The sequence below is a fragment of the Collinsella tanakaei genome (assembly GCF_030373545.1).
GTDB lineage: Bacteria > Actinomycetota > Coriobacteriia > Coriobacteriales > Coriobacteriaceae > Collinsella > Collinsella tanakaei_C.
The window spans coordinates 57,672-173,014 of sequence record NZ_JAUDCO010000006.1; the positions used below are offsets into that span (position 1 = coordinate 57,672).

General features: G+C 64.2%; 95 protein-coding genes (2 of these 95 cut by a window edge). 29 read left to right on the forward strand and 66 right to left on the reverse strand.

Features of this window, described 5'->3' with window-relative positions; genetic code table 11:
- The 17 genes from nusB to QUW00_RS06635 form a co-directional block, all read right to left on the reverse strand.
- Positions 1 to 232, reverse strand: the start of a protein-coding gene (gene nusB, locus QUW00_RS06555; protein WP_289613583.1) for a transcription antitermination factor NusB. It extends 269 nt beyond the left edge of the window; only the first 232 of its 501 coding nucleotides appear in the window; the start codon lies at positions 230 to 232; the stop codon falls past the left edge of the window.
- Positions 233 to 235: 3 nt separating this feature from the next.
- Positions 236 to 598, reverse strand: coding sequence for an Asp23/Gls24 family envelope stress response protein (locus tag QUW00_RS06560; RefSeq protein WP_289613584.1), 363 nt, complete (start codon positions 596 to 598; stop codon positions 236 to 238).
- Between the two features lie 162 nt (positions 599 to 760).
- Positions 761 to 1,324: an elongation factor P gene (efp, locus tag QUW00_RS06565; RefSeq protein WP_289613585.1), complete on the reverse strand. Its 564-nt coding sequence runs from the start codon at positions 1,322 to 1,324 to the stop codon at positions 761 to 763.
- Positions 1,325 to 1,432: 108 nt separating this feature from the next.
- Entirely contained in the window at positions 1,433 to 2,563 is a 1,131-nt protein-coding gene (locus QUW00_RS06570) for a M24 family metallopeptidase (protein WP_289613586.1), read from the reverse strand.
- Positions 2,564 to 2,636: 73 nt separating this feature from the next.
- Positions 2,637 to 3,737 carry a hypothetical protein gene (locus QUW00_RS06575; RefSeq protein WP_289613587.1) on the reverse strand — a complete coding sequence of 367 codons (1,101 nt, stop codon included), beginning with the start codon at positions 3,735 to 3,737 and terminating at the stop codon, positions 2,637 to 2,639.
- Positions 3,734 to 4,267 (reverse strand): shikimate kinase, encoded by a 534-nt coding sequence (locus QUW00_RS06580; RefSeq protein WP_289613588.1) that lies wholly within the window; start codon positions 4,265 to 4,267, stop codon positions 3,734 to 3,736. The genes QUW00_RS06575 and QUW00_RS06580 overlap by 4 nt, the downstream gene beginning before the upstream one ends.
- Before the next feature lie 3 nt (positions 4,268 to 4,270).
- Positions 4,271 to 4,771: a YqeG family HAD IIIA-type phosphatase gene (locus tag QUW00_RS06585; RefSeq protein ID WP_289613589.1), complete on the reverse strand. Its 501-nt coding sequence runs from the start codon at positions 4,769 to 4,771 to the stop codon at positions 4,271 to 4,273.
- The gene (mltG, locus tag QUW00_RS06590) at positions 4,768 to 5,997 is read right to left on the reverse strand and encodes an endolytic transglycosylase MltG (protein WP_289613590.1); all 1,230 of its coding nucleotides are present in this window, start codon (positions 5,995 to 5,997) and stop codon (positions 4,768 to 4,770) included. Before mltG ends, QUW00_RS06585 begins: the two co-directional genes overlap by 4 nt.
- Entirely contained in the window at positions 5,990 to 6,418 is a 429-nt protein-coding gene (ruvX, locus tag QUW00_RS06595) for a Holliday junction resolvase RuvX (protein WP_289613591.1), read from the reverse strand. Before ruvX ends, mltG begins: the two co-directional genes overlap by 8 nt.
- Positions 6,419 to 6,426: 8 nt before the next feature.
- Complete coding sequence (alaS, locus tag QUW00_RS06600) at positions 6,427 to 9,084, reverse strand: alanine--tRNA ligase (protein ID WP_289613592.1); 2,658 nt, start codon at positions 9,082 to 9,084, stop codon at positions 6,427 to 6,429.
- A gap of 168 nt (positions 9,085 to 9,252) precedes the next feature.
- Positions 9,253 to 10,659 carry an AI-2E family transporter gene (locus QUW00_RS06605; protein ID WP_289613593.1) on the reverse strand — a complete coding sequence of 469 codons (1,407 nt, stop codon included), beginning with the start codon at positions 10,657 to 10,659 and terminating at the stop codon, positions 9,253 to 9,255.
- The gene (locus QUW00_RS06610) at positions 10,656 to 11,447 is read right to left on the reverse strand and encodes an RNA polymerase sigma factor SigF (protein ID WP_289613594.1); all 792 of its coding nucleotides are present in this window, start codon (positions 11,445 to 11,447) and stop codon (positions 10,656 to 10,658) included. Before QUW00_RS06610 ends, QUW00_RS06605 begins: the two co-directional genes overlap by 4 nt.
- Entirely contained in the window at positions 11,444 to 11,824 is a 381-nt protein-coding gene (locus QUW00_RS06615) for an ATP-binding protein (protein WP_289613595.1), read from the reverse strand. Before QUW00_RS06615 ends, QUW00_RS06610 begins: the two co-directional genes overlap by 4 nt.
- A complete protein-coding gene (locus QUW00_RS06620; protein WP_289613596.1) occupies positions 11,817 to 12,401 on the reverse strand; it encodes a hypothetical protein in 585 nt (194 codons plus the stop codon). Before QUW00_RS06620 ends, QUW00_RS06615 begins: the two co-directional genes overlap by 8 nt.
- Positions 12,402 to 12,506: 105 nt before the next feature.
- Entirely contained in the window at positions 12,507 to 13,856 is a 1,350-nt protein-coding gene (locus QUW00_RS06625) for a replication-associated recombination protein A (RefSeq protein WP_289613597.1), read from the reverse strand.
- A gap of 53 nt (positions 13,857 to 13,909) precedes the next feature.
- Positions 13,910 to 15,169: a deoxyguanosinetriphosphate triphosphohydrolase family protein gene (locus QUW00_RS06630; protein WP_289613598.1), complete on the reverse strand. Its 1,260-nt coding sequence runs from the start codon at positions 15,167 to 15,169 to the stop codon at positions 13,910 to 13,912.
- Between the two features lie 79 nt (positions 15,170 to 15,248).
- Positions 15,249 to 15,692 (reverse strand): prepilin peptidase, encoded by a 444-nt coding sequence (locus QUW00_RS06635; RefSeq protein ID WP_289613599.1) that lies wholly within the window; start codon positions 15,690 to 15,692, stop codon positions 15,249 to 15,251.
- Positions 15,693 to 15,873: 181 nt separating this feature from the next.
- On the opposite strand from QUW00_RS06635, the gene QUW00_RS06640 reads away from it, so the two are divergent.
- Complete coding sequence (locus QUW00_RS06640; protein WP_289613600.1) at positions 15,874 to 16,179, forward strand: hypothetical protein; 306 nt, start codon at positions 15,874 to 15,876, stop codon at positions 16,177 to 16,179.
- 24 nt (positions 16,180 to 16,203) lie between these two features.
- On the opposite strand, the gene QUW00_RS06645 is transcribed toward QUW00_RS06640, so the two are convergent.
- The 5 genes from QUW00_RS06645 to QUW00_RS06665 all read right to left on the reverse strand — a co-directional run bounded on the left by QUW00_RS06645 (position 16,204) and on the right by QUW00_RS06665 (position 23,327).
- The gene (locus QUW00_RS06645; RefSeq protein ID WP_289613601.1) at positions 16,204 to 17,499 is read right to left on the reverse strand and encodes a glycosyltransferase family 2 protein; all 1,296 of its coding nucleotides are present in this window, start codon (positions 17,497 to 17,499) and stop codon (positions 16,204 to 16,206) included.
- A 154-nt stretch (positions 17,500 to 17,653) separates the two neighbouring features.
- On the reverse strand, positions 17,654 to 18,664 hold the full coding sequence (locus QUW00_RS06650; RefSeq protein WP_289613602.1) for an RluA family pseudouridine synthase: 1,011 nt from the start codon (positions 18,662 to 18,664) through the stop codon (positions 17,654 to 17,656).
- Positions 18,654 to 19,196: a signal peptidase II gene (gene lspA / locus QUW00_RS06655; protein WP_289613603.1), complete on the reverse strand. Its 543-nt coding sequence runs from the start codon at positions 19,194 to 19,196 to the stop codon at positions 18,654 to 18,656. The genes QUW00_RS06650 and lspA overlap by 11 nt, the downstream gene beginning before the upstream one ends.
- 111 nt (positions 19,197 to 19,307) lie before the next feature.
- Entirely contained in the window at positions 19,308 to 22,112 is a 2,805-nt protein-coding gene (gene ileS / locus QUW00_RS06660; RefSeq protein ID WP_289613604.1) for an isoleucine--tRNA ligase, read from the reverse strand.
- Between the two features lie 414 nt (positions 22,113 to 22,526).
- On the reverse strand, positions 22,527 to 23,327 hold the full coding sequence (locus QUW00_RS06665; protein WP_289613605.1) for an MBL fold metallo-hydrolase: 801 nt from the start codon (positions 23,325 to 23,327) through the stop codon (positions 22,527 to 22,529).
- Positions 23,328 to 23,433: 106 nt separating this feature from the next.
- Between QUW00_RS06665 and QUW00_RS06670 the strand changes: the two genes are divergently transcribed.
- Both QUW00_RS06670 and QUW00_RS06675 read left to right on the forward strand, forming a co-directional pair.
- On the forward strand, positions 23,434 to 24,414 hold the full coding sequence (locus QUW00_RS06670; RefSeq protein ID WP_289613606.1) for a Gfo/Idh/MocA family protein: 981 nt from the start codon (positions 23,434 to 23,436) through the stop codon (positions 24,412 to 24,414).
- A 91-nt stretch (positions 24,415 to 24,505) separates the two neighbouring features.
- Positions 24,506 to 25,594, forward strand: a complete 1,089-nt coding sequence (locus QUW00_RS06675) for an iron-containing alcohol dehydrogenase family protein (RefSeq protein ID WP_289613607.1) — start codon at positions 24,506 to 24,508, stop codon at positions 25,592 to 25,594.
- Positions 25,595 to 25,693: 99 nt separating this feature from the next.
- Here QUW00_RS06675 and QUW00_RS06680 read toward each other — a convergent pair whose 3' ends face one another.
- From QUW00_RS06680 to ftsH, 3 genes are all read right to left on the reverse strand, one after another.
- The gene (locus QUW00_RS06680) at positions 25,694 to 26,311 is read right to left on the reverse strand and encodes a zinc ribbon domain-containing protein (RefSeq protein WP_289613608.1); all 618 of its coding nucleotides are present in this window, start codon (positions 26,309 to 26,311) and stop codon (positions 25,694 to 25,696) included.
- Between the two features lie 95 nt (positions 26,312 to 26,406).
- On the reverse strand, positions 26,407 to 27,351 hold the full coding sequence (locus tag QUW00_RS06685; protein ID WP_289613609.1) for an NYN domain-containing protein: 945 nt from the start codon (positions 27,349 to 27,351) through the stop codon (positions 26,407 to 26,409).
- A gap of 199 nt (positions 27,352 to 27,550) precedes the next feature.
- Positions 27,551 to 29,461, reverse strand: a complete 1,911-nt coding sequence (gene ftsH, locus QUW00_RS06690; RefSeq protein WP_289613610.1) for an ATP-dependent zinc metalloprotease FtsH — start codon at positions 29,459 to 29,461, stop codon at positions 27,551 to 27,553.
- A gap of 222 nt (positions 29,462 to 29,683) precedes the next feature.
- On the opposite strand from ftsH, the gene QUW00_RS06695 reads away from it, so the two are divergent.
- Entirely contained in the window at positions 29,684 to 31,090 is a 1,407-nt protein-coding gene (locus QUW00_RS06695; protein WP_289613611.1) for an MATE family efflux transporter, read from the forward strand.
- Positions 31,091 to 31,322: 232 nt separating this feature from the next.
- On the opposite strand, the gene QUW00_RS06700 is transcribed toward QUW00_RS06695, so the two are convergent.
- The 5 genes from QUW00_RS06700 to QUW00_RS06725 form a co-directional block, all read right to left on the reverse strand.
- On the reverse strand, positions 31,323 to 32,708 hold the full coding sequence (locus tag QUW00_RS06700; RefSeq protein ID WP_289613612.1) for a hypothetical protein: 1,386 nt from the start codon (positions 32,706 to 32,708) through the stop codon (positions 31,323 to 31,325).
- A gap of 577 nt (positions 32,709 to 33,285) precedes the next feature.
- Positions 33,286 to 34,194 carry a TrmH family RNA methyltransferase gene (locus QUW00_RS06705; protein WP_289613613.1) on the reverse strand — a complete coding sequence of 303 codons (909 nt, stop codon included), beginning with the start codon at positions 34,192 to 34,194 and terminating at the stop codon, positions 33,286 to 33,288.
- 5 nt (positions 34,195 to 34,199) lie between these two features.
- Entirely contained in the window at positions 34,200 to 35,381 is a 1,182-nt protein-coding gene (locus QUW00_RS09385; RefSeq protein ID WP_354003414.1) for a dihydrofolate reductase, read from the reverse strand.
- 11 nt (positions 35,382 to 35,392) lie between these two features.
- On the reverse strand, positions 35,393 to 36,241 hold the full coding sequence (gene thyA, locus QUW00_RS06720) for a thymidylate synthase (RefSeq protein ID WP_289613614.1): 849 nt from the start codon (positions 36,239 to 36,241) through the stop codon (positions 35,393 to 35,395).
- Positions 36,242 to 36,390: 149 nt separating this feature from the next.
- Complete coding sequence (locus QUW00_RS06725; RefSeq protein WP_289613615.1) at positions 36,391 to 37,038, reverse strand: YitT family protein; 648 nt, start codon at positions 37,036 to 37,038, stop codon at positions 36,391 to 36,393.
- Positions 37,039 to 37,128: 90 nt separating this feature from the next.
- On the opposite strand from QUW00_RS06725, the gene QUW00_RS06730 reads away from it, so the two are divergent.
- Complete coding sequence (locus tag QUW00_RS06730; RefSeq protein WP_289613616.1) at positions 37,129 to 37,950, forward strand: MerR family transcriptional regulator; 822 nt, start codon at positions 37,129 to 37,131, stop codon at positions 37,948 to 37,950.
- 293 nt (positions 37,951 to 38,243) lie between these two features.
- Here QUW00_RS06730 and ffh read toward each other — a convergent pair whose 3' ends face one another.
- From ffh to QUW00_RS06800, 14 genes are all read right to left on the reverse strand, one after another.
- Complete coding sequence (gene ffh / locus QUW00_RS06735) at positions 38,244 to 39,728, reverse strand: signal recognition particle protein (protein ID WP_289613617.1); 1,485 nt, start codon at positions 39,726 to 39,728, stop codon at positions 38,244 to 38,246.
- A gap of 44 nt (positions 39,729 to 39,772) precedes the next feature.
- Complete coding sequence (gene ftsY, locus QUW00_RS06740) at positions 39,773 to 40,690, reverse strand: signal recognition particle-docking protein FtsY (protein WP_289613618.1); 918 nt, start codon at positions 40,688 to 40,690, stop codon at positions 39,773 to 39,775.
- Entirely contained in the window at positions 40,691 to 44,227 is a 3,537-nt protein-coding gene (smc, locus tag QUW00_RS06745; protein WP_289613619.1) for a chromosome segregation protein SMC, read from the reverse strand.
- 12 nt (positions 44,228 to 44,239) lie between these two features.
- Positions 44,240 to 44,965: a ribonuclease III gene (gene rnc, locus QUW00_RS06750; protein WP_289613620.1), complete on the reverse strand. Its 726-nt coding sequence runs from the start codon at positions 44,963 to 44,965 to the stop codon at positions 44,240 to 44,242.
- Between the two features lie 3 nt (positions 44,966 to 44,968).
- The gene (locus QUW00_RS06755) at positions 44,969 to 45,208 is read right to left on the reverse strand and encodes an acyl carrier protein (protein ID WP_289613621.1); all 240 of its coding nucleotides are present in this window, start codon (positions 45,206 to 45,208) and stop codon (positions 44,969 to 44,971) included.
- Between the two features lie 86 nt (positions 45,209 to 45,294).
- Entirely contained in the window at positions 45,295 to 46,317 is a 1,023-nt protein-coding gene (gene plsX / locus QUW00_RS06760; protein WP_289613622.1) for a phosphate acyltransferase PlsX, read from the reverse strand.
- Between the two features lie 107 nt (positions 46,318 to 46,424).
- Positions 46,425 to 46,604: a 50S ribosomal protein L32 gene (rpmF, locus tag QUW00_RS06765; RefSeq protein WP_204560275.1), complete on the reverse strand. Its 180-nt coding sequence runs from the start codon at positions 46,602 to 46,604 to the stop codon at positions 46,425 to 46,427.
- 131 nt (positions 46,605 to 46,735) lie between these two features.
- Complete coding sequence (locus QUW00_RS06770; protein WP_289613623.1) at positions 46,736 to 47,290, reverse strand: YceD family protein; 555 nt, start codon at positions 47,288 to 47,290, stop codon at positions 46,736 to 46,738.
- Positions 47,291 to 47,292: 2 nt separating this feature from the next.
- Complete coding sequence (locus QUW00_RS06775) at positions 47,293 to 47,790, reverse strand: ATPase (protein ID WP_289613624.1); 498 nt, start codon at positions 47,788 to 47,790, stop codon at positions 47,293 to 47,295.
- A gap of 85 nt (positions 47,791 to 47,875) precedes the next feature.
- Entirely contained in the window at positions 47,876 to 48,373 is a 498-nt protein-coding gene (coaD, locus tag QUW00_RS06780) for a pantetheine-phosphate adenylyltransferase (protein ID WP_289613625.1), read from the reverse strand.
- Positions 48,374 to 48,418: 45 nt separating this feature from the next.
- Positions 48,419 to 48,991 carry a 16S rRNA (guanine(966)-N(2))-methyltransferase RsmD gene (rsmD, locus tag QUW00_RS06785; RefSeq protein ID WP_289613626.1) on the reverse strand — a complete coding sequence of 191 codons (573 nt, stop codon included), beginning with the start codon at positions 48,989 to 48,991 and terminating at the stop codon, positions 48,419 to 48,421.
- Positions 48,988 to 51,114 (reverse strand): ATP-dependent DNA helicase RecG, encoded by a 2,127-nt coding sequence (recG, locus tag QUW00_RS06790; protein WP_436232159.1) that lies wholly within the window; start codon positions 51,112 to 51,114, stop codon positions 48,988 to 48,990. The genes rsmD and recG overlap by 4 nt, the downstream gene beginning before the upstream one ends.
- A gap of 57 nt (positions 51,115 to 51,171) precedes the next feature.
- Entirely contained in the window at positions 51,172 to 52,830 is a 1,659-nt protein-coding gene (locus tag QUW00_RS06795; protein WP_289613628.1) for a DAK2 domain-containing protein, read from the reverse strand.
- 30 nt (positions 52,831 to 52,860) lie between these two features.
- Positions 52,861 to 53,214, reverse strand: a complete 354-nt coding sequence (locus QUW00_RS06800; RefSeq protein ID WP_289613629.1) for an Asp23/Gls24 family envelope stress response protein — start codon at positions 53,212 to 53,214, stop codon at positions 52,861 to 52,863.
- A 221-nt stretch (positions 53,215 to 53,435) separates the two neighbouring features.
- Here QUW00_RS06800 and QUW00_RS06805 point away from each other — a divergent pair, with 221 nt between their 5' ends.
- The 5 genes from QUW00_RS06805 (at position 53,436) to QUW00_RS06825 (ending at position 56,498) form a co-directional block, all read left to right on the forward strand.
- Positions 53,436 to 53,921, forward strand: a complete 486-nt coding sequence (locus QUW00_RS06805; RefSeq protein ID WP_289613630.1) for a SixA phosphatase family protein — start codon at positions 53,436 to 53,438, stop codon at positions 53,919 to 53,921.
- Between the two features lie 34 nt (positions 53,922 to 53,955).
- The gene (locus QUW00_RS06810) at positions 53,956 to 54,306 is read left to right on the forward strand and encodes a phenylpyruvate tautomerase MIF-related protein (RefSeq protein ID WP_289613631.1); all 351 of its coding nucleotides are present in this window, start codon (positions 53,956 to 53,958) and stop codon (positions 54,304 to 54,306) included.
- Between the two features lie 54 nt (positions 54,307 to 54,360).
- Positions 54,361 to 55,131 (forward strand): acyl-[acyl-carrier-protein] thioesterase, encoded by a 771-nt coding sequence (locus tag QUW00_RS06815; RefSeq protein ID WP_289613632.1) that lies wholly within the window; start codon positions 54,361 to 54,363, stop codon positions 55,129 to 55,131.
- 80 nt (positions 55,132 to 55,211) lie between these two features.
- The gene (locus tag QUW00_RS06820; protein ID WP_289613633.1) at positions 55,212 to 55,850 is read left to right on the forward strand and encodes a zinc ribbon domain-containing protein; all 639 of its coding nucleotides are present in this window, start codon (positions 55,212 to 55,214) and stop codon (positions 55,848 to 55,850) included.
- Between the two features lie 51 nt (positions 55,851 to 55,901).
- On the forward strand, positions 55,902 to 56,498 hold the full coding sequence (locus QUW00_RS06825) for an HAD family hydrolase (protein WP_289613634.1): 597 nt from the start codon (positions 55,902 to 55,904) through the stop codon (positions 56,496 to 56,498).
- 21 nt (positions 56,499 to 56,519) lie between these two features.
- Here QUW00_RS06825 and QUW00_RS06830 read toward each other — a convergent pair whose 3' ends face one another.
- The 3 genes from QUW00_RS06830 to QUW00_RS06840 all read right to left on the reverse strand — a co-directional run bounded on the left by QUW00_RS06830 (position 56,520) and on the right by QUW00_RS06840 (position 58,548).
- Complete coding sequence (locus tag QUW00_RS06830) at positions 56,520 to 56,765, reverse strand: hypothetical protein (RefSeq protein ID WP_289613635.1); 246 nt, start codon at positions 56,763 to 56,765, stop codon at positions 56,520 to 56,522.
- A 128-nt stretch (positions 56,766 to 56,893) separates the two neighbouring features.
- Positions 56,894 to 57,973: an NAD(+) diphosphatase gene (gene nudC, locus QUW00_RS06835; protein WP_289613636.1), complete on the reverse strand. Its 1,080-nt coding sequence runs from the start codon at positions 57,971 to 57,973 to the stop codon at positions 56,894 to 56,896.
- Positions 57,970 to 58,548 carry an NUDIX hydrolase gene (locus QUW00_RS06840; RefSeq protein ID WP_289613637.1) on the reverse strand — a complete coding sequence of 193 codons (579 nt, stop codon included), beginning with the start codon at positions 58,546 to 58,548 and terminating at the stop codon, positions 57,970 to 57,972. Before QUW00_RS06840 ends, nudC begins: the two co-directional genes overlap by 4 nt.
- A 131-nt stretch (positions 58,549 to 58,679) precedes the next feature.
- Between QUW00_RS06840 and QUW00_RS06845 the strand changes: the two genes are divergently transcribed.
- The 3 genes from QUW00_RS06845 to QUW00_RS06855 are packed head-to-tail and all read left to right on the forward strand — an operon-like array spanning position 58,680 to position 62,141.
- On the forward strand, positions 58,680 to 59,930 hold the full coding sequence (locus QUW00_RS06845; RefSeq protein WP_289613638.1) for an ABC transporter substrate-binding protein: 1,251 nt from the start codon (positions 58,680 to 58,682) through the stop codon (positions 59,928 to 59,930).
- A gap of 4 nt (positions 59,931 to 59,934) precedes the next feature.
- Positions 59,935 to 60,963 (forward strand): FecCD family ABC transporter permease, encoded by a 1,029-nt coding sequence (locus QUW00_RS06850; RefSeq protein WP_289613639.1) that lies wholly within the window; start codon positions 59,935 to 59,937, stop codon positions 60,961 to 60,963.
- Complete coding sequence (locus QUW00_RS06855; protein ID WP_289613640.1) at positions 60,960 to 62,141, forward strand: ABC transporter ATP-binding protein; 1,182 nt, start codon at positions 60,960 to 60,962, stop codon at positions 62,139 to 62,141. The genes QUW00_RS06850 and QUW00_RS06855 overlap by 4 nt, the downstream gene beginning before the upstream one ends.
- A 27-nt stretch (positions 62,142 to 62,168) precedes the next feature.
- Here the strand turns inward: QUW00_RS06855 and QUW00_RS06860 are convergent, their stop codons facing one another.
- The 8 genes from QUW00_RS06860 to rpmB all read right to left on the reverse strand — a co-directional run bounded on the left by QUW00_RS06860 (position 62,169) and on the right by rpmB (position 71,131).
- Positions 62,169 to 62,957, reverse strand: coding sequence for a gamma-glutamyl-gamma-aminobutyrate hydrolase family protein (locus QUW00_RS06860; protein ID WP_289613641.1), 789 nt, complete (start codon positions 62,955 to 62,957; stop codon positions 62,169 to 62,171).
- An 83-nt stretch (positions 62,958 to 63,040) separates the two neighbouring features.
- Positions 63,041 to 63,799, reverse strand: coding sequence for an amino acid ABC transporter ATP-binding protein (locus QUW00_RS06865; RefSeq protein WP_289613642.1), 759 nt, complete (start codon positions 63,797 to 63,799; stop codon positions 63,041 to 63,043).
- Positions 63,800 to 63,832: 33 nt separating this feature from the next.
- On the reverse strand, positions 63,833 to 64,663 hold the full coding sequence (locus QUW00_RS06870; RefSeq protein WP_289613643.1) for an amino acid ABC transporter permease: 831 nt from the start codon (positions 64,661 to 64,663) through the stop codon (positions 63,833 to 63,835).
- Positions 64,660 to 65,319 (reverse strand): amino acid ABC transporter permease, encoded by a 660-nt coding sequence (locus QUW00_RS06875; RefSeq protein ID WP_289613644.1) that lies wholly within the window; start codon positions 65,317 to 65,319, stop codon positions 64,660 to 64,662. Before QUW00_RS06875 ends, QUW00_RS06870 begins: the two co-directional genes overlap by 4 nt.
- Before the next feature lie 125 nt (positions 65,320 to 65,444).
- On the reverse strand, positions 65,445 to 66,443 hold the full coding sequence (locus QUW00_RS06880) for a glutamate ABC transporter substrate-binding protein (protein ID WP_289613645.1): 999 nt from the start codon (positions 66,441 to 66,443) through the stop codon (positions 65,445 to 65,447).
- Positions 66,444 to 66,643: 200 nt separating this feature from the next.
- The gene (locus QUW00_RS06885; protein ID WP_289613646.1) at positions 66,644 to 68,446 is read right to left on the reverse strand and encodes an ABC transporter ATP-binding protein; all 1,803 of its coding nucleotides are present in this window, start codon (positions 68,444 to 68,446) and stop codon (positions 66,644 to 66,646) included.
- A complete protein-coding gene (locus QUW00_RS06890; protein WP_289613647.1) occupies positions 68,446 to 70,647 on the reverse strand; it encodes an ABC transporter ATP-binding protein in 2,202 nt (733 codons plus the stop codon). Before QUW00_RS06890 ends, QUW00_RS06885 begins: the two co-directional genes overlap by 1 nt.
- A gap of 295 nt (positions 70,648 to 70,942) precedes the next feature.
- Positions 70,943 to 71,131: a 50S ribosomal protein L28 gene (gene rpmB / locus QUW00_RS06895; RefSeq protein ID WP_066832438.1), complete on the reverse strand. Its 189-nt coding sequence runs from the start codon at positions 71,129 to 71,131 to the stop codon at positions 70,943 to 70,945.
- A gap of 588 nt (positions 71,132 to 71,719) precedes the next feature.
- On the opposite strand from rpmB, the gene adhE reads away from it, so the two are divergent.
- Together adhE and QUW00_RS06905 are read left to right on the forward strand one after the other, a co-directional pair.
- Positions 71,720 to 74,365, forward strand: coding sequence for a bifunctional acetaldehyde-CoA/alcohol dehydrogenase (adhE, locus tag QUW00_RS06900; RefSeq protein WP_289613648.1), 2,646 nt, complete (start codon positions 71,720 to 71,722; stop codon positions 74,363 to 74,365).
- A 100-nt stretch (positions 74,366 to 74,465) separates the two neighbouring features.
- Positions 74,466 to 75,230: a phosphotransferase family protein gene (locus QUW00_RS06905; RefSeq protein WP_289613649.1), complete on the forward strand. Its 765-nt coding sequence runs from the start codon at positions 74,466 to 74,468 to the stop codon at positions 75,228 to 75,230.
- A 167-nt stretch (positions 75,231 to 75,397) separates the two neighbouring features.
- Here QUW00_RS06905 and QUW00_RS06910 read toward each other — a convergent pair whose 3' ends face one another.
- On the reverse strand, positions 75,398 to 76,072 hold the full coding sequence (locus QUW00_RS06910) for a thiamine diphosphokinase (protein WP_289613650.1): 675 nt from the start codon (positions 76,070 to 76,072) through the stop codon (positions 75,398 to 75,400).
- Complete coding sequence (locus QUW00_RS06915; protein ID WP_289613651.1) at positions 76,069 to 76,779, reverse strand: HAD family hydrolase; 711 nt, start codon at positions 76,777 to 76,779, stop codon at positions 76,069 to 76,071. Before QUW00_RS06915 ends, QUW00_RS06910 begins: the two co-directional genes overlap by 4 nt.
- A gap of 372 nt (positions 76,780 to 77,151) precedes the next feature.
- On the opposite strand from QUW00_RS06915, the gene glgB reads away from it, so the two are divergent.
- From glgB to QUW00_RS06950, 7 genes are all read left to right on the forward strand, one after another.
- Positions 77,152 to 79,542: a 1,4-alpha-glucan branching protein GlgB gene (gene glgB / locus QUW00_RS06920; RefSeq protein WP_289613652.1), complete on the forward strand. Its 2,391-nt coding sequence runs from the start codon at positions 77,152 to 77,154 to the stop codon at positions 79,540 to 79,542.
- 27 nt (positions 79,543 to 79,569) lie between these two features.
- Positions 79,570 to 81,999, forward strand: a complete 2,430-nt coding sequence (locus QUW00_RS06925) for a glycogen/starch/alpha-glucan phosphorylase (protein ID WP_289613653.1) — start codon at positions 79,570 to 79,572, stop codon at positions 81,997 to 81,999.
- 118 nt (positions 82,000 to 82,117) lie between these two features.
- Positions 82,118 to 83,263 carry a glucose-1-phosphate adenylyltransferase gene (locus tag QUW00_RS06930; RefSeq protein ID WP_289613654.1) on the forward strand — a complete coding sequence of 382 codons (1,146 nt, stop codon included), beginning with the start codon at positions 82,118 to 82,120 and terminating at the stop codon, positions 83,261 to 83,263.
- Positions 83,264 to 83,267: 4 nt separating this feature from the next.
- Entirely contained in the window at positions 83,268 to 84,377 is a 1,110-nt protein-coding gene (glgD, locus tag QUW00_RS06935) for a glucose-1-phosphate adenylyltransferase subunit GlgD (protein ID WP_289613655.1), read from the forward strand.
- A 122-nt stretch (positions 84,378 to 84,499) separates the two neighbouring features.
- Positions 84,500 to 86,827: a glycogen synthase GlgA gene (gene glgA / locus QUW00_RS06940; RefSeq protein WP_289613656.1), complete on the forward strand. Its 2,328-nt coding sequence runs from the start codon at positions 84,500 to 84,502 to the stop codon at positions 86,825 to 86,827.
- A gap of 748 nt (positions 86,828 to 87,575) precedes the next feature.
- A complete protein-coding gene (locus QUW00_RS06945; protein WP_289613657.1) occupies positions 87,576 to 90,896 on the forward strand; it encodes a 4-alpha-glucanotransferase in 3,321 nt (1,106 codons plus the stop codon).
- A 120-nt stretch (positions 90,897 to 91,016) separates the two neighbouring features.
- Positions 91,017 to 91,280, forward strand: coding sequence for an FmdB family zinc ribbon protein (locus tag QUW00_RS06950; protein WP_289613658.1), 264 nt, complete (start codon positions 91,017 to 91,019; stop codon positions 91,278 to 91,280).
- Between the two features lie 173 nt (positions 91,281 to 91,453).
- Here the strand turns inward: QUW00_RS06950 and QUW00_RS06955 are convergent, their stop codons facing one another.
- The 7 genes from QUW00_RS06955 to QUW00_RS06985 all read right to left on the reverse strand — a co-directional run bounded on the left by QUW00_RS06955 (position 91,454) and on the right by QUW00_RS06985 (position 102,626).
- Positions 91,454 to 92,920 carry a transcription antitermination factor NusB gene (locus QUW00_RS06955; RefSeq protein WP_289613659.1) on the reverse strand — a complete coding sequence of 489 codons (1,467 nt, stop codon included), beginning with the start codon at positions 92,918 to 92,920 and terminating at the stop codon, positions 91,454 to 91,456.
- Positions 92,917 to 93,852, reverse strand: a complete 936-nt coding sequence (gene fmt / locus QUW00_RS06960) for a methionyl-tRNA formyltransferase (protein ID WP_289613660.1) — start codon at positions 93,850 to 93,852, stop codon at positions 92,917 to 92,919. The genes QUW00_RS06955 and fmt overlap by 4 nt, the downstream gene beginning before the upstream one ends.
- Before the next feature lie 75 nt (positions 93,853 to 93,927).
- Positions 93,928 to 94,464: a peptide deformylase gene (gene def, locus QUW00_RS06965; protein ID WP_289613661.1), complete on the reverse strand. Its 537-nt coding sequence runs from the start codon at positions 94,462 to 94,464 to the stop codon at positions 93,928 to 93,930.
- A 174-nt stretch (positions 94,465 to 94,638) separates the two neighbouring features.
- Entirely contained in the window at positions 94,639 to 96,975 is a 2,337-nt protein-coding gene (gene priA / locus QUW00_RS06970) for a replication restart helicase PriA (RefSeq protein ID WP_289613678.1), read from the reverse strand.
- A gap of 165 nt (positions 96,976 to 97,140) precedes the next feature.
- Complete coding sequence (metK, locus tag QUW00_RS06975; RefSeq protein WP_289613662.1) at positions 97,141 to 98,418, reverse strand: methionine adenosyltransferase; 1,278 nt, start codon at positions 98,416 to 98,418, stop codon at positions 97,141 to 97,143.
- A gap of 822 nt (positions 98,419 to 99,240) precedes the next feature.
- Entirely contained in the window at positions 99,241 to 101,814 is a 2,574-nt protein-coding gene (locus QUW00_RS06980) for a YhgE/Pip family protein (protein ID WP_289613663.1), read from the reverse strand.
- Complete coding sequence (locus QUW00_RS06985; RefSeq protein ID WP_289613664.1) at positions 101,811 to 102,626, reverse strand: hypothetical protein; 816 nt, start codon at positions 102,624 to 102,626, stop codon at positions 101,811 to 101,813. The genes QUW00_RS06980 and QUW00_RS06985 overlap by 4 nt, the downstream gene beginning before the upstream one ends.
- 173 nt (positions 102,627 to 102,799) lie before the next feature.
- Here QUW00_RS06985 and gltX point away from each other — a divergent pair, with 173 nt between their 5' ends.
- The gene (gltX, locus tag QUW00_RS06990) at positions 102,800 to 104,281 is read left to right on the forward strand and encodes a glutamate--tRNA ligase (protein ID WP_289613665.1); all 1,482 of its coding nucleotides are present in this window, start codon (positions 102,800 to 102,802) and stop codon (positions 104,279 to 104,281) included.
- 177 nt (positions 104,282 to 104,458) lie between these two features.
- On the opposite strand, the gene pcp is transcribed toward gltX, so the two are convergent.
- Complete coding sequence (gene pcp / locus QUW00_RS06995) at positions 104,459 to 105,109, reverse strand: pyroglutamyl-peptidase I (RefSeq protein ID WP_289613666.1); 651 nt, start codon at positions 105,107 to 105,109, stop codon at positions 104,459 to 104,461.
- Positions 105,110 to 105,289: 180 nt separating this feature from the next.
- Between pcp and sdaAA the strand changes: the two genes are divergently transcribed.
- The 6 genes from sdaAA (at position 105,290) to QUW00_RS07025 (ending at position 114,825) form a co-directional block, all read left to right on the forward strand.
- The gene (gene sdaAA / locus QUW00_RS07000; protein ID WP_289613667.1) at positions 105,290 to 106,897 is read left to right on the forward strand and encodes an L-serine ammonia-lyase, iron-sulfur-dependent, subunit alpha; all 1,608 of its coding nucleotides are present in this window, start codon (positions 105,290 to 105,292) and stop codon (positions 106,895 to 106,897) included.
- A 203-nt stretch (positions 106,898 to 107,100) separates the two neighbouring features.
- The gene (locus tag QUW00_RS07005) at positions 107,101 to 108,987 is read left to right on the forward strand and encodes a L,D-transpeptidase (protein ID WP_289613668.1); all 1,887 of its coding nucleotides are present in this window, start codon (positions 107,101 to 107,103) and stop codon (positions 108,985 to 108,987) included.
- A 199-nt stretch (positions 108,988 to 109,186) separates the two neighbouring features.
- Positions 109,187 to 109,870, forward strand: coding sequence for a response regulator transcription factor (locus QUW00_RS07010; protein ID WP_289613669.1), 684 nt, complete (start codon positions 109,187 to 109,189; stop codon positions 109,868 to 109,870).
- Positions 109,871 to 109,881: 11 nt separating this feature from the next.
- Complete coding sequence (locus QUW00_RS07015) at positions 109,882 to 110,937, forward strand: sensor histidine kinase (RefSeq protein ID WP_289613670.1); 1,056 nt, start codon at positions 109,882 to 109,884, stop codon at positions 110,935 to 110,937.
- A 196-nt stretch (positions 110,938 to 111,133) separates the two neighbouring features.
- Complete coding sequence (locus QUW00_RS07020; protein ID WP_436232158.1) at positions 111,134 to 111,943, forward strand: ABC transporter ATP-binding protein; 810 nt, start codon at positions 111,134 to 111,136, stop codon at positions 111,941 to 111,943.
- Between the two features lie 2 nt (positions 111,944 to 111,945).
- Entirely contained in the window at positions 111,946 to 114,825 is a 2,880-nt protein-coding gene (locus QUW00_RS07025) for an ABC transporter permease (protein ID WP_289613671.1), read from the forward strand.
- Positions 114,826 to 114,917: 92 nt separating this feature from the next.
- Here the strand turns inward: QUW00_RS07025 and QUW00_RS07030 are convergent, their stop codons facing one another.
- A protein-coding gene (locus tag QUW00_RS07030) for an alpha/beta hydrolase (RefSeq protein ID WP_289613672.1) crosses the window boundary here: on the reverse strand, positions 114,918 to 115,343 show its final stretch. The gene runs 579 nt beyond the window's last position; the window shows 426 of its 1,005 coding nt (coding positions 580-1,005); its start codon lies off the right edge, out of view; the stop codon is at positions 114,918 to 114,920.

The following is a 115,343-nucleotide window of genomic DNA, read 5'->3' on the forward strand; positions in this document are numbered from 1 at the left end:
AGAGGCTCCAGTTATCGGAGACCTCGTGCAGGGCGTCGTCGATACGATCGAGGTTCTCGTAGCAACCGCGGGCAAGCTGCTCGGCATAGGGCTGCAGGGGCTTGTCGGACGACAGCAAGAAATCGCCCTCAAGCACCTCGTCGACAGGCTTGTCCAGCGCCTCAGCCTGGAAAAGGATCTGCAGCGCCTGGCTGCGGGCGAGCGTGCGCCCGCGCTCAACTTTAAGACTCACTCGCTACTCCTTGGGAAACACCAGGTTGTCGATGCACACGTCGACGGCGGAGACGGCAACGCCCACCTGGCCGTCGATAGCCTTGACCACGGCGGCTCGCACGCTCTCGGCAAGCTTCTTGAAGGGATAGCCGAAAAACACCGTCAGGCGGACGGTGATGCGAAGGGCACCGTCGACGACTTCCGCCTCGACGGCAGGAAGCGCGGGCTGCGGGCTCTTCGCGGAAAACATGGAGACCAGGCTGGAGGCGAGGTCGTTGGTGCCCACCGAGGCGACTCCCTCGACGCCTTCCACGGCACGGGAGACGATGATGGAAAGGACCTCGGGCGCGATGGCGATACCGTCTATCTTGATCTCTGCAGACATGCTCTCACCCATTTCGGCATTAGACGCGGATGGCATGAAGCCACAAAACCTCTTAACAGGATACCCCAAGCAAAACACCGCATAAAGTCAGATGTGCGCTCGGCAACGAAAAAAGGGCGGGACACGTGTCCCGCCCCAGACATACGCGATATGGAGCGCGCGCTACACGCGGGAGACGAACTTGCCGTCGCGCGTATCCACCTTGATGGTCTCGCCCACGTTGAGATACATGGGGACCTGGATGGTGGCGCCGGTCTCGATGACCGCGGGCTTCGTGCCGCCCTGGACGGTGTCGCCCTTGAAGCCGGGATCGGTCTCGGTGATCTCGACCTCGATGAACATGGGGGGATTGACGCCCATGAGCTCGTCGTCGGCGTACAGCAGCTGGCAGACGTCGTTCTCCTTGAGCCACTTCTCGTTGTCGCCGATGAAGTCGGCGGGAACCGCGACCTGGTCGTAGGTCTCCATGTTCATGAAGTAGTAGTTGTCACCATCGTTGTACAGATACTGCATCTCGGTGGTGGTGAGGGTCACGCTCTCGAACTTGGAGCCCGCGTTGCAGGTCTGCTCGACGACGCGACCGGTCTTGATGTCCTTGGTCTTGTAGCGGACGAACGCGCCACCCTTGCCGGGCTTGACGTGCTGGAACTCAACGATGGTGCAGACCTTGTCCTTGATGCGCAGACCGAGGCCGTTCTTGAAATCAGCGGTGGTGATGGATGCCATGGATGACCTTTCTCACTCAATACACAGAACAGGAAGAGTATACGACACGGCGCGGCTGCGGGCGCAAAATGCGACAGAACAGCCATATCGAGCGCGCCCGACCGTATCCTAGCAGTCGATAACCTGCAGCTCGTGCGGAGACGAGGTGAAGGGCATATAGCCGTCCTCGGTGACCACGCCGTAGTCCTCGAGGCGGACGCCGCCCACCCCAGGCAGATACACGCCGGGCTCGACCGTCACGACCGAACCGGCTTCGACGATATTGCTCGCGCGGCCGAAGTTGGGCAGCTCGTGGATGTCGATGCCGACCCCGTGTCCGAGTCCGTGGCCGTAGTAGTCGCCGTACCCCGCATCCGAGATGATCTTCACGGACAGCATATGGATATCATGCCCGTCGACGCCCGCGTGGATGGCGCGCACGCACTCCTCGTGCGTGTGCTGGACCAGGTCGTACAGGGCGCGCTGCTCGGCGGTCGGCTCGCCCATGACGACGGTACGGGTCATATCCGAATCGTAGTCGCGATAGCGCGCGCCGTAGTCCATGAGGACGAAATCGCCCTTCTGGACCACGCGATCGCTGGGGATGGCATGCGGGTTGGCGGTGTTGGGACCGGAGGCGACGATGGAATCGAAGGCAAGGCCGTCGGCGCCGTTGTCGAGCATGAAGCTCTCGAGCTCGACCCTGATCTGCTTCTCGGTCATGCCGGGCTTGATGAAGCCGAGCATGTGGGCGAAGGCAGCGTCGGTGATGGCCTGGGCATGGCGCATGAGCTCGATCTCCTCATCGTCCTTGACGGCGCGCATGCGACGAAGGTCGCCGTGCATCAGCGGAAGCTGGCAGACGATGGAGCGATCCTCGAGCCCGCGAACGATGCCCTGGTAGAAGGACAGCTGCATGTCGTCCTCGATCGCGACGACGCGACAGCGGCACGCAAGCGCGCGCTCGGCTACCCAACCCGGGATGTCATGGCCGTCCATATCGAGCTGCCAGGTGTGCCCTTCGGGAAGGTTCTCGGTAAAGCTGTTGAAATAACGCGAATCGGTATGCAGGAAGCACGCGTCGCGCGTGATAAACGCGGCGTGGGGGAACTCATAGGTGTAGTCGAACACGCCCATGGCGCCGGTGAGCCAGCGAAGGTTCGCTTCGTCGCGCACGACGACGGCGTCGTAGCCGCGCTCCTCCATCATTGCCCTCACGCGCTCGATACGGGCGGCGGGACCCGAAACGATTTCAGCCATAGATTCTCCTTTCGATACAAGGCGCCAGCACGCATCCGCGCATGCGATGGCGGCCGGCGCACATCAGACTCCCCTAATCGTCCTCGGTTTGGGATCTCGACGCAAGATAGGCCTCAGCGTGGCGCATGAGCAGGTCGTCGTCGATGTTGGCGAGACGAATCGAGCCAGCGAACCGCGGAAGCGCAAGCATGAATCGATTCGAGCGACGATAGCGCTCGCGCTTCAGGGCCTCCACGAAGCGATCGGCCGAAAGCTCGAAGGTCAGCTCCTCGACGCCAAGGTCCTCGAACAGATCATCTTGGTCGAAGACGACGTCGACATCAAGGCCGCAGACATCGTGCGCAAGGCGCGCCTCAAACCGCATGCCCTCGGCGAGCAGGCGATACCACGGAAACGAGGCGTCAAGGCACGAACGCAGAGCGCGGGCGGTGGCGACACCGTATTCGACCGCATGGCGCGACGAGGGATTCGCAGAGCGTATGGACATGCTGCGGGCGGTCTGCGCACGGCAGAGCGCATCGGCAAAGGCCCGTTCCTGACCGGCGACCATGCCCTCGGCAAGACCGGGGAACTGCTCCCACGCGCGCTTGCTCTCGGCAAGCGCACACGAGAGCAACTCGACGTAGCCGGGACCAAGCGTCTCGGGGTCCCTGCCGATGACGAGGTCGAGCTCGCAGACGACCATGTCCCAGCGCGGCTGCACCGAGATCATCTCGGACGCCTCGCCGTATCCGAGCGGGGCCATGGAGGTGGCGACCCGCGCCATCGCATCGAGGGTGAGCGGAATGGCGACGCTCGAGACGCCCTGGCACCACATACCCGAGCAGAACGCGACGGCCGAGCACAGCTCATAGCCGCCGACCGCGACGACCAGGTCGTCAGCCGTCAAGGCGCTGCGCTCGAACTCGGCAAACAGTAAGACGGCGTCCTCTACGCGAGAAAGCCGCGCGGAAGCGCACGTGCACGTGAAAACCTGGAAGCCGGTGTCGATAAGCGCGCGCTCCACCTCGACGCGAATCGCCTCGTCGACGGGGTCCTCGAGAACCATGAGAGCGCGCTTGGGCGCTCCGACGACATGGGTGAGCAGACGCGGAAGCTCGGCAAAAGCGCCGCACCCGATCCGAAAATCGGTCGTTGTGCGACCGAAGTTGACGAGCTGGCGACGGACGGTCATAGCAAACCACACTCCAAAAGCATCTCGGCGCAATCGTAGGAAACGTCGGTAAAGCCGCGGCCGCGGATATCGACGGTGAAATCAGCTGCCTGAAGGTACAGGGGGCGACGGTGCTCGAGCAGCTCGACGGCGTGGGACTCCGATTTGAAATCGGGCCGCGTGTCACGCCGCCTGATCTGGCGCAGGGAGTCATCGATATCGCCATCGAGGTAGACACAGTAGCCCATCTCGTGCATGAGCTCGATGTTGCACGGCGTCTCGACGATGCCGCCGCCGCAAGACACGAGCAGGCTGCGCTCTGAGCGCAGCGAGCGCAGCGCGTCGGTCTCCAGCACCCGGAAGGCGTGCTCGCCCCGCGTGGCGAAGATCTTCGTCACCGATTGGCCGCAGCAGCGCTCGACCATGCGATCGGTATCGACATAGCGCCTGTTGAACATCTTACCGAGATTGCGCGCGAGCGTTGACTTGCCCGCACCGAGAAACCCGATGAAGAAGATGTGGTCGCATCCCCGCTTGTCGCAGCACGCCATCGCCTAGCGCTCCTCGCAAGGAACGCCGCGCAGCGCGAGCCGCTCGAAGATACGGAAGATCTTGGTGTACCACAAATCGACGGTGGTCTGAGGCTTGACGAGGATGGTGTCGACCCCTGCAAGTTTGCCGGCCCACACGTCGGTGTAGAGCTGGTCTCCGATGAGCACGGCCGCCTCGTGCGGCTGCCCCATGCGCTTGAGCGCGGCATCGATAGCAAAAGGAAACGGCTTGCAGGCAAAGCAGATGGCACCGAGCCCGAGCTCGCCGGCAGAGCGCTCCACTTGGTCGCGGTGCCAGTTGTTGGAAACCATGTACAGCGAGAATCCGAGCTCTCGGGCATGGTCGAGCCATGCCGCGACCTCAGAGGGCGCCGTCGTGCGATCGCGTGGGACGAGCGTGTTATCGCGGTCGAGCATGATGGCGCGCTTGCCGGATGCGTAGAGCTCCTCGAGATCGATGATGTCAACGGAAGCGACGTAGCGTCCAGGGGAAAGGATACTCATTGCAGCGACTCCCCGTACTCCTGGCTGAACTGCTCGAATTCCGCATAGTCATCGGTGAACCGGTGCGTGCCATCCCCCGCCGCCGAGGCGACGTAATACAGGTAGTCAGTATCGTCAGGGGCGAGCGCCGCCTGGATCGACGAGAGGCTCGGGCTGCAGATGGGTCCGGGCGTCAGACCGTAGTTCTTGTAGACGTTGTAGGGCGAGTCGATCTCGAGGTCGTCATAGGTGACCGGATCGCTGCCGCCGCCGCGCGCGTACACGATCGCCGCATCGATCTGCAGGGGCATATCGATATCGAGTCGATTGTAGATGACACTCGCCACGGTCGGGCGCTCATCGTCGACCGCGGTCTCGCGCTCGACGAGCGAGGCCACCGTGATCACCTGCTGCGCGCTCAGGCCCGCCGGACCGGCGTCCAGATCGAGCGAGGCGGTCTCGGTAACGAACTGGTCGAGTAGGGCGCGAATGACCGAATCGGCGGTCGGATCGCTGATCGAATAGGTCTTGGGATACAGATAGCCCTCAAGCGAATCGTTGTACGCGCCCTCGAGGAACGGATAGTCATCGACATAGTTGGACGCCTTCGCCTGCTCCAGGAACTCATCGGCGGAGATGCCGTAGGTCTCCTCGACGCGGGCGGCCGTCTGAGCGACCGTGAGGCCTTCCTGGATCACAAGCGAGGTGCCGGCGTTGGGACCGGCAACAAGCCGCTCGACGACCTCAGCGGGATCCTGCCCGGTATACAGCAGGTATTCGCCGGGCTTGATGGACGTCTCGGCGCCGGCGGCCGTAACCGCAGCGTAGTAGTCCTTCGGGTTGTCGATGACATGATGTTCCGCCATGAGCTGGGCGATCGCATCGCCCGACGCTCCCTCGGGAATCGTTAGGCGAACCTCCTGGCCCGCCTCGACCGCAGGGGTGTCGTCAACGAACATGCCGCGCACGGCGGGAACGATGTAGCAGACGATGAGGGCGATGGCGACCAGCGCGACGACGGCGCCGATGATGCCGCCAACCGGAATGCCGCCCTGTCGCTGCGAGGTGCGGCGATGCGCGGAGGCAGCGGGCCTTCCCGACGAATAGCTCGACGGCCGGTAGGACTGCACGCCCGCCGCAGGGGTGCGGCGGTTGTCGGCGAAACGCTTGCCCGCCGGTCGAGCGGAGCGCGCAGTGGGGCGAGCAGCGGAGCTTCGCCTCGGATCGTTGTTCATCGTGTTAGGCACGTTCGTCCTTTCGATCGGTGCTGTCGAGCCACGCCTGCAAAAACAGGGATGCGGCGACCATATCGACCTTGCCGCGCATGCGGCGCTCGTCAAGACCCTGCTCGCGCAGGATACGCTTCGCCTCGCGCGACGAGAGGCGCTCATCGGCGAAGGCCAAAGGAAGCCCCAATCGCTCTGACAGCTCGCAGGCGATGGCCCTGATGCGCTCGGCCTGCGGCCCGTCCTCGCCGGAAAGCGTCTGGGGCAAACCGCACACCAGGATATCCGGCTCATGATCCTCGACGATGGCGCGAAAGGTCCGCGCGCATCCGATGACCTCGGCGGCAGGCAGCACCTTCACCGGCATCGCCACGCGTCCCGTACGGTCGGACACGGCGATGCCGATGCGAGTTTGCCCGATATCGAGCGCAAGGGCGACCATGTGCTCCCCTACAGGCCCAGCACCGTGCGCGCCGCCTGGAGCGCATCGGCGATGCCGCCGGCGTTCTTGCCGCCCGCCTGGGCCATCGTGGGCTTGCCGCCACCGCGGCCATCCACGCACGGGGCGATCTGCTTGATGATGTTGCCGGCATGGAACCCAGCGGAAACCGCCTCGTCGGTCGCGGCGGCGAGCAGGGCGGGCGTCCCCTTCTCGGTCACCGTCGCGATGACGCAGGCAACCGGGCCGGAAACCTTCTGACGGATGGTATCCCAGACGTTGCGCAGCTCGGAACCCTCGAGACCGGAAAGCTCGGCGACGACGAGCTGGTAACCGCCGGCATCGAGAGCGCCCTCGATAGCAGAGCCGATCGCGTCGGAAGAGGCGCCGGTGAGCGCCGCCTTGAGCTTCTGGTTGGCATCGCGCAGGCTGGCCTGGAGGGCATCGATGCGAGCTGTGACCTCGTCGGGACGACATTTCAGAGCCTGCGCGGCCTCGGCGAGCATGCGGGCGCGGTCCTCGAGGTACGCGATGGCGCCCTCGCTCGTCACGGCCTCGATACGACGGACGTTGGAGCCGGTGGAAGACTCGGAGACGATCTTGAACAGGCCGATCTCGGCGGTGTTGCGGGCGTGCGTGCCGCCGCAGAGCTCACGGGAGAACGGGCGCTCCTCCTCGCCCACCGAGACGACGCGCACCACATCGCCGTACTTCTCGCCGAAGAGGGCGACCGCGCCGGAAGCGCGCGCCTCATCGATGCCCATCACGCGGGTCACGACCGGCTTAGCGGCGAAGATCTCGCGGTTGACAAGCGCCTCGATGCGCTCGAGCTGCTCGGTGGAAAGCGCCTCGAAATGCGTGAAGTCGAAACGAAGGTGCTCGGACGAGACGAGGGAGCCGGCCTGGTTGACGTGATCGCCCAGGACCTCCTTCAGGGCCGCGTCGAGCAGGTGGGTCGCCGTGTGGTTGCGGCGGATAAGCTCGCGGCGCTTGACGTCGATGGCCGCGCAGACGGTGTCGCCGACCTTGATCGATCCGCACGCCACCTCGGCGCGATGGGCGTACAGCCCGTTGTGGGCCTTCGTGTCCGTGACGGAAAGCTCGCAGCCGTCGAGTGAGATCGTACCGGCGTCGCCCACCTGACCGCCCATCTCGGCGTAGAACGGCGTGCGGTCCAAGACGACATCGACCGTATCGCCAGCCTGAGCGGCGTCGACAGCCTCGCCGTCGCGCACGATGGCGAGCACGCGCGCGCCCTCGATCTCGTTCGCATCGTAGCCGCAGAACTCGGTCGCGCTGAGCGTATCGGAAAGCTCGGTCCACACGTCGTTGAACGAACCCCAGGCATCGCCCTTGACGTTGGCGCGGGCGCGCTCGCGCTGCGCCTCCATCTCGCGGTTGAAGCCATCGATATCGACCGCATGGCCGTCGCCCTCGGCGATCTCGACGGTCAGGTCGATCGGGAAGCCGAAGGTGTCGTGCAGCTTGAAGGCGGACGCGCCGTCGAGTACCTCGCCCTCGCCGAGCTTGGCGAGCGCCTCGTCAAGATAGACGCGGCCGTTGTCGAGCGTCGTGGAGAAGCGCTCCTCCTCGGCACCGACGATACCCTTGACCAGCGCGACGTTCTTCGTGAGCTCAGGGTAGGCATCGCCCATGAGCTCGTTCACGCGATCGATGAAGCGGCCGAGGAACGGCTCGGTCACGCCGAGCAGGCGGCCGTGGAACACGGCACGGCGCAGCAGACGGCGCAGCACGTAGCCGCGGCCTTCGTTGCCCGGCAGGATGCCGTCGGAGATCATGAAGTCAACGGAGCGGGCGTGGTCTGCGATGATGCGCAGCGAACGGCTCGCGCCGGCGTAGTCATCGCTCACGTACGTCGTGCCCGAGATCTCCTCGCCGAGCTTGATGAGGCCCTGCATGATGTCGCTGTCGAAAAACGAGGTCTTGCCCTGCATGATGGCGCTCATGCGCTCGAGGCCCATGCCCGTATCGAGGTTGCGATGCGGAAGCTCGGGCATCGAGCCGTCCTCCTGGCGATCGAACTGCGTGAACACAAGGTTCCAGTACTCCAGGAAGCGGTCGCAGTCGCACCCCGGCGCGCAGTCCGGACGTCCGCAGCCGACGTCCTCGCCCATGTCGTAGTAGATCTCCGAGCACGGGCCGCAGGGGCCGGTAGGGCCAGCGGCCCAGAAGTTGTCGTCCTCACCGAGGCGAGAGATGTGGTCCTCGGCGACACCGAGCGAACGCCAGATGTCATGGGTCTCGTCGTCGTCGGTGAACACCGTGAAGTACAGGCGCTCGATCGGCAGATGGAAGACCTCGGTGGACAGCTCGAGCGCCCAGCGGCAGGCCTGCTCCTTGGAGACGCCGCCGAACGAGAAGTTGCCGAGCATCTCGAAGAACGAGGCGTGACGGCCGTCGGAGCCGATGATGTCGATATCGTTGGTGCGCACGCACTTCTGGCACGAGGTCGCGCCGATCTCGTGCATGGTCTTCTTGCCCTGGTAGTACTGCTTGAACTGGTTCATGCCGGCGTTGGCGAGCAGCAGCGAGGGGTCGTCGGGAATCAGCGGGGAGCTGGGGAACAGCTTGCAGCCGCGATCCTCGAAGAACTTCAGGAACGCGGAGCGGATCTCCGCGGTGGTCATGGTCGGAACTTGAGCGGTCATGCTTCAATCTCCTCGGGTTCGATACGTTCGATAGGCGGAAACGCACCTAGTATAGCGGACGTCGAACAGGGGCCGCGCAAAAAGCGCGACGCACACCGAAAGCCCCTGAAACACACGAAAGGCGGCCCGAAAACCAATCGAGCCGCCCTTGTGACCTATGCTGTCGTCTCACCGACCGTCGTCGTCGGAGGGTTTGTCCTCATCGCCCGCATCGCTCGGAGCAGAGCCGAAGGGGATCTTGAACACCCCCGTCGCACCGGGTTGAAGCCCGGTGAGCTTGACCCACGGGTTGTCGAGCTCCACCTTGGGCTTGGGAACGGCAACGGCATCGGGCACCGCATCGTCGGAGATGAGCTCGGAATCGCTGACGAACGTGTCATCCCCCAACGCGTCGAACGCGGGGACCGGGGCGCCGTGCTCGTCACGATATGGCGTGCCGCGGAAAATCGCCCCGTTGTAGTCGACAAGCTGACGCTTGGTGCTCTTCTCGAAATAGAAGATGAACAGGCCCTTCAGGGCGGCACAGAGCGGGATGGCCACGACCATGCCGATCGGGCCCATGAGCGTCGAGCCGATGACGATGGCGGCCAGGCTCATGGCGGGATGGACCTGGACGGTGGACTGCATGACCTTCGGCGACAGGACGTTATCGGTCACGTTCTGGGCGACGATCACGATGACGAGCGTCCATATGGCGAGCGCCGGACTGTAGAACACCGCAATGATCACCGCGATGGCGGCGGAGAACCACGGTCCGATGACCGGAATCAGATGGAAGATGGCGGTCGTGACGCCCATGAGCCCGGCATACGGATGCCCGGCGATAAGCAAACCGACGAACACCATCACGCCGTTGATCGCCGAGGTGATGATCATCGAACGCATGTAGCCGCCCACCGAGCGCGAAAGGATCGCGACGATAAAGCGGTAGTCGTCCTCCTTGCCCTCGCCGAGCGCCAATCCGATCTCGCCGTGGATGGTCGGATAGTCGCACGCAAGCCAGTACGCGAGCACGAGCCCGAGGAAGACGATGAACATCGTGTTGGCGACGCCGCCGATGGCGGGCATGACACCGCGTCCCAGATCCGTCGCTAGATCGGTCGCGAACTGGGCCGCATTGTGCTGCACCGTCGTGAGCACATCGCTCACGCCGCCGACCATGTCGCTCGAGGTAAACGCCCGGACGCTTTCGATGAGGCTTTGGATCTGCACGGAGATCGCCGAGAAGTAGCGCGGCATCTGGTTGAGCACGTCGACGATCTGCTCGATGAACATGGGCAGAAGCATCGTCGCGAGCAGCACGACGACCGCGATCACGACGATGAGGCCGATGAGCGCACCGATGCCGCGGGGCACACCGCGGCGCTCAAGCCCGTTGACGATCGGCGCCTCGACGAAGGCGATGAGCGATCCAACCGCCAGAAACTCGATGACCGGCGCCAGGACACCGACCACGTTGAGCAGCACGGCACCGATGACGAGCACGCCGACGACGGACCAGATGCGCAACGTCAGGATGCGCGTGTCGCGTAGCGTGCGGTCATGACGAACTTCGGTATGCGGGGTCTGGTTCATCGCTTGCCCATAACCCCCTCGGGATCGATCTTGTCCTGGATCTTCTTGAGCGTGCGGCGCAGCAGGCGCGACACCTGGACCTGGGAGACGCCGAGCTGCTCGGCGATCTCGATCTGGGTCATGCCGCGCACGAACCTCATCTCGATGACCTCACGCTCACGGGGAGAAAAGCCCTTGAGCGCCTCCTCGATGACGAGACGGTCGTCGGTGAAGGACAGGTCGCTATCCTCGGAGGCATAGCGGTCGAGCACCGACGGCGTATCGTCGGCGTCCGAACTGCCCGGCGCCTCGAGGGGAACCGAGGTGTAGGCCGAAGACGACTCCATCGCCTCCAGGACCTCGTCGACCGAGGCCCCGAGGTACTCGGCGATCTCCTCGACCGTCGGGGAGCGCTGGAGCTCGGTGGTCAGGGCATCGGTAGCCTGGTTCACCTTTGCGGAAAGCTCCTGCAGACGACGGGGGACGCGAACGCTCCAGCCCTTATCGCGAAAGTGGCGCTTGATCTCGCCCAGGATGGTGGGCGTGGCGTACGTGGTGAACTCGAGTCCGCGATCGGGATCGAAGCGATCGATCGCCTTGAGCAGGCCAAGGTAACCGACCTGCATGAGGTCGTCAAGCGGTTCACCGCGGTTCTTGAACTTGTTGGCAAGGAAGCGGACGAGGTTCAGATGGGACATGACGAGCTTCTCGCGAGCGTCCATGTCGCCGAGTTCCTTGTAACGACGAAAGAGCTCGTGCGTTTTCTCCTTGTCCCACGCCGCCTTGCCGGAAGCGGTCTTATCGGTCATCGCACATCTGCTTTCAAGGTCATGAGGATGGCTGCCGGACAGGCGCGCTTCTCGTAGGAATCGCATACGGCACCCAAGATCAGGTCGGCATACACGGCGGACTCGGCGTCGGAAGCCGCCTCGAACGAGGAGCCCTCGAGGTCGAACAGCATGGACACGGCATCGGCGTCAAAGGTGAACGAGATGGGGACATCGCTGCCGGGTGCCACGGCGCAGGCGAGTACGAACGCCTCCTCGGCGGCCATGCGGATGTCCTCGACGCGGTCGACGCTCATCGAGCTCAGCGTCGCCACGTTCGCGGCCGTCATGCGGACGAGCCGCGCAAGGTGGGGATCGGCCGTGACGGTCAGCTTGACGGTCGAGTTGGTGCTACTCATCGGAGTTCTCCTGATCGGTCGACGCGGTGTCATCGGAATAGGTGTAGTAGCGGCGCTTCGGTTCGCCCTCATCGGCGGCAGGGGGTACGGCCTCATCGTCGGATGCGACATCGCTCTCCCCCGCCACGGCGGCGTCGCCAGCCGTATCGGACAGCACACGGCTGCCTGCTGCAGGGTCGTCATGGTGCTTGGCGAAAAGACGCTGGACCTTTTCTGACGCGGCATTTGCGATACCGGTCACGGCACCCGAGGCGGTCGATACGCTTCCCGTGACGCTCGAGACGTCACGCAGGACCCCATTGACCTCGATGAGGTCGGCCGAAAGCGCCTCGACGGCGATGCTGCCCTGCTTGAGCAGGGGCTCCACCTGGCCAAGCGCGGGCTGGATGTCGTCAATTGCCCCGTCGAGCTTGGCGATCACCGGGCGCGCCTCGGCGACGGTGGCGTTGACGGACTCGAGGGTCCGATCGAGCGCGTCAACCGACGAGCGAGCACGGCGCAGCGTCAAGGCGAGCTCGACGACGGCCCAGACGCCGGCGACGGCAAGCACGATCAGTGCGATCTGAAGGGGGTCCATGGTATCTCCCAACGTACGAAACGAACCGCAGCCCGAAACCTTTACGGGCGCATTACTGCATAGTACCCGCTTGCGCGCCTTCCATGCGCGAGCGGCCCCGGACGGTCACGAGCCCTCCACCGCCTGGGGGCCCTCACCCGAGCGGTCCCGGGAGGACTGTTCATAGCGCCACTCCTCCCAACCGCGACCGGCGGGCCTCCAAAACGCGCCGCGCTCGAGGCCCTCGGGAAGATAGCGCTGCTCGACCCAACCGCTCGGGTAGTCGTGAGGGTACCGGTAGGTGCCGTAGTTCTCCGATCCGGGACGGTGGCGGTCACGAAGATGGCTGGGGACCTCGCGCTGGCCGCTCGTGCGCACGTCGGCAAGCGCGGCATCGATGGCGGCCTCGCACGCATTGCTCTTCGGGGCAAGCGCGTTATAGAGGGCAGCTTGCGCGAGGTTGATGCGGCATTCGGGATACCCGATCACCTCGGCGGCCTTGAACGCCGCCTCTGCCACGAGCACGGCCTGGGGATCGGCGTTGCCGATGTCCTCAGACGCCTGGATCATGATGCGGCGCGCGATGAACTTCGGGTCCTCTCCCGCATCGATCATGCGGGCGAGCCAGTAGACCGTCGCGTCGGGATCGCTCCCGCGCATGGACTTGATAAACGCCGAGATGATGTCGTAGTGCATGTCGCCGCTCTTGTCGTAGGACAGGCCCCGCCGGGGATTGGCGGCCTGAACGTCCTCGACGAGGATGGCGACCGGATGGTCCGGACTCGGTTCCTCATCGCGCGTGGCGGCAATCTCGCTTGCGAGCTCCAAGGTCGTCAACGCGCTGCGCGCATCGCCGGCCGCAAGCGTGCAGATGGCGCCTACGGTCTCATCCGAAGCGCTGAACGCGCCCGCCAGACCACGCTCATCGCGAATCGCGCGGCGGACGAGTTCGGCGATGTCGTCATCGGACAGGTGCTCGAGTTCCACGACGCGGCTGCGGGACAGCAGCGCAGAGTTGACCTCGAAGTAGGGATTCTCGGTCGTGGCTCCGATCATCACGACCGTGCGGTTCTCGACGGCATGGAGCAAGGCGTCCTGCTGCGAGCGCGAGAACCGATGGATCTCGTCGATGAACAGGATGGTGCGGCGTCCGAACGCCATGAGGCGGTGGCTGGCCGCCTCGATCTCGCGGCGCAGGTCCTTTACCGTGCCGGTAACAGCAGACACCTCGACGAACTCGCTGCGCGTATGGGCGGCGATGATATGGGCAAGGGTGGTCTTGCCCGTGCCTGCGGGACCGTACAGGATGACACTCGAGAGCACATCGCGCTCGATGGCGCGGCGCAGCCACGAGTCGGGACCGACGGCTTTCTTCTGCCCGACGTACTCGTCGAGCGTCGTGGGGCGCATGCGCACCGCGAGCGGCGCGTAGCGCAGGCGCTGGGCGCGCTCGTTATCGCTGAAGAGAGTTTCCATGTCAGACAGTGTACCTCAATACAGGCGCGAGACGCCGATGCCGATTGCTCGCCCTACCGCTCGTTGATGTAGGTGCGCTGCGGAAACTTGATTTCCGGAAACAGCTTGGTCGCGAGCTCGGCAAAGTAGCCATCGCTCATGCTTGCGATATAGTCGACGACCGTCTGGTCCAGATCGCGCTCCCATTCGTAGCGCTTGCCGTAATGGCGAAGGGTGGCGTCGATGCGGGCGATGTGATGACGGAAGATGTAGCTCGACTCGTCGCGGGCGCGCAGATCGCCCAGGCAGTGCTCGTACATCAGGCTGAACGCGCGCGCGAGCACCTCGGCGCGCTCGCCCTCGATACCGCTCGAGCGGTAGATCTTCGCGTAGTTCTCCGCCTTCGCCCGGGAGATCTCGGCGAACAGCTCCTCGCTCATCTCGATGCGATCCTTGCCGTAGCTGTGCTCGATGATGTCGACCGACGCATGCGACAGAATCCACGAGTTATAGCGCCCGCCGAGCCCATCGGCGAAGACGTCCTCGTCGAGCAGGCCGGCGGCGATGGCGTCCTGGCGGTCGCGACCGACGTAGGCGATGATATCCGAGATGCGCACCACGCATCCCTCGAGGGTCATGGGACGAAGCCGGCCGATGGCGAGGTCGCCATCCGAGCAGCACGCCTCGACCGTCTCGTCGAGTTCGTCAAACGACGAGAGGCCCGAGAGCTCGAACACGCGCTGCTCGTACTCGCCGTTGTGGGTCAGGCACCCATCGAGCGTCTGCAGCGTCAGGTTGCGGCCGTACAGCGCATCGAGCACGCGCACGGAATGGACGTTGTGGAAAAACCAGCGACCGGTACGCGCATGGTACACATCGTTGAGCGCGCGCTCCCCGGCGTGCCCGAACGGCGTGTGGCCCAGGTCGTGTCCCAGCCCGATCGCCTCGATCAGGTCGCAATTGAGGCCGAGCGCATACCCGATGTCACGTGCGATGCGACTGACAAGCTGCACGTGAATGCCGCGACGCGACAGGTCATCGTTGCTGCGGAAGCTGAACACCTGGGTCTTCCCCGCATAGCGGTTGTACGCGGGCGTATGGATGATCTTTTCGACATCGCGCACGAAGGAGGGGCGCCAGATGCTCGCCTCGTCGCTGCGCCGTGCCTCGCGCCGAATAGCCTGGCGGTTATCGGTTCGATAGGGATTCACCCACCCGCGCTCACGGTCCTCGATCATGCGGGCGGTCAGCTCGTCAGATAGCGTGTCGGGTATAGAGGCAATGCGCTCGCGAACAGCGGTAGCGTCAAGCGAGGTATCGAAACGTGGGGTCATAGCAAGCCTCCTTCAGGGTTCTCTCACACACATAGTCGCACATCGCCTGGACAGAGCGCTCGGCGATATCGTCGACGCATCAAACCGCAAGGGTGAACAGGACCTGAAAAGGAACGACGAACGGGAGGAGCGGCCAGGACGCGCGCCTGAACACGAGGGCGCAAGCGCCCAGCGCAATCAAGCCCGCCGCAAAGGAGAGGACGGCGACAGAGAAACCGCACCACGCGGAGGCGAACAGAAACTTGATGTCGCCCATGCCAAGGCCCGCGCGGCCGACGGCGCGTCGCCAAGCCACCTCGATAACGACAAGAACCGAACAGACGGCAAAGGCGATCGCCACATCGCGCACCGTCGTCGCAAGGCTCCGCCCGCACAGGCTGTAGGCTGCGCTGACCAGCAGAAGCAAGCCAGCCAGACGGTTGGGGAAAGTTCGCGTGCGCGCGTCCACGACCGCAGCGATCGAGAGGACTGCGATATAGGCTGCGCACCATGCGCTCACAATGCATTCGCTCGATAGCCCCATGCTTTCCCCTTTGCATGACGACGCCGGTGCGAACATGCTACGTCGTAAAACCGAGGGGGCTGACGGGGCGCGAAATCTCTACCTCACTGTCCGACAAAAACCCAACCGACCAGTCGGGACATGGGTGGGTTTAAGAAAGAGCGGGTTGGCTATAATGGGCAAAGCACCAAGAGAGGAACGCATGAACATCGAAGCGAACGGACGCAACACATACCCGCCGGCAAACAGCCTGAGAAGACCGATCGAAAGCGCAAGCGCCTCCACGCGCGACCAAGCAAACGACTCGCGTTTCGCCTTTACGCTGCTCGCTGTCGCATTCGGTGTTCTCGCGCTGATCGGCATCTCCTTAGGGCTGCTGCTCTATTCGGTCGCCGTACGGACAAGTCAAACCTCGGGCATCCTGCGCGAGGATACGGCCCTCATGCGACCGTACGGGGGCTTCGTCGAAATGACCGACGTGAGCGAGAGCCGCATCTCAACCCGATAACCGGACGCACGGCGCGAATGCGCGCTATTTCGCACCCTCCATGACCTCGTCGAGGGTCACCGAGACGTCATGCGGCGTGGGCACCCAGTCGACCTTCAGGAACAGGGCCGCCACCGTGATCGGGATGTAGGTGAACATGAACAGCGGGAACGTAAACAGGTTCGTGAAGATCCGCAGCTTACTCGGGCAGTGGATGTGCCGGTACTCGAAGACCGTCGTCAGCAACCCGAGAAGGAAAAACGTCCCGTACATGGACAGAAGCGTCATGATGAGCGACCCGAAGCACATGGACAGCTCGGCGTCGGTCGCCAAAAAGCCGTGGCTCAAGGACCCGACGATCATGAAGGTTAGGTTCACCAGCACCGAGATGAGCGTGAGCAGCATGCCCGGCGCAATGGTCATGAGCAGATCGTAGGCGGCAAAACGGCGGAAAAACGCGATGGATTTGAGCAGATGCGCGCCATAGGTGAAAAAGACCTGGTAGAAGCCCTTCGTCCAGCGCATGCGCTGCTTCCAGGACGCCGCAAGGGTCAACGGCTGCTCATCGAAGAACTCGGCGGGCGCGTATCCGATGCGCACCCCGTGAATCGCGCAGAAGGTGGAGAACTGAATGTCCTCGGTCAGGGTATGGAAATCCCAGCCATGCATGCCCTCGATGATCTTCGCCGAGACCAGATACCCCGAGCCCGAGACCGCGCATGACGTGCCGCAGATCATGCGCGCGTTGTTCAGGAAGCGCGCCTCCCGCAAAAACCACGTGGCGTATGCCGCCGAGATCCACGAGCTTCCGTAGTTCTTGGAGTTACGATAGCTCGTCACCGCAAGATACCCCATATCGAAGGCGTCGTTCATGATGGTGACGTAGTCGCGCGACAGCAGGTTGTCGGCATCGAAGATGAAGAAGGCCTCGTATGTTCCGGGATACTCGTTGAGGATGCGGTCGAAGCCGTAGTCCATGACCCAGCTTTTTCCCTTGCGCGCCAGATCGTTGCGCTCGTACACGATGGCGCCGGCCTCGCGTGCAACGCGCGCCGTGTCGTCGGTGCACGCGTCGGCGACGACGAAGATGTCGATCAGCTCCGCCGGATAATCCTGATCCTGGATGGAATGGACGAGATTGGCGATGACCGCCTCCTCGTTATGGGCCGCGATGAAAAACGCATACCGATGCTGTCGCTTGGCGCGCGGCAGCTTCACCTCGCCGCGGATCGCGCCCAAAAGGAAAAAGACGACCTGATACAAAAAGCAGACGCCAAACAGACCGCTGACGATGAAATTGAAAGCCACGATCGGCGTGATGTGCGAAAAATCAAACAGCATGCCGGCTCCTATCGGTACCACACGTTGTGCCAGTGTAGCGCAGGGATGTCAACCGGTGGTGAAGCTTATGTGTCACGAGAGGTACCACACAGCGAGAAAAGCATCGGTGCCGATAAAACGTACGCGCCGTATCGGCATCCGACATCGAATGCAGCTACTCCTCAAGCAGGTAGGGAACGATACGCTCCCCTTCCTCGGTGCGGCCCATCGAACGGTCGGCGATCTCGTCGTAAGCGGCTGCAAGATCCCACGGCAAAACGTCGCGTCGCTCGATCGTCACGCCGGTGACGGGATGGTCGAAACGCACGCGCCACGAATGAAGGAACTGGCGGTCAAGACCGAGGTTGGCGCGATCAGAGCCGGTGCCGTAAAGCGGATCGCCCACGAGCGCATGATGGATGTGGCGCATGTGCACGCGAATCTGATGGGTACGCCCGGTATACAGATGGCATTCGACGAGCGTGTACCCCTCGTCGCCCCGATAGGCCTCGAAGCGCTCGAGCACCTTGAAGGTGGTGATGGCCTGCCGTGCGAAGGGGTCGTCGGAGACGGCCATCTTGACGCGATCTTTTGTGGACCGCGCGATGCCGGTGTTGATGGTCCCCGAATCCATGGCGATGTATCCATGGCACAAGGCGATATAGCGTCGATCGAGCGTACGGAGCCTGATGAGGTCCTGCAGCGCCCGCTGCGTGTCGTCATCCTTTGCGGCGAGCATGAGCCCGGACGTATCGCGATCGAGGCGATGCACGATGCCGGGCCGGTCCTCGCCCTGTAACGTCCCGAGATGGTCGGCGCCGCAATGGTAGACCAGCGCGTTGGCGAGCGTTCCCGACTCGTGCCCATGCGCCGGGTGGCACACAAGGCCGCGCTGCTTCGAGAGCACGATGAGATAATCGTCCTCGTAGCGGATATCGAGCGGAATGGCCTGGGGCTCCAAGGCACCGGGCTCGCGCACCTCGGGAAGCTCGACCTCGATGCGGTCGCCGTCGCAGACGACGTACTTCTTGGACGTGCAGACATCGCCGTTGACATCCACCGCCCCGCCCTCGATCAGGCGCGCACAGGCAGAGCGGGAAGGACAGGAAGCCTGGGCGCCCAGGTAGGCGTCAAGGCGCGAACCGGCAAACTCGGACGTGACAAGCAGGTAGACGTCAGCGCCCATGTCCCGCTCCTCCCCTGTCGGTATCCGCCGCGAGCTCGCGGTTCGCCGGCGAGATGACGAAGCCGATAAACGCGATGGCCACACCGCAGGTGATTCCGATGTCGGCGATATTGAAGACAGGGAATTCGATGAACTCCGTCGCGATGAAATCCGTGACGAAGCCCAGCGCGACGCGATCGATGGCGTTGCCGATGGCGCCGCCCGCGACCATGCCGAGCCCGATGACCTCCAGCCGGGACACGAGCGGGGCGCGCATGAGGTAGGCGACGCTGCCGCAGACGACGGCGACGGCAAACAGCGCGAACAGCGGCGACAGACCTTCACCGATGCTGAACGAGGCACCGATGTTCTCGACATAGCGCAGACCCACAACGCCCGGCACAAGATCGGCGCCCGTGAACCCGTGTGCCACGGCGTCGCGAACGGCGAGCTTCGTCAGCTGGTCAGCGAGCAGAAATACAGCGGCAAGGACGCCTGCGACCGCGAGGCGCCAGCGAAGCGAGGGCACGCGGCCCCGGTTTCCACCCGTCATGTTCCTCCCCATCGGCATTCCCATACGAAACAGTCCCGCCAAGGCGCTCGGTCTCGGCGGGACGGTTGCTACGTTCCATCGACGCGCCCGGCACGTCGAAACCGCACGGCGCTACGCTCCGATGGCCTCGGCGCAACGATCGCAGATGTGCGCATGCTCGCCGTGGACACCGGTGGAGGTCCGGAAGTTCCAGCAGCGGTCGCAGCACTCGCCATGCGCGGCCTCGACCGTAGCGGTGAATTCATCGCCGCAGGTAAGCTCGAGCTCGGAGACGATGAAGAACTCTGCCAGATCGCAGGCCTTGTCACCGGTAAGCAGGCTGTAGGCCTCCGCCGGCGCGGTGGCGACGACACGCGTGGCCTGGCTCTTGGTGAACGTGCCGGCAGCGCGCGCCTCCTCGAGGGCCTTGGTCACGGCGCCGCGCAGCTCGAGGGCGGCCTCGAGGACAGGCTTGTACTCGTTGGCCTCCTCGAGGGTGATCGGGGCGTGGTACCAATCGAGCAGGGCCGCATAGCGCTGGTTGTCGCGGCAGCCTGCGGGCGCGAACTCCATGACCTCGTCGCAGGTATACGCCAAGATGGGCTGCAGGTCGCGCAGGAGCATCGAGAGCAGCTCAGCCAGCACCGTCTGGGCGCTGCGACGTGCCAGCGAACCGACCTTCTCGCAATACAGACGATCCTTCAGGGCATCGAGGTACACGTTGGAGAGCTCCGTGACGACGAAGTCGTACAGCGTGCGGTAGACGCGATTGAACTCGTAGGCGGCAAAGGCGTCGTCGACCTCGGCCTGAACCTGCGTCAAGCGCGCAAGCATGAGCTTGTCGAGCGGCAGCAGGTCGGCAAAGGCAACGCCCTCGGTCGCCGGGTCGAACTGGTCCTCGAGCTCGCCCAGCAGGAACCGGAAGGTGTTGCGGAAGCGACGGTACGCATCCGAGGTGCGAGCAAGGATCTCATGGTCGATGGCGACGTCCGTGGAGGTGTCCACGCTCGCGACCCACAGACGGATGATGTCGGCGCCCATCTCGTCGCAGACCTTGTTGGGGTCGATGACGTTGCCGAGCGACTTGGACATCTTGCGCCCCTGGCCGTCCAACGTGAAGCCCTGGGACACGACCGCCTTGTACGGCGCGATGCCGTTGGCGCCCACGCTCGTGAGCAGCGAGCTCTGGAACCAACCGCGGTGCTGGTCGGAACCCTCGAGGTACACGTCAGCGGGATACTCGAGCTCGTCGCGACCCTGGCACACCGCGCGCCAGGACACACCGGAGTCCCACCACACATCGAGGATGTCGCGGTCGGCCTTGAGGTGATGGCCGCCGCACTTGGGGCATACGCAGGCGTCGCCCAGGTAGCTCTCGGGCGCATCCGTGAACCAGGCGTCGGAGCCCTTCTCGTGGAACAGCTTGATCACGGCGTCGAGCGTGTCGTCGTTCATGATCTTCTCGCCGCAGTCGGCGCAGGTGTAGCTCGGGATGGGCACACCCCAGTTGCGCTGGCGCGAGATGCACCAGTCGGGACGCTGCTCGACCATGGCGCCGATGCGGTTGGCGGCGTGAGCGGGATACCACGTCACGTGGTTCTGGATCGCATCGCTCGCCTGCTCACGAAGACCGGTCTTGTCCATGGAGACGAACCACTGGTCGGTTGCGCGGAACAGCACGGGGTTCTTGCAGCGCCAGCAGTGCGGATAGCTGTGCGTGATCTTGACGGACGCCACCAGTGTGCCGCGCTCGCGCAGGAACTCGATGATGTGGGGGTTGGCCTCATCGGTATCCATGCCGGAGAACGGACCGCCCGTGCCGAAGCTGTCGCCGACGTAGAACCTGCCGTCGTCGTCGACGGGCATGCAGATGTCCATGCCCTCCTTCATGCAGACATAGTAGTCGTCGACGCCGTGACCCGGCGAGTTGTGGACGATGCCGGTACCGTCCTCGGTGCCCACGTAGTCGGCGAGCAGCGCCACGCCCTCGACGTCGTCGAAGATGGGCTGGCGGTAGTGCAGATGGTCGAAGGTCTCGGCAGGCACCTCGTAGGGCTTGCCATCGACCACAACCGGCGTGCACTCCCAGCCGGCGACATCGCAGACCTTGGCAGCAAGATCCTTCAGCATGATCTCGGCGCGGCCGTCGTGCTCGATGGCGGTGTAGATAGCGCCGGGTTTCAAGGAGACGGCCTGGTCGGACGGTATGGTCCACGGGGTCGTCGTCCAGATGATGAAGTCGACCGGACCGGCGAAGGACTCCAGGCCGGCGGGCTTGGACGTCAGCTCGAAGCGCACGTAGATGGAGGGCGAGGTCTCGTCGGAGTACTCGATCTCGGCCTCGGCGAGCGCGGTGTGGCAATGCTTGCACCAGTGAACCGGCTTATGGCCGCGATAGATCATGCCGCGGTCGAACATGGCCTTGAAGACCTCGATATCGGCGGCATCGTGCTGATGGTACAGGGTGAGATAGGGATTGTCCCAATCGCCCAGCACGCCCAGGCGCTTGAAGCCCTCGCGCTGCAGGTCGATGTTCTCGACGGCGAACTTGCGGCACAGCTCGCGGATCTCGGCCACCGGCGTCGCGTTGAACTTCTCGGTGCCGAGCATCTCCTCGACCTTGTGCTCGATCGGCTGGCCATGGCAGTCCCAACCGGGAACATACGGCGTCTGGAAGCCCTGCATGGCCTGATAGCGCTCGATGATGTCCTTGGAGATCTTATTCATGGCATGGCCGATGTGGATGGGGCCGTTGGCATACGGAGGACCGTCGTGCAGGATGAACTTGTCGTGCCCCTCGTTCTTCTTGAGCATCTGCTCGTAAACCTTATCCTGCTGCCAGCGGCGCAGGCGCTCAGGCTCGCGCTGCGCCAGCGCAGCCCTCATGGGGAACTTGGTTTTGGGCAGGTTCATGCTGCCCTTGTACTCGTTTGCCACGAATACCCCTTTCGTTCTACTGGGCGCTTGTCGCATGAAAAAAGCGCCCGTCCCTTCAAGCTGGGACGAAGCGCCTTGAATGCACGGACCTAGGTCCGCGCGAGCTCCTCGCTATACCACCCAGCTTAGGCACGCATGGTGCCCGTACTCGGCCGACCACATGACGGCGGTCGTCCCGGCGACGTCTACTGAAAAGGATCGCTCCTTTCGTTCGGGCCGCAGCTCCAGGGTGATATTCGCTCGGTCGCGCGCGCGGACTTTGCAGCTACCGTCCGCTCTCTTGTGCGCGCGGGGGCCGGCTACTCCTCCCCTTCACAGCCATGGCAGGAATTGTAGCACGTCGCCCGTGCGCGAACACGTATATCGCACATCACGAGGTCTTCACATGAACTGCGATAGCGCTGATGCAGGTTGCTACAGCTCTATGACGTCCAGATCGTCGGGCACGATGAGGTTGCCATGGAAATAGACCAAGCCCTCTGCGGAATAGAGCTCGCGCCGATGTGCGATGCTCTTGTCCTCGGTGTGATAGAGCACAAGGTTCTTGACGCCAAGTCGCTCGGCAAGCTCGCAGGCGTCCTTGACGGTGGAATGGTGCTTCTCATAGGGTCGGAACACGTCGGCCTGCGCATGGAGGCAAAACGCCTCGTGCAAAAGCCAGGTGGCGCCGGCGGCGTAGGGCTCCTCGCGATCGTTGTACGGCTCGTCGCCGCAGCAGCACAGGCTGCGGCCCTCTCCCAGGTCCATATGGAAGCCGAACTGCTTGGCCTTCGTCGAGGCGATGTCGAAGAACGTCACGGCATGGCCGATAAGCTCACGCGTCTCCCCGTCACCCACGACGACGAGGTGAAGCCTATCGTCGATATACGCCGCATCCTTAGATGCCAGCAGCGTGGAGGCCATATCGCGCAAGATGGCGATGACCTCGTCGTGTCCATAGATCGTCGCCTCGCCGTCGTAGGTCCCGCGGCGCATGTTCTGGCAGATCATGCGCATGAGCCATACGATGCCGAATAGGTGGTCGATATGCTTGTGCGTGACGAAGACCTCGCGCAGGTCCTTCCAATCGATTCCGGCGCGCTTGAGCTGCGCGAGCAGCATGTTGCCACCGCCTCCGTCAACCAGCAGGTGACGATCGTCATCGGAGATGACGAAACACGTGTTATAGCATTCGGTCACCGGTGCGTTTCCGGTGCCCAACATGGTGAGCTTCATATACACTCCTTCAAGAGCATCGCAGGCGATCGAGACCGGGCATATTGTGACGCAAATGCGGCAGGGCCCGCCTGCGCACGATAACACACCATGAAAGGAGCAACCGATGCGCGTTGGATATCTTGGGGCGGGCAACATCTCAAGCCAGATGGCTGCAACGATCATGCGGATGGAAGAGGCGGAGAACTTCGCCGTCGCAGCGCGCGAGTACGAACGCGCCCAAGCTTTTGCCGAGCGCTGGGGCTTTACGCGGGCATACGACTCCTATGAGGAACTCCTTGCCGATCCAGATGTGGACCTCGTCTACATAGCGCTCCCCCATTCCCATCACTACGAATGGACGCTCAAGGCGATCGAGGCAGGCCATCACGTCCTGTGCGAGAAGGCCTTTGCCGCCAATGAACACCAGGCACGCGAGATGATCGCGGCAGCCCGCAAACGGGGCGTCCTGCTCGCCGAGGCCATCTGGACCCGGTACATGCCCTCGCGAACCATCATCGACAACCTGCTTGCCGAGGGGTCGATCGGCGACGTCGTTACCGTCGATGCCAACCTTGGCTATAAAGTCGATATGAACCGACGCATGACAGATCCGGCGCTGGCCGGCGGGGCCCTGCTGGACCTTACGGTGTACCCTCTGAACTTCGCGAGCATGGTGCTCGGTAATGACATCGAGCGCATCGATGCGCACATGGTCCCCATCGCGACGGGCGTAGATGGCCAGGATTCGGTCACCCTCACCTATCCCGGCGGACGCATGGCGACCATGTTCACGACCATGCACACCATGACCGACCGGCGCGGCCTCATCTGCGGTACGAAAGGCTTCATCAGCGTCGAGAACATCAACAACCCGCAGCGTATCGACGTCTACGACGCCGACGGCCTCACCTGCTCGCTCCGGGAATCCATCGAGGTTCCAGCGCAGATCACCGGTTATGAATACGAGATTCTTTCCTGCAAGCGCACCATCGAGGAGGAACGCATCGAATGCCCCGAGATGCCCCATGACGAGACGCTCGCAATCATGCGGCTGCTCGATCGGATTCGTGCTCAGTTCGGCATCGTCTTTCCGTTCGAGCGGTAGTGCCGACGTTTCAATGACCTTCCTTTGAGAGCGCGATTTCGCACGTATAATCGACAAGACGGACACCATTCGTGGAAAGAAGGCACAACAGATGCGCACGGTTCAAATGAGCGACTATACCGTTGGCGAGGATGCGTTCGACGCGATTCCCGCCACGCTGGCAAATTATGGGGCGAAACGCGTCGTGCTCGTCGGCGGAAAGCGCGCGCTGGCCGCCGCCGCACCGGGCATCGCCGACGCGCTTGCGAACACGGATATCGAGATTCTTGACACCATCGTCTACGGCACCGATGCGACGCAGACCAACGTCGACCGCTTGGCCGCGACCCCTGCCTTTGCGCAGTCCGACGTTGCGTTCGCCATCGGCGGCGGCAAGGCCATCGACACCGTCAAGACGGCAGCTATGGCAACGAACAAGACGGTCTTCTCGGTACCGACCATCTGCTCCAACTGCTCCGCGGCAACCGCCATCGCGGTCATCTACCATGACGACGGATCGTTGAAGGGCTATGCCTATCCCCCCTGCCCCGCCCATATCTTCATCAACCCCCGCATCATCGCCGAGGCTCCCGCCGAGTACTTCTGGGCGGGCGTGGGCGATGCCCTCTCAAAGCAGCCCGAGGTGGAATGGGCGACGAGCACGCGCGAGCTCGGCCACACCGCAAGCCTGGGCCTGGCGCTTGCGCATACCTGCACTGAGCCGCTCATGAGATGGGGCGTCCAGGGTCTCGAGGACGTGCGCAGCAATCGTTCCAGCGAGGCGGTTCGCCAGATTGCCCTGGATGTCGTCGTGAACACCGGATATGTGTCGAATCTGACCAATCAGCCCGACTTCTACTACAACTCGACGCTCGCGCATGCCTTCTACAACGGTTCGACCGGCGTTCACCGCGAAGGTAAGGTGCATCTGCACGGCGAGGTCGTCTCGTTCGGCGTGCTCGTTATGTTCGCCTACACGAACATGAACGCCGAGCTTGAACGCTACGCGAAGTTCAACAAGCGCATGGGCCTGCCGGTGACCTTGGCCGAGCTCGATCTGGATGAAAGCCACCTCGAGGCCATCTGCACATATGCCCACGAGACCAACGAATGGAAGCAGGCGAATCCCGAACCGTTCGACGACACGCGCTTCATCGAAGCCATGAAGGCCGCCGACGCGTTTGGTCGCTCCCTTTCCTAACGAAATCTCAGCCATATGACGACGGGTGGGTACCGATGCTGTCGGTACCCACCCGTCTTGTGTACGCAGTCACGCGATCGACGACGCTGCGTGAAACCCTTACTCCTCGACCTCGAGCGCAGAGGGGGTTTCAGCAGGCTGCTCGACCGGCATCGGCTTGACCGGCTGCTCAGGAGCGGTCGGCGCGGCGCCGAGCTTGGCACCGCAGTTCATGCAGAACGCGTCGCCCTCGCCCACGGCGGCCCCGCAGTTGGGGCAGACCGGAGTAGGAGCTTGCGGAGCTGCGGGGGCAGCAGGAGCGGCCACGGGCGCCTGAGCTGCCGCGAGCGCAGCCTGGACCTCGGCCATGGGCTTGCCGCAGCCCGAGCAGAACATATCGGTCGCCGCCATGCGGGTGTGGCAGAACGGGCACTCGATCGAAACGGCAGCCTGCGCGGCGGCCGCAGCCTGGCGCTCGATTTCATCGAGCTGAGCCTGGATGTTCGCGCGCTCCTGATCGATCGCCGCGATACCGTCGTAGAGAGCCTCGCGGCCGGTGCGCATCGCAGGGTCGTCCTTGGTTACATCGTACAGGCTCGCACCGAGCTGCGCAGCGAGCTGCTGGCGACGCTTCATCGCATCGCTCATCTGGTTCTTAAGCTTCATCGACTCCACGCCGCGGTTGGCGCCGGCCATACCCCGGTTGACGGAAGCCTGCACATCATCGAGAAAACCCACGGTAGTGCTCCTTTCAAGACGCCGTGACGCATACCAGTATCGTATATTTCAAATGCACCTGCACCCAGAATCATAGGGACGCGGCTGATTCCACCTTAATTTTCAATGAGGCGAAGGTAGATCTGACGCCTGCCGCCGCTGACGTCCGGCTCATCGAACTCGTAGGTGCCCAGCGACTTGAGGAAGGGATGGAGCTTCTTGAAGCCGTAGTTGCGGACGTCGAAGTCCGGCAGGCGCTTTCCAAGCTGGTCACCGAGAAGCCCAAGGGAGACCCACCCGTCGTCATCGGAAAACTTCTCCGCGATCGCATCGATGTTCTCCCTGATCTTCTTCAGATGGCGACGGCGGTCGGCACGGCTCATCTCACCGAAGGCGAGCTCGCCGGCATCATCTTCATCGTCGACGGCCTCGGTCGAGGACGCGGCGCCGCGCGCTCCCCCTTCGTCGCCCGGACGTCTCTTGGGGCTTGTCGACGAAGGCTCGAAGACGTCGTCATCGGAGGCCTGGCGCCCACCGCGCTGCGCGCGCTTCCGACGGGTACGGGGGGTCGAAGCCGTATCTTCCTCATCCTCGTCGTCGGCCACCGAGCTGGCGGCATAGAGCAAATCGAGGTACTTGAACTGATTGCACGCCGAGATGAACGGTTGAGGGGTCTTCTGCTCGCCCATGCCGATCACCTTCATGCCGCTTTCGCGCAGGCGCGCGACGAGCCTCGTGAAATCAGAATCGGAGCTGACGATAGCGAAGCCGTCGACGGTGTCCGAATAGAGAATGTCCATTGCGTCGATTATCATGGCGGAGTCGGTGGCGCTCTTGCCCGTCGTGTAGCTGTACTGCTGCATAGGGATGATCGAGTTGTCGAGCAGGCAGGTCTTCCACGAGGAAAGCCGCTGGCTCGTCCAATCGCCGTAGATGCGCTTGTACGTGGCGACGCCGGAGTTCGCCACCTCGTCCAGAATAACCTTGATGTATTTCGGCGCGATGTTGTCAGCGTCGATCAGAATCGCAAATCGTAAGTCACGTGAGGTCTCAGTTGCCATAGATGCCTTTCAGTAGAAGCGGGGCACGCGATGATCTGGCGCCCGGTCGAAGCGGATAGGTTATCGTTCTGATTCATGATACCCGCAATGACGTTACGATCGGACCAATACGACATGCGGAACAGCGGATACCAAGCACGAGAACGCCCCGCCGAAGCGGGGCGTTCAAACGCACTGAGATACCGATGAGAAGGAACCCTTACTCTGCGGGCTTCGGCGGCATGAAGGGATTCTCGCGGCGCATGAGGGTCATGAACTCCTCGCCGGTGATGGTCTCCTTTTTGTAGAGGTAGCGTGCGAGCTCGTGCAGCTTGAACTTGTTCTCGCGCAGGATCTGGAGGGCGCGGGCATGCGCGTCGGCGATGATCTTCTGCACCGCAGCGTCCACGCGCTCGGCGGTACCGGGGGCGCAGGTGAGCGACGTGTCCTGGTTGAGGTACGCATTCTGAACGGTGCCGAGCGCCATCATGCCGAACTCGTCGGACATACCGAAGCGCGTGATCATGTTGCGCGCGAGCTTGGTGGCCTGCTCGATGTCGTTGGCGGCGCCGGTGGTCATCTCGCCGAAGATGAGCTCCTCGGCGGCGCGTCCGCCGCAGTACACCGCGAGCTTGTCGAGCACCTCCTGCTTGGTGGTCAGGAACTTCTCGTCCTGCTCGACCTGCATGGTGTAGCCAAGCGCACCGCTCGTGCGCGGCACAATCGTGATCTTGGTGACCGGCGCGCCCTCCTTCTGGCTCGCCGCCACGATGGCGTGACCGATCTCGTGATAGGAGACGACCTGCTTCTCGTGGTCGGACAGCACCGTGGACTTGCGCTGCTGACCGGCGATGACGACCTCGACGGACTCCTCGAAGTCCTCCTGGCGAGCACGGTTGCGACCCAGACGGACGGCGCGAAGGGCGCCCTCGTTGATGATGTTGGCCAGATCGGCACCCGAGGCACCAGGCGTAGCGCGCGCGATGGCCGTGAGGTCGATCGGTGGCTCGGTCTTGACGTCCTTGGCGTGGATTTCGAGAATCGCCTTACGGCCGGCAAGGTCAGGCAGCTCCATGGGCACGCGGCGGTCGAAACGGCCGGGACGCAGCAGAGCCGGGTCGAGCGAGTCGGGTCGGTTCGTGGCTGCGACGACGACGATGCCCTTCTTGTTATCGAAGCCGTCCATCTCGGTCAGCAGCTGATTCAGCGTCTGCTCGCGCTCGTCGTTGCCCGAGAATCCGCCACCGTCGCGCTTCTTGCCGATTGTGTCGATCTCGTCGATGAACACGATGCAGGGGGCCTTCTCCTTGGCCTGCTTGAACAGGTCGCGCACCTTGGCGGCACCGCGGCCGACGAACATCTCGACGAACTCGGAGCCTGAGATGCTGAAGAACGGCACGCCCGCCTCGCCGGCTACGGCCTTGGCGATGAGAGTCTTACCGGTGCCCGGAGGGCCCACGAGCAGCACGCCGCGGGGCAGCTTGGCGCCGATGGCCTCGTAGCGCTCGGGCTTCTCAAGAAAGTCGACGACCTCCTTGAGGGACTCCTTGGCCTCCTCCTGGCCCGCGACGTCCTTGAACGTCACGCCGACGTCCTTGGAGGCGACGATGCGCGCGCCGGACTTGCCGAGGCCGCCACCGCCCAAGCCGCCAAAGCCGCTCGAAAAGTCCATCGAGGGATTATCGTCGCCCATAGCCTTCTTCATCTTGCGATTGAGCCACCAGCCCACCAGGAAGAAGATGATGAGCGGGCCGAAGGTGATGAGCAGGTACAGCCACGTCGAGCTGTTGTTGGTCGCGATCGAAACGACGACGTTGGCGCCCGAATCGGCGATCAGCTCGGACAGGTAGTCTTCGGCGCCGGGAAGCACGGTCGTCTGATACGCGACGCCCTCATCATCGCCCTTGAGGGTGTACAGCGCGTCGGAATCCGATCCGACCGTGTATTCCATGTCCTTGACCCGGTCGTTTTTGAGGTCAGAGATCATGGTCGAATAGCTCGCCTCTTTGATTGTCATCTGCTGGCGAGCGATGTTCGGGAAGAGCACCTGGTTGAGCACCAGGTACAGCGCGAACGCGATCAGCACGTAGAGGATCATGTTCCGTCTACGTTTATGGTCATCCATCTCCATCGAATACTCCGTCTCGTACGGTTTGCAATGGTACAAAGATACCCGAATGCGCAGATGATAATCACGCTCCTACCCCGATTCCATCTGGGGACATAGCGATGACGTGGAATGGGTTCAGGCGGAACTTCACATATGCAATGCTTCCTGCTGACCAAACCTTTGCCAACCATTATCTGCCACCTGCTATCATGCTCAGGGCACACAACGTGGAAGGGATGGGATATGGCGTTCGGAAAACGCACGTCGCGGCATGCCGGGGCGGCATCGCTCGATGTGACGCACGGAGTCATCTGGAAGCAGCTCCTGCTGCTGTGCGTACCGATCTTCCTGAGCTCGTTTTTCCAACAGGCGCATGCCCTCATCAACACGTTCATCTTGGGCCAATTCGGCGGCAAGCTCGCCTTGGGCGGTGTGCAATCGACCGCCTCGCTGTTCGAGTTGGCCGTCGGCTTTTCGGTCGGCCTCGGCGCGGGCTGCGCCGTCATCTCCGGCCAGTTCTTCGGCAGCCACGATGACGAGCGCCTCTCGCGCGCCATCCACACCGCCATGACAATCGCGCTCGTGCTCGGCCTTTGCATATCCGTCGCCGGCGTCATCTTCATCCCGCACATCCTTGCACTCATGGACACGCCGGCCGATCTTATGGGCGAGGCGGTCCCCTATTCTCGCTGGTACGCCGCTGCGATGGTCTGCTCGCTCGTGCTCAATATGGGATCTGCGCTGCTGCGCTCGGTAGGCGACACGCGCACGCCCGCCCTCATCATCGCGAGCGGCTGCCTGATCAACGCCGTGCTCGACATCGTCTTCGTCGCGGTGCTCGGTCTCGAGGCCGCCGGCTGCGGGATGGCGACGGCCATCACCCTTACGGTCAACGCGGCCCTCATGACTATGCGCCTCATGCGCGCCGACGGCGCATGGCGTCTCGATCTGCGCCGCCTGGGCATCGACGCGCGCATCTGCAAGAGCATGCTCGGAACGGGGCTGCCGCTCGCCATCCAGTCGTCGCTCTACTCGATCTCCAACATCATCGTCCAGTCCACCGTCAACACCTTCGGCACCGACGCGGTGACCGGTTGGGGTCTGTCGGCGCGCCTCGACGCGTTCATCTGGATGGTGACCGAAGCCCTCGGCGTATCCATGACGACGTTTGCCGCACAGAACTTCGGTGCGCGCAACTACGGGCGCATGCGGGCCGGCTACCATACATCGCTCATCATCACGGTCCTCGTCATCGGCAGCATGTCAGCAGGCTTGGTCGTGTTCGTGGAGCCCCTGTCGCGCTTCTTCATCGACGACCCGGCCGTCACGAGCTACACGACGGTCATGATTCACTTCATCGCGCCGTTCTACGCGTTCTACTCCATCGTGGATAACACCTCGGGCGCAATCCGCGGTTCGGGCGAGAGCCTGCGCCCGATGCTGCTCACGATTCTGGGCACCGTCGTGTTTCGCGTCATCTGGCTGCTTGCCGTCGTGCCCGCGCACCACACGATCGAGACCATGCTGCTGGTCTACCCCGTCACCTGGATTCTGACGGCCATCCTGTTCGTGGCCTACCATCACTGGGGACATTGGCTGCGCCACGCCGAGCACAAAGCCGCCCACCTGAGCGCAGGCGGCGTGGTGTAGTCGCAATATTGATGATAGTGCTAATCCTCAAAAACTGTTCTTCATTCTTCGATAAGTTATAAAGTATTCTGCTGTACCTAGAATCAGAAAAGATGCCGAGCCCTATCAAATCGATAAGCTCGACATCTTCAGCCTACAATTTAACCTTGTGGTAACTTGATTTGCTGTTTACGTGAACCCGCACCCTAATTAATCAATATAAACGAATTACAACGGCAGGGAATTGATTCGGCTAGATCGAACCTTCGCATGTGTACTTCCAGCTCCAAGAATATTCTGTATCGACATTGTTATAGAGGCGGACAAGACCTCGTGTAGTTACACGATGATTATTAGTTACAGGACTTTCATAATAATTGAGATATCCAGAATTGCATTTTGTAGAAATAGTCCTAATTACTTTACCGTCATATCTCGACAACTGCGCAGCGTAAGAATCATCAAAATTGAGGAAAATGGCACTACTTTGAGTGCGCTGAGTTGTGAGATAGTCGAGCAGGCTAGAAATTGCGGAAGTAGGACTTCTCAAGTCAATCAATGCGGAGATTGACATACCTCCGCCACAGACCACATCCGCCTCCTGCGAGATAAAGACTGCCTTATTCGTCAAACCTCCGGCAGCAACCTGAGCATTCTTAACCATTAAGCCCAAATCAGAAAATCGCACGGAAAGAGTTCCACTAGATCGATCATAAACTCCAACAAATCCACCCCTATACTGCATTTCCAAGCCAACAGTTCCCATACCATCGAAAAATGATGTGCTTTGTCCAATTCTATACAGATCGCACATCGAAACCTGAACGAGGTATTCATCTGGACCGTTATTAACTACCAGAGAGGCGAACGCATATGGATTAAGCCCCCAATCCTTATCATGATGCCATCCAGTAGTGTTAAATGCAGATAGATCTACATCGTATGAAGAAGGCTTAACAGTTATTCCACTGTTAACATCATCGATGAGATCACGATATCCTGAATATGAAGAAGCATACGTACTAATTCCGCCACTACTGGAAAACTGCATCGATGAGGAGTCGTTGACCTCCGTTGGGACACCATATCCATCTTCTTGACTTGAAAGAAGCGAGTAGGCGTCTAAAGCCTCTTCGTCGTGCAACTCGTCCATAGCACTCATAATACTGGAGAGTGTTTCCGCCGATATGAATTTGGAAATATCATAGTTTGTGTACAGATAGAAATCATTGATTTTAGAATACAGCACGAGTTTTGCTTGAAGTGTATCAGGAATAATCGCAAGTCTAATAAGCTCATAACTCTCTGAAGACGAGAAGCATGAACCGATTAGCGAAGCCGTTCCATCAGAAAACTGAAGTTTGTTCAGCTCCCCATAATATGAGAAATCATACTCAGCATCACTCAATACAGAGCCATCGAAACTAAAGGAATCGTTAGATATGGAGACGGAATCGATAGATATACTGTCATTAGATTCGATTAACTCTGAAGTCAATGTATCTGAATAATACACTTGGCCATCATCTGAATTCAAAGGCGACAGTGCAGAAGCCCTGTGAATTGGCAAGAATAGCAATGTTACAAAAAGCATGCAGACGCAGCCAATCAAAAATCTTTTACTTGTCATCTGTCTCATTTCATCCTCCAATCCATAGAAACAGTAACGATACGATATAATGGATAGAAATTATAAGAGTTTTGTTTTTCTGCATTTTACTGAAATGTAATCAGAATTGGAGGTACAGCTACGATGAAAAGAGTGATGAGAATATGCTCCATCATTCTAATTAGCGCAATTATTCTGTGTTGCATCAAGATTAATGCGCAGTATATGGAAAGGAATCGGGTTTCTAGCGACATGCGACCTAGCACGCAGTTTGCCCTAAACAGATTATCAATCTTAATAAAAGATCGCAATGATAGGCAGGTAATAGATGATGAAACGTGCGACTCCTATTGGCGCCAACTATATAATTACAAATTGAAACTAGATGAGCTTTCATTATGTTGGGAACAGAAGACAGAACTAGATTACAAGTGGTCAATCTGGTTCGAGAAACACGGAGCACAGGATGCAGCACTGCATCTTGATACAGCAGAACGCTTGCTCCGTTTGGAACAAGATGACAGCTATGGTCAAATGCTCAACGCATTTTCCATTCTATCAGATTAGTATCTTATAATACCTAGTATTGTTAACCCATGAGTTCACGTTAGGCGAACATGCCGGGTCGATAGTGATAGGCGTTGTCCACATGCGGGCACAGCTGCCAGAAGGCGACCGCGCTCGCCGCGGCCACGTTCAGCGAGTCGACGCCATGCGCCATGGGTATGCGCACCGTCAGGTCGGCGCCGGCGATGGTCTTTGCCGCAAGCCCGGCACCCTCGGTTCCCATAAAGATCGCCATGCGCTCGATCTTGGCAAGCGAAGGGTCGTCCAGCGAGACGGACTCGTCGGTCAGCGCCATGGCGACGCAGGTAAATCCGCTCTCATGCAACGTCACCAAGCCATCGTGCGGCCAGCGTTGGGCATCGCTGCCGATCCGGCACCAGGGGACCTGGAACACGGTTCCCATGCTCACCCGTACCGCACGGCGATAGAGCGGGTCACAGCACGTCGGGCTTACCAGGATGCCATCGACGTTGAGCGCGGCGGCGCTGCGGAAGATGGCGCCGACGTTCGTGTGGTCGACGATGCCCTCGAGTACGCAGACGCGCACCGGCCTCCCCTTCGCGCGCTCGACCAACCCGTCGAGAAACGCCGCAGGCGAAGCCAGCGCAGGACGGCGAAACGCCGCCAGGGCGCCGCGCGTGACGTTAAAACCGGTAAGGCGCTCCATGAGCTCCATCGACGCGATGAACACCGGAACCTCGCCGCGCTCCTCGGCAACACGCTCAAGCAGGGGCGACAGTTGATCCAGCCAGCGCTCGCCTAGAAGGAAGCTGACCGGCTCGAGTCCGGCCTCGACGGCGCGCTCGATGACCTTTGCGCTCTCTGCGATGAAGATGCCCTTTTCGGGCTCGAGCACGCATCTGAGCTCGCGCTCCGTCAGGCGCGTATAGGCGGCCAGACGCTCGTCGGAAAGATCGTCGATGTGAATGATGTTCACGGCGCTCGACACGACCGTTACTTCCCGCCGCGACGGAAGAGCTTGCGCCCGGTATGCTTCAGCTTGTCCAGAATGGTCGGGTCGGGATGCGCCGCATTCCACGCCTCGCGGCGACGCCGCTTCTCGAGCTCGGCGTTGAGCGGCTCGCCATAGCCCTGAACCAGGTTGCGATACCACGCGACCATATCGGCAAGATCGGAATCGTCGGGCCTGCCCTTGTTCATGCCGCCCGTAAGCTTATAGGGGCCCCACGTATCAAAGCCGACACACCCGTGACCGGCGAGGTAGTTGGCACGCTGCGCACGGCAGATGCCGTCGATATCCTTGCCGTACCACTTGCTGGCACCGCCGTAGGTGAGCAGGCTGAAGACAAAGGTGCCCTCGATGAGCGAGTTTTGCAGCACGCGAGCAAGATCCTTATCGATCTCACCGTAGTAGATACCGCTCGCCACGCCGACCAGCGGATAGTCGGACAAATCGACGGTCTGCCCCTTGTCGAGGGTCGCCACATCCACCGCGTCGACATCCTCCGGGAACGCCGCCACGATGGCGTCGACGATCTTTTTGGTGTTGCCGTGGTGCTTGGAGCGATACAGGATCATCGTCTTGACGTGCACGGGCTCGGATGCGTCACCGTCGGCCTCGACCGGCGCCTCGCAGACCTCGTCGTCGCTCGCGTCGTCGGCATCAGTCCGCACGTAGTCGACGAACTCGAACGCGATGCCGTGATCCTCCTCTTCGGGAGCGATCGTGAAGGTCTCCGACGTGTCGGCGATACGCCACTCATCCAGCTCGTCCAGATTCGGGAAAAACGTATCGGCCAGGCGACGGCAGTGGTTCTTCGTCACGGCGACGCGGCTGCAATACGGCAGGAGCTGACAGTACACCTCGGCCCCACCGATGACCCACGCCTCATCCTCGCCCTCGACCGCAGCGAGCGCCTCTTCAGGTGAATGGACGACCTCGACGCCCTCGCGCGCAAACGCCTCATCGCGCGTGAGCACGATGTTGCGACGGTTCTTGAGCGGGCGGCCGCCCGGCAGGCTCTCAAGCGTCTTACGGCCCATGATGACCGTGTGTCCGCTCGTCAGCTCGACAAAACGACGCATGTCGGCGCGGTTGGAGACGATCATGTCCCCTTCATATCCGATGCCCCAGTCGTCGCAGACGGCAACGATGGCACAAAGCTTGCAGCTCACAGGCAGACTCCTTAGATAGCGATAGGGATGTTCTTGATCTGGGGGCCGTGCTCGTAGCCCTCGACGATCAGGTCGTCGGTCGTGAAGTCGTAGAAGTTGGCGACCTCGGGGTTCAAGCGAACCTTCGGCGCGGGATACTGCGGGCGCGCGATGAGCTCGCGAACGATATCCACATGCCGGTCGTAGATATGCGCGTCGACGATGACATGCAGAAGCTCGCCAGCAACCATGCCGGAGACCTGCGCGACCATCATCAGCAGGATGGCGTACTGGCACACATTCCAGTTGTTGGCGGCAAGGATGTCCTGGCTGCGCTGCATGAGCACCATGTTGAGGACCGGCTTGTCCGCGCCCTCCTCGTGGGTCACGTTATAGGTGACGCTGTAGGCGCACGGATACAGGTGCATCTCCGACAGGTCGGCAAACGTGTACATATTGGTCATGATGCGCCGGGAGAACGGCGTATGCGCAAGATCGTAGAGCACGCGGTCCATCTGGTCGAAGTCGCCTTCCGGATAATGCGACTTCTGGGCGATCTGGTAGCCGTACGCCTTGCCGATCGAACCGGTCTCGTCGGCCCACTCGTCCCAAATATGGGAATTGAGGTCGTGGATATTGTTGGACTTGCGCTGGTAGATCCACAGGATCTCATCCATGGCGGACTTGAGCGCCGTGCGGCGCAGGGTGAGCGCCGGAAACTCCTCGCGCAGGTCGTAGCGGTTCGTGACACCGAAAGCCTTGATGGTGTAGGCGGGGGTTCCGTCCTCCCAATGGGGGCGGACCTTCTCGCCTTCAGTCGTCGTCCCGTGAGCGAGAATATCGCTGCACATGGACACGAACAGCTTATCTGCCTTGCTCATACGCACTCCCGATCCATCGATGCAATCGAATCTCCATTGTACGATGATGCCCGACGGAATCGGTCGTCAAACCAGCCATCCCCCATGTTTTATGCAGGGCGATGGCACCCGTTGGCAGGAGGAGCGGACACCCCGCAGGTAACCATCGGTTATTCCGCAACGGCCTCGCGAGTGTCGCGCGACGGGTTGAACCCTACGATCAGGTCGATAAGCGGTGAGGAGATGAACACCGTGATGAGGGAGAAGACGATGCGCGTGAGCGGGATGTAGCTCAACGACAGCAGCAGGACCGTCAGATCGGTAACCAGATAGCAGCGCGACAGACGCCAACCCGACACCTTCTGGATAGACAGCGCCAGGGCGTCGTCTCCGCCCGCAGAGGCGCCGGCGCACACCACCAAGCCGGCGCCGACACCGACAAACAGACCGCCCGCGATGGCTGCGACGAACGGGAGCGCGGAAAGATCGGGCAGAAGATACGGCAGGCGCTCCCAGATGGCATAGAAAGCAGCGATAAACGCGCTCGAGACAACCGACCACCCGAGAAATCCGGCACCGAGCAGCTTCAAAGCCACTGCATAGCACAGGATGTCGAGTATCGGCGAGACGATCGACGAGGGAATGCCGAACCAATGATTGGCGAGCAGCAGCGCACCGATGACGCCGCCCTCGGTGATACCGACAACCTGATGGATGTTGTGGATACCGAAGGTGAGAAGTGCGGAACCTGCCGCTATGAGCGCAAGCCTTTTCAGTATGTCCGCATGGTTGCAGCACAGATATGTCCTGAGATCCATGGGATCTCACCCCTTCTTGGTTCGCCTTGATTTCCTTTGATAGACTAAACCTTGGTACGATACCAAGGTCAACGGCAACATGGAGAAGCTATGGACGAAGCCCTGCTCAAGCAGCACTATCGGATTGGCGAGGTGTCGCGTCTGTTCGGTATCGGGCAGGATTCCTTGCGCTACTACGAGCGGCTCGGCATCGTCGTCCCCAAACGGCAGGCCAACGGCTATCGCGCCTACGGGCTCGACGACATGTTCACGCTGTCCTTGATCAAAGACCTGCGCATGCTCGGGTTCTCGATGCAGCAGATCAAAACCTATCTCGACGATCGGACCCTTGAAAGCACAGGCAAGCTGCTCACCGAGGAATCGGTGCTTATCGACCGGCAGATCAAACGCCTGCAGGAACGAAAGGCGGCGATTGAACGCCATCTTCGGACCATCGATACCGCGCGGACGGCGGTGACGGGCCGATTCCTCATAGAGCGACGGCCGGAGCGTCGATGCATCGAGCTTGCTGTGCGCATGGAGGCTGATGAGGAGATGGACGTTGCGATTCAAAGGCTGCGCCATCGGATCAAAGACGTCACGCCCCAGTTGAGCGACATCACCATCGGAGCAAACCTCTCGCGCAAAGATCTTGAAGCCGGCGCCACCAACATCTACGACTCGGTCTTTTTCGTCTTGAAAAACGATTCGGCTGACTGCGACTATCGCTTGCCAGCAGGCAACTACCTCGTCTTTCGCTACCGCGGAAGCTATGAGCAAAACGGCGATGTCCTCCGCTCGATGCTTGACTACGCGCACCGGCAACAGCTGGATGTGGGAACCTCCGCGTTCGAGATCTACGAGCTGGACAACCGCGATACCGCCGATCCAAACGAATACCTGACGCGCATCGAGATACCGCTCTGTACATGACATGAGGCGCGCGCCGACCGCCGACACGGCGCACGAGACATTCGACATCGCACGTGACACGATGATTCCAAAGCGGACACGCGCGCCCATCGCGATATCGGAAACCCCACCGTGACAAGCGAGACCCCCGCGCGTACGGCGGGATCTTATAAACCGCAAAGGGGGGATGCGCGGACGCACATCCCCCCTATCTTCCGATAATCGAGCTCGTCGCGGCAAGCCCGATACGTCTTCGCCGCAATCGACATGCCTTCGTCGCAATCGACGCGCAGGCTGTCGAAGACGCAGGCGGACTACTTCAGGCGCATCTGGCGCTCCATCTCGCGCAGCATGTCCATGTCGGACGAGCCGCCAGAGCCCAGGCCGCCCAGACCACCCATGTTGCCAAGACCGCCGAGGCCGCCCATGTTGCCCATGCCGGGGATGCCGGGCATGCGCATCTTCTTGCCCTTCTTCCCCTTCTTGCCCTTCTTGCCGGCGGCCTGCTGCGACATGGCGCGCACGCGGCTCATCATCTTGTTCATCTCGCCCCACTGCTTCATGAGCTGGTTCACATCGGTGGGGGTGACGCCCGAACCGCGGGCGATGCGGGCGCGGCGCTGGCCGTTGATAATCGAGGGCTTCAGGCGCTCCTCGGCCGTCATGGACATGATCATGGCCTCGTTGCGCGCGAAGACCGATTCGTCAAGGTTGCCGCCCATCTGGTTGAGCATCTTCTGACCGCCGGGAAGCATGCCCAGGATGGACTTCATACCGCCCATCTTCTTGACGGCACGCATCTGCTCGAGCATGTCGTTCATGGTGAAGCCGTCGCGCAGCATGCGCTCGGCGCTCGCGATGGTCTCGGCATCAGCCGCCTGCTGAGCCTTCTCGATGATGCCGACGACGTCGCCCATGCCGAGGATGCGCTTGGCCATGCGATCGGGATAGAACGTCTCGAGCGAATCGGGCTTCTCGCCCATCGAGACGAACTTGATGGGCTTGCCGGTAACGGCGCGCACCGACAGCGCACCGCCGCCGCGTGCGTCGCCGTCGAGCTTGGAGATGATCACGCCGTCGAAATCGGTGCGCTCGGCAAACGTCTGGACGACGTTGACGATATCCTGGCCGGTCATGGCGTCGACGACCATGAGCACCTGATCGGGCTTGACGGCGCGCTTGATATCGACGGCCTCCTGCATCATCTGCTCATCGATCTGCAGGCGACCGGCGGTGTCGACGATCACCACATCGCGCAGGTTGTCGATGGCTTCGCGCACCGATGCGCGGGCGATGCCGACCGGATCGGCGCCATCGCCGCGAAACACCGGCACACCGATCTCGCCGCCGAGCGTGGCGAGCTGGTCGGCAGCGGCGGGGCGATAGACGTCGCAGGCGGCGAGCAGCGGAGAGTGGCCCTGCTTCTTAAGCAGGTACGCGAGCTTAACGGCAGCCGTCGTCTTACCGGAGCCCTGCAGGCCGACGAGCATGATGACGTTGGGGATGCGGCTCGAGAGCACGAGCTTGCTCTCGGTCGAGCCCAGCAGCTCGGTCAGCTCATCGAGCACGATCTTGACGACGTTTTGCGCCGGCGTGAGGGATTCCATGACGTCGGCGGCCAGGCAGCGCTCGCGCGTCTTCGCGACGAAGTCCTTGACCACCTTGAAGTTAACGTCGGCCTCGAGCAGGGCCATGCGGATGTCGCGCATCGCGCTCGTGATGTCGGCCTCGGTGAGCTTGCCCTTGCCGCGCAGGCGGTCAAACGTGGAATTGAGGCGATCGGAAAGGCTCTCAAACATATGCGTGAAACTCCTATCGGATGTACCGGATGATGACGGGCAGGTTACTCGTCTGCACCCACGAGTGCGCGGCAGAAATCGCGGGCGTCGAAGCACTGCAGGTCGTCGACCTGCTCGCCCACGCCGACGCGCAGGATCGGCAGCTTGAGCTTAGAGGCGACCGCCATGGCGATGCCACCCTTGGCCGTGCCGTCGAGCTTGGTCATAATGACGCCGTCGATGCCGAGCGCCTCGTTGAACTCAAGCGCCTGGGAAAGTCCGTTTTGCCCGGTGGCCGCATCGATGACGAGCACGACGCGCACCGGAATCGGGCCGCGCGCGCAGCGCTCGGCGCGCTTGCGCGTCACGTTGACGACCTTGGCGAGCTCGCGCATGAGGTCAGCGGAGGTGTGAAGACGCCCGGCGGTATCGATGAGGACAAGGTCGCTGCCCTCGCGGTCGGCGACATCGAGCACGTCGTAGCACACGCTCGCCGGATCGGAGCCGCGGTCGCGCTTCACGACCGGCACGCCGGCGCGCTCGCCCCACACGTCGAGCTGCTCGATGGCAGCGGCGCGGAAGGTGTCGGCGCTACCGATGATGGTCTTGATGCCGGCCTTGGCCGAAGCGCTGGCGATCTTGCCGACCGTCGTGGTCTTGCCGGCGCCGTTGATCCCGACGAACAGGACGATCGAGGGAACTGAGGTGAACGGGTCCTCCTGGGGCTCGACGAATGTCTCGGCAAGCCGGTCTGCGAGCGCTTCGCGCAGCTGGCGCGATGTCTTGAGGTTCCTGCGCGCCGCGAGCTCGCGCAGATCGTCGGTGACCGACATGGCGATGTCGGCGCCCATGTCCCCCATCACCAGCGTGTCCTCCAGATCCTCCCAAAACGACTCGTCGACCTCGCCGCCGAAGTAGAAGATCTCGTTCAGGGCCTCACGGCTGCGCTGCAGTCCGCGGGAAAGATTCTCAAAAAGTCCCATCTATGCGTTCACGACCTTTCCGGTCTTCCGGTCGAGCCTTTGGCTTACGACCCGGCTCACGCCGTCTGCCTGCATGGAAACGCCGTAGAGGACGTCGGCGTCCTCCATCGTCCGGCGCTGGTGAGAGATGACAAGGAGCTGCGTGGTGCGACGCAGGTGGTCGATCGCGCCGATGAGCTTGCCGAGATTGGAGTCATCGAGCGCCGCCTCGACCTCGTCGAGCACGTAGAACGGCACGGTGCGCGTGCGGTATACAGCAAACAGCAGCGCAAGGGCCGTCAGGCTCTTCTCGCCACCGCTCATGAGCGTCATCTTGGAGATGCGCTTGCCGCGCGGCTGCGCCACGACCTCGATGCCGGTCTCGGTGGGCCGCTCGGGATCGGTCATCTCAAGGTGGGCCTGACCGCCGGGGAACAGCATACCGAAGACCTCGCGGAAGTTCGCGTCGACCTTCTCGAACGTGAGGAGGAACTGGCGCTTCATCTTGCGATCGATGGCCGCAGTGATCTTGGTGAGGGCCCCCCGGGCGTGCTCGAGGTCGGCGAGCTGTGCGGCGATGAAGTCAGCGCGCTCGCGAAGCCGCTCGTACTCCTGGAACGCAACCTGGTTGACGGGTCCGAGGTTGTTGATCTGCCGCACCAGGTCGGCGAGCTCGCGCTCGCAGGCCGCGCGATCGTCGGGGGCGGGCAGCGTGAGGGCCTCCTCGAGCACCGTGGTCCCGTCGGCGGTGATGGCGGAGATGGCGTTTTCCACCTGGACCTCGAGCTTACCGCGCTCGACGCTCAGCTGGGATACGGCAGCGGTCGCCGTTTCGACCTCCTCCTTTACGCGCGCGACCTCGCCACGGGCGGTCTCGATCGTCTTTTTGAGGGATGCGGAATCAGCCTCCTCGAGCGACGCCTGATCGCGCAGGCGCGCCGCCCAATCCAGGGCGCGCTCGGACAGCGCCTGGTAGCGGTCGTGCAGTGGATCGACGCGCAGGCGCAGCACCTCAAGGGAGCGCGAGGACTGACGCGTGGCGCGGATGCGGCGATCGATGGACTCAAGACGGCGCTCGAGCTCGGGCGAGCGGGTCTCGAGGCTGCGGAGACGCTCGGTAGCCTGGGCGAGGCGAACCTTCGCATCGGCGAGCTTGCCGGCAGCCTCGGTGTCATCGCGACGGACGCGCTCGAGGTCGTCGGTAGCGTCCTCGATCTGCGCGCCCAGGGCATCGGCCTGATCGCGAGCATCGTCACGGGTGCTTGCAAGCTCGTCGAGCTGCGGCTGCACGGCGCGAACAGCCTCGGCCGCCTGAGCGCGCCGGCGCTCCACCTGGGAGTGCTCCGCGACGGCGGCGGAAAGAGCCTGCTCGAGACGGCCAATCTCGGAGAGCAGCGATCGATGCTCACCCTCGAGTCGTGCGATGTCGCCAGCGATATCGCCATCCGCGGAACGAGCGGCCGCAAGCGCCTCGTTCGCCTCGACCGTGCGCTCGGTCGCGCGCTCAAGAACGACCGAGAGCTCGGGCTCCAGGTCCTCAAGTTCACGGATACGACGCTTGCGCTCGAGCGTGCCGGCGTGCGCGTCGGCGGCGCTGCCGATGCGCACCGCGCCCCCCGAAAAGATTCGCGCGCCGTCAGGCGTCACATACGTGACACCGCTGATACGCGGTGCCGCGAGCGCTTCGTCGATCGAGTCGACGACATAGTAGGAGCCGAGCAGCGCGGCCGCAGCGGCCCCATAGCCCTCGCGCACCCGCAGGCGCTCGACGAGGCGGTAGCCGACAGCGCCGGCGGCGGCTTCATCGGCAGCGCCGGCGCGCGAAACGAGCACGGCCTCGCCGTCGGACCCCTGCTGTTCGAGAGCGTATGCGCCAAGCGACGAGAGCGCCTCGGCATTGTCGACGACAAGCGCGTCGATACCGGTGGCAAGCAGGCCCTCGACCAGGTCCTCGAGCTCGGCGGGAGCTTCGATGACATCGCCCAAGCGCGCGCGAACGGTGCCGGCGTGAGCGCGCTGGACCTTCGCGGCGAGCGGAGAGGAATCGGACATGCGCTCGTCGATGCGCTTGAGGCTTGCAAGCTCCGAGGTCACCTCAGAGTGGCGCGTGCGCGCCTCGGCCTCTTTGGCGCGGCGGTCGTCGACGGCGGCACGGGCCGCCTCGATAGACACCTTCGCCTCGTCGCGGCGAGCGCGCGCATCGGCGAGCTCGGCGTCAAGCTCCTCGGCGCGGACCCGACGACTTTCCAGCGATGCGCGGACCTCTTCGGCCTGCGCATCGATCTGCTCGAGACGCGAGGCGTACATGGAGTCCTCGAGCTCGGCGTTGGATACGGTCTCCTTCGCCTTGACGTAGCTCAGGGCGGCGTCGTCAGCGGTGCGCTGTGCCTCGCGCCGCTCACGGGTCAGGCGCGCAATGAGCTCATCGAGCTCGACGCGCCGCGCGTGCAGCTGCTCGGCGGCAGGGGCAAGCTCGGCGACGTCGGCCTGCGCCACGTCGGCGGCAGCGCGGACATCATCGAGCTTGGCGCGCACGTCGGCGAGCTCCTCGGCAGCCCGCTTGCGCTGATGCTCGGCACCGGAAAGGGAACCGCGCATCTCGGAGAGACGGGCGACCATGTTGCGGCCCTTCTCCTCGAGCAGGCGCATATCCGAGCCGATGCGGCCGACGACGTCCTGCATATGGCGGCGCTGCTCGCCCAAATCGCCGACGAACAGACCCTTCTCCTCGAGCATGACCTGGAGCTTCTCCAGCTCACGCTCCTTTTCGGACAGGCGGTAGCGGGAGAGCTCGACAGCGGCGGCGGCCTCCTTGGAACGGGATTCCAGATCGGTCCAGCTCGCCTGGAGGCTGCGCAGCTCGTCGACGGCGAGGATCTGCGTGAGCTCGCGGGCGCGGGCGGTCAGGTCGCGATGCTTGCGCGCGCGATCGACCTGGCGCTCGAGCGGCTTCAGCTGGCGATTGATCTCGCGGCTGATGTCCCGGGCGCGCGTCAGGTGCTCATCCATGGAGGCGATCTTGCGCGCGGCGCGCTCGCGGCGGCGCTTGTGCTTGGAGATGCCGGCGGCCTCCTCGATCAGCGCACGGCGCTCCTCGGGCCGGCTCTGCAGGATCGAGTCGAGCTTTCCTTGGCTGATGATGGAGTGGGTGTCTTTGCCCAAACCCGAATCGTGCAGGATATCCTGGATATCCATGAGACGGCACGGGCTCGAATTGATGAGATACTCGGACTCTCCGGAGCGGTACATGCGGCGCGTGATGGCCACCTCGTCGAACTCGACAGGCAGGACGTGGTCCGAGTTGTCGAGGACCAGCGTGACCTCGGCCACGCCGACGGGCTTGCGGGCAGAGGACCCGGAGAAGATGACGTCCTCCATGGCCTGGCCGCGGAGCTGCTTGGCGCTCTGCTCGCCCAAAACCCAGAGGATGGCGTCGGAGATATTGGATTTACCCGACCCGTTGGGGCCCACGATAACGGTGAGCCCGGGCTCGAACGTCATGTGGGCGCGATCGGCAAACGATTTGAATCCCTTGAGGGTCAGCGACTTGAGATACACGCGAACACCCCGCTAACCGAGCTTGCGCTTCAAGATCACACCGTTATGGGTATAACCCATGCGCTCAAGGGCGTCCAGGGCGGCTGCAGCCTCGGCCTCCTTCTTGGAAGATCCGCTTCCCCGACCGCGGCGAACGCCGTCGACGATCGCCACAGCGGTAAACGTGGGCTCATGGGCGGGGCCGCTGCTGTCGACCAGCTTGTAGGCGGGCGCCTCCATGTGGTCGCGCTGCACGCATTCCTGCAGATAGGACTTGGGATTCGTCGGATGCTCGGCGCGCTCGGTGGCAAGATGCGGCTTGAGCGTGCGATTGATGAAGGCCTCGGCGGCATCCCAGCCGCCATCGAGGTACAGGGCACCGACGAGCGCCTCGTAGACGTTCTCGAGCGCCGAGTGCATGCCGCGCGCGCCGGTGCCCATCTCGGACGAACCGAAGATGATGCACTCGTCGATGCCAAGCTCCTGTCCCACCTCGGACAGGGTCATGCCCGACACCAAGGAGACCTTCAGGCGTGTGAGCTTGCCCTCGTCGAACTGCGGATAGGCGCGATACAGCGCGAGCGCGACGACGGAACCCAGGATGGAGTCGCCAAGGAACTCGAGGCGCTCATAGGAGGCGTCGACGGGCTGCCCCTCGACCGCCGAGGGATGGGTAATGGCCGAGCGGAGCAGCACGCGGTCGCGGAAGGTGTGACCGCAGATCGCTTCCACCCGGGCGATCTTATCGGATACGGGCACGCGTTAGCCCTCCTGAGCGGCGATGGCGTCGATGGCGTCGGCGACCGACGAGATGGACAGCAGGCGCTCCTCGTCGAACTCGATGCCGAACTCGTCCTCCATGGCGGTGACGAGCTGAAGCCGGTCGAGCGAATCGGCGTCGAGGTCATCGAAGGTCGTCTGCTCGGTGATCTGATCGATCTCGACCCCGAGGATGTCGGAGGCGATGTCGGCGACCTTGTCGAAGATTTCGGTGCGCTCCATGAGCGTACTCCTTTCATGAGGGCGGGCGGGGTGCCCGGCACCTCAAGATTCTACCCGTTCGCACACGTGGCTGAAAGCGCGACGGCCTAGCGCACGATGTTATCCATCGAGGCGGCAAGCATCTCCACAAGATTGCCGCGCACGGCGTTGGCGGCGGTCAGCGTTCCGTTCTTGACGGCCTCCACGCTCGTCGCGCCGTGTCCGATGACCACCACGCCGCGCAGGCCGAGCAGCACCGCGCCGCCGCGGGCGTCGCCGGAAAGCTTCGCCTGGATGGCCTTGAGCCCGCGCTTGACGAGAAGCGCCGCCACCTTGCCGCCGAGCGAGCCGAGCAGCACGCCCTTCAACTCGTGGAGCAAGAGCTTCGCCGCGCCCTCGGTGCACTTGAGCGCGATGTTGCCCGAGAAGCCGTCGCAGACGACCACATCGACGTTGCCGGAGGTCAGATCGGTGCCCTCGCAGTTGCCGGCAAAGCCCTTGACGCTCGAGCGCATGAGCGGGAAGCACTCCTTGGTGAACTGCGAGCCCTTCTTGTCTTCGGTGCCGTTGGACAACAGGCCGACGCGCGGGTTGGCGATGCCGCAGACGATGCGCGCATACGTCGCTCCCATCTGACCGAAGCGCACGATATCCTCAGGCTCGACGTCAGGGTTGGCGCCCATGTCGGCAAGAACGGTGAAACCGCCTGCGCGGTTGGGGATCTCGCTGACGATGCAGGGGCGGATGGGGCGCTTCTCCCCTTCCGCGTTCACGTACTTGAAGGGGGTGACGTACGCCGTGCCCGCAGCGGTGACCGCACCGGTGGAACCGGCGGAGAAAAAGCCGTCGGCCTGCCCCTTTTTGATGGCGCGGCACGCAAGCACGATGGAGGACTTGCGCTTGTGCATGACGGCCTGGATGGGGTCGTCCTCCATGGCGATGATGTCGGGCGCGACGAGCGCCTCGACGCGCTCGCGCTCGGCGGCGAACGGCTCGACGATGTCGGCGGGGCCGGCGGCGATGACCTCGAGCTCGGGATCGGCGGCAAGCGCCGCGTCGATGCCGTCGAGAACGACCTTCGGCTCCTCGTCGCCGCCCACGACGTCGACGGCGATGCGTACCTTCCTCATAGGGCAATCCCCCTTAACGACAAATGGCCGACTCTGCGAGCCGGCCATACGGTTCCATATCTCTCACGCTGCCAAAGACACCTGCGCGATCGAAGAGACGCCACACGCTACTCGGTGACGATGACCTCGCGATCCTTGTAGTAGCCGCAGTTGGGGCAGACGTGATGGGGAAGCTTGACGGCGCCGCAGCGAGGGCAGACGGAGCGGGACGGGGCGTCAATCTTCATGTTGGCGGAACGACGGGTGTGAGTGGCTCCGCGGCCCTTCTTTTGCTTAGGTACTGGCATGATAACCTCTCTTTTACTGTGTCTCGGCACGATTACGCGCAAGTAGCGATATTAGCATAGTGTGCGCGTGTGTCCAGCTTTTTATAATCTCCACATGCAGGTAGCTGCCCCTGAGGGCGCTCACCCGACCCTTACGCGTCGAGCTTCAGGTTCTTCAGCGCGGCAAACGGGTTGTCGTCGCTGTCGACCCAAGCCTGCTCGGCGGCCGTCTCGCACCCGCAGGGCCCCTCGTTGAGGTTGGCGCCGCAGGTCGGGCACAGCCCCGCGCAGTCCGGTCGGCACAGCACGACAAACGGCGTGTCCATGACCATGGCGTCCCAGATCGCTCCGGACAGATCGACCGTGCGCTCAGGGCCGACGAGCTCGAAACCGTCCTCGTAGGCGTCGGCGTCCTCGGGCTCCTCGAACAGGTAGTACTCCTCGATCTCGCCCGCGATGTCAAAGTGGGCGGGCTCGAGGCAGCGGTCGCAAGCGCCCTGAGCGTGAGCGCGGACGATGCCTGTCACCAAGATGCCGTCTCCGGCATTGGTGAGCACGACATCGTACGAGACGCCGTCGGCCAGAGAGAAGTCCTTCTCCCCTGTCGAATAGCCGTCGAGCGCGACTGTCTCGGCAAGCGCAAGCGACTCGCCGGGGTTCTCGAGGCGGTCGGCGAGCTCGATGACAACCGGCTTCATACCGTCCATCGCTACCAAGAACCGTTCTGGTTGTTAGCACCCTCGTTGAGCTGCTGGCGGCAGCGGGCGACCGTGGAGGTGAGCGACTTCAGGTTCTCCTCGAGGTGGGTGAACACCTGCTCGGCATAATCCTCGGCGGCGTAGCGGGTCTCGCGCTCGTACTGCTGGGCACGCTCGCGGATATCGTCGGCCTGCTGCTGGGCCAGGCGCACGATCTCCTGCTCGCCGGCGATGGTGAGCGCCTGCTGCTGGGCGTCGGCGATGATGGAGTCGGCCTGCGCGGTCGCGCTCGCCATGAGCTCGTCGCGCTCCTTGAGGATGCGGCGGGACTTCTGCCACTCCTCGGGGTAGCTCATGCGAATCTCGTCGAGGATGTTATAGAACACCTCGGTTTCGATGACCTTGAACTGGGCGGATTTACCGAAAGGGGGCTTGGCTTCGTCGATGATGCCCTCAAGCTCGTCGACAAGGCTCTCGATCCTCTCGCCGGGGAAGTTGTCGCCAGCCATCAAGTCTCCTTCCGTTGGCTGCTATCAACAGCTAATAGTATCACATGCCGCATGGCGGGCCGAGATGGCCGCACCGTTGTGTTCCTTACTTGTAGTGCTCCCGCAAGGCCGCAACCACATTTGCGGGAACGAGCGTGGACACATCCCCGCCGAACGAGGCGATCTGGCGCACGACGGACGAGGAGATGTAGCCGTACTGCGGGGCGCTCATGACGAAGATGGACTCAAGATCCGAATCCAAACGATAGTTGAGGTCGGCCTGCTGAAGCTCGTACTCGAAGTCGGTCATGGCGCGCAGACCCTTCACCAGGGCGCCCGCCCCTTCCTCGCGAGCGAAGTCAACGAGCAGCCCGCGAAACGGCCTGACCTCGACCCCATCGAGGTCCCCGAGCGCCTCGCGCGCGAGCTCGACGCGCTCCTCGAGACTGAAGGTGGGACCGGAGCCGTTCTTGCCGATAGACGCGGCAACGGCGACGGTCACGCGCGGAAAGAGCCTGCGGGCCCTCGTCACCACATCGATATGGCCAAAGGTGATGGGATCGAAGGTTCCCGGGACAAGCGCGTGCTCGATAACGGTCTGCATGGGTGAACTTTCTGATCGAAGGGACGAAACGAAGAGGCGGCTGCGTCAGTCGAGCCGCAGCAGGTCAACCGCGGTCGTGCCGTAACGCTTCTCGCGCACGACGGAAAAGCCTTCCGGCCGCGGGCCCGCATCGCTCGCCGAGCGCTCGGCGATCGCCAGGGCGTGCGCGCTCAGCAACCCGTGCCGGGCGAGCGCAACCAGCAGCTCGCAGGCGGGCTCGGAGCCGAGCGCATACGGGGCGTCGATGAACACGAGGTCGAACGGGGCGCCGACCACGCGTCCGCGCGCCGCGCACGCAAGCACGTCACCGCAGGTCACACGATAGCGCTCGCGCTCGCAGCGAAGCGCCTCGAGGTTGGAGCGAACCAGGACGGCGGCCTTGCGATCCGTATCGTAGAACGAGGCGAAAGCGGCTCCGCGCGAGAGCATCTCGATGCCGAGCGCACCGGAACCGGCAAAGGCGTCGAGAACACGAGCCCCTTCGATACCATCGTCGCGCGCCGATTCGATCATGGAGGCCATCGCCTCGCGCACGCGGTCGGTCGTCGGCCGCGTGACGTCACGGCCGGTCGGCTCCGACAGGCGGCGTCCGCGCCACTCGCCCGATACGATTCTCATCCCCCGCTCACCTCCTTGAACACGTCGCCGTATTTGTCGATGACACAGTAGCGCACCGGGCGCGTCGCCGTCGAGTCGAGGCGCGGCGCAGAGCGCAAAAGCTCCACGGCGTCCGCATGCGCCGCCTCGATCAGATCGGTGTCGGCATCGAGGTCGACGAAGCGCAGGGTGACACCGCCGTGCTGGCGCAAACCGAGAATCTCGCCCTCGTGCCGCAGACGCAAGTCGAGCTCGGCGAGGGCAAAGCCATCCGAGGTCTGCTCGAGGGCACGGAGGCGCTCGAGTGCAGGCGAGATCCGCTTGCGCCCCGACGCCGGGGCCATGACGAAGCAGGTGCCCGCGTCAGAGCCACGGCCGACGCGGCCGCGAAGCTGATGCAGGGTCGCCAAGCCAAATCGCTCGCCGTTCTCGATGACCATGACGGTCGCGGCGGAGACGTCCACGCCGACCTCGACCACGGTCGTGGAGACGAGGATATCGATGGAGCCGGTGCGAAACTCGTCGATCACCCGGTCCTTCTCGCGCGCGGTCATGCGGCCGTGCAGCATGGCCACGTGAGCCTCCGGAAACACATGGGTGAGGTGCTCCACCTCGGTCTCGACCGCATGCAGGCGCGGGCCCGCCGCCGGGCGCCCCTCGTCATCGCGCTCGATGCCCGGGACGTCTTCGAGTTCTTCGGAGCTATCGCTCTCCGCGACGAGCGGGCACACGACGTAGGCCCTGTGCCCGGCGGCGAGCGCGTCGCGTATGGCGCCGTAGGCGATGTCGCGGTTCGCTTCATCGAGCACACGCGTGGTGACGCCCGCTCCGGGTACGGGCCTGTGGCGGATGATGCTCGTCTCGAGGTCGCCGTAGACCGACAGCGCAAGTGTGCGCGGGATGGGCGTGGCACTCATGACGAGCAGGTCGGCACCCGGGCCCTTCGCCCGCAACGCGTTGCGCTGCCCCACGCCGAACCGATGCTGCTCGTCGATGACCACAAACGAAAGGCGGTTGAAGACGACGTCGTCGGCAAGCACCGCGTGAGTGCCGAACAGCACGTCAAGGCGTCCCGCACGCAGCCGCTCCAGGATCTGCTCCCGCTCGGCTGCAGGCGTCGCTCCGGTCAGAAGGGCCGAGGTGACACCCACCTGTTCCAGGAGCGGGGCGCTCGTTGCGGCATACTGCTGCGCCAACACGCTCGTCGGCGCCATGATGCAGGCCTGGGACCCGCTGTCCGCAGCCGAGGCGACGGCCACCAAGGCGACCGCCGTCTTGCCGGTGCCCACATCGCCCAGCAGCAGGCGGTTCATGATGCGGTCGGGGCGAGCCATGTCATCGAGAATCTCGTCGGCGGCCTGACGTTGCTCGTCAGACAGGGCAAACGGAAGGGCGGCGAGCAACGCCTCCACATGCTCCCCGCGCCGATGGGAAACCGGGGCGACGTCGAGCAGGTTCGCATCGTTGCGCAGCCTCAGCGCCAGCTGGAGCAGCAGCACTTCCTCATAGGCAAGACGGCGGCGTGCAAGGTCGCGCTCCCCCATCGATGACGGGAAATGGATGGCGCGCAGCGCGCGCGATGCGCTCATGAGCTTGCGGTGCGCCCTCAGGCGTGCGGGAAGCGGATCGGAAAACGTCTGCGCGCACTCCAGCGCGCCCGAGACGATACGGCGCATCCACGCCTGACTGATGCCTTCCCCCACCGGATGGACGGGCATGATCGAGCCGGCGGCACCCGCATCGAGCTTCTCGTAGTGGGGCGAGCTCATCTGCTTGAAGCCGTAGGCGAACTCGACCTTGCCCATGACGGCAAGGCGGTCGCCGGCCGCGATGTCGCGCGCGATCCACGGTTGCTTGAAGAAGGCGACCTGCAGCACACCGGTCTCATCGACGAGATGAACCTCGGTGACGCTCATACGGGGCCGGGGACGCTTCTCGACGACGCGGTCCACGGTCGCAGCGATCGTGCACACCTGGCCCAAGGGCGCGGACTCGATGGTATACGCATGAGAGAAATCGAGATAGCGCCTTGGAATGTGAAAGAGGAGGTCCCCCACCGACTCGATGCCGAGCCGACGAAGGGCCTCCTCTCGTGCTCCTGAAACATACTTGAGCCGCGACACGTCCTGTGCGAGCACCGACATGCGGGCAAGCCTGTCGGCAGCGCGCAGAACGGCGGCGCGAACCTGCTCGGGCACGGCCTACTCGATGGAGAAGATCACGGGATACAGAGGCTGCTCGCCGCGATGGGAATCGATCTCGAGGTCGGGCTGGGCATCCTCGATGGCGGCGATCAGGTCCTCGAAGTCCTCATCGGACATGTCGGAGCCGGCCAGGATGGTAAGGGTGTCGCCCTCCTCCTCGTCCTGCATGCGCGCGATGCAGTCGAGCGTGACCTGCTTGACGTCGTCACCCACCACGTCGATGGAGCCGGAGATGATGCCCATGACGTCGCCGGCGTGAATGGGGCTGCCGTCGGAGGCGGAGCTATCGCGCACCGCGCAGGTGACCTCGCCGTCGCGCACCTCGCCGGCGGCCTCGGCCATGGCCTCGGCAACCTCGTCGGCGGGCGTATCGGGCATGACGGCGAACAGCGCGGAGAACGCCTGCGGGACCGTCTTGGTGGGAACGACGAGCACCTGCTTGTCGGAGCATGCGCTCGCGGCGGCCTCGGCCGCCATGCGGATGTTGCCGTTGTTGGGCAGGATGATCACGGCGTCAGCGTTGACCTGCTCCACCGCTGCCAGCAGGTCCGCGGTGGAGGGGTTCATGGTCTGGCCGCCGGAAACGACGACATCCACACCCATGGAGGTGAGAATCTCGGCCTCGCCCGAACCGGCAGCGACCGCGACGAAGCCCAGGGGCTTGGCGGGCTCTGCCGCGGCATCCTGATCGGCATGGATCTTGGCGGTGCGCTCATGGGACTCCATGTCCATGTTGTGGATGAAGACCTCGTAGATCTGACCGAACTGGAGCATGTGCTCGAGCACGAGGTTGGGCGTGTTGGAGTGGACGTGGATCTTGTAGTCGGGATAGGCGCCGACGAGCAGCTCGCAGTCGCCCATGGAGGCGAGGAACTTCAGGCACTCGTCCTCATCGAAGCGCTTCTCGGCCTTGAAGAGGAACTCGTTGCAGTAGCGGAACTCCGAGCCCTCCCAGTCGTCGTTCGCCTCGATCTCGACGCGGCCAAGAGCGCTCTCGCGCGCTGACCCGGCATCGAAGGTGGTGGAGATCTCCTCGACCTGCGCCGTGCGGCCGAGGGCAGCTGAGACGAAGTTCTCGAGGAAGATGGCGAAACCGAACGCACCGGAGTCGACGACGCCGTTCTCCTTGAGAACAGGCAGCAGGTCGGGGGTGCGGGCGACGGACTGATAGGCCTCCACGACGATGGCGTCGAGCGTCTCGTCGAGGGCGAGCTTCTTCTTCTCGCACTCGTCGGCCTTGGTCGAGATGTCGCGCAGCACGGTGAGGATGGTGCCCTCGACGGGCTTGCGGACCGCCTGGAAGGCCACCTTGACCGAACGGCGCAGGGCGGCGGCGACATCGGCGCTCGTCGTCGGGTTGCCCGCGCCGACAAGCCCCTCGGCGGCACCGCGCAGGATCTGCGAGGTGATGACGCCGGAGTTGCCGCGGGCGCCCATGAGGGAGCCGTGCGTGATGGCGGCGGCTATGCCCTCCATGTCGGCGTCGGCGGGCAGCGACGAGAGCTCCTTGACCACCGAGGCGAGCGTGAGCGACATGTTGGTGCCCGTGTCGCCGTCGGGAACCGGGAAGACGTTGAGCTTGTTGATGTCCTCCGCCTTGTCGGCAACTGCCTTAGCCGCGATCGGGAAGCAGGTGCGGATGGTTTTCGCGATCATCTTTGCGTATCTCCAAAACTCGATTCGGTGCTAGCTGCGCGACTTCAGCGCGTCGATGTGAATGGCGATCTTGAGGTGCGTCGGATCGATCTGGGCGATCTCGGCGAGGGCGAACGACACGGAGCTCGCGAGGTTCTCGCACACGGACTTCATGTTGACGCCGCTCTCGATGACGATATGAAGATCGAGCGCGAGGCCCTCCTCGGTGGAAGAGACGAGCACGCCCTTGCGCAGGCGCTGCCCGGCGAGCAGGCGCACGGACTCCACGCCCTGCTGCTGCTCGGCCATACCGACCACGCCATAGCAGGACAGGGCGGCGTAACCGGCGATATCGGCGATGACGTCGTTGGAGACGCTCAAGGTGCCGGCGATGTTCTCAGACACGGTAATCTCCTTCCTGGATGCGCATGCGCATCGCCTCAGGGAGCAATCCTTTGTATTCTACAACGTACGCGGTAAAGTTTCCGCTCAAACTCGACGCTCCACATGTGCGGCGCGACGCGAGCGGCGGGCGGGCGACTGATGCCCGGAAATCGAACCATTCGCGTCACGGTCGGGTAGAATCGAAAGCGACGGTTTTTTCGCCCCGAGTAAGGACTCGCATCATGATAAAGAAGCTCATCCTTGTCCGTCATGGCAAAGCGCGCGGACTCGAGCCCGGCCAATCCGATTTCGACCGCGAGCTCACCGACTCCGCGCGGGCGGTGCTTGCGTCGGTCGATGGATTCATGCGCTCGTTTTACCTGCTCGACGCCCATAGCGCCTCGCACGCGACCATCTGGTCGAGCCCGGCGGTGCGCGCGCTTCAGACCGCAGCCGAAATCGATCGCTCGCTCGGCGGCGACCACGAGATCGTGCACGTCGACAGCCTGTGGGAGCAAAACGAGGACGCGTTTTTGGAGCAGCTCGCCGCAACGGACGCCGACTGCCTCATCGCCGTCGGCCACATCCCCTTCATGAACAACGTCGTCGAGCGCCTGTCCGGCGTCAGCCTGGGCCTCAAGCCCGCCGGTATCGCCGCCATCGACCTCGACGATACCGGCAGGGCCGGCATGCTCGAGTGGTTCGTTCAGGGCCCCGACGTCGCGTAGCCCCCCCCTCTCATTTCTGCGCAAAGGAGCAACCATGCCCGTCATCCATGTCCACGCCTCAACCGATATTCCCCGCGAGGCACAGCTCGATCTCAAGCGCGCGTTCGGCGATGCCATCTCGACCGTTCCCGGCAAATCGGAGCAATGGCTCATGTGCCTTTTCGACGGGGGCGCGCCGATCTTTTTCGCCGGTGACGATGCGGAGCCCAGCGCCTTCATCGAGGTCGGCATCTTTGCGCGCGCCGAGATCTCCCGGGATGTCTGGGAGGAGCTGACAGGTCTTGTCACCAGCGCCGTCAGCGACACGCTCGGCATCGATCCGGCCCGCATCTACATCGACTATCACGCGACCGCCCACTTCGGATGGAACGGCTCGAACTTCTAGACTCCGACTTAGACTCCGACTCCGACGCCGCCACGCGGCAGAAAGCATCGCCCCATGGATTCTGATATCCGATCGCTCGTTCGCGACGACAACTCCTTCGAGTACTCCTGGCATGTCCGCTACAGCGAGGTCGGACATCGCGGCGTCATGACGCTCCCGGCGCTCGTCAACGCGTTTCAGGATTGCAGCACCTTTCAGTCCGAGGTGCTCGGCGTCGGAATGGAGTGGCTTAAGCGCGAGCATCGCGCCTGGTTTCTCACCCACTGGCAGATCGTCATCGACCGCTATCCCGCGCTCTGCGAGAGCGTGACCGTCGGGACGTTCGCCACATCGTTTAAGGGCGTGACCGGACGCCGCAACTTCTACCTCAAGGGAGCCGATGGTTCGCTGATCGCGCGGGCGGACTCCACCTGGGCGTTCCTCGATCTTGCAAGCGGGCGCCTCGCCAAACCGGACGAACGCCACGTCGCACCTTACGGGTCCCATGAGCCGCTTCCCATGCCGCGCGAAAGCCGGCGCATCAACATGCCCGAACAGCTTGAGCGGCGCGAGCCCCTTGCTGTGGGCCGCGGCCTCATCGACACGAACGAGCATGTCAACAACTGCCAGTACATCCAGATCGCGCTCGACCAGCTCCCTCGCGAGGTGCTGCCGAGCCAGGTGAGGGTGGACTACCGCAAGGCGGCGGTTTTAGGCGATACCCTGCATCCCGCCGTCGGTCAGCTCGACGGAAACACGGTCGTGGAGCTCGCCGACGAATCCGGCAGCCCGTACGCCGTCATCGAGTTCTCCGGCACCGACGAGCGCTCCGCCGCGCCGATTTAGTTGCGCAACGCGGAGGCGCGCTCGTCGGGGACTATCCTGTAGACCACGATCCGATTCGATCACGCACGGCAGGAGGAGCCATGTTCTGCAGCACCTGTGGTAACCAGATTCCCGACAACGCCCGCTTTTGCAATGCATGCGGCGCACCGGTGAGCGCGCCGGCCGCCCCTGCGACGACAGGGGCGGCCCCCTCACCCGTCGCACCCCTTGCGCCCGCGCAGCCCGTACAGTCCGCGGTAAGTGCGCCGATGGGCGATCGGCTCTCTTCCTACCTTCAGCGGGTCGCCGCGAGACTGCAGCAGGATCCGCAGTTTGTCCCCGAACTCGGCGCCTATCTTTTCCTCACGACGCGCTTCTCTGCCGCGCTCACCAATATGCACCAGTACTACTTCATCGTGGCGGACGACAGCGCCGACTACGAGAAGATGCGCGCCTACAGCGAAGCCTGCACCTCATGGGCGCTCAACAACTATCAAGGGGTTCCGCGCGGCCTGCAGAAGGGCATCGCCATCTATCCGGTCATCCTTCAGCACCCCATCAATCCCGGCGCGCTGCGCTATGTGCAGGAGAAACCCAATATCAAGTACGCTGCCTTCCAGCTCGCGACCGTCCTCGATCCCGTCGCCGGCGAGATCCGCTACCTCCAGAAGACGCCGGTTTGGGGCTTTGCCATGTGGAGCGGAATCAAGCGCGCGGCCGACGAGGCGCTGTGCGTCTAGGCGCACCCTCTGCGCGCAAGCCGACGACGCTGACGGAAGGAGCGGCATAAGATGCCTATCGGAAACGTCGTCTTCGACATGGGAAACGTCCTCATGACGTTTGACGGCCTTGTCTTTGCACGGATGTTCACCGACAACGAGACCGATGCGCGCATGCTGCACGGGGCGCTCTTCGCACGTCCGGAATGGGCGCTCCTCGATGCGGGCGCCATCGACCACGAAACCATGCTGAACATAGCCACGTGGCACCTGCCGACACGGCTCCATCCGAACCTCATCGACTGCTTCGAGCGCTGGCCGGAGCGCTCGCGCCCCCTTATGCCCGTCTGTGACCTCGCGGCCCGCCTCAAACGGGACGGCTACGGGCTGTACCTGCTTTCCAACGCATCGACCACGATCGACCGGCAGCTTGCGGGCTGTCCGGCCTATCCGCTCATGGACGGACGCGTCGTCTCGGGCTTCGAGCACATCATGAAGCCCGACCCCGCGATCTTCCATCTCCTCTGCGAACGGTTCGATCTCGATCCGGCGAGTTGCCTGTTTGTCGATGACAACGCCGACAACTGCCGCGGCGCCGAGCGTGCCGGCATGCGCGCGCATCATTTCACCGGCGATATCGCGGCCCTCGAGCGCGAGCTGGACTCCTGACGCGCCTTCAGCGCCGAGGCGTCAGCGGGTCCTGCGACCACGCGAACAGGCAGCCACAACCGGATAGACGAAAAACGCGATGGCCGAGACGACCAAGAAAGGTGTATCCAGCTGGGCAGACGTAAAACCGAACACCAGCATGAGCGCCTTGATGAGCTGAATCACTACCAGCAAGACGAAGGTGGCGCCCCCGTAGCGCAGAAGTGTGCCCTTGAGCCCCGTGAACTCGCTTTCACGCTTTCCGATGATTTCATCCCACTCGCCCATGATCGGCCTCCATGTCCTCGCTATCGGTCTTTGTTCTACTGATAGCCCGTGCAGGACAAGAAGCGGTTAGGCTTAGGTCAGCTCACGGTAAGCATCGCCCATCGTGCGCAAATCGGCCGCCGACGGCATCAGGCAAGCTCGCGCCCCAGCCACGACTCGATCATGTGGCGCGCAATGGAGGCACGTCCCGGCGGCTCGATAGCACCGCAGGCAACGGCGCGGACGAGCTCGTCCCGTGTGAACCAGCGAGCGGATTCAACCTCGTCGCCGTCAACGGCGATGTGGCTGTCGAGCGCCCGCGCACGAAAAGCGAGCATGATGGAGGCCGGAAAGGGCCAGGGCTGCGATCCAAGGTAGGCGACGTCACCGAGCGCGATGCCCACCTCTTCGACGGCCTCTCGCCTGACGGCATGCTCAAGGCTCTCCCCCGCCTCAACGAACCCCGCCGAGACGGAATGGAAACGCGGACGCCACGCGCGATTATGCTGCAGAAGAATGCGGTCGGAGTCATCGACGATAGCGGTTATGACCGCAGGCTCGATGCGCGGGAACAGCAGCCGGTCAGCATCCTCGGGGTTCGTGCACGCCTGCGCCCATCCCCCTAAGATGGGACGGGTCGGAGCGCCGCACGACGGGCAGAAGCGCTGCGAGGCATGCCAGGAGCAGACCGCGACGGCGCTGACGGCAAGCCCCGCCTCGCGCGCCGACGCGCAAGGCGCAAAGGAGCGCAGCTCGACCCAGTCGCAGGACGCACCGATACGGGCCAGCAGGTCGCTTTCATACCGAGGGCCCGTCTGCTCCCCCAGGCGCGTGACATCGAGGGCGATGTAGCGGACGACGCGATCTTCCGTTCTGTCGCGCCCCAGGTAGACGGCAAGGGCTCCCTCGCGCAGCGCCTCGGTGCGCACGGCGGGCCCCGCGATAAACGCCATGTTCAGATGCCCGACGGGCGCAGACGCATCGGGCCTGGGTGCCGCAGGGTCCGCATCGCACATCAACGCATCAGGCGCCTGTACTCCGTCGCTTCGCCAGACCGCCACACGCGGCCCGTTGACGAACATGACCTGCGTCATCGGGTCGTCGAGCGCCCGTTCGACGACCCGCTCATCGGGGCGGCCGGCGACATCGAGATCGATCGTCGATTGAGCAAGCGGCAGGCTTGCCGTAAAACCCGATGTCGAAGCAAAGTCCCATGCAGACCAACTCACCGCGCATCACGCTCCCGCAGCACGACGTCGCCTGCGGTGCTCCCCGTCCGCCCATACGGCAGCCAGCTGTCCGCCGATCGAAACAGGGTGCGCGCATCGCCGCACCCCGCGCGGGCACGATAGCGCGCTGCGAGCTCGATGCGCTCGCGCGAGCTTTCCGAAAGCGGTTCGGGCAGCTGGGCCAGGTCGAACCAGCCGACATCCGAGCTCTCCTCGTCCGAGACGCACGCCGCGCAAGGTTCGTCCAAAAGCCGACAGGTAAAGAGAAGCTCAAGATACTGGACGCGGTCGCCGTTTTCATAGGTAACCTCGCGCGGGTCGGCATGGACGGACACCAGCTCGCGCACGGCGATGCGAACGCCCGCCTCCTCGGCCGCCTCACGTACGAGCGTATCGGCAGGCTCCTCCCCCGGCTCGTTGATGCCCGAGATGAGCGCCCAGCGCCCGGTATCTGTCCGCTTGCCGAGTAGTATTCGGCCGGACTCGTCCTCGATATAGCCGGTCACGCCCACAAGCCACAACGGGTCGTGACCGATGCGCTCCCTCAGGCGCACGATGAACTCAGGGGTGGGCATCGATGCCTCCGTTTCGCACAGTTCGATTTCGTGCCATCGTACTCCACATCGGCGCAAGAGACTATCATGGTGAACGTGCCTCCGCTCGACACCGCGGACGGCATCCCATCACACGAGAAAGCCACCTGCCCATGAACCGTCACCCAAAGCTTCCAAAACGCCGTGCTGTCGCGCTCCTGTTCACCTGCGTCTGCCTGCTGTCCGCCTCACTGCTCGGCGGATGCGGCAACACGTCACCATCGGGTTCGCAGCCCACGGCTGCCGGGAGCCGGGAAGCATCCGAGCACACAAGCACCACGCTGCAGGATTCCAGTGACTGGCACGATATCGACGTCGGGTGCGACCTCGGAGACGCGCAGCCCTTAGATCTCTCCTATGCCCGCAACTTCACCATCGACACCTTCGAGGACGGGTACCGCCTGGTGTGCATCTCCAACGGCGACCGCTTCCTCATCGTCCCTGAGGGCGCACAGGTGCCGCAGGGGCTCGACGAGGACATCGCCATCATCGAGCAGCAGCCGAGCAGCGTCTATCTCGTCTCGACGGGCATGATCTGCCTGCTCGACGAACTCGATACCCTGGACGATGTGACCGTATCGTCCGTGACCGCCGAAGACAGCCCGAACGACCATCTCACGCAAGCGCTCGAGGAAGGCTCCACCGTATACGGGGGCAAGTACAGCGCGCCCGATTTCGAGCTCATCGCCGACAAGGGCTGCACGCTGGCGATCGAGAACACCAAGATCAACCATGCGCCCGATATCAAAGCCAAGCTCGAGGACCTCGGATGCGTCGTGCTCACCGAGCAGTCGAGCACCGAGCCAGAGGTGCTGGGACGTCTTGAGTGGATCAAGCTCATGGGCACCATCTTTGGTCGCGAAGACGAGGCGCAGAAAAGCTTTGAGCGCCTCGCCGCGCGCATCGATGCCGCATCCGCCGACGAGCCGCTCGGCAAGACAGCGGCGTTCTTCTACATCAACGAGGACGGGGCGGCCGTCACGCGCCGGTCGACCGATTACTTCTCGCAGATGATCGAGATGGCCGGTGGCACCTTCCTCTCGTTTGACCCGGCCGATGAGGATGGGGGCGCCTCCTCATCGGTGCAGGCCGTCATCGACCTGGAAACCTTCTATGCCGACGCGCACGACGCCGACGTAATCATCTACAACACGACCGTCGATGCGAGCGTCACCTCGCTTGACGACCTTGTCGCAAAAAACCCGCTGCTCGCTGACTTTACCGCTGTTAAGAGCGGCCGTGTCTTCGCCTGCGACGAGAACATCTATCAGGCCATGACGAGCGCTGACCGCATCATCGGCGACCTTCACGCAGCTCTGGAGGGCCACGATGGCAACGCCGGGTTCATCTGGAAATTGGACTGACGCCATGGGTGCGATCGCACACCGGCGACCGGCAGCGCGCGCCGTCCTGGTCGACATCATCCTGGCGTCGCTGCTCGTCACCATCGCCGCCGCCAGCCTCGTCGCCGGCAGCGTCGACATCGCACCGAGCGACATCGTTTCCCTGCTAGCAGCAGGCCCGGACACCTCGACGGCAAGCCGCATCCTTTGGGACATTCGTCTACCCCGTATCGTCGTCGCCATCCTGCTCGGCGGCGCCCTGTCGCTATCCGGCTTTCTGCTTCAGACGTTTTTTGCCAACCCCATCGCCGACCCCTTCGTGCTCGGCATCTCCTCCGGGGCGCGCCTGACCGTCGCGATCGTCATGATCGCTGTGCTGGGCTCGAGCCGCATCATGACACCTGCCATGTCGGTGGGCGCCGCGTTTCTGGGCTCCTTGATGACGATGGGGTTCGTCCTCATCATCGCTCGCAGAGTCCGATCCGTCAGCATCCTGATCGTCGCCGGCGTCATGGTGGGCTACATCTGCTCCGCTGCGACCAGCTTTCTGATCGCGTTTGCCGACGAGCAGGACATCGTCAACCTGCAGAACTGGTCGCAAGGCAGCTTCGCGGGCTCAAGCTGGACGGACGCGGCATTTCTCGCCGTCTTCGTCACCGCCGCGACCATCAGCGTCTTCGCCCTGTCGAAACCCTTGGGCGCCTATCAGCTCGGCGAGGCCTATGCGCGCACCGTCGGTGTCAACATCGTGGCCTTGCGCCTCTATATCGTGATGGTCTCGAGCTTGCTGTCCGCCTGCGTCGTGGCGTTCGCGGGCCCCATCTCCTTTGTCGGCATCGCCGCGCCCCATCTTGCCAAAATTGCGGTTCGAACATCCAAACCGCTCCACGTGACGCCCGCCTGCTTTCTGTGCGGGGCGGTGTTCTGCTGCGGATGCGACCTCGTCGCGCGCTTGCTGTTCTCCCCTGTCGAGCTGTCGGTGTCTGCCGTCACGGCGGTGGTCGGAGCGCCGATCGTCATCAGCCTTCTGCTGACCAGACGAGGAGGCCGATGATGAACAGCCCCGCGTCGACAACCGCTCACACCGCTCAGGACGCGCCGATGCCCGCACTGCGCATCACCCGGCTCGCTGTCGGCCACGGCGCGCGTCCGCTTATCGAGAACGTCTCGTTTGAGGTGGCGGCCGGCGAAGTCGTCGCCCTGATCGGCTCCAACGGATCGGGCAAAACGACCCTGCTTCGGACGATCGCCGGACAGCTGTCTCCGCTGGCGGGGCGCATCGAGCTTGCCGGACGTCCACTCGAGGCGCTGAGCTCCGGCGAACGTGCGCGCGCACTCGCCGCGATGTTCACGGCGCGCCCTCAAACCGAGCTTCTCACCTGCCAGGATATCATTGAGATGGGGCGGTATCCGTACACCGGCCGCCTCGGCGTGCTCACCGATGAGGATCACGCGCACGTGCGGCACGCCATGGAGCAGACAGGCATCTGGGAGCTTCGCGCCCGTGATTTTGCCCACATGAGCGACGGTCAGCGACAGCGCGCCCTCATCGCGCGAGCGCTCGTACAGCGCACGGACGTCCTGCTGCTCGACGAACCGACCTCATATCTGGACATCCGCGCGCAGCTCGACATGCTGCAGCTGTTCCGGGATCACGCGCGCACCGAGGGAGTCGCCGTCCTCGCCTCCCTCCACGAGATCGAGCTCGCGATGAAGGCGGCCGACCGCATCGTATGCATACGCGAGGGTCATATCTGGGCGCAGGGAACGCCGGAGGAGATCTTCGAGCCGCAGCGAATCGAGCGGCTCTACGACCTGCGTCCCCATACCTTCAACGGCAGCTTCGGAAGCGTCGAGCTGCCGCGTCCGAACGGGTGTGCACGGGTCTTCGTTGCGGTCGGCGAAAACGACGCCGCCGCGTGCTTCAGGGCGCTCCAACGCCACGGCATCCCCTTTGCCACCGGCATCCTGCGCAACCGCGACATCAACGGCGCCCTCGCGCGCTCGCTTGCGACGCGAGCTGTTTTCGAGCAGGAAGAAGATCAGGGATGCGAGGATGCCGTGCGCGAGGCGCTTGAGGTCTTGCGCACCTGCGAGGCGCTCATCTGCTGCGCCACGCCCTCGGGCAACGGCGACGGCGCATGCGCCAAGCTCGTGTCCGAAGCAAACGCCGCGGGAATACCGGTGTACGCAAACGTATGGGAATACCTCGACGTCGCCGCGTCAGTCTGACGCACCGCCGTCAGCACCGTTGCGTCCTTAAGCGCCTGCCGCAGCCGCGACAAAGGCCTTCCACAGGTTGAAGTCGGTCTCCATCGTGCGCCACGTGTACTCAGGATGCCATTGCACGCCCAGGCAGAAGCGCTCAGAGGGCACCTCGATGCCCTCGGGCACGCCATCGGTGGCGCGCGCCACGAGCTCCACGCCGTCGCCGAGCCGGTCGACGCAGCAATGGTGGCTGGAATTTGCCTGGATGAGCGTGTAGCCGCCCACGGCACGCGCGAGCAGCGAGCCGCCGCGAATCTCGACCGGGTGCGCCGGGTCGCTCAGAATCGGACGGTGCCGCCACAGCGCCATGCCGTCGACCGGCTCAAAGCTGGGGACGTCCATGCACAGCGACCCGCCGAGGGCGACGTTGAGCATCTGGGCGCCGCGGCAGGTGGCAAACAGGGGCTTATGCGCCGCGAGCGCAGTGCGGATGAGACGGAGCTCGAACGCATCGCGCTCATGGCACAGCAGCGCCTCGTCGTAGGGGCGCTCATCGCCCCAGAGCGCCGGATTGACATCCTGACCGCCCGGAAGCGCGATGCCGTCGGCCATGTCCACCATGCGCGCGAGCACCCCGTCATCCTCGGTAAGCGGCATGATGAGCGGCAACCCACCCGCCGCGAGGATCGCGTCGAGGAACACCGTGGCCGCGGTCTCCTCGGGAGCCAGGGCCTCGGGCATCTTGAGGCACGGCTGGCACTGCTCCAGACGCGGCGCGACAAGAATGAGCGGGCGGTCGCCCGCTTGAGCTGCAGCGGTGATGTCCTCTAGCTTGGCCATGATGCCTCATTTCTCATATCGGGTGCGCGGAGACGAGGGAACGCCCGACTCGCACAGAACAGTCGGAACTGATCGGGATGCCGTCAGTGCCCCTTGATGGAATCCAAGAAGTCGCGGGCGCGCTGCGTCTGGGGGTGATCGAAGAACTCGTCAGGGGCGCCCATCTCGACGATCTGCCCGTCCGCCATGAACACGACGCGGTCGGCGACGCGGCGCGCGAAGTTCATCTCGTGCGTGACCACCACCATGGTCATGCCGCCCCGCGCGAGCTCGACCATGACGTCGAGGACCTCGTTGATCATCTCGGGGTCGAGCGCGCTCGTCGGTTCGTCGAACATCATCGCCTTGGGGTTCATGGCAAGCGAGCGCGCGATGGCGACGCGCTGTTGCTGGCCACCGGACAGCTGCGCGGGGACTTTGTCGGCCTGTTCGGCCACGCCCACGCGGGCGAGCAGCTCCATGGCGCGGCGCTCCGCCTCCTCACGCTTCATACCGAGCACGTCGATCGGGCCGAGCGTGACGTTCTCGAGAATCGTCTTGTGCGCGAACAGGTTGAAGCTCTGAAACACCATGCCGAGCTCGGCGCGCATCGCGGCGAGCTCGCGTCCCTCGCGCGGCAGCGGCTTGCCCTCGATGAGGACCTCGCCCGAATCGATGGTCTCGAGGCGGTTGATCGTGCGGCACATGGTCGACTTGCCGGAACCCGACGGGCCGATCACGACGAGCACCTCGCCGCGCATCACCTTGAGATTGATGTCGCGCAGCACGTGAAGGTCACCGTAGTGCTTGTCGACATGGCGAAGCTCGATGACGGGCGTCTCTTGGGCTTTTTGCGGTTGCATGCGAATCCCCTTTTCGGTCATGGGAGACTACGGTTAGCGGATGATCTTCACACCCAAGCGATCGGCGACAAGGGCGGACAGCTTGTTGATGGCGAAGTTCAACAGGATGTAGATGATGGCGACCGTGAAGTACATCGACACGAGGGCGTCGTAGTTGGTGATGAGCACGCGCGCGTTCTGCATGAGATCCGGATAGCTCACCACATACGCGACGGTCGTGTCCTTGACCACGACGACCAGCTGCGAGATGAGCGAGGGGATCACGTAGCGGATCGCCTGAGGAAGCACGATCTTGAACATGATGCGCGCCGGGCGCATGCCGAGCGACAGGGCCGCCTCGACCTGGCCGCGCGGCACGGCGTTGACGCCAGCGCGCAGGACCTCTGCGAGCACGCCCGAGGCGGCGAGCGCGACGGGCAAGGTGATCATCCAGAACGCCGAGAGCTTGATGCCGTACTGCGGAACGACCAGGAAGAAGAAGTAGATGAGCAAAAGGCTCGGCACGCCGCGGAAGAAATCGGTAACCGCGCGGCACGCGGCAGACAGCGGCTTTACGCCGCTCGTGCGGCCGAGCATGAGCACGAGGCCCAAGGCGAGCGCCAGGGCGCCGGCGACCAGCGCCACCGAGACGGTCCCCCTGAAACCCTGGAGCAGGTAGCGCCAGGTGGTCGGCTGCGCCAAAAACGTCCAGTAGCGCGGCGCGAGCTGGCCGGTGATATAGAACTGGCGCACGATAAGCGCGATGCCGATGGCGACGAGCACGGCGGAGACGGCCGTGCCGACGATCATGCGGCGGCGCGTACGGGGACCGGGCTGCTCGTACAGGGCGTCGCGGATGCTCAAGGGCTTGGTGGAAGCACTCATCGCAGAATCCTCACCTTCTTGTCCAGGCGGTTGCCGACGAAGCTGATGACAACCGCGCTGCCCACATAGCCGAGGGCAGCGATCAAAAAGGCCAGCACGCCGCCGGTGGAGCGCGTGTTGATGTAGGAGACGATACCGGTGAGCTCCTCCGGGCTCATGGGCACCTGGGAGCCGAGCGAGGTGGTGAGCATCACGGCGATCAGCAGGTTGGTCATGGGAAGGACCGCGGAGCGCAGCGCCTGGGGGATCACGATCTGGCGGATGATCTGCCCGAACGTGAGGCCCAAGGAGCGGGCGGCCTCGATCTGCCCGACACCGATCGTATTGATACCGCTCATGAAGTTCTCAGAGCCGAAGGCCGAGCCCATGAGGATCGTGGCGACGATGACGCACACCGTGTAGTCGAGCACGAGCCGCAGGTTGGGCAGGGCGTACACGATGATGACGAGCAAGGCGATACCGGGTATGTTGCGAAAGATCTGGACGTACAGGTCGCCCACGATACGCAGGGGCTTGAGCGGCGAGATGCGCATCACCGTGATGAGCACCGAGAGCACCATCACGAAGGCGAAGGCGACCGCCGTCATCCACCAGGTGGTGAGCAGGGCGGACAGGTAGTCCTGCCCGTAGGTGGACAGCAGCTCGTTGAGTCCCATGCGACCTCCCTAGCGTGTGTCGAAGATGAACTGAGCACGGTATATCGCACGGCGGCGCACAGGAAGCATCCCGTACGCCGCCGCAACCGAACGTGGGGCGCCCCGCGCGCGGGGCGGACGCGTCCTTACGCGCCGATCGCGGGAGGCTCGGGCGCCTCGTCGATCTCGGCACGGTCGCCGATGCAGACCTGCCACAGGTCGGCCCACAGGCCGCTCTCCTCGATCTGCTCGAGGAAGCCGTTCACGAAGGAGACGCCGTCGGAGTCGAGCGGCAGGCCGATGCCGTAGGCGTCAACGGGACCGAACTCCTCGCCGGCGAGCTTGTACTTGCCGGGGCGCTTGACCATGTCGCTCATGAGCATCGTCACGTCGATGACGTAGGCGTCGACGCGACCCTGCTCGAGGGCGGTGCGCGCCTCCTCGTCGGTGGTGAACTCCTGGATCTTCGCCTCGGGGGCGTACTCCTCCAGGACGGTCGGGCCCGTGGAGCCAGACTGGGCGGCGACGTTTTTACCCGCGAGGTCGTCGACCCCGTTGATGTCGCCGTTGTCGGCCATCACGAGGATGCCCTGCTGCGTGGTGTAGTAGGGGCCGGCAAACGAGATGAGCTTCTTGCGGTCGTCGGTGATCGAGTAGGTGGCAAAGACGGTATCGACCTGGTCGTTCGTGAGGACGGACTCGCGCGTGTCGGACGTGACCTGCGTGAGCTCATAGGCGTTCTCGTCACCGAGGATGTAGCGCGTGAGCATCTGGAACAGGCCGGCATCGAAGCCGCGGACCTTGTTGTCCTTCTCGTTCATGAGGCAGAAGAGCATGGACGTCTGCACGCCGCCGACGCGCAGCTTGCCGGCCTCCTTCACCTTGCTCGCCCACGTGCTGGCCTCGACGGCGGCGGCGTCGGCGACGGGCCCCGAGGCGACGAGCTCGTCGTACGCCTGCGTATCGAGCTGAATCTCCTCGGTGTCAGAGGACTCGGCGGCGTCGCCCGACCCTTCCGGTGCGGGAGCGTCAACATCGCCGCAGCCGGCAAGACCGAATGCGGCGACGCCCGCGACGGCGCCGAAGCCGATCAGCGCGCTCCGGCGGTCGATAAGATGCATGTTGTTGCGAGAGGTGCTGGACATGGGGTTGATCCTTTCAGAAGTGCGCGGACGGCAGCGACCGCGCAAAAGACGGTAGGGTCATTGTAATCGTTAATCATACCCTTTTAGTCAGAATTGAAACCGTAACACAAGCGACCCCGCACCCGGTGCACAAGAAATCCCAGCGCATCGACGAGAAAGGGGCGGGCGCACCATCGCTGCACGCCCGCCCTTCGCGTGCGTTACTCCTCGAACTGGGAGTTATAGAGCTCGGCGTAGAAACCGCCGCGCGCGAGCAGCTCGTCATGCGTGCCCGATTCGACGATGTCGCCGTCGCGCAGGACCAAGATGACGTCGGCGTTGCGGATGGTCGACAGGCGGTGCGCGATGACGAAGCTCGTCCTGCCCTGCATGAGGGCGTCCATGGCGCGCTGGATGCGCTCCTCGGTGCGCGTGTCGACGTTGGAGGTCGCCTCGTCGAGGATGAGGATCGGGCGGTCGGCGATGAATGCGCGCGCGATGGTCAACAGCTGCTTTTGGCCCTGGCTCACGTTGGAGGCGTCCTCGTTGAGCTCGAAATCGTAGCCGCCGGGAAGCGTGCGGATGAAGTGGTCGGCGAGCGCCGCGCGGGCAGCCGCGCATACCTCGTCGTCGCTGGCGCCCTCCCGTCCGTAGCGGATGTTCTCGCGCACCGATCCCTTGAACAGCCAGGTGTCCTGCAGGACCATGGCGAAGTTGGCACGCAGGTCATCGCGAGCGCAGTCGCGCACGTCGACGCCGTCCACCCGGATCGAGCCGGCGCCGACATCGTAGAAGCGCATGAGCAGCTTCATGAGGGTCGTCTTGCCGGCACCGGTCGGGCCCACGATGGCGACGGTCTGGCCGGGCTGAATGTCGCAGCTGAAATCATGGATGATCGTCTTATCGGGAACGTAGCCGAACCGCACGTGCTCGAACTGGACCGCTCCCCTCTCGCGAGCAGGGAGCTCAGGCGTCACGGCATCGGGCGTCTCCTCCTCGCTATCGAGGAACTCGAAAACGCGCTCCGCCGCCGCGGACAGCATCTGGAGCATGTTGGACACCTGCGTGAGCTGGGTGATGGGCTGCGTGAAGTTGCGGACGTACTGCATGAACGCCTGGATGTCACCGACCGTGATCGCGCCGGATATAGCCAGGAAGGCACCGAAGGAGACCACGGCCACATATGCCAGGTTCGCCACGAGGTTCATGATGGGCTGCATGAGGCCGGACAGGAACTGCGAGCGCCATCCCGCCTGGAACAGCAGGTCGTTGTCGCCGTCGAAATCGGCCACGGCGCGCTGTTCGCGATTGAAGACCTTGATGACGTTTTGCCCCGAGAAGCTCTCCTCGATGATGCCGTCCACGCGACCGAGCAGCGCCTGCTGCTGGCGGAAATAGCGCTGGGAGACGCGGACGACGAGAACGACGAGGACGAGCGAGACGGGGACCGTGAGAAACGTCAGGCCCGCCAGCGGAAGCGACACCGAGAGCATCATCACCGTCACGCCGACAAGTTGCGTCGTAGAGGTGATGAGCTGCGTCACGCACTGGTTGAGCGACTGGCCGACCGTATCGACGTCGTTGGTGATGCGCGACAGGACGTCGCCCACCGCGTTGCTCTCGAAATACGACAGCGGCATGCGGTCGATCTTCTCGACGATCTCGCGGCGCATGCGATAGCACACGCGCTGCGTGACCCCGGTCATGAGCCATCCCTGACAGAAGTTGAACGCCGCCGAGGTGACATACAGGCACAGCAGCCCCGCCAAGATGTAGCCGATGCCGGCGAAATCGATCGAGCCGGTGCCCATCACCTTGGCAGCGACGCCCTCGAACAGCTTGGTGGTGGCCTGACCCAAGATGCGCGGCCCCACGACGTTGAACACGACCGACGCCACAGCGCATACGAGCGCTATGACGAGCGGGATGCGCTCATGCGCGAGATAGATGACGAGATGCTTGAGGGTTCCCTTGAAATCGCGGGCGCGCTCGGACGCGGGACCGCGGCGGTGCGGACCGGGCATCAGCGCTCACCCCCTTTCTGGACGGAAGCGGGCGCGGCGGCGTCGCCGGCGTAGCCGCCCGCCAGCCCGAGCTCGGATTCCGAGAGTTGGCTTTTGGCGATCTCGAGATACTCGGGGCAGGTGCGCAGCAGCTCCTCGTGCGTTCCACGTCCCACGATGCGTCCCTCGTCGAGCACGAGAATCTCGTCAGCGTGCATGATCGTCGCGATGCGCTGCGCCACGATGATGATGGCCGCACCGGCGCTGCTGCGGGCGAGCTCGGCACGAAGGGTCGCATCGGTCTTGTAATCGAGCGCCGAGAACGAGTCGTCGAAGACGAGCACCTTCGGATGGATGGCAAGCGCGCGTGCGATGGAAAGGCGCTGGTTCTGCCCGCCGGACACGTTGGACCCGCCCTGGCTGATGGGGCTGTCGTACCCTTCCGGCTTCGCATCGATGAACTCCACGGCCTGGGCGATGCAGGCAGCCTCGACCATGGCGTCATCGTCCATCGCCTCGTCACCGAACTTGATGTTGCTCTTTATGGTTCCGCTGAACAGCATGCGCTGCTGCGGGACATAGCCGATTGTGCGCCGAAGCTCTGCCAAGTCGATGGTGCGGATGTCGACGCCGTCGAGCGTGATCGCACCCTCCGTCACGTCGTAGAGGCGCGGGATGAGCTGCACGAGCGTGGACTTACCGCAGCCGGTGGAGCCGATGATGGCGGTCGTGCGCCCCGGCTCGGCCGTGAAGCTGATGTGCTCGAGCGTCGGCACGTCCGCATCCGGGTAGGAGAAGGTCACATCGTGATATTCGACCACGCCGCGCCAGCCCTCATCGCCCTCGCGCGAGACGCGCGCCTGAGGCTCGGGGTCGCGGATGGACGTCGCGGTGTCGAGCACCTCCTGCACGCGATCGGCCGCCACACTGGCGCGCGGCAGCATGACCGAGATCATGGTGAGGATCATGAAGCTCATGATGACCTGCATGACGTAGTTGATATACGCCATGAGCGTTCCGACCTGCAGGCTGCCCGCATCGACTCCCTGGGCGCCGAACCACACGATGCCGACGGTCGTCGCGTTCATGACGATCATCATGACGGGCATGAGCAGGGTCATGCAGCGGTTGGTGAAGATATAGGTCGCGGTGAGCTCGCGGTTCGCCCGGTCGTAGCGCTCCTCCTCGTACTGCTGGCGACCGAAGGCGCGAATGGGCATGATGCCAGTGAGGATCTCGCGCGCGACGAGGTTGTTGCGGTCGACGAGGGATTGCATGATCTTGAACTTGGGCAGCGTGGCCCCCATGAGGACGCCGATAGCGATCGCGATGGCGACAATCGCCACGACCAAGATCCACTCCATACCTGTAGGCGTCGACAGGACGCGTACCACGGCCCCCAGCCCCATGCAGGGGGCGAACAACACGATGCGAAGGCACATGACGGTGACCATCTGGATCTGCTGGATATCGTTGGTCGCACGCGTGATGAGCGAGGCGGCGGAAAACTTGTTCATCTCGGCAGGCGAGTAGTCCAAGACGTGCTCGAAGAGCTCATGACGCAGGTCACGCGCAATCGTGGCAGAGGTTCGGCTCGCGTTGAGGGCCGCGAGGATCGCGCAGGCAGCGGAGGCGAGCGCGATGCCGAGCATGATGAGGCCCTGTCGCACCAGGTAGTCGGACTGAACGCGGCCAAGATCGACGCCGGCGTCGCGATACGCCTGCTCGACATATTGAATGGCACGCGACCGGACGAGAGACCCATCCGTGTCCCCGAGCTTCTCGATCAGCTGACCGCGCAGGTCGGACAGGGAGCCAGAAGCAAGGTTGCCGGCACCGCTCGCATCGGCGAGCGCGTCGCCAGAAGCGCTTTGATCGACCTGATAGACGATCGCCTCGGCCTCGGCCATAGGTCCCTCGATGGTCTCGCGGTCCTGTTCGGTGCCGGTAAAGGTGCGAACACCGCTGGCATCCGGAGCGCTGTAAGAGGACTCGATGTGCGCCGCCTCCTTATCGGTTAGGAACAGCTCGACACGGGAAAGGTCGTCGGAGCCGATCTGTTCCGGCACGGGGCTGGCGATACCGCCCTGCCCGATACCGACATCGACGATATCGCTCATGATGCCAGGAAGCGTGAGCTCAAAGTTCGCCTGCGCAAAGAGCAGGACCAGGGCGATCAGGAAGTTGAGCTTATGCGCTCTGAGAAACCGGAAGATCGTCACGTGCCGCTCTCCCCTCTTATATATCTACATGTTCGTGCGGAACCTATTCTTTCCGAATTTCGTTCGGCCTATCTTGGGCGCTCGCGATTCATAAACACCAAACAACGCGCCATGAAGGCGTCTTGACCAACAGCCCTGCTCGATGGCGGGCAAACGTCCTGGCAAAGCGATCGGTCCTTGTAGCCAGACCAGGAGATTCGCAAGGTCGGTACGGAAAAGAAAAGGCACCCCGTGGGGTGCCTGAACATTTGCTATCCGATTGCTCGGTTCACGCGCTGTCTGCCGTTAAGGCGAATTAGGAACGGGCAACCTTGCCGGACTTGAGGCAGTTGGTGCAAACGTTCATCTTGCGACGGTGACCGTCAACAACAACGTAGACACGCTGGATGTTGGGACGGAACTTGCGAATTGCGACGCGGTGCGAGTGGCTAATGGAGCGACCAGCAACGGGGTGCTTACCGCAGATCTCACAAACCTTAGACATATCAGGTAACCTCCTTGGACGGCAGTCGGACAGCCGCATGAACAAACAGCATTGCACTATAGCACAGAACACGGGATATGTGCGGAATCTACATAAGCCCGTGCTTTGTGCGGTGGAGACAGGGTACCCCGCCCCTGCAGCATATGCAAGAACATCTCCGGCAGCCGAACATTTGGACACATGAATATGTAGCGAACGTCATATCACCATAGGGGGTCCAGCGAGCCCTACATCTCCCGCCGTTCGGAGACACCGACGAGGCGATACCTCCGACCCAATGGCACGGCACGAAATCATCTAACACCAATGCGCTCCCCTACGCCTTAATAATTGAAGCGTTTCATTTGTTTTGTGGTCAAAGTGGACTCATTTTGGATGAACTGACGGTTTTGCGAGGTTGATTTAGGTACATGTGGGTACTTGCGCATCAGCCCTTCTTCATATCTTTGTCATATATCGGTCATGTTTCGCTTGTTGAAGCGTTTCAATCGACCGTTTACGGCAAAGATTTCTCAAAGACACCCTTCGCGCGGGTCACCTTATATAGAATACGAGTCATAGGCAGGCACCGATGAAAAGGAGCTCAGCATGGCAAAAAAGCCAACGGTCGAAGCCGCCCCCGCAATCGTAGATTCGATTGAGGCCTTCGAGGCCAAACTCGCGAGCATGCGCGAGGCCCAGAAGGTCTTCGCCACCTACACCCAGGAGCAGGTGGACAAGATTTTCTACGAGGCTGCCATGGCGGCCAACAAGGCCCGTATCCCTCTGGCCAAGATGGCCGTCGAGGAGACCAAGCGTGGCGTTCTCGAGGACAAGGTCATCAAGAACCACTACGCGGCCGAGTACATCTACAACGCGTACAAGAACACCAAGACCTGTGGCGTGATCGAGCGCGATGAGGCCTACGGCATCACCAAGGTCGCCGAGCCCATCGGCGTCGTCGGCGCGGTCATCCCGACCACCAACCCGACCTCGACCGCTATCTTCAAGTGCCTCATCTGCCTGAAGACCCGCAACGCCATCATCATCTCCCCGCACCCCGCCGCGGCCCAGTGCACCATCGCCGCCGCCAAGGTCGTGCTCGACGCCGCCGTCAAGGCCGGCGCCCCCGAGGGCATCATCGGCTGGATCGATCGGCCCACCCTCGAGCTTACCAGCAAGCTCATGAGCGATGTCGACATCATCCTCGCCACCGGCGGCCCCGGCATGGTCAAGTCCGCCTACTCCAGCGGCAAGCCCGCCCTGGGCGTCGGCGCCGGCAACACCCCCGTCGTCATCGACGAGACGGCCGACATCCTGAACGCCGTCAACTCCATCATCCACTCCAAGACCTTCGACAACGGCATGATCTGCGCCTCGGAGCAGTCCGTGACCGCGCTTGACTCCGTCTACGACCAGGTCAAGGCCGAGTTCGAGCGCCGCGGCTGCTACTTCGTCAAGAAGGGCAAGGAGCTCGAGGCCCTGCGCGAGACCATGTTCAAGAACGGCGCGCTCGACCACCGCATCCCCGGCATGCCCGCCGCCAAGATTGCCGAGCTCGCCGGTATCTCCGTGCCGCCGAAGACCAAGATCTTGATCGCCGAGGTCACCTCCACCGACCCCGCGACCGAGGAGTTCAGCCACGAGAAGCTCTCCCCCGTCCTGGCCATGTATCACGCCAAGACCTTCCAGGAGGCCGTGGACAAGGCCGAGCACCTCGTGCTCGCCGGCGGCCCGGGCCACACCGCGTCCCTGTACGTGCACCCCGCCGAGAAGGAGAAGATCGCGCTGTTCGAGGACACCATGAAGGCGTGCCGCATCGTGATCAACACCCCGTCCTCCCAGGGCGGCATCGGCGACCTGTACAACTTCGGCATGAAGCCGTCCCTCACGCTGGGCTGCGGCTCCTGGGGTGGCAACTCCGTCTCCGAGAATGTTGGGGTGAAGCACTTGCTCAACATCAAGACCGTGGCCGAGCGCCGCGAGAACATGCTCTGGTTCAGGGCTCCCGAGAAGATCTACTTCAAGAAGGGCTGCACGCCCGTCGCTCTCGACGAGATCGGCAACGTGATGGGCAAGAAGCGCGCCTTCATCGTCACCGACCAGTTCCTCTACAAGAACGGCAACTGCCGCGCCATCGAGGCCAAGCTCGACGAGATGGGTGTCGCTCACGACTCCTTCTATGACATCCAGCCCGACCCGCGCCTGCAGGACGCCATGAAGGGCGTCGAGCGCATCCGCGCCTTCGAGCCCGACGTCATCATCGCCGTCGGCGGCGGCTCCGCCATGGACGCCGGCAAGATCATGTGGCTCATGTACGAGCACCCCGAGGTCAACTTCGAGGATGCCGCCATGGACTTCATGGACATCCGCAAGCGCGTCTTCACCTTCCCCAAGATGGGTGAGAAGGCTTACTTCGTCGCCGTCCCGACCTCTTCGGGCACCGGCTCCGAGGTGACCCCGTTCGCGATCATCACCGACGCCGAGACCGGCATCAAGTGGCCGATCGCCGACTACGCGCTGCTGCCGAACATGGCCATCGTCGACGTCGACAACGCCATGACCGCGCCCAAGGGCCTCACCTGCGCCTCCGGTATCGACGTCATGACGCACGCCATCGAGTCCTACGTCTCCATCATGGCCTCCGACTACACCAAGGGCCTCTCCATGCGCGCCGCCAAGCTCGTCTTCGAGAACCTGCCCGCGGCCTACGAGAAGGGCGCCGCCGACCCGCACGCCCGCGAGGAGATGCACAATGCTTCCTGCCTCGCCGGCATGGCCTTCGCCAACGCCTTCCTCGGCGTGAACCACTCCATGGCCCACAAGCTCGGTGCCTACCATCACCTGCCCCACGGCCTGGCCAACGCCGTCATCCTCACCCGCATCATGCGCTACAACGCTGCTGAGAAGCCCGTCAAGATGGGCACCTTCTCCCAGTACCAGTATCCGCATGCGCTCAAGGACTACGCCGACCTCGGCCGTTACTGCGGCTGCACCGGCAAGGACGACCACGAGGTCTTCGAGAACTTCATCGCCAAGCTCGAGGAGCTCATGGAGTCCATCGGTATCAAGAAGACCATCGCCGAGTACGGTGTCGACGAGAAGTACTTCCTCGAGACCCTCGACGAGATGAGCGAGCAGGCCTTCAACGACCAGTGCACCGGCGCCAACCCGCGCTACCCGCTCATCAGCGAAATCAAGGAGCTCTACCTCGACGCCTACTACGGCCGCGAGCCCCAGAGCTACGAGGCCTAATCGAGGAACATCCTCGAAAGTGCGTGTCGCCCGGGGGATACGCCCGCGTGTTCCCCGGGTATAAGTAGATGGTGCAAACCACAGAAAGGACGGTAGCGCCATGATTCTTCCCGATACCAAGGTCGAGCTCGCCCGCCGCGGCAACAAGGTCGTCTACGACCTCGGCGACAAGATCGTCAAGGTCTTCAACGAGACCAAGCCCGTCTCGGACGTGTTCAACGAGGCCCTGAACCTCGCCCGCATCAACGAGTGCGGCATCCGCAGCCCGCGCGCCCTTGAGGTCACGCAGATCGAGGACGGCGGCTGGGCGCTTGTCACCAGCAAGGTCCCCGGCACCACCCTCGCCGAGAAGATGGTCGCTGAGCCCGCTCGCTTCTACGAGTACCTCGAGCAGTTCGTGGACCTGCAGATCGAGATTCACTCCTTCCGCTCCCCGCTGCTCCCCCGTCAGCGCGACAAGTATGCGCGTATGATCAACTCCCTCGAGGAGCTCAACGCTTCCACGCGCTACGACCTGCTGCAGCGTCTTGACGGCATGAAGCTCGAGACCAACGTCTGCCATGGCGACTTCAACCCCACCAACGTCATCGTGGGTGACGACGGTCAGCTCTACGTCTGCGACTGGGCACACGCCACCCAGGGCGCTCCCGCCGCTGACGCCGCCATGACCTACCTGCTGTTCGCCCTGCAGGACAAGCAGCAGGCCGACGCCTACCTCGAGCTGTACTGCGACCGCGCCGACGAGCCGGTCCAGATCGTCCGCAGCTATCTGTCCATCGTCGCCGCCTCCGAGCTTGCCCGCAAGCGCGGCGGTGCCAACGATGAGTTCCTCATGAGCTGCATCGACGTGTTCGATTATCAGTAAGGGGTAACTCCCACCGGAAGCCCCCGCGGGTTTCCCTTCGAAACGTCCTCGGCCTTCGGCCTGCGGATTGTTTCTCAGGGAAAGCCCGCGGGGGCTTCCTGCGTATTCCTTGCTGCGGGTAATCTGCAATGGGGGAAATTGGTGAGCGCCGCTATGCGGCGCTCTTTTTATTGAAAGGCCCAGCAGATGAGGGTGCCGGTGTGGTTGGTTATGGTGGCGGCATCGCGCTCGATGACGTTGGAGATGCCCAGATCGCTCAGCAGCTCGACGCGATGGTGGTCGAGCTCCCAGCGCATACCGCGCTCGGAAACCATAACCTCGCTTGAAAGCGGAATGAAGGAGAAGCGCGCACCTGCGCGTCCTTCGATGGTCCACGCCTCGCCCGCGTGCAGCACGCGCCCGATAAAGCCATCCTCGATCAGCTCGACGGCACTTCCCCACGACGCGAGGCGCCCGAAGACGCCGAGCAGGTGGTCGGGGTTGCCACCCGAAAGGCAGGTGCACACGAGGGAGGGCGTACCCCATCGCTCCGTCACCGCGCGCAACACAAGCGACAGGTCGGTGAAGTCCTTGTGCGGGTTATAGCGCTCGACAGCGAATGCGGCCGTGCCGTCGCCGCGCTCAGTCGCACGCACGAGCGCGGCACCCGCCTCGCTGACCGAATCGGCGTCGCCGCAGAACAGGTCGACCGCAACATCCGCCGCAAGGGCGGCGTCCAGGCCCCGATCGACGGCGACGACGACATCGCACGTGGCGGCAGCGGCGCGCACGGTGTCCGGCGCGGACGCCTGCGGAGACCCACCGATCACGCACACGCGGCGCGGGGCCGCAGGAGCGCTCACGAGCGCTCCTCAAACGAACGGATGCGGTCGAGCGAGAGCTCGCTGAACTCGTCGATGAAGATCTCGCAGTTCGCCTGTACGACGGGGCGCGTGCCGCGTCCCTCCGAATCGAAGATACCGACCCTGCGGTACCCGACGGAGCCCGAGCTTTTCAAGCCGAACGGCGCGTCCTCGAACACCCAGACCTCACTGCGCGCGGGCACATCCATCCCGCGGGCGGCGCACAGCCGTCGCAGCGCCAGGTCGTAGACGTCCGGATGGTCCTTGGAGGCTCCAGCGTCCTCGGTCGTGACGATGACCTCGAAGAAATCACGGATGCCCGTGGCCTGAAGGCCGGTCTCGACGGCCACGACGGGCGTCGAGGTCGCGATGGCCATGGGGATGCCGGCGGCGTTCGCCGCATCGAGGAACTCGCGAACGCCGCGTCGCAGCGGCACGTCGGAGCGGTAGTGCGCAAGCAGCATGGCCATGAGCCGGTCGTACACCTCGTGCGCGTCGGCGCCGACGCCCCATTTGCGGTGATACCCCTCGCACTCCCCGATCATGGGCAGCGACTCGAACTCAGCGAAATCGTCCGCCGTCACCTGCACACCATAGCTCGCGAGCAGCTCGGGCTGGACCGTAAGCCACATGCCCATCGACTGCAGCAGCGTGCCGTCGCAGTCGAAGATGAAGGCCGCAGGGGCCTCAAGAGAACGGGTCGACATGGCAATCCTCCTCAGACTCGAACGGGCTCGCCAGCGGCGAAGCCCAGGCGCGGCCGAAAGGTCCCGTGCCCGGTCGTAATCCTAGCAAAAGGCGTCCTATCCCTGCACGCTCGAAGCTTCGATGACTGAAAACCGCCCCGTTCCAAAGGATACCGACTCAGGCAATGGGGCGACAGGGGACCAGATTGCCAAATCTGCCAGAACGCACACACCTGAAAAACGACCGTCTCTCGTGTTGAGCGCTTCGGGCGTGCACGCAAGTGTTAAATTATGGATGTTGCGTTGTTGCCGACCCACTCTTCATGGCTCGACCGCATCGCAACCGTTTATCCGCTTCGGATGGCACGCACCATCCACGTCGATTGGACGGACATGTTGGACCGCACGCATGCTGAGCTCGACGAGACGAAGACGGCGTCCCCGGCAAACGGCACTGAACCCTGCCTGATCATCACCGAGGACGACATCCATCTTTTTGCCCAGGGTTCCTGGAACCGCAGCTGGGAGAAGATGGGGGCCCACCCCGATACTCAGGACGGCGTCGACGGATGGCGCTTCTGCGTGTGGGCGCCCGACGTCAAAAGCGTGCACGTCATCGGCGACTTCAACGGATGGGACGAGTGGGCCTGCCCCCTTACCCCGCTTCCGACCGGCGGCCTGTGGCAGGGCTTCGTGCCCGGCCTTTCCCAGGGCGACCTGTACAAGTACGTCATCGAGACCGACGAGGGCAAGCTGCTCTACAAGGCCGACCCCTACGGTTTCTACAGCGAGCAGGTTCCCGGAACCGCCTCGCGCCTGATGGACATCACCGGTTACGAGTGGGCTGATGGCGCCTACATGGAGCGCCGTCGCGGCTCGGACCATATGAAGCAGCCCCTGAACATCTACGAGGTCCATCTGGGCTCCTGGCGCCGCCACGGCGATGAGCCGCAGGGCGATCCCGACGAGAACGGCAACTACCCCGGACCGATGGATCCCTTCCCCGCGCAGCGCGGCGAGTACTACACCTATGACGACCTGTCCGTGGAGCTCGTCGACTACGTCAAGCAGATGGGCTACACCCATATCGAGGTCATGCCAGTCCAGGAGCACCCCTTCGACGGTTCGTGGGGCTATCAGGGAACGGGCTACTACTCCGTGACCTCGCGCTACGGTGAGCCGAAGCAGTTCATGCACTTCATCGATGCCTGCCACGCCGCGGGCATCGGCGTCATCCTGGATTGGGTCCCCGGCGGCTTCTGCGCCGACGCCCAGGGTCTGGCCACGTTTAACGGCCACATGCTCTACGAGCGCGAGATCCATCCCAACTGGGGCACGCACAAGTTCGACTTCGGCCGCGGCGAGGTCCGCAGCTTCCTGATCTCCAACGTGCTGTTCTGGATCGAGGAGTTCCACGCCGACGGCATCCGCATGGACGGCGTGTCGAGCATGCTCTACCTCAACTTCGGCGTGGACGATCCCTCGCAGAAGAAGTTCAACAAGTATGGCGATGAGGGCGACCTTGACGCCATCGATTTCATCCGCCGCGTCAACACCACCGTATCGCAAGCCTTCCCGGACGTCATGATGATGGCCGAGGAGTCCACGGCATGGCCGCTTGTCACCTACCCGCCCGAGGACGGCGGCTTGGGCTTCAACTACAAGTGGGACATGGGATGGATGAACGACACCCTGCACTACATGCAGACCGATTTCCCGTGGCGTCCCGGCAACCACAACCTGCTGACGTTCTCCATCATGTACTCCTTCTCGGAGAACTTCATCCTGCCGCTTTCCCATGACGAGGTCGTGCACGGCAAGTGCTCGCTGATCGGCCGTATGCCTGGCGACTGGTGGCGCCAGTTCGCCGGCCTGCGCACCCTCGCGTTCTATCAGATGACGCACCCCGGTGCCAAGCTGAACTTCATGGGCAACGAGATTGCGCAGTTCATCGAGTGGCGCTACTACGAGTCCATCCAGTGGTTCCTGACCGACCAGTACGAGACCCACGCCAAGCACCAGCAGTTCATCAAGGCGCTCAATCACCTCTACACCGAGCAGCCCGCGCTGTGGGAGCACGCCTACACGCAGGAGGGCTTCGAGTGGATCGACCCGAACAACTCCGACCAGTCCATCGTCTCCTTCGTGCGCCACGGCGACGACCCTGACAACGACCTGGTCGTCCTGATCAACTTCGATCCGGCATACTACGAAACCTTCCGCATGGGTGTCCCGCGCGAAGGCGACTACATCGAGATCTTCAACTCCGACGACCCGTCTTATGGCGGTTCCGGGAAGCACAACGAGGGCGCACTCTCGAGCCATCCCGAGCCCATGCACGGCTTCGATGACTCCATCGAGCTGCTCGTTCCCCCGCTGGCGGGCATCGTGCTCAAGCGCCAGGGACCGAGCTCCTACAAGCCGCCCAAGCCCAAGAAGACCCGCACGACGTCGACCGCGAAGAAGAAGGCAGCCGGCACGTCGACCGCGACCAAGAAGACCGCGAAGACGACGACCAAGGCAGCCACCTCCACCGCGAAGAAGACGACGACCAAGAAGGCCACGACGACCGCGAAGAAGACGACGGCAAGAAAGACCGCGTCGACCGCAACGAAGACAACCAAGGCCACACCTGCGGCCGCGAAGACCACCTCCGCGTCCGCCTCAACCTCATCCTCCACGGCGAAAGCCGCGAAGACGCCGAAAGGCACCCGGAAGACCGGCTCGTCCGCATCTTCCACCAGAAAGGCTTCCTCCAAGCGCACGGATGCTGCGGAGAAGTAAACCGATCAAAGGGGAGAAGAACACCGTATGGCAAAGCTATTCGAGACGACTGAGGACTTCAAGCGCGATTATCGCGCCATGCTGATGGCCGAGGTCGGCAAGGACATCGATGCCGCCAAGTCCGCGGAGCGCTATCGCGCTCTCGCCAAGCTCATCGCAACCCGCGCAAACCGCCAGTTCGCCCTGTCCGACTCCGAGAACGGGAAGAGCGACCAGAAGAAGGTCTACTATTTCTCGCTCGAGTTCCTGATGGGCCCTCTGCTCGATAACTACCTGCTCAACTATGGCGTACGCGACGTCGTCGCGCAGGGCCTCGACGAGATGGGTATCGATCTTGACGACCTGCTCAGCGAAGAGGGCGACCCCGGCCTGGGCAACGGCGGTCTCGGCCGCCTGGCCGCCTGCTTCCTCGACTCCATGGCAGCCGAGGGCATCCTGGGCTTCGGCAACGGCATGCGTTACCGCTACGGCCTGTTCCGTCAGGAGATTCGCGACGGCCGTCAGGTCGAGGTGACCGACAACTGGCTGGCCAAGGGCTATCCGTGGGAGACCAAGCATCCCGAGAGCTGCGTGCTCGTGCGCTTCGGCGGCGAGGTCGTGCGCCACGGTAACGAGGACGGCACCTTCAGCTTCAGTGTCGAGGGCGGCGAGCTCATCGAGGCCGTCCCCTACGACGTGCCCATCGTGGGTTACGGCGGCAAGACCGTGAACCGCCTGCGCCTCTGGAGCGCCGAGCCGGCCGCGGCCGACTTCGACCTCGATGCCTTCAACGCGGGCGACTACGCCAAGGCCAACAAGTTCCGCACCGACGCCGAGGCCATCTCCGAGATCCTGTACCCCAACGACGCGGGCGAGCACGGCCGCATCCTGCGCCTGAAGCAGGAGTACCTGTTCGTCGCCGCGGGTCTCGCCTCCATCCTGCGCACCTACAAGAGCGACTACGGCACCGACGCGTGGGACCGCTTCCCCGAGCTGGTGGCCATCCACACCAACGACACGCACCCCGCCATGTGCGGCGCCGAGCTCATGCGCCTGCTCATGGACCAGGAGGGCCTGGATTGGGATACCGCGTGGGACATCGTCACGCGCTCGGTCTCCTACACCAACCACACGGTCCTTCCCGAGGCCCTCGAGAAGTGGCCCATCGACACGTTCCGCCGCCTGCTGCCGCGCGTCTACATGATCATCGACGAGATCAATCGCCGCTTCATGGAGTCCTTCCCGCGCGACATCGACCACTGGCAGGACAAGCTGCGCAACACCGCCATCCTGTGGGACGGCCAGGTGCGCATGGCCAACCTCTCGGTCATCTGCTCGCACTCCGTCAACGGCGTCGCCCAGCTGCACACCGACATCCTGAAGCGCGACACGCTGCATGACTTCTATGAGCTGGCTCCCCAGAAGTTCAACAACAAGACCAACGGCATCTCGCCCCGCCGCTTCCTGGGCAACGCGAACCCGACGCTCTCGAAGCTCATCACCTCCAAGATCGGCGATGCCTGGTACCGCGACGCCTCCCAGCTGAAGCGCCTCGAGGCCTACGCCGAGGACAAGGAGTTCCTCGATGCGCTCGCCGCGTCCAAGCGCGCCAACAAGGAGCGCCTGGCCGCCTACGTCTCGCGCACCTGCGGCATCGAGCTCGATGTCGACTCGATCTTCGACGTGCAGGTGAAGCGCTTCCACGCCTACAAGCGCCAGCTGCTCAACATCTTCAAGGTCATGCACATCTACAACCGCATGCTTGACGATCCCAGCTACAAGCCCCACAAGACCTCGTTCATCTTCTCGGGCAAGGCTGCCAGCGCCTACACCTTCGCCAAGGAGGTCATCCGCCTCATCAACTCGGTCGCCGACGTCATCAACAACGACGACCGCGTGAACGAGTACATCAAGGTGGCGTTCATCCCCAACTTCGCGGTCTCCAACGCTCAGCTCATCTACCCCGCCACCGACATCTCCGAGCAGATCTCGACGGCCGGCAAGGAAGCGTCGGGCACGTCCAACATGAAGCTCATGATGAACGGCGCCATCACCCTCGGCACGCTCGACGGCGCCAACATCGAGATCGCCGAGCTCGCCGGTCTTGAGAACGAGAAGATCTTCGGTCTCAAGGAGAGCGAGGTCGAGGCGCTGCGCCACGGCAACTACTTCGCCTGGGACGTCTACAACAACGACCGCGGCGGCGTGGGCCGCTGCGTCGATCAGCTCGTCGACGGCACGTTCGCGCGCCTGTCCGGCAACTTCGAGAGCATTCAGGCCGAGCTCATGAACAACAACGACTACGACTTCGTCCTCGCCGACTTCGCGAGCTACGTCCAGGCCTGGGACGAGCTCACGGCAGTCTACGACGACACCCGCACCTGGCAGCGGATGGCGCTGATGAACATCGCCAACTCCGGCCACTTCTCGTCCGACCGCACCATCCGCGAGTACCGCGACGAGATCTGGCACGCCTAGGGCATCCAGGATTTGGCCTCAACGGGCCGCGGCGCATCGGGGCACGACCGCGCCGGGGCCCGACCATCGCAAGATAGGGCAACGTATCAGCAACGGCACGGCAATGAAGGAGAATTCGATGAGTAAAAAAGAATGCATCGCTATGCTCCTCGCAGGAGGACAGGGCAGCAGATTGGGGGCGCTCACATCCAAGATCGCCAAGCCGGCGGTCTCGTTTGGCGGTAAGTACAGGATTATCGACTTCACGTTGTCGAACTGCGCCAACTCCGGCATCGACACGGTGGGCGTCCTGACGCAGTACCGCCCCTACCGTCTACATGCCTATCTGGGATCCGGTTCGTCTTGGGACCTCGACGAGCGCGGCGGCGGCGTCTCCATCCTGCCGCCCTACGCCACGCAGGACGGCGGCGCCTGGTACAACGGCACCGCTGACGCCGTGACGCAGAACCTCGACTACATCAAGTCGCACGATCCCGAGTACGTCTTGATCCTGTCGGGCGACGCCCTGTACCGCATGGATTACCGCCAGATGCTCGATAGCCACATCGAGCACAACGCCGACCTGACCATCGCCGTCATGCCGGTGCCCTGGGAGGACGCGAGCCGCTTCGGCATCCTCACCACCGACGATGAGGACCGCATCACCAAGTTCACCGAGAAGCCCGAGAAGCCCGATTCGAACCTCGCGTCCATGGGCATCTACATCTTCACGGCCGACTTCCTGATTCGCGCCCTCGAGGAGGACGCACTCGACCAGCGCTCCAGCCACGACTTCGGCGGCGACATCATCCCCAAGGCCCTCGAGGAGGGCAAGCGCCTGTACGTCCACAAGTTCCATGGCTACTGGAAGGACGTCGGCACCATCGCCAGCTACCACGAGACGAGCATGGGCCTGCTCGGTCAGAACCCCGAGTTCGACATCTACGACAACTCGGCGCCCATCATGAGCAACGACACGACGCGCCCGCCGCACTACATCGGCCCCAACGGCCGCGTCGATGACTGCCTGGTCTCCAACGGCTGCGAGGTCTTTGGCATCGCCCGCCACTCCATCCTCTCCACCGACGCCGTGATCGAGGAGCGCGCCATCGTCGAGGACTCCGTCCTGCTGCCCGGCGCCATCGTCAAGAGCGGCGCGCACGTGGTCCGCGCCATCCTGGGCGAGAACGCCGTCGTCGAGGAGGGCGTGAAGCTCGGAAGCGTCGACACGCAGAAGGACACCGCCGTTGTCGGAAACGACGTCGTCATCGGGAAGGGGGAATGATCCGATGATCAACAGCAAGGCCATCGGTTACATCACAGCCAACTACACCGCCCTTAAGCAGGAGACCCTGCTCGAGAGCCGTCCCATCGCCTCGGTCCCCGTTATGGGCCGCTACCGCCTGATCGACTTCCCGCTGTCCAACATGGCCAACGCGGGCATCAAGACGGTCGGTCTCGTGATGCCGGGCAACTATCGCTCCATCATCGACCACGTCGGCCATGGCAAGGACTGGGGCCTGGACCGCAAGCGCGGCGGCCTGTTCCCCCTGCCCGGCAACCCCTACGGCACCACCAAGACCGGCATGCGCTTCCTGCTTCGCGACATCATCTCCAACAAGACGCTGTTCCAGCGCGCCAAGGAGCCCTATGTCGTGCTCATGGGGTCCAACATCATCTTCAACATGGACCTCAACGCCGTCATCGACGCCCATGAGGCGAGCGGCGTGGGCATCACCATGGTCTACGTCAAGGCCGAGCGCGACCACGAGGAGGCCTGCTCGCTCGTGATCGGCGACGCCGGGCGCGTCCAGCAGGTCCGCGAGGGCTGCAAGTACGGTGACAACAAGTTCATCGACTGCTTCGTCATCAACCGCGACCTGCTGCTCCAGATCATCGACCGCTATGCAAGCGCCGACTACCTCGACATCTTCGAGGCGATCGCGTCCGACTTCAGCCGCATCGACGTCTGCAGCTATGAGTTCAAGGGCCTCGCGGTCGGCATGTTCGACCAGACGACCTACTACCAGCGCAGCATGGAGATGCTCGATCCGGTCATCAACAACCAGCTGTTCCGCAAGGATCGCCCGGTCCTTACCAAGGCCCACGATGCACCCCCTGCGAAGTACGCCGCCGGCTCCATCGCCTGCAACTCCCGTATCTCCGCGGGCTGCGAGATCATGGGCACCGTGCGCAACTCGATCCTGTCCCGTGGCGTTGTCGTCGAGTCCGGCGCCAACGTCATCAACAGCATCATCATGCAGGGCGTCATCATCAAGAGCGGCGCCCGCGTGGAGAATGCGATCATCGACAAGAACAACGTCGTGCCCGCCAACACCGAGCTGCGCGGTACGCCCGACGCCATTCTCTCGGTCGGCAAGGCGCCCATCACCGCGTAGGCGCATGTTACTAAATGACCCCTCAGCACCCGTACTCGTCGATTAGGGGTATCATTGAATCGCCGCTCGGCATCAGCCGGGCGGCGATTTGCCGATAGATGAAGAAAACAGGAGAGATTTTCATGGCAAAGAAGCTTAACGTTGTGTTCGCGAGCGCTGAGGCCGCGCCGTTCGTCAAGACCGGTGGCCTGGGCGACGTCGCCGGTTCCCTGCCCGCCTCCCTCGTCGAGGCCGGTGCCAATGTCATCGTCATGGTCCCCAAGTACTCGACCATCGCCCAGACCTACAAGGATCAGATGGAGCACGTGGGTGAGTTCTACGTGCCGTTGGGCTGGCGCAACGAGTACTGCGGCCTGGAGCGTCTCGTCTACGATGGCGTGACCTATCTGTTCCTCGACAACGAGCACTATTTCGACCGCAGCTATCCGTATGGCTTCTTCGATGACGGCGAGCGCTTCGCCTTCTTCTCCAAGGCCATCTGCGAGAGCCTGCAGTACCTGCCCGACGGCTTCATGTGCGACGTGCTGCACTGCAACGACTGGCACACCGCGCTCGCGCCCGTGTTCCTGCGCGAGTTCTATATGGCCAACCCCCTGTACCAGAACGTGAAGACCGTCTTCTCGATTCACAACATCGCCTTCCAGGGCCAGTTCACCGACATGCTGCTGGGTGACGTGCTCGGCCTCTCCCACATCGAGCCGGCCGTGCGCCAGCTGCGCTGCGACGAGCGCTCCATCAACTACATGCAGGGCGCGCTGAACTATACCGACGCCATCACGACCGTCTCCCCCACCTATGCCTGGGAGATCCGCACGCCCGAGTTCGGCGAGGGCCTCGACGGCACCCTGCGCCGTCGTGAGAGCATCCTGTCCGGCATCCTGAACGGTCTTGACACCAAGCGCAACGACCCGGCGACCGACGACCGCATCCACGCCAACTACACGCGCGAGGACCGCTCCGGCAAGGCCGCCTGCAAGGCGGCGCTCCAGGCTGAGCTGGGCCTCGAGGTGCGCGACGACCGTCCCCTGATGGTCATGGTGACGCGCCTTACCCGCCAGAAGGGCATGGACCTTGTCACCTATTCGCTTGACCGCATCCTGTCCGGCGGCGTTCAGGTGGCTGTGCTCGGCACGGGTGACGCGGAGTACGAGGAGGCGCTTCGTTACTTCGAGCGCACCTATCCGGGCACCATGGCCGCGCGCATCGAGTTCGATCCGTTCCTTTCGCAGCGCATGTACTCGGGCGCCGACATGTTCCTCATGCCGTCGCTGTTTGAGCCCTGCGGCCTGTCCCAGATGATCGCCATGCGCTACGGCACCCTGCCGATCGTGCGCGAGACCGGCGGCCTGAAGGACACCGTCATCCCGTACAACATGTTTACCGGCGAGGGCACGGGCTTCACGTTTACGCACTTCAACGGCGACGAGATGGGCGATGCCGTCTTCCGCGCCGCCCGCACCTTCTGGGACGACAAGGACGCCTGGAACAAGCTGGTCGACAACGCCATGTCCGCCGACTTCAGCTGGACGCGCTCCGCTGCCCAGTACATGGACCTGTACTACGGTCTGCATCCCGAGATCGAGCGCTTCGTCCCTTTTGCGGCTGAGCCCGAGGCTACCGCTGAGGCTCCTGCGGAGGACCAGGCTGCGCCGGCTGACGAGAAGAAGGCTGACGAGGCGGCGTCCGCTGCCGAGGTGAAGGCTGAGGACAAGCCCGCTGCCGAGGCTCCGGACGTCGAAGTGAAGCCTGAAGCCAAGCCGGCCGCGAAGAAGCCGGCCGCCAAGAAGGCGACTACGACCAAGGCTGCCGCCACCAAGACCACCGCTGCCAAGACCACGACCAAGACTGCGGTGACCAAGACCACCGCGTCCGCGTCCGCGACGGCGAAGACGACCACGAAGGCCACCGCCGCCAAGACCACGACGACGAAGAAGGCGACGGCCGCGAAGACCACGACCGCAGCCGCGACCACCGAAGCCGAGAAGCCCGCCGCCAAGACGACCAAGGCTGCTGCCACCAAGACCGCGTCCGCCAAGGCCACCATGACCAAGGCGACCGCGAAGACCGTCGCAGCAGACGCAGCAGCGACTGAGGCCGAGGCCAAGCCCGCGACCAAGAAGGCGACCGCCACGACCAAGAAGGCCGCTGCCTCCAAGACCGCCACTGCTGCGAAGGCCGCCACTGCTACGAAGACAGCGACGACCAAGGCCGCAACCACCAAGGCTGCGGCAACGACCACCAAGGCTGCGGCAACGACCACCAAGGCTGCGGCAACGACCGCCAAGGCTGCGGCAACGACCACCAAGGCTGCGGCAACGACCGCCAAGAGCGCGGCCACCAAGGCTGCCGCTGCTGAAACCAAGAAGGTCGAGGCGCCTGCGGAGAAGCCCGCTCCCAAGGCGACCAGCGTCTCTGCCGCGCGCAAGACCACGACCCGCAAGAAGCGCTAAGAATCGCTTTTGTCATAGCGCACGCAAAGGGCGGACCTCGTGTCCGCCCTTTTCTTGTTCATGGCAGAGATCGGCTCTCCCCCATTTCTGTTCATCCGCACCGTATGACAGGGGGAATTTCCCGCTCAGTGTCTGGACAATCCCCAAACATCCCAATGCTGTGCGAGCCCCTATATGGCATGCAAGGCCCTGATGCGACACGGCGAGCTCCGACGCGGCGCCGAAAGACCCAACGTCTAATGGCAAGCCCTGTCGTGACAGCGAAGACTCTGCTATGACATGCGACGCCCCGGCTCGCCACGTGAAGCCCTGGCGCGACAGCAGGAACCTCTGCTCGACGGCTGAAACCCCAGCGCGACACGTGGGACTCCAGCGTGACGGCTGAGGCCCCAGCGCGACACAAACCCGCTCTGCAACCGGTTGCGATGTCGCCGTGGGGTTTCCCATGTCACGACAGGGTTTCCCATGTCACGACAGGGTTTCCCATGCCATAGCGGGCTTTTCCCTTTCACTGTAGGGCTTCACATGTCACCGTGGGGTTTTCGCTGTCGCGCCAGGGCTTTTCGGACAAAACGACCTTCGCGTACACCCAAATCGTCAGACTTACTCGAAAAAATCAGCGATTGGCTGTTGCGCATCGGTATCCGGCTGTCTATTTACGATAGACTTGAACCTGTATGTGAATGTCGCGCCTCTGGGTACGGTCTCGGCCGTCCGCAGGCGTATCGATAGCGCAAGGATAACCTACATGAAGCTTCGTCATAACAGCAGGCTCCCGCAGTTCCGCTCGCCGTTTGGCGCCGTGGAAGCGGGAACAAGCGTGACGCTGGCGCTCGAGGTCTACAAGGAGGACGCCGCGGGCATTGAGTGCACGCTGCGCACCTGGGTGGACGGCGTCGGTGAGTCCCTGTACCCCATGACTTCAGACGGCAAGGGTATGTACACCGTAACCGTCACGTTCGACGAGACGCAAATCGTCTGGTACAGCTTCATCGTCCGCACCATGGACGGTTTCGAGCTTCGCGTCGGCGCACCGCAGGGTGCGACCGGCGGCGAAGGCGTCGCCTACGACTACGACAACGTCCCTTCGTTCCAGATCACCGTCTACCGCCATCGCGCGCACCGCCCCTCCTGGTACGAGCGCGGCATCGTCTACCAGATCTTCCCCGATCGCTATGCGCGCGACGAGGACTGGAAGCAGCGGGCCCTCGAGCGCCTCGCGCACCCGCGTCGCGGCTGCGAGCAGCATATCGTCGAGGACTGGGACAAACCGCCCGTCTACGACCGTGACGAGACCGGCGATATCCGCAGCTGGGACTTTTACGGCGGCTCCCTGCGCGGCATCGAGGAGCATCTCCCCCATCTCGCTGAGATGGGCATCACCGCGCTGTACCTCAACCCCATCTTCGAGGCGGCGAGCAACCACCGCTACGACACCGCCGACTACATGAAGATCGATCAGCTGCTGGGCACCGAGGAGGATTTCCGCCGTCTGTGCGTCTCGGCACGTCGGTTTGGCATCTCCATCATCCTCGATGGGGTGTTCAACCATACCGGCAGCGACTCGGTCTACTTCAACGCCTTCGGTAACTATCCCGAGCCGGGCGCCTGGTCCGGCGACAAGGACTCCGAGTGGCGCGATGCGTTTCGCATCAACGAGGACGGCACCTACGACTGCTGGTGGGGCGTGGGCAACATGCCCGCCGTCAACCAGCGCTCCGAAGCGATTCGCGAGCTGATCTTGGGCCCCAACGGCGTCATCCGCTACTGGCTTCGCGCCGGCGCCCGCGGCTGGCGCCTGGATGTCGCCGACGAGCTGTCCGACGAGATGCTCGACGGCATCAAAGCGGCAGCCACCCAGGAGAAGGCCGATGCGCTCGTGCTCGGCGAGGTCTGGGAGGACGCCTCCAACAAGATCGCCTACGGCCATCTTCGCCACTACCTGCTGGGCGACGAGCTCGACTCGGCCATGAACTACCCGTTCCGCGACCTTGTGCTCGGCCTGCTGACCGGTGAGGGCAACAGCTACACCGCCTACCACGCCGCGGAGGCCATCGAATCGCTGCGCGAGAACTACCCGCGCGAGGCGCTGTACTGCGCTCTCAACCTGCTGGGCAGCCATGACCGTCCCCGTATCACGTCGGTTCTCGGCGGCTTGCCCGACATCGACGCCCTGCCCGAGGAGCAGCGCAGCACGTGGCGCCTTTCGAGCGAGGCGCTCGGCCTCGCGAAGAGCCGCTTCTGGTTGGCATCGCTCATGCAGATGACGTTCGCGGGTGTGCCGTCCATCTACTACGGCGACGAGGCGGGCGTCCAGGGCCTGACCGATCCGGGCAATCGCGCCACGTATCCGTGGGGCCACGAGGACCTCGACTTCTTCAACATGGTGCGCGACACCGTCGCGCTCCGTCGCGCCCTGCCCCTGTTCACCACCGGCGACATCGAGGCGTGCGCGCTCAACGACGACGTCCTCATGTACACGCGCCGCGCCGAGGACGGACAGACCGCCAGCGTCCTCATCAACCGCAGCCTCGGTCAAACCCATACCGTTCGCATCCCCGCCCTGGGCGAGATGGGCATCGACGTCATCGGCGGTCGCGACCTTGTCCCCGCCGACGACGGCACCGTCGAGATCAAGCTGTGGCCGCTGGGCAGCGCCGTCGCCTACTTCCACGACACCCAGCGCCTGCAGAAGCCCCTCGCCCATGGCTGGGGCGTGGTGTGCCACATCACGTCGGTTCCCAACGGTGACAAGCCCGGAACCCTGGGCGCGCCCGCTCGGCGCTTCATCGACCATCTGGCCGACATGGGGGCTCATTACTGGCAGGTGCTTCCCGTCAACCCGACCGATGCCTATGGCTCGCCCTACGCCGGCCCCTCGGCATTTGCCGGCAACATCGCCCTGCTCGAGGAGACCGATGAGCAGCTGCGTGCCGAGTTTGCCGATTTCTTTGCCGAAGGCGGCGAGGACGATGCCGATTACCTTGCGTTCATGGAGCGCAACGAGGTCTGGTTGGATCCCTACTGCGCCTTCATGGCCATCAAAGACGCATCGCGCGGCGCGAGCCGCCATCGCTGGCCGCGCGCCTACGCGAGCTACGACGTGCGCATCCTCGACGACGCGCGCTTTATCGAGAACGGCCGCTTCCACGCCTTCGCCCAGTATCGCTTTGACACCGAGTGGCGCGAGCTGCGCGCCTACGCGCACGAGCGCGGCATCGAGATCATCGGCGACATCCCCATCTACGTGTCCGACGATTCCGCGGACGCCTGGAGCGAGCCGGACATGTTCTCCCTCTCCCCGTTCGGCAGGCCGACCGAGATCGCTGGAACCCCGCCCGATCGCTTCTCGGCAACCGGCCAGGTCTGGGGCAACCCGACCTATCGCTGGGACCGCATGCACGCCGACGGCTACACCTGGTGGATCGAGCGCCTGCGTCGTTCGCTCGAGCTCTACGACCGCGTGCGCCTCGACCACTTCCTGGGCTTCCAGTCCTACTTCAGCATCCCGGCGGGCAAGGACGGCAGCGCCGGTAGATGGCTGCCCGGTCCAGGCATCGACCTGTTCAAGCGCGCTCATCGCGAGTTCGGCCCGCTGCCGTTCATCGCAGAGGACCTGGGCTACCTCACCCCCGCCGTGCGCGCCCTGACCGCCTCGTGCGGCTTCCCGGGCATGGATGTCCTCGAGTTCGAGGATTACGATGTGCGCGACGGCGTCAAGCCGGGCGCGGAGAAAATCGTCTACACCTCGACACACGACACCTCGACGCTTGTCGGCTGGACGGCCGCGCGCTGGGGTGCCGAGGATGAGCCCGAGAAGCAGGTCGAGCGTGCACGTGATATCGCCCGACTCGCCTTCGAGAGCCCTGCTTCCGTCGTCATGATGCCGCTGCAGGACGTCTTGCTGCTCGATGACGACGCGCGCATGAACGTCCCGGGCACGACCGAGGGCAACTGGAGCTGGCAGGCAGACGAAAAGGCGGTCGCAGACGCCGTCGCTTGGATTCGCGAGCTCGCCGACGAGTGCGGCCGCACGGCCGGAAGCGAAGGCACCGCATCAAGCAAGTGATGTGTGAAAACGCCCTCGCGAGCGTTTGCTGCCCGAGCGCTTTCGGGTACAGTATGCAAGGTTGAACAATTCCCGCCGCCCTGTGCGGCGGGATCATGATGATGAAATCAGAGGTATCGAATGGCTCGTTACGATTATCGCTGCACGTCGTGCGGCACGGTCTTTGAGGTCGAGCACGGCATGCTCGAGCGCCCCGAGATCCACTGTCCCTCCTGCGATGCGATTGCCGAGAAGGTCTTCAGCCCGAGCGGCATCGAGTTCAAGGGATCCGGCTTCTACAACACCGATCAGCGCGGCGGGAGCTCGAGCACCGCGGCGACCAGCGGCACCACCTCGAGCGATGCGGGTTGCGCCTGCGACAGCTGCCCGCACAAGGACAACTAGCGGCACCGAGCGGCAAAGGCTGAAATGAGGGGCGTCGACGCGTGTCGGCGCCCCTTTCGTGTATAGAGCCCCAAAGGCGCTGTCACGCAGGAAGCGCTGAGCCGACGAAGGGCACGAGGCTTCTGCGTGATAGAACCCTTGAAGGGTTATGAACGGTATCAACCGCGCGTGAGCTAGCAGGAAGCCGAACGACGCACCATGCGTGCGCAGAAATGCCCGTCGCAGGCCTCCGGCGCCGGCACGGTCTGGAAACGACCGCGGTCATCCTCGTGCGAGCGGGCAAACGTCGTCGCAGAACAGCCGACCCCGCATGCATCTGCAAACGCGCTGAGCGCCTGCGCCTCGTGCACGGGCACCAGACGGAATGCGGCGCCCTCGGAGCTTGCGAGAAACGCATCCACCACCGCCTGATTCTCGGAGGCGAGCACCGAACAGGTCGCATAGACGAGCTCGCCGTCCTCGGCGACACGTGACGCGGCAGCGCGCAGCAGCGCGAGCTGAAGACGCGGCAGCGCCCCCTCATACGCGACATCCGCCGCATCAAGGCGCCAGGAGATCTCCGGATGGCGCCGCATGGTACCGGTGCCCGAGCACGGCGCATCGACGAAGACGCGATCGAACAGAACGCGCTCCCCTGCCGCAGCGTCGATGTCGGCCAGTACGGCATCCACCACGCAGCCGTCTCCGGCAACACAGCGCACCTCGCCGTCGAGCCCGGCGGCGTGCAGGCGCTCCAGATTGAGTTCGCACTTGCGCGCGGAGAGGTCGAGCGCCGTATGCGAGTGCGCCCAGCCCAGACGGCCCGCTTGCGCGCACATGATGAACGTCTTGGTTCCCCGGCCGGCGCCAATCTCAAGGCAGGAGCCGGGCGCGGTAGCGGCGGTGGCGATGAGCTGTGCGGCTGCGTCCGAAGCAACGGCATCGGCGCGATTCAGCGCACCTGAGCGGATAAAGCTGGAAATGTCGGCAGGCTGCATCAGACCTGGCAGCATCGGCGCGACAGCATCGGCGCCCGGTTCATCCGTGGGGCCCTGACCCGCAGACACATCCTCGCCCTCAGGTGAGAGACGGGGATTGAGGTGAACGTATACGGGAGCGGGCTCCAGCTGCGCATCGAAGAGCGTCTGCGCGCACCGTTCGCCGAGCGACGATATGATTGCCTCCGCCAACCACGCAGGAAGGCCGGCGCGTCGTGCCAGAGCCGTGTGATCGCGCAGGACGCCTGCCGCAATGTCCTCGGCGGCCAAAAACGAATCGCAGGCATCGGCGACGCGACGCAGCACCGCATTGGCCATGCCGGCGGCGCTTTTCGCCTGTCCTCGCACGAGCTCAACGCCCTGACTCACGGCGACACGGGCCGGGGTCTTCAGATAGAGCAGCTCGAACGCCGAGATACGCAGCGCGAGCCGCACCGGCAGCTTGACCGCACGAGGCTTCGCGATATAGCGATCGAGCAGCTCATCGAGGGTTCCTGCCGCCGCGGTGGCACCGAGCGCCAAACGCAGGGCCAGCGCCGCGTCGCGTGGATCTTCGGGCTTGCGCGGCATGGACTCGGCGACCTCGCGCACGAAACGCCCCTCCCGCTCGGCTCGAAGCAGGCAGGCAAGCGCGTGCGCCCGTGCGGGCGAAAGCCGGATCACGCCAACAGCTCCCAGCTCTGATCGGCGCCATGAAGACCCGCCGCCCACGCCCGCGCCTCCATGGCGCGCTTGCCGTCGGGCTTGATCTCGAGCGCCTCGAGGGCGCCGTCGGCACAGCCCAGATAGACGCGTTTGCCCCGCACGGACAGCTTTCCCGCAGCCGGCAGCGCACCCGACGCGTCGCTGGGCACGGCAATCGCGGCGCGTAGGATGCGCACGGGCTTGCCGGCGGCAAGGCAGCGCGCCGGCGCGGCATCACTCGAGGCGAGCACGCGACGGACGTTCGTCTCCGCCGTATCGGACGGATCGAGGCGCATCTCGGCCTTCTCAATCTTCGCGGCATGCGTGACCAAGCTCTCATCCTGCTCGGTCCACACGCAGGTGCCGTCGGCAAGGGTCGGCAAGACCTTGACGAGCAGATCGGCACCGAGCTCGGCAAGCTCGCCGGTGAGTTCGTCGGCCGTTTTGCCCGCAACCGAGCAGCTCGCCTGCGCGCAGTACGCACCCGTGTCCACACCGTGGCCGATGCGCATGATGGAAACACCGGTGGACTCGTCACCGGCAAGGATGGAGCGCTGAATGGGTGCCGCCCCGCGCCAGCGCGGCAGCAGGGAGGCGTGCACGTTCACACAGCCCAAAGGTGCCATGGTGAGAACCTCGTCGGGCAGGATGCAACCGTAGGCGGCGACGCAGAAGACGTCGGCATCCGCCGCACGCAGGGCGTCGAGCACGTCGGGCGTGATGCGCTTGGCCTCCAACACCGGCAGACCGAGCTCGAGCGCGCGGCTTTTGACCGGCGAGGGCTCGAGCTTCTTGCCACGGCTCCGGACGGCATCGGGCCGGGTGAGCACGAGTGCGACCTCGTGGTTGGCCGCAAGCTTGACAAGCGAGGGGACCGCAAACGAAGGGGTTCCCATAAACACGACGCGCACAGCGCCTCCTTCCCGCGGGACGCTCTGGCCGGCACACCATGCCGGGTCGGGACGCCGCGCCTTCCTGTCGAGGGTCTACTCCGTGTCGCCCGGCTTGGCGCCGCGAGCACGGGCCTGCTGGTACTCGCGCATCGCATGCATGCGGTCCGCGGGCGCCAGGCGCTCGAACATCGTGATGCCGTGCAGGTGATCGATCTCGTGCTGCAGGCACACGCACATAAGGTCGCCGGAGGCCTCGTAGCGGATGAGGTCGGCGTTGAGGTCGTACGCCTCGACGACGACATGGTCGGGACGCTCGATCTCGACGTTGATGCCCGGAATGGACAGGCATCCCTCGTTGTACGGGACGAGCGTGTCGGAGGACTCGACGATCCTGGGATTGATCAGCACGTAGGGGTCGTAGTCCTTCTCGCTCGTGTAGTCGGTATCGATCACCACGAGCTGAATGAGCTCGCCGATCTGCGGGGCCGCAAGACCGCAGCCGCCGTTCTCGATCATCTGGCGCTTCATCTGCTCGGCGAGACGGACGATATTCGCATCGATCTCCTCGATCTCCGCGCACTCCTGACGCAGGCGCGGATCGGGAGACAGCACGATGCCGTTGACTTCCATGGTGGTCCTTTCGAAAGATATCGTTACTCAATCCAGTCTATTGTATCCGCGAACGAATCCCTTCATGCACGACAAAGCCCACGAGGACCGACACAAAGGGGACGTGGCACAGGGGCGTGGTCCAAAGAACGGCCCCCTCCTTATCGGGCATTGCGCCCGAGCCCCTATCGCGGGCTACATCAGGTCATAAGCGTCGACATCGACGCTGACGCTGATGCCGCGCCGAGCGCCGACCGTATCGAGCGCGCTCGCGATGACGGACGACACGTCAAAGCCGATCGGCGACTTGACGATGAAGTGATGCCGATAGCTGTCCTTGGCCCGCTCGATCACGCAGCTCGTCGGCCCCATGATGAACGGGCGCGCATCTTCGGGAAGGCCGGCTGCAGCCCGTTCCAAGCCGTCGGAGACCAGGCGCGCGAGCTCGCCGATATAGCGTTGGACCTCGCGTTCGTAAGATCCCCGCACGAGCACGTTCGTCAGCCGGACATAGGGCGGATAGAGCGCCTCGCGCCGCTGCTTCGCCTCATGGTCGACAAGCACCGCGCGATCATGGGTCGCCACCGCCCGGATCACGGGATCGTCGGGCAGATAGGTCTGGATGATGACGCGCCCGGGATGCTCACCGCGCCCCGCACGGCCCGAGACCTGCTCGAGCAGGTCATAGGCGCGTTCGGATGCGCGGAAGTCCGGCATCTTGAGCGCGTAGTCGGCCAGGACCACCCCGACAAGGGTCACCTCGGGAAAGTCGAGGCCCTTGGCGATCATCTGCGTGCCCAGCAGGACGGCGCATTCCGCGGCGTCGAACTGCTCGAGCAGGCGCTTGTGGGCGTCCTTGCCGCGCGTGGAATCCGCATCCATGCGGATCACCTCGACGTCGTCCGGCAACATCGCGACCAGTGCGTCCTCGATCTGCTGGGTCCCCATGCCCATCTTGGCAAGATAGCGGCTCCCGCACCGGGGGCATGCGCTGCCGGGTGCCGGATAGGGCCTGACGTGATAGACCGCGCCGCAGGTATGGCACTCCAGCGTATGGGTCCGCTCGTGATAGGTAAGCGCCGTGGAGCAGTGATCGCAGGTGGGCACGCACCCGCACTCGCGACACATGAGGAAGGGGGCGAAACCGCGACGGTTATGCAGCAAGACCGCCTTCTCACGGCGCTGGACGACCTCCATGAGGGCATCGTAGAGCGGGCGCGAGAACATGGAGCGCGCACCTTGCGAGAACTCTCGGCGCAGGTCCGCAACGACGATCTCGGGCAGACGGGACGCCCCGGGGCGCTCGGGCATCTCGACGCGGCGCCAGGTCTGGCCCAGATGCGAGCCGGCGCGGCAGCGCGCGAGCGCCTCGGCAGACGGGGTGGCCGAACCCAGCACGAGGGGAAAGCCGCCTACACGCGCCATGTGGGCCGCGACCTCGCGCGCATGGTAGCGCGGGCTGGAACCCTGCTTGTAGGACTGCTCGTGCTCCTCGTCGATAACGATGAGGCCTAGGTTTGCAAGCGGGCAGAACAGCGCCGAGCGGGCGCCCACCACGACGCGCGCGGCCCCGGTGCGCACCATATCCCACTGGTCAAGACGCTCGCCGGCAGACAGACGGGAGTGAAAGACCGCCACCGTGCCACCGAAGCGCGAGCGGAAGCGACCGACGGTCTGCGCGGTGAGCGAGATCTCGGGCACGAGCACGCAGGCGCTCTTGCCGAGCGCGAGCACGCGGTCGATCGCGGACAGGTAGACCTCGGTCTTGCCCGATCCCGTCACGCCGTCGACGACGATGACGTCACCCGCATGTGCATCGATTGCTCCCTCGATGGCGGCAAGCGCCTCGCGCTGGCCGCTCGTGAGGCGCGCGGGGGCGGCGGCGCGCGCCGACGACAGCGTGGTGCCGTCGTCGCAGCCGCGCCAGGCACGACGCTCATCGACGCGCACGACGCCGCGACGCTCCAGGGCGCGAATAGCCGGCGACATGTCGGTATAGAGCAGATTGAGCTCGCGCGTCGTCACCGGTCCGCAGGATAGGGCCTCGATGAGCTGGCGCTGACGCGTGGCGCGCACGGGCGGTTCATAGTCGGCGGCCTGCGGGCACAACGAGACGACGCGCTCGTGGACCTCGGGCACCGCGGGGCGTTCGAGCCGGTAGGAACCGTCCTCGTCCTTGCGAAGGCGCGGCGTGCCGCCCGGAGGCAAAAACAGGCGCAGGCACTCCGACAAGGGCGCGACGTACTCGCGGCTGATCCACAACGACACCGGCCCGGCGAACTCGGAGCACACGGGCGGCGAGAGGATGGCCTCGATGGGACGCACGCGCGCCTCGTCCAGATCGGCGGCGCCGGGAAGCTCGGACACCGCGGGCGCGAGAGCGATGACATATCCGAGCGCAGGACGATGCCCGAAGGCGACGAGCACCGTGCATCCGACCGCCATGTCGTCGGCAAGATGCGCAGGGACGGCATAGGCGAACGGCTCGGAGAGAGCGCGGGCGGGAATATCCACCACCACGGCGGCGTACATCGCGCGGCGCGGCGCGTCGGCGCGCTCATGTTTGTCCGTCGAGGCGCCCAAGGCTCTCCCCCTCCCTCAACTTATCCGGCAATGAACCGGCCCGCAGTCGTGCGCGGGACGGCGACGCCATGACGGCGCGCGCCCTGCGCGACGCGGACCCTCGAGCGGAGCCGCTTACGCCAGCCCGCAGGCGGCGCGCAGCTCGTCGACGCGATCGCAGCGCTCCCAGGTGAAATCGGGATCCTCGCGACCGAAGTGGCCGTATGCGGCGGTCTTCTCGAAGATGGGGCGACGCAGGTCGAGGTCGCGGATGATCGCGCCCGGACGCAGGTCGAACACCTGCTGAACCGCCGTCTCGATCTGCGATACGGAAACCTGCTCGGTGCCGAACGTGTCGATCATGATGGAGAGCGGATGCGCGACGCCGATGGCGTAGGCGAGCTGGACCTCGCAGCGGTCGGCGAGCGCGGCTGCGACCACGTTCTTGGCGACCCAGCGCGCGGCGTAGGCGGCGGAGCGGTCGACCTTCGTGCAGTCCTTGCCCGAGAAGGCACCGCCGCCGTGACGGCCCATGCCGCCATACGTGTCGACGATGATCTTGCGGCCGGTCAGGCCGGTGTCCCCCATGGGGCCGCCCACGACGAAGCGACCGGTGGGGTTGACGTAGATCGTCGCGTCGCGCCACGGGATGCCCTCGGCGTCCATGACGGGAGCGATGACGTGCTCGATGAGGTCGGCGCTGATGTGGTCCATCGACTCGATCTCGGGGGCATGCTGGGTCGAGATCACGATCGTCTCGACGCTCACGGGTCTATCGTCCTCATAGCGCACCGTGACCTGGGTTTTTCCATCGGGGCGCAGGTAGGGCAAGGTCCCGTCGTGGCGCACCTTTGCCAGGCGCTCGGCCAGGCGGCTCGCGAGGTAGTGAGGCATGGGCATGAGCGTGGAGGTCTCGTTGGACGCATAGCCGAACATCATGCCCTGGTCGCCCGCGCCGATCAGGTCGAGCGGATCGGCGGCCCCGCGCTGAGCGTCAAACGACTGGTCGACGCCCTGTGCGATATCGGGGCTCTGCTCGTGGATCATATTGATGACGCCGCAGGTCTCGGAATCGAAGCCGTACTTGGCGCGCGTGTAGCCGATGCGCTCGATCACGCGGCGCGCGATCTTTTGGACATCGACGTAGGCCTGGCAGCGGATCTCGCCGGAAACGATGACCGAACCGGTGGTGACAAGCGTCTCGGCGGCGCAGCGAACGGCGTCGAGCTTGGCGGGCACGCCCTTGTGGTCGACGTAGCTCTGGGACTCGAGCACGGCCTCTTTGGCGAGGATGGCGTCGAGGACGGCGTCGGAAATCTGGTCGGCGATTTTGTCGGGATGGCCCTCAGTCACGGATTCGGACGTGAAGACATAGGAGCGCAGTGGGCTCGTGGAACGATTCTGATCTGGCATGATGCCCCTTTCTTAGTCGAAGCGCTCGAAGGCCGTTACCATTCCCTCGATGCACACATATCAGGCAATTGTATACCCCGCGCGACCGGCGACCGACCCTGACCCGGCACCTCTGCCAAAGCAGCACAGGCACCGAGTACAGCCATGGGTCAGTTGGGGACGGTCAGTTGGGGACGTGTTCCATCCAACCCATTTTGGGTCAGTTGGGGACGTGTTCCCTCCAACCCATGTGGCCAAGGCAGCTCAGGCGTCCGATTCTCCCGCGCATTTCACCGGCCAGGACCCTGCGGATCATCTATCCACGGGACAAAAAGCCCTTACCCCCGTTTACGGTTCGGTTTAGAGCCAACTCCTCGCGTAGCCAGAAAAGAAGCGAATCGTCTACCTGCAGCTTTTCGCGAGCGATGGGCGTCACTACGCGAAGGGAGGCCATAAAACCGAACCCTAAACGGGGGTAGCGCTTCCCCGCGGAGGCGTCGGGCAAAATGGGTTGGACGGAACACGTCCCCAAACAACCCAAGACCAAATGGGTTGGAGGGAACACGTCCCCAAATAACCCATTCAGGCTCGCGGGACGCAGAAGCCCCATACCCCCGTTTAGAAGACGGTTTTTGGAAGAGATGCCGGGTAGACGGCCTTCAAGTGGCATAAAACCTGCAGGTAGGCGCGATGCTCAACTTCAGCCTACTCAGGAGGCGCCCGCAAAACCGTCTTCTAAACGGGGGTATACCGCACAAAGGCTGGCGCTACGCGTAAAATGCAGGGAGACGCCCCGTTTGCAGGACGTCTCCCCGCCATAAGATCAATCGCGTTCTCAGGCGATTATGAAGCAGACGAAAGGAACGCCCGCTCCGGCCGTACGCGGCGTCGCGCCGCGGTGAGCGCAACGCTCGCGGCGATCGCCGCAACAGCAAGGATGGCGAGCAGCACGCATGCCGCACCTACGCCGCGTCCTGCGCCCGCGGCCAGCGAGCGCAGGGCCTGGGATACCACCGGCACGGGAAGGACCTCGCCGAGCGCCCGGAACACCCCGCCGGTCAGCGGAACGGGAAGGACGCTCCCCGCGCACAGCAGCTGCACGACGAGCAAGCCGGAGAACACCCAGGCAAACCACCGCCCGCAGGCAAGACGCAACGCGCACGCGAGGGCGCCGAAGACCGCGCCCGCCGCGGCAAGCATGCCCAAACACGACGCCGACGACGCCATCTGGACGCCAGCGACCGACAGGACGGCCCAGACGATTACCGCCTGCACGACGCCGACCGCCGCATACGCGGCGAGCTTTCCCGCCGCCGAGCGCACGCCCGCACCGGCGGCGACCGCGCGCATGTCGCAGACGGGTAGCAAGCAGCCGGTCAGGCAGGCGCCCACCCATAGGGCGGCGGCGGCAAACGCGACGGCAACCGCGACGTCGGACGACACATCGGCCGTGTTCGTCGAGGTGATCGATAGCGGGCTCGCCGCAACCTCGGCGCGGTCCTCGCGATCCTGCGCTATGCCGGACAACGTGTCCGCAGCCTCGGCAGTCGCGTCGTTAATCTGACCGGAGGCCTCTTTCAGCTGCTCGGAGCCCTCGGCGATCTGCCCGGTCGCCTGCGCCATGGCATCAAGGCCCGCCCCCAGACCCGTTGCGCCGGAGGCGACGCCGTCGAGAGCGGCGGCAAGCGTGGTGTTTGCAACCGCCAGCTGGTCGGCGCCGCTGGCTATGGGCGACATGGCCTCATTCAGTGCACCGATGCCGGTCGCAAGACCCGAGACGCCCTGCCCGATGGCTCCCGTCCCGGAGAGCTGCGACGAAATCGCGCCCACGCCTTGCCCGGTCGCCGTGAGGGCGGGCCCCATCTGCTCGAGGGCGGCCTTCGTGGCGATGACGCCCATCACGGCATCGGACGCCGGCTCGACGGCGCCCGCCGCGAGCCCCGTGAGCTCCTCGGCAGCCGTTGTCGCCGTGCTCGAGGCCTCCTCGTAGGAATCGACAGCCCCTTCGAGCCTTGCCTGCGCCTCGGACGAGGCGGCAAGCTGGTCGGAGGCGCTATCGGCGGCATCCGAGACATCCCGCGCGCTGTCCGCGGCGCGCGATGCGCGCTCCGACAGCGCGTCGGCACCGCTTGCGAGCTGCGCCATATCGTCCGTAAAGGACGCGATGAGCTGCAGCTGCTCGTCGGTTGCCCCCTCGCCGGCGGCATACGCCTCGGCGAGGCGCTGCTGCACATCGGCATCCGACCAGGTGGCGGCCGTGGTCGCGAGACCTGCCGCATCCTGCGCGATGCCGGAGCTCGCGCCGTCGTCGCCTCCGGAGAGCTCGGCAGCAAGGTCGGACGCACCCGTGCGCACCGCATCGACCGACGCGACCGATCCCTCGACCGTCGAGCCGACCTCGCGGGCGGCGGACAGCGCATCGTCCGAGGCGGTCTCCATCGTGGTCAGCGCATCCTGAAGCGAACGGGCCGGTTCGGCCATCTCGGTCGCCAGGGCACCAAGCTTGGCAAGGTCCTCGTCGCTGAGCGAAAGCTGCTCGGACAGCGAGGTCAGCCGCGCGCCCATCGCGCTCACGCCGTCGCCCATCGTGGTCAGCTGGCTCGCCGCGGCGTCGAGACCCGATCCGAGCGCCTCGGCGCCCTCTCCCAACGGATCGAGCGCCTGCTGTTGAATCTGCGCGAGCCCCGACCCCAGCGCGGCGGTGCCGGTGCCGGTCGCCTCCACGCCGTCTGCAATCTGGCCGAGTCCGCTTCCCAGCTGCTCAACGCCCGAAGCGCTCTGCCCCAGACCCTCGGCGATCGCCTCGGAACCTTGGGCCAAAGCGTCATACCCCGCGTCGAGCATCACCGCGCCGTCGGAGGTCAAGGTGAGCTTGCTGGCTTGCCCCTGCACGTCCGACAGCACCGAAACCACGTAGTCCTCACCCAGCGATGCGCGCAGGCGGGCTTGGCATTGACGCAGCGCCGCACTTCCCACGCGTGTGGACAAGATGTTCTCGCTGCCGGACGAAACGAGCTCGACGCTCGCCTTTTGGGGATCGGAGCCGGCGAGGCTCATGACCTTCTCGGAGTAGTCGGCGGGAATCTTGAGCACAAGGGCATACGACCCGTCAGCCAAGCCCGCATCCGCCGTCTGCTCGTCGACGACGTCCCATGCAAGCGTCTCGGTATCGGTCAGCTCATCGACCAGGGCCTCTCCCTCCCGAACCGTACCGCCGTTGGAGCCTGCCGCCCCCTCGTCGAGATTGACCACGGCGACGGGAATCCGCTCGGAGCCCTCGAGCGCCGGCGCCAGGCCACACACCAGGACGAGGGCGAGAACCGCAGGAACAACCAGGGCAAGCAGCAGCCGGTGCGACGAAAGCGCGCGCACAGCGGCCGAAAGGCGATCGCGCAGGACATCCGCTATCCGGCTCATGCGACACGCCCCCTTTCCGGTTCCGCAGGCACCCCATCAGGCGAAGCTTCCGTTTCGCCATCCCTTCCGACAGCCAGGCGCTCCGCCGCCCCGATATCGAGCGGGCAGACGCCGTCGCACGCATCGGCCAACGCGGGCTCGCCGGTCGCGACGAGCGCGCAGATGCCGCGCTCGGCGCACACCCGACAAAGCAGCTCCAGCGCGTCGCGAACATCCGCGACCGAGGCGCCGTAGCAGAAGCGGTCGTCCGCGTCGACAACGGCCACGCGCACGCCCCCAGCACACGCAAGAGCACAGGAAAGCCTGATGCGCGCCGCGGGCTCAAGGTCCGAAACATAGCGGCCGGCATGCGTTGCCAGGCCGAACTGCGACAGGTACTCGAGAGCATCGGTGCCGCGATCGCAGCGCAGCTCGAGCTCGCGCCGAACGACCTGCTCCACTGTCAGCGCGGCATCGATGTCAAATAGGCCGCTGAACACACCCACGCCGGCAAGCCCGCACGGAAGCGAGGCCCGATGCAGCCGGCGGGGGCGGCGCGCGAGCTCGACGCCGTCGACGACAAGCGAGCCCGACGTCGGCCGGACGAGCCCCGCGCAGGCGAGCGCCAGATCGCGGGCCGCGGCGACATCGGTCGAGACGAGCGCCACGACCTCGCCGACGCACGCCTCAAACGAGGCGAACTCGAAGGACCGGTAACCCGTCGCCGCATAGCTCGCATCGCGCGCGACCACGGCGGGGCATCGCGCGGCAGCCGAGGCGACAAGCGAACGCGTGGCGTCGTCGGGCGCATCCTGCATATCTTCTGGAAGCACGAGACCTCCTTTTTGGAACCAAACGGCATGCGCGCAAAGCGCATGTCCCATTCTCCCATTCTTACCCCGAAATGTGCATCAATGACAGAGTCATTTCATGCGGAACGTGCGCGGCGGGGCCGCTTGGTATAATGCGGACGATTCATTCGAGCCAATCTTTCGAGGAGCATTTCATGACCTCTCACGTCCGCGTGCGCTTCGCGCCCTCGCCCACCGGCAAGCTCCATATCGGCGGCGCCCGCACGGCCATCTACAACTGGGCGTTCGCCCGTGCGAACCACGGCACCTTCATCCTGCGCATCGACGATACCGACCCGACTCGCTCGACCGCCGAGAACACGCAGGTCATCCTGCGCGCCATGCGCTGGCTCGGCCTCGATTGGGACGAGGGCCCCGAGGTCGGTGGCGACTTCGGCCCCTACGCGCAGACCGAGCGCCTCGACCTGTACCGCGAGGCCGCCGAGCGCCTGCTCGCCGAGGGTCGCGCCTACCCCTGCTTCTGCACCCCCGAGCAGCTGGAGGCCGACCGCGAAGCAGCCCGCGCGCGCAAGGATCCCTTCCAGGGCTACCAGCGTCGCTGCCGCGATATCGACCCCGCCGAGGCGCGTCGTCGCATGGACGCCGGCGAGCCCTACACCATCCGCATCAAGGTCCCCGCGGACCGCGGCGACGTGGTGATCAACGACGCCGTTCACGGCCGCGTCGTGTTCGATGCCAAGGAGCTCGACGACTTCGTCATCTTCCGCTCCGACGGCACGCCCACCTATAACTTTGCCACTGTGGTCGATGACGCCATGATGGGTATCACGCACGTCATCCGCGGCGACGACCATCTGTCCAACACCCCGCGCCAGGTCATGGTCTACGAGGCCCTCGGCGCGCCCGTCCCCACCTTCGCCCACATCTCCATGATCCTGGGCGCCGACGGCAAGAAGCTCTCCAAGCGCCACGGCGCGACGAGCGTCGAGGAGTACCGCGACGCCGGCTACCTGTCCGACGCGTTCGTGAACTACCTGTCGCTGCTCGGCTGGTCGCTCGACGGCGAGACGACCATCATCCCCCGCGACGTGCTCGCCTCGCAGTTTTCGCTCGAGCGCATCTCCAAGAACCCCGCGACGTTCGATCCGGCCAAGCTCGACTGGATGAATGCCGAGTACATCAACGCCATGAGCGACGGGGCGTTTGTGGACGAGATCCTGATTCCGCAGCTCGCCGCCGCCGGCAAGGAGGTCTCGCGCGCATCGCATACCGACGCCTGGTGGAGCCTGCTCGCCAGCATCGTGCGCCCGCGCACCAAGATGCCCGCTGACGCCGCGCAGGTCGCCGCGCCGATCTTTGCCAGCGCCAAAACGCTCGCCTATGACGAGAAGTCCGTCGCCAAGGGACTGGCCAAGGAGGGCATGGCCCGGGTGCTCGACGCGGCGCGCGTGGCGCTGGGGACGCTGTCGGCTGACGACTGGAAGGCGGAGCATATCGACGCGGCGCTCGAGCCGCTCCCCGACGCGCTCGACCTCAAGAAGCGCATCGTGTTCCAGGCCGTCCGCGTCGCGGAGTGCGGCAACATGGTGAGCCCGCCGCTCGGCGAGACCATGCAGCTCATCGGTCGCGACGACTGTCTGGCGCGCATCGATCACGCCCTCACGATGGCGCTGTAGCCCGGGTGTTTGAACCGACGCTTTTCCAGATGAACGCGAGGCCCGCCTTCGAGGATCCGAAGGCGGGCCTTTTGCTCTCTCGGTTCAGGTCGGGCCCTTCGGACAGGCGGTTCCGCGCATGGAGAACCGGGCGGCATTTGACGCCCGTAGACCACGCGGAACAGCCTGTCCACCGCCCTACTGCTCGGTACCTCCAGCGGTGCCGACGATGTCGCCGTGCTCGACCTCCACGCAGGCCTCGATCGCAAGCGTCAGACCCTGAACCATCATGTCGATCGACATCGAGGGCGTACCGTCGCCCAAGCGCGCCGCCTGCTCGGTGGCGTAGGGAACGTGGATGAAACCGCCGCGCATCTCGGGATACTCCGTCGCGCACAGATGCAGCACCGTATAGAGCATCTCGTTGCAGCAGTAGGTTCCCGCGGTGTACGACACGACGGCGGGGACGCCCGCGGCGCGCATCCTGTCGACCGTCGCGTGCACCGGCAAAAGCGTGAAGTACGCATCCGGCCCGCCCTTGACGATCGGCTGCGCGATCGGCTGGTTGCCGTCGTTGTCGGGGATGCGCGCGTGGGCGTAGTTGATCCCCACGAACTCAGGCGTGATGTGCGTGCGCCCACCCGCCTGCCCGATGCACAGGCACACGTCCGGTCGCTGCTCGGCCACCGCCGCGCGCAGCACCTCGCCGTCGCGGCCGAACACCACCGGCAGCTCCGCCTTGACGATCTGCGCGCCGGCGATGGTGTCGGGAAGACGGCGCACCGCCTCGAGCGCGGGGTTCATGCACTCGCCGCCGAAGGGCTGGAAACCGGTGACCAAGATCTTCATCGTCCGCTTCTCCTCCCAAGACAAAGGGGTCGCACCATTGTGTCACGTTTTTGGGCTGCCAGACAAAATGCAGGGCAGGAGCGGCCGCGCGCCCGCTCCCGTTTTACCCCATGGCGTGCGCCGGGCGCGATGTGCCACAATGGTGGCGTCTGGACACCTCGACCGCATTCAGGAGCATCCATGGCAGGCAAACCGCAGACTCTCGCCACCACGTCGGCTTTCGAGATCTTGGGGCCGGTAATGGTCGGACCCTCGTCGTCCCATACCGCGGGCGCTCTGCGCTGCGCGAGCGTCGCGGCGTCGCTGCTCGAGGGCAACATCGCGCGCGTCACGTTCACGCTGTGGAACAGCTTCGCGCACACCTACCGCGGCCACGGCACCGACCGCGCGCTCGTGGCGGGCATCTTGGGGCTCGACACCGACGACGAGCGCATCCGCGACTCCTTCGCCCTTGCGCGCGAGCGCGGGCTCGCCTACGAGTTCCAGGTCGCCGGCGACGACGGCACCCTGCATCCCAACACCGTCGACATCGACATGGTCGACGATTCGGGCACCACCGCGGCGGTGCGCGGCGAGAGCCTGGGCGGCGGGCGCATCCGCATCAGCCGCATCAACGGCGTGGGCGTGGATATCTCCGGCATGTACAGCACCCTGTTCGTCGCGCACCGCGACGCCCCCGGCGCGCTGGCCGCGCTCACAAGCCTGCTCGCGCGCGAGCACGTCAACATCGCCTTCTGCCGCACGTACCGCACCGAGGCGGGCGGTCAGGCGTACTCGGTGTTCGAGACCGACGGTGCCGCCTGCCAGGAGGTGCTGCCCCACGTGCGCGCCCTCGACCCCGTGGACTACGCCACGTTCATCGAGGTGCCCGGGTCGGCTTCCACCCTCGCCCCCGGCGTGTCGACGCCCGAGCTGTTCGACGACGGTGCGCAGCTGCTCGACGCCTGCGCGGAGCACGGCATGAACATCGGCGCGGTCATGGCGGTGCGCGAGGCGAGCCTCATCGGCGAGGAGCGCTGCGTCGCCTCGATGCGCCGCGTGCTCGATGTCATGCGCGAGGAGACCACCGCCCCGCTTGCGCATCCCCAGCGCTCCCTCGGCGGATTCATCGGCGGCGAGGCCCGCCTGGTCGATGCCACGCGTGGCGGCGCGATCGGCGCCGCGTTGCTGGGTGAGGTGCAGACGGCCGCCGTGGCGCGCGCCATGGCGGTGCTCGAGCGCAGCGCCAGCATGGGCGTCATCGTCGCGGCGCCCACCGCGGGCTCCGCGGGCGTCGTTCCCGGGTGCGTGCTTGCGGTCGCCGACCACCTGGGCCTCGACGACCATCAGATCATGGACGCGCTGTTCTGCGCCGCCGCGATCGGCCTCAATCTCTCCACGTCCGCCTGCGTGGCGGGAGCCGAGGGAGGATGCCAGGCGGAGGTCGGCAGCGCCGCGGCCATGGCGGCCGCCGCCCTCGTCCAGATGCTCGGCGGCACCCCGGCATGCGCGCTCGACGCCGCCTCCATCGCCCTGTCCAACCTGCTCGGCCTGGTATGCGACCCGGTCGGAGGTCTCGTCGAGGTGCCATGCCAGAACCGCAACGCCATCGGCGTGGCAGCCGCCTTCTCGGCAGCGCAGCTCGCGTTGGCGGGCGTGCGCAGCTTCGTCCCCTTCGACGAGATGGCCAAGGTCATGCTCGCCGTGGGCCACGCGCTTCCCGCCAGCCTGCGCGAAACCGCCAAGGGCGGCATCGCCGTCGCCCCCTCGGCTCGCGCGGCATGCGAGCGCTGCGGCATCTGCGGATAGAGCGGCCGCCCACAGCGCTTGGCTAAAGCGCCGGCAGCAACGACGGGGCGACTCGTGGTCGATGCGTGTTGATGTCCTCAAATAGCTGTGAAACAACCCCTCACAGCGCGCATTCGTCGAGATGGATAGGTATAATCCATCTCCGGAAACAAAGGCCGGGCGCGACGCCCGCAGCACCTCGACACGCAAAGGACAGACAAGAGATGCCCTATACCAACGACGACGGTCGTCAAGTTCCGTCCGGCTCCCCTGCCGCCGGCAACCGATTCGCCCGCACCGATCGCCTTGAGCCCGTCCGCCCGGGCCAGATGCCCGCGCGCCGCACGGGCGGAGCCCATATGGCGTCGAACGATCATCAGGCTCCGACGAGCCAGGCTCCTGCCGGCCAGACGCCGGCATCCGCCACCACGCAGATGCCCGGCCGCACCCCGCTGCCCCAGCAGCGTGGCACCGCGCCCGCCAACACCGCCTACATGCCCCGCTCCGCCTACTCCGCCGCGAGCCAGGACACCTACGCCGGCCCGGCCCGCACGACCGTGATGGGCGCCCGCGGCACCGACAACCGCGGCGGCACCGATCCGCAGCTCGTCCCCCCGGTCGACCTGTACTCCGCGCACCGCGGCGACAACGACGACGAGGCGCCTCGCAACCATCGCGCGCTCAAGATCGGTCTCGGTGTGGCGGCGGGCCTTCTCGTCGCCGGCTACATCGGCGGCATCGTGGCGTTCTCCAACCTGTACTATCCTGGCACCTCCATCGCCGGTGTCGACGTGTCGCTCACCGATGCCGGCACCGCCGCCGAGCGCATCGAGTCCACGGTCGCCGACTACTCCCTGACCGTCAGCGGCCTCGGTTTCGAGTGCGCCTACACCCCCGAGGCCGGCACCTTTGCAGTGGACGCCCAGCAGGAGGCCACGACGGTGCTCAGCGCCAACGAGGCCATCATCTGGCCCGTCAAGCTCATCTCGAGCCTTACGGGCGGCGGGCAGTCGAATGACGAGACCGCCTCCAATCTGACGGCGACCTACGACAAGGAGGCCCTCGAGGCCGCGGTGGGCGCCGCCGTCGACGAATTCAACGCCGACCGCCCCGGCACCTTCGATGCCGCCGGCGCGTATGACGAGGAAGAGGGCAAGTTCACGGTCGCCCGCGCCCGTGCGAGCCAGAAGCTCAGCCGCGACGCCGTGATCGCCGCCGCCGAGGACGCCATCTCCCATGCGCAGGCCACCGCGGAGCTCGACGACTCCATGTACGAGGAGCTCGCGGGCGGCGCCACCGACGAGCAGCTGCAGGCAGCCTGCGACGCCGCCAACGAGATCATCGGCGTCAACGTCGACCTCACGATGGGCGGCAAGACGGTCGCTACGCTCGACGGCAAGACCATGACGCAGTGGATCACCTTCGACGAGGACCTCAACCCCACGCTCCAGAAGGACGGCCTGTCCAAGTGGATTCGCCAGCTTGCCGAGGCGCAGCTGGACACCGTGGGAACCGAGCGCCGCTACACCCGTCCCGACGGCAAAGAGGTCGACGTCTCGGGCGGCGAGTACGGCTGGATCAGCAACGAGGCCGAGCTCGCCGAGCTCATCCAGGCTGCCGTCAAGAACAAGCAGACCGGTGAGATCGAGATCCCCACGAAGCAGGAGGCGGCGCAGTACAACGGCGCCGGCGGCCGCGACTGGGGCGCCTACGTGGACATCGACATCAGCGAGCAGCACGTCCGCTACTACAGCGCCGACGACGAGCTGCTGTGGGAGTCCGGCTGCATCACCGGCAACCCCAACGAGAACAACGACACCCCCACGGGCATCTACAGCATCAACAACCTGGAGCGCGACGTCCAGCTCACCGGCAAGCGCGATCCCGAGACCGGCGAGCCGGAGTACATCAGCTACGTCGACTACTGGATGAGCTTCATCGGCGGCGCCGTGGGCCTTCATGACGCCGACTGGCAGGCCTCGTCGAGCTTCTCCGACCCCACCGCCTACACCTGGACCGGAAGCCACGGCTGCGTGAACCTTCCGCCCGCAAAGGCCGCCGAGCTGTTCGACCTGCTGAGCATCGGCGACTGCGTGATCGTCCACTACTAGCGGCAGCGTCCGCCATCGACGGTTTGAAGGGAGGGGCCCTGCGGGGGCCCCTCGTTTTGTATGGCTGCGCGAAACGCGCCTGGCGCTATTTCGCCAAACGCAGCCTCACCATGACAAATCCGTCATGCGGGATGCGCCGGCTCGCCCGTCCCGTCATGCTACGATGGGACGGCTACCCGTTGCGCGCGAAAGGCGGCACATGAGCTTGAAGATCCTTGTCGTGGAGGACGATCCGTTTATCGTCACCTCCCTTACCGAGCTGCTCGCAAGCGAAGGGTACGCCGTGGACCATGTGGCGGGTCAAACCGACGCCATCGCCCGCATCGAGCGCAACGGCGGCGCATATGCCCTTGTCCTTCTCGACGTGACCCTTGCCCAGGGCAACGGATTCGCCACCTGCTCGGCCATCAAGCAGCTTGCACCGGAACTGCCCGTCATCTTCCTCACGGCCTCCGACGACGAGTTCGATACGGTCACGGGCCTCACCATGGGAGCCGACGACTATGTCGCCAAGCCGTTTCGCCCGCGCGAGCTCCTTGCCCGCATCGCCGCGACCATACGGCGTTCCCATCCCGCAAAACGCATTATCACGTTCGGGCCGCTCACCATCGACACCGAGCGCGCGCACGTGGAGCGCACCGGCGTCGAGCTCGTCCTTTCCGCCCTTGAATATCGCCTGCTCCTTCTGTTTGCCACCAACCAGGGCAAGCTCATCACCCGCGAGCAGATCCGCTGCGCTCTGTGGGACGACGCGGGCACCTATATCGAGGAGAACACGCTGTCGGTCTACATTAAGCGCCTGCGCGACAAGATCGAGGATGACCCGGCGCACCCGGAACTCATCCAGACGGTGCGCGGGCTGGGCTATAAGGCCCACGAATAGAGGCAAGCGGAATGTGGTTGCTGAGGAATCGCGAGGTCGTACGGGCGCTTGTGGCGTGGACGGCGCTCTCCGTCGCGGCCGCGGCGCTCGGGTTTTACCTTGCCGCATGGCCAGGCGTCGTCTCGGCGCTCATCGCCTCCATGCTCGCAAGCATACCCTTCATCGCGCTCACATGGCGTCGCTACCGCATGCTGGCACAACTATCCGAGTGCATCGATGACGTGTTGCACGGCGAACGCTCGCTCGACTTCTCTACCATGGCCGAAGGAGAGCTTGCGATTCTGAGCAGCGAACTCGACAAGATGGTCATGCGCCTGAACCTCACCGCTGACGAGTTGGCGAGCGAGAAGCAGGCCTTGGCAGATGCCCTTGCAGACATCTCCCATCAAATCAAAACGCCGCTCACCTCGCTCTCCATCACCACCGAGCTGGTGCGAAAGCACCTCGCCGAGATGCCTGAATGCGCCGAGGACCTCGAGCGCATGCGCCGTATCGAGCAGCTCGAGATCCGCGTCGAGAACCTTGTCGCATCCCTGCTGAAGCTCGCGCGTCTCGATGCGGGCGCGATTCGCCTGGCACGCGAACAGGTCCTCGTGGACGACATCGTTCGCACAGCGACTCAGCCGCTTGCCGTCGCGCTCGATATCGCCGACGTCGCGCTCAAGGCCGACGTCGCCGATGGGTGCAGCTTTTGCGGCGACCTTGCATGGACCGCCGAGGCGCTCGGCAACATCGTGAAGAACTGTATGGAGCACACGCCTGCGGGCGGCACGGTGCGCATCACGGCCTGGGAGGACGCGCTCGCTTGCCGTATCCGCGTGACAGATACCGGACCCGGTATCGCCGAGGAGGATCTGCCGCACGTCTTTGAGCGCTTCTACCGCGGCGCATGTGACGACGAGGCCGGATCCGCCGTCAATCCTGCGGGCGTCGGCATCGGCCTCTCCCTTGCGCAGAGCCTCATCACCGCTCAGGGCGGCACGCTTACCGCGAAGAACGCCCGAGACGACACCGGGCGTGTATGCGGCGCGCAGTTTGACATCGCGTTTTTCCGGGCGATCGTCTAGCTGCCACGGTGTAATTTCACCCTAGGGATTTTTCTACATCTCCGGCGCAAATGCGCCGGAGATGTAGAAAAATCCCTAGGGTGAAATTACACCGGAGCGGCAACCGTGACGGATATGTCACGCGGTGGTCACGGGAGCGCAAGGGCGTCCGTGCAGTATGGTTGGTGACGTATCCGCATAACACCCAGGAGCACCTATGGACATCCTTTCGGTTGAACATCTGACCAAGGTCTACGGCACGGGCGATACAGCCGTGCGCGCCTTGGACGACGTAAGCTTCACGGTCGCCGCCGGCGAGTTCGTCGCCATCATCGGCAGCTCGGGCTCGGGCAAATCGACGCTGCTGCACCTTATGGGCGGCGTCGACCGTCCCACCTCGGGGACCGTTCGCCTGCAGGGGCAGGACATCTTCGAGCGCAGCGACGAGCAGCTCGCCGTCTTCCGCCGTCGGGAGGTCGGACTCGTCTATCAGTTCTACAACCTCATCCCCGTGTTCGACGTCGTGGAGAACATGACACTGCCCGTCCTCATGGACGGACGTGAGGTCAACGCCAAGCGGCTCGACATGCTGCTCGGCGCGCTCGGCCTGCGCGGTCGCGAGCACTACCTGCCCAACCAGCTCTCCGGCGGCCAGCAGCAGCGCGTCGCCATCGGCCGCGCGCTCATGAACGCGCCCGCGGTGGTGCTCGCCGACGAGCCGACCGGCAACCTCGACTCCAAGAACTCCGCCGAGATCATGGCGCTGCTGCGCAGCTCCAATCGCAAGCTGAAGCAGACGCTCATCGTCATCACCCACGACGAGGACATCGCGCTCATGGCCGACCGCGTCATCGCCATCGAGGATGGCCGCCTGGTGCGCGACGAGCACCGCCGGAGCGCACCCTCCGCGGTCATGGGCGGCGCCGCTCACAAAGCGGATGGAACGAACACGTCCCCAATCAACCCCCACAAAGGGGTTGGAAGGAACACGTCCCCATCTGACCCATTCGGGCGGGAGGTGCGCTAACGATGAGCATCTTCATGCGCTTCACGTGCAAATCGCTCAGGGCGAACCGCACGCGCACCACTGTCTCCATCGTCGGCGTGGCGCTTTCCGTGGCGCTCCTCACCGCCGTGCTCACCAGCGTGGTCTCGCTCACCACCATGCTCGTCGAGCGCACCGCAGCCAATGAGGGCTGGTGGTACGCCGAGGCCATGGGCATTACGGGCAGGGGCCTGGATCTCATCGAGAACGACCCCGACGTCACCGATTGGACGGCCGTCGCCGAACTCGGCACCATCGAGCTCGGAGAGGAGAATTCCGATATCTTCGGACGGTATTGCTATGCGAAGACGTGGCCCAGCGCGCAACATGCCGATGAGCCGCTTATCAGCACGCCCGAGATCGTCGCGGGCCGCATGCCCGAGCGCCCCGGCGAGATCGTCCTGCCGCATTACTTCCAAAACGTGAAGCTCGCGCCCTGCGGCATCGCCACCGGCAACGGCGACGCGATCGCTATCGGTAGCGAAGTCACGCTCGACCTCGGCACCTGCACCGTCGATAACGCCGATGGCTCGAGCTATGTCGCGTCGAGCATCTCGGGCTCCTATATCGACCCGAGCCAAACCGCGCATTTTGAGGCAGACCTCGGCCAGATCACGGGCACCGTCGTCGGGTTCTACCGCGCATGGGGCTACTCCCCCGTCTACGCACTCCAGGGCAGCGCCGCCTATATCTACGACGATGGATCGGCACTTGCGCGGGTCATTTCCGACGCGTCTGAGGCGACGCTTGGCGGCGTGCTCTTCCGCACCACAGACCCCGCAACCGCCCGAACCCTCGCGACCAAGCTTTCCGATGAGAACCTCGTGACCTGGGGAACCACGACCCATGACTCCCTGCTGCGCTGGATGGGATCCACGCCCGACACCGCCATCTGGAACACGCTCTACCGGATCGCAGGAATCCTCGCCGCCGTCGTGGTCGTGGCGGGCGTATCGCTCGTCTACAACTCTTTCGCCATCTCCGTCGCCGAACGCACGCGCCAATTCGGCCTCCTTTCAAGTCTGGGCGCGAGCCGCCGCCAACTCAGGCGCGCTGTCTTCACCGAAGCGCTCATCATCGGAGCGATCGGTGTACCCGTAGGCATCGGCCTCGGACTTGCCGGTTGCTACGTGGTGTTCACCCTGCTCCACGAGGGCATCGCGGCCCTTTCCGGAGGTACGGAGGCGCATATGGTCGTAAGCCCCATGGCGCTTGCCATCTCGGCCCTGCTTGGACTCGCCGTGATTCTTGCCAGCGCTTGGATTCCCGCGATCCGCGCGAGCCGCGTGTCGGCGATCGATGCCATCCGGCAAACCCGAGACGTGCATCTGAGCCGTCGTGGACGCCGTGCGCTTCGTCGCGCCGCTCGCCATGCTGACGGCGCCCCGGGTCCCGCCCGTCGTTCGCTCGGCGTCGCCGGCCGCCTCTTCGGCATCCCTGGCTTTATCGCACACCGCAACCTCTCGCGCGCCTCGTCCAAGGGACGCGTCACCGTCGCCGCGCTCTCCGTGTCGGTCGCCCTCCTCATCATCTCGGGGTCCATCGCCGACGTCTTGCGCTACGCAACCGACACCGCCGTGAACACCATGGACGGTCAGGACCTCGTGCTCTACATCGACGCAACCGGCGCCGAGGCAGACCAGACGCTCGCACTTGCAGGCGGCAAGGTGAACGGTCCCGCTATGCAGGAGGTGCTCGCTCGGTTCTATGCCGAGGCCTATGATGTTAAGGATGCCTCCTCAAACGGCTATACCACGACCTATGTCGCCGATGCGCTCTTCCCCGACGGCATGCTGAACGATGAGATCGCCGGTCTTGAGACGGGCTCCCCGCGCTTAGCGGACGGCTCCTGGTTCGGCAGCGCGTTCGTCGAGTTCGTCGATGATGCCAGCTGGAACGCCTATGTCGATGAGCTCGGGCTCTCGCGCGACGAGTTCTGCGACCCCGCGCATCCCCGTGCGATCGCTGTGAACGCCTATCAGGTGAACGACGGCGAGACATACGGCAGCTACCGACCGATCGAGAAGACCGGCACCATCGAGTCGCTGGAGTTCGCCGACCTTGACGGGCGGTTTGTGAGCGGCATCGAGAGCGACGCCGACGGTTCGCTGCGTGCGCTGTACTACGACGATGAGGGACAGGAGCACTACTTGCCCTATGACGAGGCGGTCGCCCGCGAAGACCGAATCGAAGTCGCTGCGCTCGCCGATCATGCGCCCGCCTGCGTCGTGAATTCCTCGGGCACGCTGCAGATCATCCTGCCGGCACGCGCCATCGACCTTGCCGAGACGATGGGATACCAGCGTGCGAGCCTCTCCTTCGATGCCGACGGCGATGCGGCGCGTGCCTCGGATGCCCAGGAAGCGCTCGAAGCCATCGCCGCCGATTATCCTGAGCTCGATATCACCTACTCGAACATCGCCCAGAACAAGCTCCAGTCGCGCCTCATGGCCACCACGATGAACACGTTCATCTACCTCTTCGCCATCATCACCGGACTCATCGCCGTGGCAAACGTCTTCAACACACTTGCCAACTCCCTTATGCTCCGTCGCCGCGAGTTCGCGATGCTCAAGTCCATCGGCATGGGCAATCGGGCCTTCCGGCATATGATCGCCTACGAGTGCGCAAGCTACGCCCTGCGCGGTCTTGTCATCGGCTTTGCGCTCGCAGCCTTCGCGACCGCAGGACTCCACGAGTCGATGCGCCTGTCGTTTTCGACCTATGAGCCCACGTTGCCGTGGATGCAGATCGGCGCAGCGGTAGCGACCGTCTTGGCAGTGATCCTTGCAAGCGTGACCTACGCGCTCATGCGGAGCCGCACGAGCAACGTCGTCGGGGCGCTTCGCGAGGACGCCATCTGACGCGAGACGGGGTCAGACATTCCGCGCATCAAGGGGCAGGTTCATTAACACGGGTGAGCCTGCCTCCCTTTTTCTTATGCAAGGACGTGCGGCTAGAGGTAGCGAGCGAGAAAGTCCCCGACGATTGCGGCGTAGCGCTCGGGATGGGTATAGCTGCTCGCACCGTGGGCCGCGCCCTCGAACAGCACCCGTTCCTTCACCGGGCTCGCGCAGGCATCGTACACCGCATCGAGCATGGCGGGCGGCACGAAGGCGTCGTCCGCCCCATGTATGAACATCATCGGCACACGCGCCGCGCGCAGGCGTTCCACCGCACTCGCCTCGCGAAACCCGTAGCCCGCACGGGCGCGGCACACGGCCTGCGCCGCATCGAGCAGAGGATGTACGGGCAGATGCATCAGGTTGCGCATCTGGACGGCGAGCTCGTCCCACACGCTCGTGTAGCCGCAGTCCTCCACGATGCAGCGCACCTGCGGCGGCAGGTCCAGACCCGACGCCATCATCACCTCGGCCCCACC

Excerpts from the sequence above, each read along its gene's own strand:
- QUW00_RS06820 (WP_289613633.1), top strand. The coding sequence starts at position 55,212 with ATGTTCTGCAGCACCTGTGGTAACCAGATTCCCGACAACGCCCGCTTT.
- QUW00_RS06615 (WP_289613595.1), bottom strand. The coding sequence starts at position 11,824 with ATGAGTAGCACCAACTCGACCGTCAAGCTGACCGTCACGGCCGATCCC.
- ruvX (WP_289613591.1), bottom strand. The coding sequence starts at position 6,418 with ATGGTCGCCCTTGCGCTCGATATCGGGCAAACTCGCATCGGCATCGCC.
- QUW00_RS06855 (WP_289613640.1), top strand. The coding sequence starts at position 60,960 with ATGATGAACAGCCCCGCGTCGACAACCGCTCACACCGCTCAGGACGCG.
- QUW00_RS06870 (WP_289613643.1), bottom strand. The coding sequence starts at position 64,663 with ATGAGTGCTTCCACCAAGCCCTTGAGCATCCGCGACGCCCTGTACGAG.
- rpmF (WP_204560275.1), bottom strand. The coding sequence starts at position 46,604 with ATGCCAGTACCTAAGCAAAAGAAGGGCCGCGGAGCCACTCACACCCGT.
- QUW00_RS06875 (WP_289613644.1), bottom strand. The coding sequence starts at position 65,319 with ATGGGACTCAACGAGCTGCTGTCCACCTACGGGCAGGACTACCTGTCC.
- QUW00_RS06885 (WP_289613646.1), bottom strand. The coding sequence starts at position 68,446 with ATGCCCGGTCCGCACCGCCGCGGTCCCGCGTCCGAGCGCGCCCGCGAT.
- ffh (WP_289613617.1), bottom strand. The coding sequence starts at position 39,728 with ATGTTTGAGAGCCTTTCCGATCGCCTCAATTCCACGTTTGACCGCCTG.
- QUW00_RS06860 (WP_289613641.1), bottom strand. The coding sequence starts at position 62,957 with ATGGCCAAGCTAGAGGACATCACCGCTGCAGCTCAAGCGGGCGACCGC.
- efp (WP_289613585.1), bottom strand. The coding sequence starts at position 1,324 with ATGGCATCCATCACCACCGCTGATTTCAAGAACGGCCTCGGTCTGCGC.
- def (WP_289613661.1), bottom strand. The coding sequence starts at position 94,464 with ATGGAAGTCAACGGCATCGTGCTGTCTCCCGATCCGCGCCTGCGTCAG.
- QUW00_RS06650 (WP_289613602.1), bottom strand. The coding sequence starts at position 18,664 with ATGGGCGCTGACGTCTACCTGCTTGTCACGTCCGAGTTTGCCGGTTCG.
- QUW00_RS06670 (WP_289613606.1), top strand. The coding sequence starts at position 23,434 with ATGCGCGTTGGATATCTTGGGGCGGGCAACATCTCAAGCCAGATGGCT.
- QUW00_RS06755 (WP_289613621.1), bottom strand. The coding sequence starts at position 45,208 with ATGGAGCGCACCGAAATCTTCGACAAGGTCGCCGACATCGCCTCCGAC.
- QUW00_RS06580 (WP_289613588.1), bottom strand. The coding sequence starts at position 4,267 with ATGGCGTGCTGCGACAAGCGGGGATGCGACCACATCTTCTTCATCGGG.
- alaS (WP_289613592.1), bottom strand. The coding sequence starts at position 9,084 with ATGACCGCTCAAGTTCCGACCATGACCACCGCGGAGATCCGCTCCGCG.
- QUW00_RS06810 (WP_289613631.1), top strand. The coding sequence starts at position 53,956 with ATGCCCGTCATCCATGTCCACGCCTCAACCGATATTCCCCGCGAGGCA.
- QUW00_RS06575 (WP_289613587.1), bottom strand. The coding sequence starts at position 3,737 with ATGACCGTCCGTCGCCAGCTCGTCAACTTCGGTCGCACAACGACCGAT.
- QUW00_RS06775 (WP_289613624.1), bottom strand. The coding sequence starts at position 47,790 with ATGGCTGGCGACAACTTCCCCGGCGAGAGGATCGAGAGCCTTGTCGAC.
- glgD (WP_289613655.1), top strand. The coding sequence starts at position 83,268 with ATGATCAACAGCAAGGCCATCGGTTACATCACAGCCAACTACACCGCC.
- QUW00_RS06675 (WP_289613607.1), top strand. The coding sequence starts at position 24,506 with ATGCGCACGGTTCAAATGAGCGACTATACCGTTGGCGAGGATGCGTTC.
- QUW00_RS07025 (WP_289613671.1), top strand. The coding sequence starts at position 111,946 with ATGAGCATCTTCATGCGCTTCACGTGCAAATCGCTCAGGGCGAACCGC.
- ftsY (WP_289613618.1), bottom strand. The coding sequence starts at position 40,690 with ATGGGACTTTTTGAGAATCTTTCCCGCGGACTGCAGCGCAGCCGTGAG.
- QUW00_RS06915 (WP_289613651.1), bottom strand. The coding sequence starts at position 76,779 with ATGTCGACCCGTTCTCTTGAGGCCCCTGCGGCCTTCATCTTCGACTGC.
- QUW00_RS06850 (WP_289613639.1), top strand. The coding sequence starts at position 59,935 with ATGGGTGCGATCGCACACCGGCGACCGGCAGCGCGCGCCGTCCTGGTC.
- QUW00_RS06770 (WP_289613623.1), bottom strand. The coding sequence starts at position 47,290 with ATGGACGGTATGAAGCCGGTTGTCATCGAGCTCGCCGACCGCCTCGAG.
- QUW00_RS06640 (WP_289613600.1), top strand. The coding sequence starts at position 15,874 with ATGAACATCGAAGCGAACGGACGCAACACATACCCGCCGGCAAACAGC.
- QUW00_RS06610 (WP_289613594.1), bottom strand. The coding sequence starts at position 11,447 with ATGACCGATAAGACCGCTTCCGGCAAGGCGGCGTGGGACAAGGAGAAA.
- QUW00_RS06665 (WP_289613605.1), bottom strand. The coding sequence starts at position 23,327 with ATGAAGCTCACCATGTTGGGCACCGGAAACGCACCGGTGACCGAATGC.
- QUW00_RS06840 (WP_289613637.1), bottom strand. The coding sequence starts at position 58,548 with ATGCCCACCCCTGAGTTCATCGTGCGCCTGAGGGAGCGCATCGGTCAC.
- QUW00_RS06700 (WP_289613612.1), bottom strand. The coding sequence starts at position 32,708 with ATGAGACAGATGACAAGTAAAAGATTTTTGATTGGCTGCGTCTGCATG.
- QUW00_RS06635 (WP_289613599.1), bottom strand. The coding sequence starts at position 15,692 with ATGGGGCTATCGAGCGAATGCATTGTGAGCGCATGGTGCGCAGCCTAT.
- QUW00_RS06950 (WP_289613658.1), top strand. The coding sequence starts at position 91,017 with ATGGCTCGTTACGATTATCGCTGCACGTCGTGCGGCACGGTCTTTGAG.
- QUW00_RS06620 (WP_289613596.1), bottom strand. The coding sequence starts at position 12,401 with ATGGACCCCCTTCAGATCGCACTGATCGTGCTTGCCGTCGCCGGCGTC.
- priA (WP_289613678.1), bottom strand. The coding sequence starts at position 96,975 with ATGTACGCCGCCGTGGTGGTGGATATTCCCGCCCGCGCTCTCTCCGAG.
- QUW00_RS06845 (WP_289613638.1), top strand. The coding sequence starts at position 58,680 with ATGAACCGTCACCCAAAGCTTCCAAAACGCCGTGCTGTCGCGCTCCTG.
- QUW00_RS06865 (WP_289613642.1), bottom strand. The coding sequence starts at position 63,799 with ATGCAACCGCAAAAAGCCCAAGAGACGCCCGTCATCGAGCTTCGCCAT.
- QUW00_RS06725 (WP_289613615.1), bottom strand. The coding sequence starts at position 37,038 with ATGGATCTCAGGACATATCTGTGCTGCAACCATGCGGACATACTGAAA.
- QUW00_RS06645 (WP_289613601.1), bottom strand. The coding sequence starts at position 17,499 with ATGCTGTTTGATTTTTCGCACATCACGCCGATCGTGGCTTTCAATTTC.
- sdaAA (WP_289613667.1), top strand. The coding sequence starts at position 105,290 with ATGGCAGGCAAACCGCAGACTCTCGCCACCACGTCGGCTTTCGAGATC.
- rpmB (WP_066832438.1), bottom strand. The coding sequence starts at position 71,131 with ATGTCTAAGGTTTGTGAGATCTGCGGTAAGCACCCCGTTGCTGGTCGC.
- QUW00_RS07020 (WP_436232158.1), top strand. The coding sequence starts at position 111,134 with ATGGACATCCTTTCGGTTGAACATCTGACCAAGGTCTACGGCACGGGC.
- QUW00_RS06815 (WP_289613632.1), top strand. The coding sequence starts at position 54,361 with ATGGATTCTGATATCCGATCGCTCGTTCGCGACGACAACTCCTTCGAG.
- glgA (WP_289613656.1), top strand. The coding sequence starts at position 84,500 with ATGGCAAAGAAGCTTAACGTTGTGTTCGCGAGCGCTGAGGCCGCGCCG.
- QUW00_RS07015 (WP_289613670.1), top strand. The coding sequence starts at position 109,882 with ATGTGGTTGCTGAGGAATCGCGAGGTCGTACGGGCGCTTGTGGCGTGG.
- QUW00_RS06825 (WP_289613634.1), top strand. The coding sequence starts at position 55,902 with ATGCCTATCGGAAACGTCGTCTTCGACATGGGAAACGTCCTCATGACG.
- QUW00_RS06795 (WP_289613628.1), bottom strand. The coding sequence starts at position 52,830 with ATGATCGCGAAAACCATCCGCACCTGCTTCCCGATCGCGGCTAAGGCA.
- QUW00_RS06830 (WP_289613635.1), bottom strand. The coding sequence starts at position 56,765 with ATGGGCGAGTGGGATGAAATCATCGGAAAGCGTGAAAGCGAGTTCACG.
- QUW00_RS06805 (WP_289613630.1), top strand. The coding sequence starts at position 53,436 with ATGATAAAGAAGCTCATCCTTGTCCGTCATGGCAAAGCGCGCGGACTC.
- QUW00_RS06605 (WP_289613593.1), bottom strand. The coding sequence starts at position 10,659 with ATGAACCAGACCCCGCATACCGAAGTTCGTCATGACCGCACGCTACGC.
- QUW00_RS06905 (WP_289613649.1), top strand. The coding sequence starts at position 74,466 with ATGATTCTTCCCGATACCAAGGTCGAGCTCGCCCGCCGCGGCAACAAG.
- metK (WP_289613662.1), bottom strand. The coding sequence starts at position 98,418 with ATGCCAGATCAGAATCGTTCCACGAGCCCACTGCGCTCCTATGTCTTC.
- QUW00_RS06695 (WP_289613611.1), top strand. The coding sequence starts at position 29,684 with ATGGCGTTCGGAAAACGCACGTCGCGGCATGCCGGGGCGGCATCGCTC.
- QUW00_RS06730 (WP_289613616.1), top strand. The coding sequence starts at position 37,129 with ATGGACGAAGCCCTGCTCAAGCAGCACTATCGGATTGGCGAGGTGTCG.
- recG (WP_436232159.1), bottom strand. The coding sequence starts at position 51,114 with ATGTCGGTGCTCGCACAGGACGTGTCGCGGCTCAAGTATGTTTCAGGA.
- plsX (WP_289613622.1), bottom strand. The coding sequence starts at position 46,317 with ATGAGGAAGGTACGCATCGCCGTCGACGTCGTGGGCGGCGACGAGGAG.
- thyA (WP_289613614.1), bottom strand. The coding sequence starts at position 36,241 with ATGAGCAAGGCAGATAAGCTGTTCGTGTCCATGTGCAGCGATATTCTC.
- lspA (WP_289613603.1), bottom strand. The coding sequence starts at position 19,196 with ATGACGGGTGGAAACCGGGGCCGCGTGCCCTCGCTTCGCTGGCGCCTC.
- QUW00_RS06625 (WP_289613597.1), bottom strand. The coding sequence starts at position 13,856 with ATGGAAACTCTCTTCAGCGATAACGAGCGCGCCCAGCGCCTGCGCTAC.
- QUW00_RS06585 (WP_289613589.1), bottom strand. The coding sequence starts at position 4,771 with ATGAGTATCCTTTCCCCTGGACGCTACGTCGCTTCCGTTGACATCATC.
- QUW00_RS06945 (WP_289613657.1), top strand. The coding sequence starts at position 87,576 with ATGAAGCTTCGTCATAACAGCAGGCTCCCGCAGTTCCGCTCGCCGTTT.
- QUW00_RS06685 (WP_289613609.1), bottom strand. The coding sequence starts at position 27,351 with ATGGCAACTGAGACCTCACGTGACTTACGATTTGCGATTCTGATCGAC.
- ftsH (WP_289613610.1), bottom strand. The coding sequence starts at position 29,461 with ATGGAGATGGATGACCATAAACGTAGACGGAACATGATCCTCTACGTG.
- QUW00_RS06630 (WP_289613598.1), bottom strand. The coding sequence starts at position 15,169 with ATGACCCCACGTTTCGATACCTCGCTTGACGCTACCGCTGTTCGCGAG.
- QUW00_RS07005 (WP_289613668.1), top strand. The coding sequence starts at position 107,101 with ATGCCCTATACCAACGACGACGGTCGTCAAGTTCCGTCCGGCTCCCCT.
- QUW00_RS06925 (WP_289613653.1), top strand. The coding sequence starts at position 79,570 with ATGGCAAAGCTATTCGAGACGACTGAGGACTTCAAGCGCGATTATCGC.
- glgB (WP_289613652.1), top strand. The coding sequence starts at position 77,152 with ATGTTGGACCGCACGCATGCTGAGCTCGACGAGACGAAGACGGCGTCC.
- coaD (WP_289613625.1), bottom strand. The coding sequence starts at position 48,373 with ATGCAGACCGTTATCGAGCACGCGCTTGTCCCGGGAACCTTCGATCCC.
- gltX (WP_289613665.1), top strand. The coding sequence starts at position 102,800 with ATGACCTCTCACGTCCGCGTGCGCTTCGCGCCCTCGCCCACCGGCAAG.
- QUW00_RS06570 (WP_289613586.1), bottom strand. The coding sequence starts at position 2,563 with ATGGCTGAAATCGTTTCGGGTCCCGCCGCCCGTATCGAGCGCGTGAGG.
- QUW00_RS06980 (WP_289613663.1), bottom strand. The coding sequence starts at position 101,814 with ATGAGCCGGATAGCGGATGTCCTGCGCGATCGCCTTTCGGCCGCTGTG.
- QUW00_RS06560 (WP_289613584.1), bottom strand. The coding sequence starts at position 598 with ATGTCTGCAGAGATCAAGATAGACGGTATCGCCATCGCGCCCGAGGTC.
- rsmD (WP_289613626.1), bottom strand. The coding sequence starts at position 48,991 with ATGAGAATCGTATCGGGCGAGTGGCGCGGACGCCGCCTGTCGGAGCCG.
- adhE (WP_289613648.1), top strand. The coding sequence starts at position 71,720 with ATGGCAAAAAAGCCAACGGTCGAAGCCGCCCCCGCAATCGTAGATTCG.
- QUW00_RS06880 (WP_289613645.1), bottom strand. The coding sequence starts at position 66,443 with ATGTCCAGCACCTCTCGCAACAACATGCATCTTATCGACCGCCGGAGC.
- pcp (WP_289613666.1), bottom strand. The coding sequence starts at position 105,109 with ATGAAGATCTTGGTCACCGGTTTCCAGCCCTTCGGCGGCGAGTGCATG.
- QUW00_RS07010 (WP_289613669.1), top strand. The coding sequence starts at position 109,187 with ATGAGCTTGAAGATCCTTGTCGTGGAGGACGATCCGTTTATCGTCACC.
- QUW00_RS06930 (WP_289613654.1), top strand. The coding sequence starts at position 82,118 with ATGAGTAAAAAAGAATGCATCGCTATGCTCCTCGCAGGAGGACAGGGC.